Below are 115,343 nucleotides of genomic sequence, written 5' to 3'. Positions count from 1 at the left end.
TTCCCAATTCCAGGCGGATATCGCTATCCAGAGTGACTTGCCAAGAGTGACGCGCACTCATTGCCACAGCTTTCAACGAGAACTTAGCGGCAGAAAGCGTCTGGCTCATCGTTTGAAAGCCTTGCAAAACATCTTGTTCGCTGCCTTCCGGACCATAAAGCAACGGCATCTTCTGTTTGACTACTCGTTCGGCAGGTATGCTGAATGATTTGCCGTCAGCATCGACCATGTGCAAATCATTCCAATGTGCGACCGGCACATACTCCACCAAATGGATCTTCAACTCGTTCGGCCATTGCTTACGTACGCTGACCTGTTTTATCCAGGGTAAACGCTCAATCTGCTGCTGAATGACGTTTACATCCTGCGTCATGAACGTACCCGGCGAACCTAAAGCCAGAATAGCCTGACGAATATCATCGTTAGTGGTGTAATGACGTTCTCCTGTCACCACCAGTTGGGACAACGGCAATCGGTTTGCGTCCTGCATCCAGCCAATTACTGCCCATACACTCCATAAAATGGTTCCCAGCACCATCAGCAGGAAAATGACACCCGCCAATTGGCTGCCATTGCTGCGACGACCATTTTTCTCCGTCGTCTCGCGCTCTCGTGCATTCAGGGCCGCTTGAGACATATCAGTCGGCCAGCTCCAGAATACGGGCGACCAGCTGCGGGAAACTTAACCCGAACTGTTTTGCCGCCATCGGCACCAGACTGTGGCTGGTCATGCCCGGCGAGGTATTCGCCTCGAGCAGATTGAAGCCACCGTCACGGTCTTGCATCACATCAATCCGGCCCCAGCCGCTGCAATCCAGCGCACGATAAGCCTGCAGTACCAACTCTGCGAGCGTGTTTTCCTGTTCAACGGTTAAACCGCTCGGGCAAAAATATTGTGTTTCATCAGAAAAATACTTTGCCTGATAGTCATAAAAAGACCCGACAGGCTGAATGCGGATTGAAGGCAACACCTGATCCCCCAACACCGCTACGGCATACTCTGGGCCACTCAACCATTGTTCAATCAGTACATTATCGTCATGAACGAAGCCTTCCTGTAATGCAGGAAGCAAGGCTTCAGGCGTGGTGACTTTGCTCATACCAACGCTGGAGCCTTCACGGCTTGGTTTAACGATAAGCGGCAGACCCAGAGCTGAAATCTTCTCGGCCAAAGCGCCCTGCCCTACTTCACCAAGCTGTTTTTTATTCACTAAAACGAAAGGTGCAATCGGTAATCCCAGCGCCTGCCACACCAATTTGGTACGAAATTTGTCCATCGCCAGTGCCGAAGCCATTACGCCGCTGCCGGTATAAGGCAGGCCCAGGTGTTCCAACGTGCCCTGCAAGGTGCCGTCTTCGCCACCGCGGCCATGTAACGCAATAAAGACCTTGTCGAAACCTTCGTCTTTAAGGCGGGTGACCGCGAAGGTTTTGGTATCAACTGCATGGGCGTCAATACCTGACTCTCTCAGGCCTGCCAGCACGGCAGCGCCAGAATTCAATGACACATCACGCTCTGCGGAAGTACCGCCAAATAACACTGCAACTTTCTCAGACATGATGTTCTTCACCTTTCTTCACCGGCTGTAATTTCTGATCAGCCAATTTTCGGGCAACTTTGCCGATGTTGCCGGCGCCCTGAACCATAACCAGATCTCCACCCTCAAGGATCTGCGCCAGGCTTTCCGGCACGGTATCCATGTCCGAGACCAAAATAGGGTCCAGCTTACCGCGGGCACGAATAGTGCGGCACAGGGAACGACTGTCAGCTCCCGGGATTGGCGTTTCGCCAGCGGGATAGACATCTAACATGATCAGCACATCAACTTGTGAAAGCACGTTGGCAAAATCATCGTATAAATCACGGGTGCGGGTGTAACGGTGTGGCTGGAAAATCATCACCAAACGTTTGTCCGGCCAGCCAGCACGTGCTGCTTTAATGGTTGCATCCACTTCTGTCGGATGATGACCGTAGTCATCCACCAGCATAGCGCTACCGCTTTTCGCGTTAACGTTCTCAAGCGAATATTCGCCGAGGAAATCAAACCGCCGTCCGGTTCCCTGAAAGCCTGCCAGCGCACGTAAAATCGCATCATCTTCAATGCCTGCATCCGTCGCTACAGCGACAGCTGCTGCGGCGTTCAGGGCGTTGTGGCGGCCCGGTGCATTAAGCGTGACGCTTATCAGTGGTTTGTCCTGACGGCGAATGGTGAAATGCCCCTGCGCGCCATCCTGACGGTAACTTTCTATAAACACATCGGCATCTTCACTGAAGCCATAAGTGGTGATATGGCGACCGACACGCGGCAACAGTTCGCGAATCACCGGATCATCGATACACATTACTGCACGGCCATAAAATGGCAGGTTGTGCAGAAAGTTGATGAAGGTCTGTTTCAGGATCTCGAAGTCGCCCTGATAGGTATCCATGTGATCCGCTTCGATGTTGGTCACAATCGCCACCATCGGTTGCAGATGCAGGAAAGACGCATCGCTTTCATCTGCTTCAGCAATCAGGAAGCGGCTCGACCCCAGCCGCGCATGTGTGCCAGCAGCTTTCACCAAACCGCCGTTCACGAAGGTCGGATCCAGACCGGCCTCAGCATAAATACTGGTCACCATCGCTGTGGTCGTGGTTTTACCGTGCGTACCTGCCACGGCGATGCCATGACGAAAACGCATCAGTTCGGCCAGCATTTCGGCACGACGGATAACCGGGATACGGGCTTCGCGCGCTGCAACGATCTCCGGGTTATCGGCAGCAATTGCCGTCGACACCACCACCACGCTGGCATCCAGCACATTCTCCGGGCGGTGATTGAAATAAATCTGCGCGCCCAGCGCGGTCAGTTGTTGCGTAACGGCATTCGGTGCCAGGTCGGAGCCACTAATCTGATAGCCTTCATTTGCCAACACTTCGGCGATACCACCCATGCCGGCACCACCGATGCCAACAAAGTGAATGTGCCGGACGCGATGCATCTCGGGCACGAAGGTACGCAGTTTCGCCAATTGTTGTGTATTCACGTTTTTATTCACTATTTTCAGTTACTGATTAATCCGATGCTTACGGCTCAGGCCGTGATAGTTCGGCCCGTTCATATTTATTTTTTACTGGCTGCAACGACTTCAGCAGCCACACGCTCGGTGGCGTCTGGGATGGCCACCGCACGCGCTGCATGTGCCATCTCAAGCAGATGAGTTCGGTCCCAGCCCGCCATGGCATCGGCAACGGCGGCGGCACTGAAATTCACCTGTTCAATAATTTTTGCGGCACCGGCTTTTTCCAGCGGCAACGCGTTCCAGTACTGTTGTCTGTCTTTATGCTGGAAAGGCACAAAGATCGCAGGCAATCCGGCGGCGGCAATTTCACTGACCGTCAAAGCACCTGAACGGCAAACCACCACGTCGGCCCAGGCATACGCCTCTGCCATATCATCGATAAACTCGGTGACTCTATGCTGTGTCTGATCGCCCTTGGCATAGGCTTGATTCACTGACTCCAGCGCACCTTTACCGACCTGATGCCAGAGGGTAATTTTGTCGCCCATCAGCGCGGCCAACTCAGGCATGCTCTGATTGAGTACTCGCGCCCCCTGACTGCCACCGATCACTAACACACGAATCGGCCCCTGTCGGCCAGCAAAGCGCACTTCTGGCAGCGGCAACGCTAATACGTCGGTACGGACCGGATTCCCCACCACTTGCGCATTGGGAAAAGCACCAGGGAAAGCCTGTAATACGGTTTTGGCAATGCGTGACAGCCAGCGGTTAGTCAGCCCGGCAATACCATTTTGCTCGTGCAGCACCACAGGAATACCGCATGACCACGCTGCCAGCCCGCCCGGGCCGGAAACATAACCGCCCATCCCCAGCACCACATCCGGCTGGAAACGACGCATGATGGTTTTCGCCTGACGCCACGCATGATAGATGCGAAGCGGTGCGGTGAGTTGCGCTTTCAGACCTTTTCCACGCAGACCGGATATCTGAATGAAGTCAATCTCAATGCCGTTCTTAGGCACCAGATCCGCTTCCATTCTGTCTGCTGTGCCTAACCAACGCACTTCCCAGCCTTGCGCCATCAAATGATGTGCAACAGCCAAACCGGGGAACACGTGCCCGCCGGTGCCGCCAGCCATCACCATTAAACGCTTGGTCTCGCCACTCATCGGGCACTCCTTACAAACGCCTGGGCTTTTGCCAGACGCGTTTCGAAATCAACTCGCAGCAACAGCACAATGGCTGTCGACATAATAATCAGGCTCGAACCGCCGTAACTTATCAGCGGCAGCGTCAGACCTTTAGTCGGTAACATCCCCGCAGCAGCGCCGACGTTGACCAGTGCCTGGAAACTAAACCACACACCAATCGAGCAGGCCAAAAAGCCGGAAAAGCGCTGATCAAGCTCCAGCGCACGTCGGCCGATGGACATAGCACGAAAAGCGACGAAGAATACCATTAACAGGGCGAGTACCACACCGAAATACCCCAATTCTTCGCCTAAAATAGAGAAGATAAAGTCAGTGTGTGCCTCGGGCAAATACTCGAGCTTTTGCACCGAGTTACCCAGGCCCTGGCCCCAAAACTCACCGCGCCCAAATGCCATCAGGGACTGGGTTAATTGATAGCCACTGCCGAAGGGATCCGCCCACGGATTCCAGAACGATGTCACGCGACGCATACGGTAAGGCTCCGCCACGATAAGCAGGACCACCGCGAAAGCACCGGAGCCGATAATCGCCAGAAACTGCCACATTTTTGCACCCGCCAGAAACAGCATGGCGAGTGTGGTGATAAACAGCACCACCACCGTACCGAGGTCAGGCTGTGCCAACAGCAGAACCGCCAGAATCACCATCACGCCCATCGGTTTACAGAAGCCCCAGAAGTTGCTGCGAACTTCTTCAACCTTACGCACCAGATAACTGGCCAAATAACAAAACAGCGACAGCTTGGAAAACTCGGCCGGCTGAATACGCAGCGGCCCGAAGGAGATCCAGCGGGATGCACCGTTAACCGAGCTCCCCACCACCAGCACCACCAGCAACATCACGATGGAGATCAGCAGCAGAATATTGCTGTAACGCTGCCAGACGATCATTGGCACCCGCAGCGTCACCAGTGACATACCAAAAGCCAGCCCGAGATAAATCGCATCACGTTTGGCAAACAGGAAAGGGTCATCTGCCAGACGCTGCCCGATTGGCATAGAGGCGGACGTCACCATCACAAACCCGATAATTGCCAGCCCAAAGGTCAGCCACAACAACGTTCGGTCGTAGAGCACCAGCGTGACGGCGTCGTTATCTTTAACGCCCATCACCCAATCGTTGAATTTGCCAATCAGGCCCAGTCCGGGAATGCGCATCAGCCAAGCTCCTTAGCCAAGGCTGCAAAAACGTCGCCACGTTGCTCAAAACTGCGGAATTGGTCGAGACTGGCACAGGCCGGAGACAACAGCACCAAATCGCCTGCAGTGATGCGGCCGCTGATATCACGCATGGCTTGTTCCATCGTTTCAAAGGTCGATGAAACTTCAGGACGCAGTTCTGCCAACTCGCCACCGTCACGACCAAAACAGTAAATCCGAATGTTGTCACCTTGTAGGTAACGCGCCAGCGGAGAGAAATCGGCAGATTTCCCATCACCGCCCAGTAACAAATGCAGCGTTCCGTCAACCTGAATGCCGTTGAGTGCGGCTTCGGTGCTGCCTACATTGGTGGCTTTGGAATCGTTAATCCAGCGTACGCCATTGTGCTGCCACGCCGTCTGATAGCGGTGTGCCAGACCGGTAAAATGAGTGAGTGCTTGCAAACTTGATGACTGAGGAATACCGACAGCATCGGCCAGCGCCAGTGCAGCCAACGCGTTGGTGTAATTGTGGCGGCCCGTTAATGGCATCTCTTTGGTATTCAGGACCTTCTCGCCGCGCACGCGCAGCCAGATATCGTTTTGCTGGCGGGTCAGGTGGTAATCGCCCACGTCTACGCCGAAGCTGACGCAGCGCTTATCTGCTCCGCGTACAGGCATCGTGAGAGCATCATCCGCATTGACTACGCACAGTTTGGCGTTCTCATAGACTTTCAGTTTGGCCGCACGGTACTGCTGCAAGCCGAACGGATAGCGATCCATATGATCTTCGGTCACGTTCAAAATAGTGGCAGCGGCTGCGTGCAGACTGTGTGTTGTTTCAAGCTGGAAGCTGGACAACTCCAGGACAAACAGCTGGTACTCTTGATCAAGCATGGTCAGAACCGGCAAACCAATGTTGCCACCGACGCCAACTTTCCAGCCTGCAGCTTTTGCCATCTCGCCGACCAGTGTGGTGACGGTACTTTTACCGTTTGAGCCAGTGATCGCTACGATCGGTGTCTGCACTTCGCGGCAAAACAATTCGATATCACCCACGACTTCCACACCGGCTTCGGCAGCTGCGCTCAATGCCGGCGTCGCCAGCGCCATTCCCGGACTGGCAACGATCAAATCAGCATCCAGCAGCCACTCTTCGTTCAATGAACCAAGATGACGCTCAATGCTGTCCGCCAGTTTGTCCAGACCCGGCGGGCTGACGCGGGTATCAATAACGCGCGGCGTTACGCCACGCGCCATAAAGAAATCAACACAGGAAAGCCCGGTCAGGCCCAACCCGATAATGACGACTTTTTTACCCAGATAGTCAGCCATAATTACCGCACCTTCAGCGTCGCCAGGCCAATCAGCACCAGCATCAGCGAAATGATCCAGAAGCGCACGATGACACGCGGTTCCGGCCAACCTTTAAGCTCGTAGTGGTGATGAATAGGCGCCATACGGAAAATGCGCTGACCACGTAACTTAAAGGACCCAACCTGCAAGATGACCGACAGCGTTTCAACCACGAACACGCCACCCATAATCACCAGTAAGAATTCCTGTCGTAGCAAGACGGCGATAGTGCCAAGCGCGCCCCCCAGTGCCAGTGAGCCAACATCACCCATAAACACCTGAGCCGGATAGGTGTTAAACCACAGGAAACCCAGACCTGCACCGACTATCGCCGTACAGACAATCACTAATTCACCGGCATGCCGCAGATAAGGGATATGCAGGTAGTTGGCAAAGTTCATGTTCCCCGTCGCCCAGGCCACCAGCGCAAAACCACCAGCGACGAAGACGGTGGGCATAATCGCCAAACCATCCAGACCATCGGTGAGGTTTACGGCATTACTGGTGCCGACAATCACGAAATAGCTCAGCAGGATGTAGAGCAATCCCAGCTGCGGCATGATGTCTTTGAAGAACGGCACGACCAGCTCAGTGGCCGGAGTATCTTTGCCAATGGCGTACATAACAAAGGCCGCCGCCAGCGCAATCACCGACTGCCAGAAGTATTTCCAGCGGGCGATCAGGCCCTTGGTGTCCTTGCGTACCACTTTGCGGTAGTCATCGACAAAACCGACGATGCCATAGCCGATCAGAACAAACAGAACGCACCAGACATAAGGGTTAGAAGGATAAGCCCACATCAATACCGAGATGGTGATTGACGTGAGGATCATCAGACCGCCCATGGTTGGCGTGCCGCGTTTACTGAAATGTGATTCCGGGCCGTCGTTACGCACAACCTGACCAAAAGACATTTTCTGCAGACGCGCAATCATGCGCGGCCCCATCCATAAAGAGATGAACAGAGCCGTCAGCAGACTGACGATGGCGCGAAACGTCAAATAGGAAAAGACGTTGAAGCCCGAATAATATTTGACCAAATGTTCGGCCAGCCAAACTAACATGTTGAATTCTCCTGTAATGCCCGTACTACCTGCTCCATGGCGGCACTACGTGAACCTTTAATTAAAACGGTAATGACCGCATGTTCAGACAGTAAGCTCGTTAAACGGGCCGTCAGGGCTGCCTTATCCTGAAGATGTTCGCCACAGCCACTGGCGTCACTGATGACGCGGCTGGCATGACCAATACTAAACACTTTATCGATCCCGGCTTCACGGATGGCTTCTCCCACCTGACGGTGACAATTTTCAGTTTCAGCACCGAGTTCAGCCATGTCGCCCACCGCCATCACGCGGTAGCCTGGCATCTCGGCCAGCGTCTGCGCAGCGGCGGTCATTGAACCGACGTTAGCGTTATAGCTGTCATCAAGCAGGGTTTTACCCTCACTCAATACGACTGGGAACAGACGTCCCGGTACGGCTTGCAGGGTGGCTAGACCTTCACGTACAGCCTCCAGACTGGCGCCGACTGACAATGCCAGTGCAGCAGCGGCAAGCGCGTTAGCAATATTGTGACGCCCCGGCAATGGCAGGGAAACAGCCAAAGAGCCTTGCGGTGAGTGCAGGGTGAATGCGGTGTTTAGTGGGCTGAATTGAATGTCTGTTGCGTAGAAATCAACGCCATCAGCGGCATCCGGCGAGAAACGCCAGACGGTTTTATTGTTCAGGTGACGCTGCCAGTGCGGCCAGTCGTTGCTGTCGGCATTGAGGATAGCCACGCCTTCGGCTGGCAAGCCTTCGAAAATTTCGCCTTTGGCCTGCGCCACACCCGCCAGCGAGCCAAAGCCCTCAAGGTGGGCAGCGGAGAGATTATTGACCAGCGCCGTTTCTGGCCTGGCCAGATCGGCGGTGTAGGCAATTTCGCCCAGATGATTAGCACCCATTTCGATCACCGCAAAGTCATGCTCTGCAGTCAGTCGCAACAGGGTTAGCGGCACGCCGATATCATTATTGAAATTGCCAGCGGTATACAGCACATTGCCACACTGACGCAAAATCGCGGCAGTCATCTCTTTCACCGAGGTTTTGCCGGATGAGCCAGTCAGACCCACAACGCGGGCCGGCACCTGCTGGCGCACCCACGCACCCAGTTGGCCCAGTGCAATGCGGGTATCGGCAACCACGAGTTGCGGCAGCTCCACCCGTAAGCGCTTACTTACCAACAAGGCTCCGGCTCCCGCAGCAATGGCATCAGCAGCAAAGTCATGAGCATCGAATTTTTCGCCTTTCAGGGCGATAAACAGCCCACCAGCTTCAATTTTTCGGGTGTCAGTCGTTACGCTAGCAATCTGCGTATCGCTACCAATAAGTTCGGCGTTAAGCACGTGGGTAAGAGTCTGAAGGGAGACGCGGATCATGCGACTACCCCCAGCAAACGGGCGGCAGTTACGCGGTCGGAGTAATCCAGGCGTTGGTTACCTACCAGTTGATAATCTTCATGACCTTTACCGGCAATCAGTACCACATCATTTTCCGACGCTTGCATGATGGCGCTGGTCACCGCTTCAGCACGACCGTGGATTTCCAGCGCACGTCCTGCATCCAGCAGGCCGGCCAGAATATCGGCCACAATCGCACCAGGCTCTTCGCTGCGAGGATTGTCATCGGTCACGATCACGCGATCGGCGTATTGTTCGGCAATGCCACCCATCAGTGGGCGCTTACCTTTGTCACGGTCACCACCGCAACCAAACACGCACCACAGCTGGCCTTTGCAGTGCAGACGTGCTGCCGCAAGGGCTTTCTCGAGGGCATCCGGCGTGTGGGCGTAATCGACCACCACGGTCGGCTTGCCGGGCGCATTGAAGACTTCCATACGACCGCAAACCGGCTGTAGTTGTGAACCTGCTGCAAGCAGCTGCGCCAGCGGGTAATCCAGTGACAATAACGTTGCCAGTGCCACTAACAGATTACTCACGTTGAAAGCGCCCATCAGACGGCTTTCCAGTTGGCCTTCGCCCCAGCTGGAGTCGATGTTTACGCTGGCGCCGTTATCGTGATAATCCACGCCACGTGCCACCAGCCAGCGGCCTTTCCAGTTGGCCGGGATCTTATCTTCCATGCTGACAGCGACAGCATCCGGCAATGTTGCCAGCCAACGCAATCCTACTTCGTCATCAGCATTAATAATTTTTTGCCCCACCTGATGCGTAGCGAAAAGCTGCCATTTGGCTGCTTCGTAACTTTGCATATCACCGTGGTAGTCGAGGTGATCACGGCTCAGGTTGGTAAATGCGGCCGCTGCAAAGGGTAGTGCTGCCACGCGGTGTTGAACCAGCCCGTGCGAAGAGACTTCCATCGCCGCAAAGGTTGCGCCCTGTTGTACCAGTTCGGCCAATATGTGCTGTACCTGTACGGCAGAACCGGTGGTGTTTTCGGCGGGGACCACACGATCGAGCAAACCATTGCCCACCGTCCCCATTACCGCACCGGTATCACCCAGCAGCTGCGCCCATTGCGCGAGTAGCTGAGTGGTGGTGGTTTTGCCGTTGGTTCCGGTCACACCCACCAAACGTAATGCCTTGCCTGGCTCAGCGTAGAAACGCCCGGCCAGCTCAGACAACAGTACGTTCAGATGATTGAGATAGATAACCGGCACACCATGCATCTGGCATACTGCACCATGCTCTTTTTCTCCCTGAGCCTCGGCCACCACAGCAGCCACACCTTGTGCAATGGCCTGTGGAATAAAACGACGTCCGTCGTTGGTATGGCCTGAAATCGCGACGAACAGATCTCCGGCAGCCGCAACGCGGCTGTCTAAAATCAACTCTCTCAGCGCTACATCCGGGGCATCACTCACCCAGGGCGCCAGTAGGTCGCGCAAATTACGATCTGCCACCTGAAGCCTCTTTTTGATTGTCAACTATTGCGTCATTTTCACTGGCAGTTAGCGCATCAGGTTCAATGTTCATGGTGCGCAGTACGCCCCCCATGATGGCACCGAAGACTGGCGCTGAAATGGCACCACCGTAATATTTACCACCCTGGGGATCGTTGATGACCACCACAAGCGCAAAGCGTGGGTTGCTGGCAGGTGCTACGCCAGCGGTATAAGCGATATAGCGGTTAACGTATTTGCCGTCCGGACCGACTTTCTTCGCCGTACCGGTTTTAATCGCAATACGATAACCCTTGATAGCGGCTTTCACGCCACCTCCGCCCGGTAATGCCACGCTTTCCATCATGTGAACCACGGTACGTACCAGCGGTTCAGGGAAGATGCGTTCACCGGAAACAGGGGGATCAACTTTAGTGATCGACAGTGGCCGATAAATACCCAGGCTGCCGATCGTTGCATAGACACGCGCTAACTGAAGTGGAGTCACCATTAGCCCGTAGCCGAAAGAGAAGGTGGCCCTCTCTATGTCAGACCACCGTTGTTTTTTAGGGTATAAGCCACTGCTTTCTCCAACCAGCCCCAAATTGGTCGGTTTTCCCAATCCGAATCGCGAGTAAGTATCTACCAGCTCTGCGGACGGCATCGCTAACGCCATTTTTGATACACCGACGTTACTCGACTTCTGTAAGACACCCGTCACTGAAAGCTCAGGATATCGGGCCACGTCTTTAATTTCGTGACCATTAACGTAGTACGGCAGGGTGTTAAGAACGCTGTTTTCTTTCACCACACCGTTTTTTAGTGCCGTCATGACCACCATTGGCTTGACGGTGGAACCCGGCTCGAAGATGTCCGTAATGGCGCGGTTACGCATGGCTTCTTTTGGCGTATCCGGCAAATTATTCGGATTGTAGGAAGGGCTGTTGGCCATCGCCAGTACTTCGCCAGTCTGTACATCGACCAGAACCGCAGTGCCTGACTCAGCTTTGTTGAACGCCACGGCGTTGTTCAGTTCGCGATAAACCAATGCCTGTAAACGTTCGTCGATGCTTAGTGCAAGATTGTGCGCAGCCTGACTGTCTACCGACGAGATATCTTCGATAACGCGCCCGAAGCGGTCTTTACGGATGGTACGTTCGCCCGGTTTTCCGGTCAGCCAACGATCAAAGCTTTTTTCCACACCTTCGATACCCTGACCGTCAATATTGGTTACACCGATAACATGCGCAGTCACCTGCCCTGCCGGATAATAACGGCGCGATTCTTGACGCAGTGAGATACCGGGAAGTTTCAGTTTGTGGATATACTCGCCAATCGATGGATTAACCTGCCGCGCCAGATAGACAAAGCGTCCTTTCGGATTGGCATTGATGCGGGCAGAAAGTTGATCAAGAGGAGTATTTAAAGCATCGGACAAGGCTTTCCAGCGGGTATCTACCGTGATACCACCGCGATCGTTAATTTCTTTCGGATCGGCCCAGATCGCATTGACCGGTACGCTCACGGCCAAAGGGCGTCCAGCACGGTCGGTGATCATGCCACGCGAAGTTTCAATGGTTTGCACTCGCAATGAACGGAGATCGCCCTCTTTAACCAGACGATCCGGGTTGATAACTTGCAGATAAGCGACCCGCAGCATCAACCCCACCAGAGCGAGAAGAATACAACCGCACAGCAACGCAAAACGCCAGCTGATAAAGCTGGCTTGATCTTCAGGACGTTTTAACTTCGTTTTGCGTGCTGCTTTCATCAGTTGCTAATCTTCTCCATGAGCATTTTAAGGTTGAACCACAATATTTTCTTGCGATGGATCAACATGTTGCATCTGCAATTTCTCCGTTGCGATGCGTTCTACACGGCTGTGATCGCCGAGAGCATTCTCTTCCAGGATTAAGTTGCGCCACTCAATATCCAGCGCGTCCCGTTCCAGTACCAGTTGCTCTCTTTGGGCCGTCAATAAGCGCGTCTTGTGAGACGTTGTCACAACAAAAATGGCGCTTACCAATACGGCAATCAGCAAAATCATGGGTAACTTGCCATTACGCAAAATGTCGCTGGTGATGACACCAACCAGCCCATGTCTCTCATTACCAATCACAATGCCGTTCTCTCGGCAAACCGTAAGACCGAGCTGCGGGCACGTGGATTTTCAGACACTTCAGCATCAGAAGGCTTCATTTTCCCGACCGGCTTCAGGGAACGGCCACCCAGTTCAGCAATCTGCGCTTCGGTCATCGGGATCCCAGCGGGAACCTGTGCGCCTCGACTGTGCTGGCGGATAAAGCGTTTCACGATGCGATCTTCCAACGAATGGAAACTGATCACCGACAGACGCCCGTCGGTTGCCAGGATCTCCAGTGCGCCATCCAGCGCGCGTTCGATCTCTTCCAGTTCGCTGTTGATGTAAATACGGATCGCCTGGAAGCTACGGGTCGCCGGATGCTTATGTTTCTCGCGAAACGGCGACGCATGGGTGATCAGGTCAGCCAACTCTTTAGTACGGGTCATCGGTTGTTCGCGGTTACGCTCAACGATGGCGCGCGCTATACGTTTGGCAAAACGCTCTTCGCCAAAAGTTTTCAACACCCAGGCAATATCTTCTTCTTCGGCTTTCATCAGCCATTCAGCAGCAGAGTAGCCGCGCGTCGGGTCCATACGCATATCCAGCGGCCCATCACGCATAAACGAAAAGCCGCGTTCGGCATCGTCCAATTGCGGCGAAGAGACGCCAAGATCCAGCAACACGCCGTCAATCTTGCCTTCCAGGCCACGATCTTTAACGTATTGCGCCAAATCAGAGAAAGGACCATGGACAATGGAAAAGCGGGGATCGTTTATCGCTTCTGCGGCTTTAATGGCCTGAGGGTCGCGATCAATAGCAAGCAGGCGTCCATCCGGCCCAAGCTGGGACAGAATCAAACGCGAATGGCCACCACGGCCAAAAGTTCCATCGATGTAAATTCCATCCTGGCGAATGTTCAGGCCATTCACGGCCTCATCCAGCAAAACGGATGTGTGCTTATAATTTTCAACCATGCTTATAGTGACAAGTCCTGTAATCGGTCAGAAAGCGGTTCCTGAGACGATTGTTCAGCGTCAATGTCTTCCTTAACTTGTTGATACCAGGTCTGTTCATCCCACAGTTCGAACTTATTGAACTGTCCAACCAGCATCACTTCTTTGGCTAGCCCGGCGTGCTGACGCAATGTGGTTGCGATGAGCAGACGCCCGGCGTTATCCATCTGACATTCACTTGCATGTCCCAACAGCAGGCGCTGAATACGGCGCTCGACAGGGTTCATACTCGACAGACGGGACAATTTTTGTTCGATAACTTCCCATTCGGGCAGGGTGTATAAGAGGAGGCATGGGTGATGGAGGTCTATGGTGCAAACCATTTGACCTTGCGATTCTTCGCTCAGCAAATCCCGGTATCGGGTGGGTACGGCAAGTCGCCCTTTGCTGTCGAGGTTAACCATCGTCGCGCCACGAAACATGACCGTTCTACCCCTCTATAACCATGATCACCACTTTCCTCCACAAATTCCCACTTAAAAGAGTTTACGGATGGTTTTAAAACCTTGTCAAGCCAGAGCGGAGGCGGTTTGGCAATATTTACTGAGCGTCAGGAAGACGCGTCGCAATGAGGTAGGTTTTTTTTGTCGAGGAATAGAAAATAACATCATGATTAGTTGAGGAAATTTCGTAGAAAAAATAATGATGATTAAAAATAAATCAAATTGAACATTATTTAGCTATTTGTATTCTTCTGCTATCGATCTCTCATTTCTTAACCTGTTTAACGTCTGAAAGAAATTTTGGCCTCTTTTTAAACGCTGACTGCTAAAACGACATCACTCATGTTGCCAGGCCGCATACTGCAAGCCTTCTTCTACATTTTCATTGGATGAAAAGGCCTTAAAAAGCCTCGTCAAAATGACGGCGTGAATTCTACAGCACTTTTAAAGCCGGTATTAACGTATTTTAAAATTGATTTAACGGTTTATATCAGAGAAATAACGCAGGAAAACATTTGCTAATAATTCAGGCATTAAGATATTTCCCAAAATATCCCTTAAGAAAGTATGGGTTATTTTTTCGGCGCGTTTTACTAATTAACAGGCTGGATTCAGAAAGAGTAAAAAAGACGGGCTTGGTGTCAAGAAAGCCCGTCATGCCGTTTACCGGGTTTACTTGCGACTCAACCGTCCGCGGCGGAACAGATTACGGCGAATACGGGTCAGCCCCGCTTTCGGTTTCTTCGGTTCATCAAGGCAGCCCAATACCAGTTCCAATACCCGTTCAGCCACATCGCGATGGCGTTGCGCGACAGCCAGAACGGGACAGTCGAGGAAATCGAGGAGTTCATTGTCACCAAAGGTGGCGATCACTAAATCGATCGGCAGACGTCCCTGCTGCTTAAGCGCCACATCCATCACGCCCTGCAACAACTGAAATGAGGTGGTATAAAGCGCCTGCGGCATCGGATGGGTTTTCAGCCATTCAGCAAAGGCAATCCCGGCAGATTCGCGGTCATAGGCATTAGCATAAAGATACTGTGGCTCGCGTGCGTCGTCGGCCCAGGCCTGACGGAAACCCTGTTCGCGCAGGAAACTGACGGAGAGCTCCGGTAACGCGCCCAGATAAAGAACCGATTCAGCCGGGAACGAACGCAACTCCTGCGCCAGCATCAGCGCATCTTCTTGATCAGCACCCACTACGCTGATGAAATGTTCAGGATCAAGGGCGCGGTCCAGTGCAATGATCGGGAAATTATCATTCACCCAGCGCTGATAAAAAGGGTGCTCAGGCGGCAATGACGTGGAAATAATGATCGCATCAACCTGACGCTGCAACAGATGCTCGACGCAGCGCATTTCATTGTCTGGCTGGTCTTCCGAGCAGGCAATCAGCAATTGATACCCCCGCTGGCGGGCCTGACGCTCAAGATAATTGGCGATTTTGGTGTAGCTGGTATTTTCAAGATCAGGGATGACCAGCCCGATAGAACGGGTTCTGCCCGCGCGCAAACCTGCCGCCACGGCATTCGGGTGGTAGTTATGTTCCTTCACGACAGCCATGACTTTATCAACTGTCTTATCGCTGACACGATACTGCTTCGCTTTGCCGTTAATCACATAACTGGCAGTCGTCCGCGAAACGCCCGCTAACCTCGCGATTTCATCCAGTTTCACCGAGAAAACCCCTTTGATTGCTCATAAAATGAAATGCAGCCGCTCTGAAGTGTTCAGCCGCACAGGCTGAAAGAGACGTTTCTGCTCTCTTTTATCCGCTCTAATAAGGCGCAAAAACGCGCCTGAGTAGCGGTATGATTAAGATAAGTGTTGTTATCTAACCGCAGAAGACCCTGCTGAGCAAGGTGTTTTACCGAATCGTTTCACCCGAAACATTCATGTCGATATTCTATCCGATCAACCTTGAGAAAAAACAAAAGCCCAACCTGAAGTTGGGCTTTTGACGGGCCATGGATGCCTCTCGCCAATCAAATCCCTGTGGCGACAGCATTGTGTTTTTAACGCATCACTTTATCGCCACGCGAAACACCGACGACGCCGGAACGGGCTACTTCGACAATTTCAGCCACATCACGCACGGTCGCCAGGAAAGCATCCAGTTTGTCGCTGGTCCCCGCCAGTTGCACAGTGTAAAGCGTTGCCGTGACATCAACGATTTGACCGCGGAAAATCTCGGTGGATCTTTTCACCTCTTCGCGGCCATAACCAGAAGCCTGAAGCTTAACCAGCATGATTTCACGCTCAACGTGAGCGCCTTGCACCAGCTCGTTGACGCGTAACACGTCCACCAGTTTGTGCAGCTGCTTTTCGATCTGCTCAAGCACCTTAGCGTCACCCACTGTTTGAATGGTCATGCGTGACAGGGTTGGGTCATCGGTCGGGGCCACGGTGAGGCTTTCAATGTTGTAGCCGCGTTGCGAGAACAGACCAACCACACGGGACAGCGCGCCCGATTCGTTCTCCAGCAATACTGATAAAATCCGGCGCATGATCAGGTCCTCTCCGTTTTGCTTAACCACATTTCGTCCATCGCACCGCCTCGGATATGCATAGGGTAAACGTGTTCTGTTTCATCTACGCTGATATCCACAAATACCAGACGGTTTTTCTGTTCCAGCGCGAGCGCCAGTTTGCTTTCCAGTTCATCCGGGGTGCGAATGGCAATCCCCACGTGCCCGTAAGCTTCCGCCAGTTTCACGAAATCAGGCAGTGACTGCATGTATGACTGGGAATGACGGCCAGAATAAATCATATCCTGCCACTGCTTCACCATACCGAGGTAACCGTTATTCAGGTTGACCACGATCACCGGCAAATCATATTGCAGTGCGGTAGAAAGCTCCTGAATGTTCATCTGGATGCTGCCGTCACCGGTGACGCAAATGACCGTTTCATCCGGCAAACCCAGTTTCACACCGAGCGCCGCCGGTAAACCAAAGCCCATGGTGCCGAGACCACCGGAGTTTATCCAGCGACGTGGTTTATCAAATTGGTAGTACAGCGCCGCAAACATCTGGTGCTGCCCGACATCAGAGGTAACATAGGCATCCCCTTTGGTCAGGCGATGCAGCGTCTCAATGACCGCCTGAGGCTTAATGGTGCCGCTGTTCTTGTCATAGCTGAGACAATGTTTACTGCGCCACTGTTCGATACTTTGCCACCAGTCACGCAGCGCGTCGTATTCCTGCTTCTCATCACTGTGTGCCAGCAGCTCGAGCATCTGCTCCAGGGTCTGTTTGGCATCGCCAACAATCGGAATATCTGCACTGACCGTTTTGGAGATCGACGTCGGGTCGATATCGATATGCATGATCGTGGCATTTGGGCAGTACTTGGCCAGATTGTTAGTAGTACGGTCGTCAAAACGCACCCCCACGCCGAAAATCAAATCGGCGTTGTGCATGGTCATGTTGGCTTCATAGGTACCATGCATGCCTAGCATACCGATGCTCTGACGATGGGTTCCAGGGAAAGCGCCCAGTCCCATGAGGGAGGTGGTGACCGGCAAATTAAGTTTTTCTGCCAGCTGTAAAAGCTCTGCATGACATTCTGAATTGATCGCTCCGCCGCCCACGTACAGCACCGGTTTTTTCGCCGCCAGCAGGGTTTGCAGGGCGCGTTTAATCTGCCCCCGGTGCCCCTGAACGGTCGGATTATAGGAGCGCAAGCTGACGTGGTCCGGGTAGGCATACGGGAATTTTATCTGCGGATTCACCACGTCTTTTGGCAGGTCAACCACGACCGGACCAGGACGGCCGGTGGAAGCCAGATAGAACGCTTTCTTAAGTACTGTAGGAATGTCTTCTGCGCGCTTGACCAGGAAGCTGTGTTTGACCACCGGGCGGGAGATCCCCACCATGTCACATTCCTGGAAGGCATCGTAGCCAATAAGTGAACTGTGTACCTGACCAGACAGCACCACCAGCGGAATGGAATCCATATAGGCCGTAGCGATACCGGTAATGGCATTGGTTGCGCCGGGACCGGAAGTCACCAACACCACGCCTACGTCGCCAGTGGCACGGGCATAACCATCAGCCATATGAACAGCACCCTGCTCATGTCTCACCAGCACGTGATCAATCCCGCCGACCGTATGCAGGGCATCATAGATATCCAGCACCGCTCCGCCGGGATAACCGAATACGTGTTTAACCCCCTGGTCGATTAACGATCGCACGACCATCTCGGCTCCTGACAACATCTCCATGGTTTTGCCTCCAGGCTTTTTGCTTCTAATAGGATGACTTATTTTTAATAAGTGAATTGCCCGGGTAAGTAAGCAACTCAAAGGAGTGATGGAAATCATTTCCACTCATTCCAGGTAAGAGGGCTAAGCCCTGTTGTTCTTATCGGATTACGCGAACTTAACTCAGTACCTTAACGTCTGAATTTAGGTCAGGCAAACGGCAAAATGCCGGAATAACCGCAGGGTTATTGTGTCGCACTGCTATGTCCGGTTCTCTCCAGACAAAACACTACTCAACTGAAGCTACTACTCAGGAATATCAGGAAGGGAGAACAAATTACAGCATTAAATTATGACGGCATTGTGTAGCAATCCAGGGCGGGTTTTAGGCTGGAAGGGATGAGAAAAATCCTCCATATGGCGAAAAACCCGACCCAATGCAGTGTATCGGGTCAATACTGTGACCTTAATCACAATAGAAAGTGTCGACCTCTTTTTTATATCTCTGCAGGATAATTTTGCGCCGCAGCTTCAGTGTTGGCGTCAACTCGCCAGCTTCCATGGTAAACGGCGACGTCAGCAAAGCGAATTTTTTCACCTGCTCATAGCTTGCCAACTCATGCTGGATTTCGCGCACACGATAAGTAAACAGCGATAGGATCTGCTCATTCTTCAGCAGGCTTTCGCGGTTAAGGTAATCAATATGGTGCATCTGGGCATATTCAATCAGCGCATTAAAATCCGGCACAATAAGTGCGGAAACAAAATGCTTAGCGTCGGCAATCACCGCCGCCTGTTCAATATAGCGGTCCTGAACCAACGTTCCTTCTATGCGCTGTGGCGCGATATATTTACCGCCCGACGTTTTCATCAAATCTTTTAAACGCTCGGTGACAAACAGATTACCTTGCTCATCGCACTTTCCTGCGTCGCCGGTTTTGAACCAACCATCGGCTGTAAAACTGTCAGCAGTCTCTTGCGGCTTATTGAAATAACCGCGAAACAGCGTCGGTCCGCGCACCTGAATTTCGTTTTCCTCACCAATACGCACTTCAATCAGGGGTAGCGCTGTCCCGACCGAACCAAACTGGAAATTTTCCTCTTCCCAACAGGTCACGGTCGCACAGGTTTCCGTCAGACCGTAGCCGTATTTGATCTTCAGACCAATGGATTCGAAGAACAAGATCACATTATCGTCGAGGCTGGCGCCTGCCGCAGGCAGAAAACGCAGATTACCGCCCAATACACTGCGCAGTTTGCCCAGCACCAGTTTATCCGCCAGCGCATACTGGCGTTTCTGCCACCATGAAGGGGTAGCACCTTGCCTTTCAGACAGAAATTTCTCGCGCCCACAAGCCATCGCCCAATGGAACAGCTTCTTTTTGATATAACCGGAGTGCGCGACTTTCTGATTAATGGCGCTGAAGACCTTTTCATAAAAACGTGGCACCGCACACATCACGGTCGGTTTGATCGCTTGCAACGCGTCGCGCACCGCATCGGTATCCCGCAGGTAAACGTTCTGTGCCCCGCAATGCATGACGAAAAAACTCCATGCACGTTCAAAAACATGCGCCAGTGGCAGGAAGCACAATGAAACATCGCGCTCTGACAGCGCCAGTCGCTGTTCATGTTGCTGGAGTTGTGTGCCAATACTGCGGTAATCGAGCATCACCCCTTTGGGTTCACCAGTCGTGCCCGAGGTGTAAATCAGGGTAAACAGATCCTCCAAATTGCGCTCAGCGATACGGGCCTGCAACATCTCATCCAGCAAGATATCTGGCACGCTCAGCGCATGGACGTGGCGGGCCATCGCGACGCCGCGCAGATCGATATCGGCATCAAGTACCAGGATATGCTGCAACTGCGGGCAGAGTTCACGCAGTTGCAGGGCGGCATCAAACTGTGCCTGGCCGAGGATAAACAACGTGCGGATCCCGGCATCATTTAAGACATAAGCCGACTGCGCAGCCGTATTGGTGGCATAAATGGGTACGGTGATGGCACGCAACTGCAAAATGGCCATATCCGCCAGCGTCCACGCCATACCATTACTGCCGCAAATGGCGACACGCTCTTGTGTCTCAACGCCCAACTGCAATAACAAGCGGGACAGGTGATCGACTTTTTTACCGGCTTCAAGCCAGGTAAGTGTGGTTTCACGTTCCAAAGACCATTCACGAAAAGCAGTATGGTCAGGCAGTGAAGACCGTTGCTGTCTGAAACGAGCAACAAGATGATAATCAGTTAAAGTCGTGTTCATAACCTGCGGCCTGAGGGGGGAAAGAAGAACAGCCAGCCGCAATAAACCCGAGGATTTATTTGCATTTGCTCACCATGATTAACAATTTGCGTAGTCTACCGAGTCTGGTACGGCAGGCAAATCAAATTATGGTTCAGAAATCGGAGGGAAACGAGAAAAGGAAAAAAAGGCGGAGTATCAATCAAGGACATAGATCCTGCGCGAAAGACGCAAAAATTGAAAGATTTCGCGCAGGATAAAAAACCACTTAAGACATTGGTGTGGGAGATAATCCCCTTTCTGGTATTACTTGCACCGAATCACTTCGCAAGTATCAAGCAGTGACTTCATCCACATATTGCCTTTGTCTTTGCAGGAAGATTCATGCCAGGTCAAATAACATGGCAACTGATTATTCATCCAGGAAATGGGCACGACCGTCAGGTTTAATATCCCGGCGTGCGCCTGCGCCAACCAGCGTGGAACCAGCGTGGAACCAGCGCCACCATATGTGTTCTCGAAACAATATTCATTACACTGTTTAAATCGGTACCCTGAAACGCAATTAATGGACGAACGGAGGGAGATTCATAATAAGGAAGGCTGAATGAGTAATGGCGATCTAACATCACAACAGCATGTTGTTCATTAAGATATGTCTCATCAGACATATGTGGACTGACTCGGGGATGGTTTTGTGCTGCCACTAATACCAGTTCATCAGTAAATAGTTCTTGATTGCAAAAATCAGTCCCCTCAAAGCGACGATAACCAATCACAAATTCAATATTCTGATAACGTAACTGATTTTCAATGCTGTCTGAAATTTGCGTTTGAAACTTAACGCTGACAGAAGATGATGTCGCTTCCAGCGAATTAATAATATCGGCAGTGAGAAGAATATCCAGAGGACTGCATATTGCAATATTAAACTGGCGCTGGCTAACGCGCGGGTCAAAACCTGCTCCCGGCAATTCATTCATTACGGTTTGCAGTGCCTGACGGATGGGCCCAAACAACTGTCTGGCGCGTGTTGTTGGCTGAATGCCCCGTCCACTGCGCACAAACAAATCATCGTTAAACATGATTTTCAAACGCGATACCGCGTTGCTCACGGCCGGTTGAGACATTCCCAGCATTTGCGAGGCACGGGTAATATTCTGTAATTGCATAACGGCGTCAAAGACGGTCAGTAAATTAAGATCGACATTACGTAAATGCCCGGCCGAAGCCGTTATTTCAGCCTGAATATCAGCTAATTTTTCAGTCATTATTATCTCCGATAGGAAAATATTTCGTTATTTATAATTAAAGATCAATCATCATATATTTAGATACATCGGGATAACACTCACACTGGCGTTAACACACCACTTCAAACATATTTTACTCAGCATATTCCCGCCAGAAAATGAGGTGACCAGGTCAACAGTGATATATGTAATGTATCAATTAATTTAATTTTCACTCTCAAACGGATGATATAGAACTACAAAATATTACCCTAAACAATATATGGAAATTGAATAATTAATTAAGCATTGGTAACTACACTATAATACGATGAATTCATTGGAATATTTGCTCGTCAACTTGAAAAATAGTCCTAAAACAGACAGTTCATCCTTTTTTTTCTTGTCTAGCTTCTAAGCATTTGATTGCTTCAAATGAACGCCGCCACGCAGCATATTGTAGCAAATGAGATTCACTCTCATACTCATGCGATCTACCTCCTTTGTCGCCACAATGGTTGACATGCGCGGCGCATTCACGTATCAATTTAAGCAACGGTTTAAATAAACCCTGATTTAATCATCCAAATTCAAGAGAAGCTGAAACCATGTTCATGATCACTCGTCTATCAGGCCTACTACTTAACGCAGAAAATTTGCGCGGTAAGCCAGTGGCCGAAAATCAGAACTGATTTCCTCTTCCACAGACACTAAACCCGCGCCGATGCGCGGGTTTTTTTTTACCTCCACGGCGTGAAAGTAAAGCAGACAAGGAACCTACCCATGAGCCAACAAGTCATTATTTTCGATACTACGCTGCGTGATGGTGAACAGGCATTACAGGCCAGCCTGAGTGTCAAAGAAAAACTGCAAATTGCGATAGCGCTGGAAAGAATGGGCGTTGACGTCATGGAAGTCGGCTTCCCTGTCTCCTCTCCGGGGGATTTCGAATCCGTACAGACCATTGCCCGCCAGATTAAAAACAGCCGGGTTTGCGGTCTGGCACGTTGCGTAGACGGCGATATTGATGCCGCAGCAGAAGCTTTGCGCGTTGCCGAAGCTTTCCGTATCCACGTCTTCCTGGCCACATCTACCCTGCACATTGAGTCCAAACTGAAGCGCTCGTTTGATCAGGTGCTGGATATGGCGATCCACTCAGTGAAACGCGCCCGCAATTATACCGATGATGTTGAGTTCTCTTGCGAAGATGCTGGCCGTACCCCGCTGGATAACCTGTGCCGCGTAGTGGAAGCCGCAATTAAAGCAGGCGCGACGACGATTAACATTCCTGACACCGTCGGCTACACCACCCCGACGCAGTTCGGGGGCATCATCACCAACTTGTACGAACGCGTACCAAACATTGATAAAGCGATTATCTCCGTTCACTGCCACGACGACTTGGGTATGGCCGTGGGTAACTCCATCGCGGCAATTCAGGCCGGTGCCCGTCAGGTTGAAGGCACGCTGAACGGCATTGGTGAGCGCGCAGGGAATACCGCGTTGGAAGAGGTGATCATGGCGATCCGCACCCGTTCTGAATACATGAACGTGCACACCAACATCAATCACAAAGAGATCTACCGCACCAGCCAGATTGTCAGCCAAATCACCAACATGCCGATCCCAGGCAACAAAGCGATTGTCGGTTCTAACGCTTTCGCTCACTCCTCCGGTATTCATCAGGACGGCGTGCTGAAAAATCGCGAAAACTACGAAATCATGACCCCGGAATCCATCGGCCTGAACCAGATTCAGTTGAACCTGACTTCCCGCTCCGGCCGCGCTGCCGTGAAGCACCGTATGGAAGAGATGGGCTACAAAGAATCCGACTATAATATGGATCACCTGTACACCGCATTTTTGAAACTGGCCGACAAAAAAGGTCAGGTGTTTGACTACGATTTAGAAGCGCTGGTGTTCATTAATAAGCAACAGGAAGAGCCAGAGTTTTACCGTCTGGACAACTTCAGCGTGCAGTCCGGCTCCAGCATTACGGCCACCGCATCAGTTAATCTGGCCAGCGGCGATGAAGTAAAAACCGAAGCCGCGACCGGCAACGGTCCGGTTGACGCGGTCTATCAGGCCATCAACCGCATCACCGGTTATCAAATTGAGCTGGTCAAATATCAGCTGACCGCCAAAGGCCATGGCCGCGATGCATTAGGCCAGGTGGACATCGTTGTCTCCTTTAATGGTCGTCGCTTTCACGGCGTTGGTCTGGCAACAGACATTGTTGAATCCTCCGCCAAAGCGATGGTCCACGTATTAAACAGTATCTGGCGCAGCAAGCAGGTAGAAATCGAAAAACAGCGCCTGCAAACCGAAAAACAAAACAATCAGGAAACGGTGTGAACATGAGCAAGACCCATCATATTGCCGTCTTACCCGGCGACGGCATCGGCCCGGAAGTCATGCAGCAGGCATATAAAGTGTTGGACGCTGTGCGTCAGCGTTTTGGCCTGAAAATCTCTACCAGCGAATACGATGTGGGTGGCGCAGCCATCGACAAACACGGCAGTCCGTTGCCGCCGGCTACCGTTGCCGGTTGTGAACAAGCGGACGCGATCCTGTTTGGCTCCGTCGGTGGCCCTAAATGGGAACATCTGCCACCCAACGATCAACCAGAGCGCGGCGCATTACTGCCACTGCGTAAACACTTTAAGCTGTTCAGCAACCTGCGCCCTGCCCGCCTGTACCCGGGCCTGGAAGAGTTCTGCCCGCTGCGTGCCGACATCGCAGCTAAAGGCTTCGATATTCTGTGCGTACGCGAACTGACCGGTGGCATCTACTTCGGCCAGCCGAAAGGGCGTGAAGGCCAGGGCATGCATGAAAAAGCCTTCGATACCGAAGTCTATTACCGCTTTGAGATCGAACGCATTGCGCGCATTGCCTTTGAGTCTGCGCGTAAACGCCGCAGCAAAGTGACATCGATTGATAAAGCCAACGTGCTGCAAACGTCCATCATGTGGCGCGAAGTGGTTAACGAAATTGCTAAAGATTACCCGGATGTGAGCCTGAGCCACATGTACATCGACAACGCTACCATGCAGTTGATCAAAGACCCGTCACAGTTCGACGTACTGCTTTGCTCCAACTTGTTCGGCGATATCCTGTCTGACGAATGCGCGATGATCACCGGCTCCATGGGCATGCTGCCATCAGCCAGCATGAATGAGCAGGCGTTTGGCCTGTTCGAGCCGGCGGGCGGTTCTGCACCGGACATCGCAGGTAAAAACATCGCCAATCCGATTGCGCAAATTCTCTCAACGGCTCTGTTGTTACGTTATAGCCTTGGGGCTGACGAAGCAGCAAACGCTATCGAACACGCAGTGAATAAAGCATTAGAGGCGGGTCACCGCACGGGTGATTTGGCGAACAGTAACAACGCAATTGGCACCAGCGAGATGGGCGATGTTATTGCCCGCTTCGTGGCCGAAGGGGCATAACATGGCGAAGACCTTATATCAGAAATTGTTTGATGCGCATGTGGTGTACGAGGCGCAAAACGAAACACCGCTGCTGTACATCGACCGCCATCTGGTCCACGAAGTGACATCTCCGCAGGCGTTTGACGGCTTGCGCGCGATGGGCCGCAAAGTGCGCCAACCCGGCAAAACCTTCGCCACTATGGACCACAACGTCTCGACGCAAACCAAAGACATCAATGCCAGCGGCGAAATGGCCCGTATTCAGATGCAGGAACTGATCAAGAACTGTGCAGAATTCGGAGTGCAGTTGTATGACCTGAACCACCCTTTCCAGGGCATCGTTCACGTGATCGGTCCTGAGCAGGGTATGACCTTGCCAGGCATGACCATCGTTTGCGGTGACTCGCATACCGCGACGCACGGCGCCTTCGGCTCACTGGCGTTCGGTATCGGCACATCAGAAGTGGAACATGTTCTGGCGACGCAAACCCTGAAACAGGGCCGCGCCAAAACCATGAAAATTGAAGTCACCGGCGATGCACCTGCTGGCATCACGGCGAAAGATATCGTACTGGCAATCATCGGTAAAACCGGCAGTGCTGGCGGTACCGGCCACGTAGTGGAATTCTGTGGTAAAGCGATTGAAGCGCTCTCCATGGAAGGTCGAATGACCTTGTGCAACATGGCCATCGAAATGGGCGCCAAAGCCGGTCTGGTGGCAGCCGATGAAACCACCTTTGCTTACCTGAAGGGCCGCCAGTTTGCGCCGAAAGGTCAGGACTGGGACGCCGCTGTCGCTTACTGGAAAACCCTGAAAACCGACAGCGATGCGAAATTTGACGCAACCGTCACCCTGAATGCGGCAGATATCGCGCCGCAAATCACCTGGGGAACCAACCCAGGCCAGGTGATGGCCGTGAATCAGGTGATCCCTAATCCATCATCGTTCAGCGATCCGGTTGAACGCGCGTCAGCAGAAAAAGCGCTGGCCTATATGGATTTGCAGCCGGGCATCAAACTGACCGACGTGGCCATAGACAAAGTATTTATCGGTTCATGCACCAACTCACGTATTGAGGACTTACGCGCTGCGGCTGCGGTAGCCAAAGGCCGTAAAGTGGCTAATGGCGTGCAGGCGATTGTGGTTCCGGGTTCAGGCCCAGTCAAAGCACAGGCGGAAGAAGAAGGCCTGGATAAGATCTTTATTGAAGCCGGATTTGAATGGCGTCTGCCGGGCTGCTCAATGTGCCTGGCGATGAACAATGACCGCCTGGAACCTGGCGAGCGCTGTGCGTCCACCAGCAACCGTAATTTCGAAGGCCGTCAGGGTCGCGGCGGCCGCACCCATCTGGTCAGCCCGGCAATGGCGGCGGCGGCGGCGGTGACCGGCCGTTTCGCTGACATTCGTGAACTGAACTAAGGAGAACACCATGGCTAAATTTACCCAACACATTGGTCTGGTGGTTCCGCTGGATGCGGCTAACGTCGATACCGACGCCATTATTCCGAAGCAGTTTTTGCAGAAAGTCACCCGCACCGGTTTTGGTCAGCATCTGTTTAACGACTGGCGGTTTCTCGACGATGCCGGGCAGAAACCTAACCCCGATTTCGTGCTGAACAAGCCACGTTATAAAGGTGCAAGCATTCTGTTGGCGCGTGAAAACTTCGGCTGCGGTTCATCGCGTGAACATGCGCCGTGGGCGTTGACCGACTACGGTTTTCACGCGGTCATTGCGCCGAGTTTCGCTGACATCTTCTACGGCAATTCGTTTAATAACCAACTGCTGCCTATCACGTTGAGTGATGCGCAGATTGATGAGTTATTCAATCTGGTCGAAGCCAATGAAGGTATTACCTTCGTGGTGGATCTGGAAAATCAGACCGTGCAAGCGGGCGATAAAAGCTACCCGTTTGAGATAGACAGCTTCCGCCGTCACTGCATGATTAACGGTCTGGACAGCATTGGCCTGACTTTGCAGCACGAAGCCAACATCTCCACCTACGAGAGCAAACAGCCCGCGTTTATGAACTGATTCTGGGATACGAAGCATAAAAAACCCTCGTAAATCGCGGGTTTTTTATGTGTTCAAAACTCAGACATCTTTTACTTTCCACATCAGCGCAAACGCCACCAGCGCCAGCCCTGTTGCGACCCAATAAACCTGATAATGGCCGAAATTTTCCACGATAGCCCCCTGCAATAACCCGGCGAAAATCACCCCGGTTGAGATGCTGTTGGTGAATAACGTCGTCGCCGAACCTGCTCGTCCCGGCATCAGATCCTGAAAATAGAGCATACCGATACCGGCAATAATTCCGATAAAAATCGCATTGAACAATTGCAGGATCATCAGCGCAGTTTTGAACTGGAAGGCAACCAGACCAGCATAGAAAATCACCCCACTGGCGACGGCATACAGCATCAGTTTGCGTTTCCCCAGCCGTTTGACCAGATAACCAGCGAGTAACATGGCAGGAATTTCTATCCCTGCCGCCGCCCCCATCAGCAGCCCGGCCAGCCCTTCTGACAGCCCAAGGTCATTGGTGATATACAACGGCATGTCGATCACATACATGATGTTGCAAGTCCACATCAGCAAAGAAGCCAGAAAGAGCAACCGCACGTCCCGGTTACGCCATGCGCTGACCGGCACGACCACATTATCGACCGGCTGCCCGGCGCGGGGTACTGAGGGCAGGAAAAACCAAATCATCGCAATACTGGCAACAAAGACACCCGCCGCGCACAGATACATCAGAGTAAAGCCGTAATTCAGCGCCAGCATGAACGACAGCGGCGGCCCAAGCACCCAGGCCAGTGAGAGCATCGCGCGCATCATTGAGCTGAACATCACCACTTCACTGGAGGAACGGTCTGCGTGTTCACGCGCCAGTGCAAACAACTGTGGCATGGAAGCATTGGCAATAGCCGCTAACAGTACGCCCACGGTGATCAGCACCAGATAGTCGCGGCTAAAAGCAAACACCAGACTATTGCCTAAGGCCATCGTGCAGCACACCAGCAGCAACTTGCGCCGGTCGCCTTTATTATCAGACCGGTTCGCCAGCAGGAAGCTGATCGCAATCCCCGCGATGGCATTCACCGTATAAAACAGGCCAACCCACATCGGCCGCACTTTGACTTCATTGGTCAGAAACAGGCTCAGTGTGGGTGCCTGCAGCGCACCTGCAATTCCGCACAGTAGGGAAACCAATAAGAAAGTGACGTAAACTGAATTGACGCGACGTTTAAGCATGACCCATCCCTGATAAACCGAAGGCGAATAAATAACACCGCCCAGTGTAGACACCTTTGCAGTGAATGCCGAAAAAATATGCGCACTGAGTGTACCTGAGTCTGTCAGGTCTAAAGTGTCACTGTGGTGCACATTGGAATGCGGCTCGAAAAATACAATAAAAAAACCAGTGAGTTACCCCACTGGCTGGTGACATTACACCATTACTCAGAAAATCTTCATCGCCGGCCCTGGTCATTAACCCCACAGGGGCGGACTTCATAAATGCTGGCGGTACTGCTCATCGCTCATCTCATCGAGATCCCACTGCATCAGCCGTGACAGGATATCGAGACGATATTCCTGAGGCACCCATGACAACCATTCAGCTTGCGTTTTCATCGCTCTCTTTTGAGCAATAGCCAGAAAATAGCGTTGATAAAAACTGCGGTTTAAAACGCGTTTCATGATGGCCTCCCGTTCTGCATCACTGCTTTGTTGCTCAACAGTATCGGAGTAATATGAGGAAAGATAAATTGATGAAACTTAGGAAAGGAGTTCCTCTTTTATGCCATCACCTCGTCTGCAACAACAGTTCATCCGGCTGTGGCAAAGCTGTCATGGCGAAGCCACCGACACCACGCTTGAGGTGCTTTCCGGGGTGATGAATTGCTCCCGCCGTCATATGCGCTCCCTGCTGTCCACCATGCAAGACCAGGGGTGGTTGCACTGGCAGGCCCAGGTTGGCCGGGGGAAACGCTCAACGCTGACATTCCTCTATACTGGGCTGGCGCTCCAGCAACAGCGCGCCGAAGAGTTTCTTGAGCAGGATCAAATCGAACAACTGGTACAGCTGGTTGGTGATAAAACACAGGTGCGTCAGATGCTGCTGTCGCAGCTGGGACGCAGTTTCCGTCAGGGTAAACATCTCTTGCGCGTGCTGTACTATCGCCCACTCTTTAATTTGTTGCCCGGCACTATGCTACGTCGTTCGGAAACCCATATCGCCCGGCAAATCTTCAGCGGCCTGACACTTATAAATGAGGAAAAAGGGGAAGTCGAAGGCGATTTAGCCCATCACTGGCAGCAAGTCACACCGCTGCACTGGCGGTTTTATCTGCGTCCGGCCATTCATTTCCACCACGGTCGTGAACTGGAGATGGCCGATATCATCACAACGTTTACCCGTCTGAAACAATCCCACCGGCTGTTTAGTCATCTCGCTTCGGTCACGTCACCGACATCCAACGTGATTGACATTCACCTGCTCACGTCCGATCGCTGGCTGCCATGGCTCTTGGGAAACATTCACGCCATGATCCTGCCACGGGAATGGGAATCTCTGCCTGACTTTGCCCGACATCCGGTGGGTACAGGCCCTTATGCTGTGGTTCGGAATCAAAAAACGCAGCTGCGCATCCGCGCCTTTGACGACTATTTCGGTTTCCGTGCGCTGATCGACGAAGTGACAATCTGGGTGTTGCCGGAGTTGACCGAAGATCTGGTCCATTCCGGCGTCCAGCTACAGGCGGATGAATCCGGTAAAAGCGAGCTGGAAAGTCGTCTTGAGGAAGGTTGCTATTTTCTGCTGTTCGATCAGCGTTCGCCCGTCGGTCAACATGATGAAACTCGCCAGTGGCTGTGTGATTTACTGAGTCCGATTGCCTTACTCAACGCCGCAGAACCGATTTATCAGCGCTACTGGTCGCCGGCGTATGGCCTGTTACCGCGCTGGCATCATAAAAATCCGCAACCGGGTCCGCCAAAACCGGAAGGTCTGACGCACATTACGCTGACGTTTTACAGTGAGCATTCGGAGCATCAGGCTATCTGCAATGCCCTGCGTCCACTGCTGCTCGCAGAAGGTATTGAGTTGATTATTCAGGTGGTCGAATACGCCGTCTGGCACCGGGGGGACGCGCAAAGTGACCTGTGGCTGGGCAGCGCAAACTTCACTCTGCCGTTAGAGTTCTCCCTGTTCGCCACCTTCCTCGAGCTGCCCCTGGCGACACACTGTTTCCGTCACAATATGGACGACGACGCAGCATTATGGCATGCCGGTGAATTCTCCATGGCTGAATGGAGCCAGAAGCAGATCGCCAACCACCAGATCCATCCGCTGTTTCACCACTGGCTGGTTCTGCAAGGCCAGCGCAGTATGCGCGGCGTGCGTATGAATACTCTGGGCTGGTTCGACTTCAAATCCGCCTGGTTCGCACCGCCCGACAGTTAATCGCCCTTTCACCCGGCGCACTTAACCTCTAGAATGACAACCGTTCTCAACGGGGTGCCTGAAGTCCATGTTTTGTGGACTCGATCTTTAAACGCCGCGAGCGAGTGTTCAGCGGGAGAAGTCCAGCGCGCAGTAAGCGGAGCGTACATTCAGTACGTGAGCATTACGAGCACTGCACGACGCCCGATCAACACCCGCGCAGCAAGTTTAAAAAGGCTGAGAGTAGACCCGTCGAACCTGATCCGGTTGATACCGGCGGAGGGATTTGAGACTGCACCATGCTCACTCAAAATCCTTTGCCCCCTTTATTTTTTTGGAGTGCAAAGTTGAAGAAATTACTGCCCTGCTTGCTATTGCTGACCTCCCCGGCCTTTGCGGCCAAACCCGTCCTGACTGTCTATACCTATGACTCTTTCGCGGCTGACTGGGGCCCCGGCCCGGCTATCAAAAAAGCCTTTGAAACTGACTGCGGCTGTGAACTGAAATATGTCGCCCTTGAGGACGGCGTGTCACTGCTCAACCGCTTGCGGATGGAAGGTAAAAACAGTAAAGCCGATGTGGTGGTCGGGCTGGATAACAACCTGCTGCTGGCCGCCGAACAAACCGGTTTGTTCGCCAAGGCCCCCACCATTGACGCCAGGCTCGATATCCCCGGTGGCTGGAAGAACGACACTTTCGTGCCTTACGACTACGGCTATTTTGCCTTTGTGTATGACAAAAATAAGCTAAAAAACCCGCCGAAAAGCCTGGATGAACTGGTTAACAGCTCGCAAAACTGGAAAGTGATCTACGAAGATCCACGCACCAGCACGCCGGGCCTGGGCCTGCTGCTGTGGATGCAAAAAGTCTACGGTGACAAAGCCCCTGAAGCCTGGGCGAAACTGGCGAAGAAAACCGTCACGGTGTCCAAAGGCTGGAGTGAAGCCTATGGCCTGTTCCTGAAAGGGGAAAGTGACCTGGTGCTGAGCTACACCACCTCTCCGGCTTACCACATTATCGAAGAGAAGAAAGATAACTACGCAGCGGCCAATTTCAGCGAAGGTCACTATATGCAGGTTGAAGTTGCGGGCCAGCTGTCTGCCAGCAAACAACCTGCGCTGGCGACGAAGTTCATTAAGTTCGTCACCAGCGCTGGTTTCCAGCAGACGATCCCAACCGGCAACTGGATGTATCCGGTAGTGAAACAAGATCTGCCTGCTGCTTTTGGCCAACTGACGGTTCCGGCGGTTTCGCTGCAATACAGCGCCAAAGATGTCGCCGATCACCGCAGTGAATGGATCCGGGCATGGCAAACCGCCGTCAGCCGCTAATCCCTGACGGGTTGTGGCCGGGCATAGTCGCCGCGCTGTGTATTCTCGCGGTGGCCGTGCTGGCGCTCGGTTCACTGTGGCGCCACGCGCCGCAGCTGAGCGGGCCGTCACTGTGGCAAGATGCTTATCTGTGGCACGTGATCCGCTTTACCTTCTGGCAGGCGTTGTTGTCGGCGTTGTTCTCGGTGCTGCCTGCGATCCTGCTGGCCCGGGCGCTGTTTCGCCGGCGCTTTCCGGGGAGGCGGATCTTACTGCGCCTGTGCGCCATGACGCTCGTGCTGCCGGTACTGGTTGCGGTGTTTGGTATTCTCAGCGTGTATGGCCGTCAGGGCTGGCTGGCCCAGCTGTGCGGCTGGTTCGGCGTTAATTACACGTTCTCCCCTTATGGGCTGAAAGGCATTTTACTCGCGCACATCTTCTTTAATATGCCGCTGGCCGCGCGCCTGTTGTTGCAGTCGTTGGAAAATATCGCCACCGAGCAGCGACAGCTAGCCGCTCAGCTCGGCATGAATGCCTGGCAGCAGTTCCGTTTTGTCGAGTGGCCCGCATTGCAACGCCAGATCCTGCCCGCAGCGGCACTGATTTTTATGCTGTGCTTCGCCAGTTTTGCCACCGTGCTGTCGCTGGGCGGCGGGCCACAGGCCACCACCATTGAGCTGGCGATTTATCAGGCACTAAGTTATGACTATGATTTGACACGCGCCGCCACGTTAGCGCTGATTCAGCTGATCTGTTGCCTGGGATTGGTCATGCTCAGCCAGCAGTTAAGCCGGGCAATGCCGGTGGGACATACTCATGCTCAGCGTTGGCGTAACCCAGATGACTCGCGACTTCGGCTGGCGGGTGATGCGTTACTGATTGTGCTCGCCCTGTTACTTATCCTGCCCCCTTTGCTGGCGGTAGTCGCCGACGGAGCCAACCGCGCCGTATTCAGCGTGTTGCAGCAGCCCGCGTTATGGCAGGCGCTGTGGACGTCAGTCAGGATCGCCGCAGGCAGCGGCCTGCTGTGTGTGATCCTGACCATGATGTTGCTGTGGAGCAGCCGCGAGTTACGCCTGCGTCAGCACAACGGCTGGGCGCAGGCCATGGATCTCAGCGGGATGTTGATCCTCGCTATGCCGGGCATTGTGCTGGCCACCGGCTTCTTTTTACTGCTCAGTGATACCTTCGGTTTGCCGCAGTCACCCTGGGCACTGGTGATGTTAACCAACGCACTGATGGCGGTCCCTTACGCTTTGAAAGTGCTGGATAACCCGATGCGTGACGTGGCGGAACGCTACAATCCGCTGTGTCTTTCGCTGGATATGCACGGCTGGCAGCGGTTGCGTTGGGTCGAACTGAGCGCCCTGAAGCGTCCGCTGACACAGGCGCTGGCCTTTGCCTGTGTGCTGTCACTGGGTGATTTCGGCGTGATTGCCCTGTTCGGCAATGAGAATTTCCGCACCCTGCCTTTTTATCTTTATCAGCAGATCGGCTCCTACCGCAGTCAGGACGGCGCCGTGACCGCGCTGCTATTACTGCTGCTGTGTTTCCTGCTGTTTACTCTGATCGAACGTTTACCGGGCCGCCATGCTGACGCTAAATAAACTGACTTATCTCTACGAACATCTGCCGATGCGCTTTGATTTACAGATTGAAGCGGGTGAACGTGTGGCAATCCTCGGGCCGAGCGGTGCTGGGAAGAGCACGCTGCTGAGTCTGGTGGCCGGTTTTCTGGCACCGACCAGCGGCAGGATCACATTGAACGGCGAAGATCACAGCCATACACCTCCGGCAAAACGTCCGGTATCGATGCTGTTTCAGGAGAACAATCTGTTCTCACACCTGACGGTGCGCCAGAACATGGGACTGGGACTGCATCCGGGGCTGAAACTGACGTCAGCGCAGCAGCAGGCATTGCAGGATATCGCCCGTCAGGTCGGGCTGGAGGCGTGCTTAGACCGATTGCCGTCGCAGCTTTCAGGCGGGCAGCGTCAGCGGGTCGCACTGGCGCGCTGTCTGTTGCGCAGCCAGCCGATTTTACTGCTCGACGAGCCTTTCTCCGCGCTGGATCCTGCGCTGCGCAGTGAAATGCTGAACCTGCTGGACAAGATCTGCCGGGAGCGAAACCTGACGCTGCTCATGGTTTCACATAATCTGGATGACGCGGCACGGGTCGCGGATCGGACGTTGCTGATTGTCGACGGACGCCTCTATTACGACGGTCCGACGCAGGCATTAGTTGAGGGCAGTGCCGCCGAAGCCAAAGTCTTGGGCATTGCGCTGCGCTAAAGCCGTGTTATCTGACCATGACTTCCCACAACAGATGCCCGTAAACCGGCATCAGCGACTGCTTACTCAGCATCAAAAAACTGACCACGGTAGCCGCGACGCTGAGAATACAGACCCAGCGCAAACGCGGTAATGGCAGCCAGCGCGACATCGCATCATCGCTGTTTTTCGCCGACCGGATCCAGCGCCAGACCAGCCAGGCGCTCAGCCACAACAGGCTGATGGAACCCAGCAGTAGCCATTTGAAGACAGTACTGTTGTGCCCCGCCGGAATATCAATCGCCACGCCCGCCAGAATTCCCGGTAAAAAATAGACCGGCGGCCAGAAGATACAACCCACAATATTGGGTGGCGCAAACTTATAAGGCGGTAAGTTCAGCATACCGGCCACCAGCGGTACCAGCGGCCGCGTCGGGCCGATGAAGCGCCCGAGGATCACCGTCGCAAAGCTGTGTCGATCCAGGGCATGGCCGGTTTTATCGAGCAATGTCTGATAGCGTTGCAGGAATTTCCAACTGTGCAGCGGACCTTTAAATTTCCGCCCGATAAAGTACGACACCCAGTCGCCACAGAAGCAACCCAGCCCCGCAGCCAGCCAGGCTTCATACAAACCCACTTGCCCGCTACCAATCAGCGTACCCAGCGTGGCCATCATGACGGTGCCGGGCAATATCATCCCGACCAGCGCCAGTGATTCAAAAAACGCCACCACGGCGACGATGATCAGTGCGATTCCCACCGATTGTGCGACAAGATGTTGTAAATAAGCTTCCATAAAATCCCAGAGTGATATCCCCGTCATACTGCAACTCGAATCATTTAGGGGATAGGCTTCGTGCATCGTTTATTACGATAAGTCAGTCAAGCGGCTGAATTGTCAGTGCACGGCCAAAGTGAGTCAACCGCCTAATTGTATGCATATTTGCCGCAATAGGGGGCAAAAGCACCGCTGATGGACAAAGACTGTATAAATAACCATACTCTATCCCATCAGTATTCTTCTTTTAACCTGGTTCAATGAGGCGCTTATCAATACGAGTCCCACCCACACATCCGCCGCTAATGCTCCCCGACAGGGTTTTTTATTAACCCGGCACTGGCGCGATACGCCGCGCGGCACGGAAGTGGAACTGTGGCTGGCGACCGACGACGGCCCGCAGAAGGTGCGGCTGCCGCCTCAGGAATCCGTGGCGTTCTTGCCAGCAGCCCAGCGCGCGCTGGCAGAACGGGCACTGGCCGGGGAGAAAGGCTTTAGCTTGCGGGAATTACCGTTGCAGGATTTCCACTCCCGCCCGGTGCTGGGCCTTTATTGCCCGCAGCATCGCCAGTTGATGCGTATGGAAAAACTGCTGAAAGAGGCTGGCGTGACGGTTTACGAAGCGGATATCCGCCCGCCGGAGCGCTTCCTGATGGAGCGTTATATCACCGCACCCGTCTGGTTCAGCGGTACGCCGGGGGCAGACAATTTGCTGCTCAATACCCGCATGAAACCGGCCGAAGGCTACCGCCCTCCGCTGAAGTTGTGCTCGCTGGATATCGAAACCAGCGGCAACGGCGAACTTTATTGCATCGGTCTCGAAGGCTGCGGCCAGCGCCACGTTTATATGCTCGGACCGCCCAATGGTGACCCTGATACCCCGCGCGATTTTATTCTCGAATACGTCGACAGCCGCCCGATGCTGATTCAAAAACTCAATCAGTGGCTGGCCGACTTCGACCCCGATGCCATCATCGGCTGGAACGTCGTGCAGTTTGATCTGCGCGTACTGCAAAAACATGCTGAACGCTACAACATTCCGTTACGTTTCGGGCGCGGCGGCGGTGAACTGGAGTGGCGCGAACACGGCTTTAAGCAGGGGCATTTTTTCGCCGCTGCCGCCGGGCGTCTGATCATCGACGGTATTGAAGCACTGAAAACCGCCTTCTGGAACTTCCCGTCATTCAGTCTGGAAAACGTCTCGCAAACGTTGTTAGGTGAAGGCAAAGCCAGCGACAGCCCTTATCAGCGGCTTGAGGAGATTGAGCAGCGTTTTCGCGAAAACAAGCCCGCGCTGGCCCACTACAACCTGAAAGACTGTGAGCTGGTGACGCGGATCTTTGCCAAAACCGAACTGATGCCCTTCCTGCTGGAACGCGCCTCGGTGACGGGCCTGGCCGTCGATCGCAGCGGCGGCTCAGTGGCTGCATTCACCCATCTCTATTTACCGCGCATGCACCGCGTCGGGTACGTCGCGCCCAATCTGGGCGAACGCCCGGAAGAGATGAGCCCCGGCGGTTTTGTGATGGATTCGCGCCCCGGTTTGTACGATTCGGTTCTGGTGCTGGATTACAAAAGTCTTTACCCGTCGATCATCCGTACCTTTTTAATTGATCCGGTCGGTTTGGTGGCTGGGCTGCAACAGCCTGACGACGCGCATTCGGTGCCAGGATATCGTGAAGCACGGTTCTCGCGACTGAAACACTGCCTGCCGGAGATCGTCCGGCAAATCTGGCTGGGGCGGGAAAATGCCAAGCGGCAGAAAAACAAACCGCTGTCACAGGCGCTGAAAATTATCATGAATGCCTTTTATGGCGTACTGGGTTCCAGCGGCTGCCGGTTTTTCGACCCACGACTGGCGTCATCCATTACGCTGCGCGGCCATGACATTATGCGCCAGACCCGCGAACTGATTGAGGCCGAAGGTTATCAGGTGATCTACGGCGACACCGACTCTACCTTCGTCTGGCTGAACCGGGCGCATACCGAAGAGGAAGCCAGCGCCATTGGCCGTAAGCTGGTTGAACGGGTCAACACATGGTGGAAGGCACATCTTCAGCAAGAGTACGGACTGGAAAGTGCGCTGGAGCTGGAGTTTGAAACCCATTTCAAACGCTTCCTGATGCCCACCATTCGCGGCTCAGAACAGGGCAGCAAAAAGCGTTACGCCGGGTTGGTTAACGGTGCAGACGGTGAACATATTATTTATAAGGGTCTGGAAACCGTACGTACCGACTGGACGCCGCTGGCGCAGGTATTTCAACAGGCGCTGTATCAGCGGGTATTCCATCAGCAGCCTTATCAGGATTATGTTCGGGATTACGTGGCGAAAACGCTGGCCGGTGAATTCGACAGCCAACTGGTCTATCGCAAACGCCTGCGCCGCAAACTGAGTGACTACGAACGCAATGTCCCACCGCATGTCCGCGCAGCACGCCTGGCAGATGAATATAACCTGGCGCAGGGGCGCGCCCAGCAGTATCAGAGTGGTGGCTGGATAAGCTACGTGATGACCACCTCCGGGCCTGAGCCGCTGGAGAATTTGCACTCACCTATCGATTACGATCACTACATTGAACGTCAGCTTGAACCGGTCGCCGACGGTATTCTGCCCTTCCTTCACGACGACTTTGCTACACTGATTAATGGCCAGATGGGATTATTTTAAGTAAAAGATGGGCCTGCTCTCGTGATTCACAGGTGACGAATCGTTTACCTTCCATTACCATAGCGCCCTTTCCCAATTCTGATTCATCCTCACACAGAAAATCACTCCGCGCCTCCGGGCGAGGAAAGAAAACTATTGCCCAAGCGTTAGTAGAGGCATAGCAAGCATTGCGCAGTCGCCGTCGCAGTTGCCATATATAGAGCAAACAACACAGAGAGAGATTATGCCGTTTACATTGGGTCAACGCTGGATAAGCGATACGGAAAGCGAATTAGGTCTAGGCACTATCGTCGCGATTGATACGCGTATGGTGACCCTGCTTTTCCCCGCCACCGGTGAAAACCGCCTGTATGCCCGTCATGATTCCCCGATCACCCGCGTGATGTTCAATACCGGTGATACCATCAGTTGCCACGAAGGCTGGCAATTGCTGGTTGCAGAAGTCATTGAGGATAAAGGGTTGTTGACCTATGTGGGCACCCGCACGGACACCGAAGAAACCGGTGTGTCGATGCGTGAAGTGCTGCTCGACAGCAAACTGACGTTCAGCAAACCGCAGGACCGCCTTTTCGCTGGTCAGATTGACCGCATGGACCGTTTTGCCCTGCGTTTTCGCGCCCGTAAATATCAGCGCGAACAGTTCCGTCTGGAGTTCGGCGGCCTGCGCGGCATGCGCGCCAGCCTGATCCCCCACCAGTTACATATCGCTTATGAAGTCGGTCAGCGTCATGCGCCACGCGTTTTACTGGCTGATGAAGTCGGTCTGGGTAAAACCATCGAAGCCGGGATGATCATCCATCAGCAACTGCTTTCTGGCCGCGCCGAACGCGTGCTGATCGTGGTGCCTGAAACGCTGCAACACCAATGGCTGGTCGAAATGCTGCGCCGCTTCAACCTGCGTTTCTCCCTGTTTGATGACGACCGCTACGCAGAATCGCTGCATGACGCCACCAACCCGTTTGAAACTGAGCAGTTGGTTATCTGCTCTCTGGACTTTGTGCGCCGCAATAAGTCCCGACTGGAACAGCTGGTTGATGCTGAGTGGGACATGCTGGTGGTCGATGAAGCTCACCATCTGGTGTGGAGCGAAGAAGCACCAAGCCGTGAATATCAGGTGATCGAGCAACTCTCCCAGCAGATCCCAAGCGTACTGTTATTGACCGCGACGCCGGAGCAACTGGGCCAGCAAAGCCACTTCGCCCGTCTGCGTTTGCTCGACCCGGACCGTTTCCACGATTATGAAGAATTTATTCACGAACAGCAGCAGTATCAGCCGGTGGCCGATGCCGTCACATTGTTGCTCAATAAAGAGCCACTGACGCAGGAGGCGCTGACGCTGCTCGGTGAAAGCGTCGGCAATGCGGATACGGAAACCCTGCTGAAAGCGGCTAACAACGGCGACGAAGCCGCGGCTAAACAGCTGGTTGCCATGCTAATGGACCGCCACGGCACCAGCCGCGTGCTGTTCCGTAATACCCGTAACGGTGTGAAAGGTTTCCCCGATCGTCATTTGCATGCAGTAAAACTGCCGCTGCCGACCCAGTATCAAACGGCCATCAAAGTCTCCGGCATTATGAGCGCGAAGAAAACCATGGAAGCCCGCGCTTACGACATGCTTTACCCGGAGCAGATTTATCAGGAGTTTGAAGGCGACAACGCCACCTGGTGGAACTTCGACCCACGCGTCGAATGGCTGCTCGGTTACCTGACCAACAACCGCGATGAGAAAGTGCTGGTGATTTGCGCCAAAGCGGCCACTGCGCTGCAACTGGAGCAGGTTCTGCGCGAGCGTGAAGCTATCCGCGCCGCCGTATTCCACGAAGGCTTATCCATTATTGAGCGTGACCGTGCGGCGGCCTATTTTGCCTCGCAGGAAGATGGCGCTCAGGTGCTGCTGTGTTCTGAAATCGGCTCTGAAGGCCGTAACTTCCAGTTCGCCAGCAAGATGGTGATGTTCGACCTGCCGTTCAACCCTGATCTGCTCGAGCAGCGCATCGGGCGTCTGGACCGCATCGGCCAACTCAATAATATCGACATCATGGTGCCTTACCTTGAGCAGACCGCGCAGGCGGTGCTGGTTCGCTGGTTCAACGAAGGGCTGGACGCTTTCGAACATACCTGCCCGACCGGACGTACGATTTATGACAGCGCTTACGAGCAACTGATTGCCTTCCTCGCCACGCCAAACGAGCAGGAAGGTCTGGATGAGTTCATCATGGAGTGCCGCAGCAAACATGATGCGCTGAAGCTGGAACTGGAAAACGGCCGTGACCGCCTGCTGGAGATGCACTCCAACGGTGGCGAAGCGGCTCAACGGCTGGCGAAAGAGATCGGCGAGCAGGATAACGACGTTAATCTGGTGAATTTCGCGCTGAACCTGTTCGATATCGTCGGCATTAATCAGGAAGATCGCAGCGATAACCTGATCGTCCTGACACCGTCCGATCACATGCTGGTGCCTGATTTCCCTGGCCTGCCGGAAGATGGCTGCACCGTGACGTTCAACCGTGAACAGGCGCTGTCGCGTGAAGATACTCAGTTCATCAGTTGGGAACACCCGATTGTGCGCAATGGTCTGGATCTGATCCTCTCCGGCGATACCGGCAGCTGTGCGGTTTCCATTCTGAAAAATAAAGCGTTGCCGGCCGGCACGCTGCTGGCGGAGCTGATCTATGTGGTCGAGTGTCAGGCACCTAAGCATCTGCAGCTGACCCGCTTCCTGCCACCGACCCCGGTGCGCATGCTGATAGACAGCAAAGGCACCAATCTGGCGGCACAGGTAGAGTTTGAAAGCTTCAACCGCCAGCTCAATGCCATCAACCGCCATAACTCCAGCAAGCTGGTGAATGCGGTACAGGCTGACGTTCATACCATGCTGCAACGTGCTGAGCCGCAGATTGCCGATGAGGCGCGCGTGCTGATTGAAGCGGCGAAAGTGGACGCCGATGTTCAGCTCAGCCAAGAGCTGGCACGTCTGAAAGCGCTGAAAGAGGTCAACCCAAATATTCGTGATGATGAACTGGAAGCGATAGAATCAAACCGTATACAGGTTCTGGCTAATCTGAATGAAGCAAGTTGGCGTCTGGACGCTATTCGTCTGGTCGTCGTCAGCCATCAGTAATGTCAGCACAGAGGCAGGTTTCCCCTGCCTCTCTTTTCTCACTTTGATGACAACAGACTCGTGAAATCCGCTATGAGCGAAAACCAGCCCGCACCTTATCAACCGTCCAATACCCGCCCTCTGGAAGATTATCATCCGCCAACCGATCCCTGGTTGCAGGTGTTGTTTCAGGATGAACACATCATGGTGGTCAATAAGCCCAGCGGATTGTTGTCGGTGCCGGGTAAAGCGGCGGAACATCAGGACAGCCTGATGACACGGATTCAGCGCGATTATCCCGATGCAGAATCCGTGCATCGTCTGGATATGTCCACCAGCGGCGTGATGGTTGCTGCACTGACGAAAGAAGCCGAGCGTGAGCTTAAGCGCCAGTTCCGCGAGCGTGAAACCAAGAAGGTCTATATCGCACGGGTCTGGGGGCATATGGCGGAGGATTACGGCATCATCGATCTGCCGCTGATTTGCGACTACCCCAACCGCCCTAAACAGAAGGTGTGTCACGAGACGGGCAAAAAAGCGCTGACGCAATATGAAGTGATGTCATGGGACGACGACGGCACCACGCGGATCAGACTGCGGCCGATCACCGGGCGTTCCCATCAGTTGCGTGTGCATCTGCTGGCACTCGGCCACCCGATTCTGGGCGATAAATTTTATGCCCCGCACGACGCGCTGGTGATGGTTCCGCGTTTGCAACTGCATGCGCAGGAGCTGTCGTTCTATCATCCGATCACCGATGAACCGCTAGTGTTCAACTGCGAGCCAGACTTTTAAAGTCAGTTGCGAAAAATAATAGAACGAAATAAGGCGCTGAATTCAGCGCCTTTGGTTTTTTTAGACGAGGCGAAAAGGCTACTTGAAGCCTTTTTCTTTCTTAATTAAGTCATACGCTGCCTGAATCGACTGCGCTTTTTCCTTCGCCATTTCCATCATTTCCGGCGGCAAACCCTTCGCCACCAGTTTGTCCGGATGGTGCTCACTCATCAGCTTGCGGTAGGCGCGTTTGATCGTCGTACCCTCATCGGACGGGCTGACGCCCAGCACTTTACAAGCATCCGCCAGCGTCGGGCCTTGCGCCGCCTGACGGTAACCGCCTTGCGAATAGTGCCCTTGCTGACCGCCACCAAATTGCTGACCGCCCTCCATCATGCTAAGGAACTGGTCAAACTGCTGGCGTGAAATCCCCAACTCTTCGGCAATGACATACAGCACCTGACGTTCATTGGGATGCAATGAACCATCGGCAAAAGCCGCCTGGATCTGAATTTCCAGAAAAGTTCGGATTAAATCAAAACGCCCGAAGCAAACACCGCGTAATTCACGCATTTTATCGCGCAGCGGATAGCTTGACTCTTTGCCGACCTGGAAAGCACGCTGAGCCGCATTACGGTTTTCACCATGCAATTGCATGCGGTCCATATACAGGCTGGCAATCTGAATGTCGGCTTCGGTCACTCTCCCTTTCGATTTTGTTAAATGCCCCATCACCTCAAAGGTGGTGCGGAAAAAAAGTGTTTGTCTTGTCTGCTGATCGGCAAAATAACCGCGGCTCTTGACCGAGCGCGCTTTGTCGAACATATGCCCAACCAACAGCCCTATTACGATTCCCCAGAACCCCACACCAGACATTAAGCCCAGCATAAGACCGAGCAGCTTTCCCCAATACTGCATATACTCCTCAATTCACCATGGCGTCGTCGAAAAATTGCTTTATCATAACCGGCATTTACCGTTGTGCCTAACGGCGACAATAATTACCGGTTGGATTTAACACTAGCGCAACGATGACGAGTGATATAGTCTCTGACCGTTTGCCGGCATGATGCCTCTGATGACGGAACACCATTTTACGTATGAAAAACAGACGTCTGAAAACTCGCTTCCCCACGCTGCTGGCCACCACGATCTGGACGGCCCTATACAGCCATGGGGCTTTCGCCGATCTCGCTGCGCAATGTATGCTTGGCGTTCCAACCTATGATAAACCGCTGGTTACCGGCGACCCGAATAAACTTCCCGTTCATATTCAAGCTGACCAGGCCACCGGGAACTACCCGGACAATGCCCTGTTTAGCGGAAAAGTTAACGTCGAGCAGGGTAATGCTACCCTTGATGCCGACCAGGTTCAGCTGAATCAGATCGCGAACCCTGGACAGGCCACACCGACTCGCACCGTGACGGCGACCGGTAACGTTAAATACAATGACAATCAAGTCAAGCTCAACGGCCCGAAAGGTTTCTCGAACCTGACAACCAAAGATACCGACGTGGAAAACGGCGATTATCAGATGGTCGGCCGTCAGGGGCGTGGCGTTGCAGATAAAATGAAGCAGCGTGATAGCAACCGTTACACCATTCTTGATAACGGGACATTTACCTCCTGCTTGCCCGGTGATAACAGTTGGAGCGTAGTTGGCTCGCAGATCATCGAAGACCGCCAGGAAGAAGTGGCTGAGATCTGGAATGCCCGTTTCCACATCGGGCCGGTGCCAGTGTTTTACAGCCCGTATATGCAGTTGCCTATTGGGAATAAGCGTCGCTCCGGCTTCCTGATCCCGAACGCCAACTACAGCAGCAACAATGGCTTTGGTGTCACTGTCCCCTATTACTGGAACATTGCGCCTAACTACGACGCCACCATCACGCCGAATTACATGAGTAACCGTGGTCTGCAACTGCAGAATGAATTCCGTTACCTGACCGTTGCCGGTGCCGGTATGATGGAGTTCGACTACCTCGGTGACGATAAGAAAATCGATGATGAATACGTTAAGAGTGAAGGCCGCACCAGCGATCAAACCAAGCGCTGGATGTACTATTGGGCCCACTCAGGCGTGGTGGATCAAGTTTGGCGCTTTAACGTCGACTACACTAAGGTCAGTGACCCCTATTACTTCACCGATTTTGACTCCAAATATGGCTCGACCACCGATGGCTATGCGGCGCAGAAATTCAGCGTCGGCTATGCCAATGAAAACTGGGATGCGACCTTAGCCAGCAAGCAATTCCAAATATTCAGTGGCTATGACACCGGTAACGTTTACCGTGCCATGCCGCAATTCGACGTCAATTATTATAAAAATGATCTCGGCCCGTTTGACCTTCATATCTACAGCCAGGCTGTGAAGTTTACCAACGTCAATCCGGATCAGCCTGATGCAGTACGGTTACACTTAGAGCCAACCCTGAGCCTGCCATTAAGCAACAGCCTGGGTAGTCTGAATAATGAAGTCAAATTGATGACGACCCATTATCAGCAGGATATTCCTGATGCTTACTTCGTTGCCAATCCAGACTCCAAACTGAAAAATACGGTTAACCGTACGATGCCAGAGTTCAAAAGCGACGGTAAAATGGTGTTTGAACGCACCATGGACTGGGATCAAGGTTTCACGCAAACCCTCGAACCTCGGGCACAATACCTTTACATCCCTTACCGTGATCAGAGTTCAATCAATACCTATGACTCGACGTTATTACAGTCTGACTATACTGGCCTGTTCCGCGATAAGAGCTACAGCGGCCTGGACCGCATCGCTTCTGCCAATCAGGTAGCCAGTGGTTTGACGACGCGTATTTATGATGATGGCCTGGTTGAGCGCTTCAATGCCTCTCTTGGCCAGATTTATTACTTTACGCCTCCACGTACTGGCGATCAGAACAGTGCGCTGGATAAAAGTGACGACACCGGTAGCCTGGTATGGGCCGGTGATTCCTACTATAAAATCAATGATTTCTGGGGTGTCCGCGGTGGCGCACAGTATGACACTCGCCTTGACGCCCTGGCGCTTGGTGATGCTGTACTGGAATACCGCGGTGATTCAGAAAAAATGGTGCAGTTGAGCTACCGTTATGCCAGCCCGGAGTATATTCAGGCTACGCTGCCTCAGGTGACTAACCCTGGCTATCAGAATGGGATTTCGCAGGTCGGTGGGATTGCCAGCTGGCCGATCGCTGACCGTTGGGCGATTGTCGGAGCCTATTATTACGACATCAAAGCGCAGCAATCGGCCGATCAGTTACTGGGTCTGCAATACAATACTTGCTGTTGGGCGGTTAACTTGGGGTACGAGCGTAAAATCACGACTTACGACTTAACCAAATCCGAAAGCAAGTATGACAACAAGATTTCATTCAACATTGAACTTCGTGGCCTGAGCGGTAATCATAGCCTCGGGACCAATGAAATGTTGGCCAGCGGCATACTGCCTTATCAACGTGCTTTCTAAACCAGACGATATGTTGAACTCAGTGAACTTGCATCCGCAATTGCGGATTAAACAAATGGAAAAAGTATGAAGAACTGGAGAACCCTTCTCCTCGGCGTAACGCTTTGTGCCAGCACCGCGTTTGCAGCTCCACAAGAGGTTGATAAAGTGGCCGCCGTGGTCGATAACGGCGTGGTCCTGGAAAGTGATGTCACAAGTCTGATGCAGTCGGTTAAACAGCAGGCAAAAGAGGCCAATCAGCAATTGCCTGACGACGCCACGCTGCGCCATCAGATCCTCGATCGTTTGATCATGGATAACATCCAGTTGCAGATGGCCAATAAAATGGGCATCAAACTGACTGATGAAGATGTTGATAAAGCCATTGCCGGCATTGCAGCACAAAACAAACTGACCGTTGATCAAATGCGCAGTCGTCTGGCCTATGACGGTCTGAACTACAGCACTTACCGTGCCCAGATCCGCAAAGAGATGATGATCAGCGAAGTCCGTAACAGTGAAGTTCGTCGACGTGTGACGGTGTTGCCACAAGAAGTGGATGCACTGGCGAAGCAGGTTGGCGCGCAAAACGGTGGCAGCGCTGAGTTTAACCTCAGCCATATCCTGCTTCCTTTGCCGGAAAACCCGACACAGGACCAGGTGGATACCACTGAAGCACTGGCGAAAAAAGTGATGGGAGAACTCAATAATGGTGCTGACTTCGGCAAAATGGCCATCACCTACTCTGCTGACTCCCAGGCGCTGAAAGGCGGCAACATGGGTTGGGGTAAACTGCAGGAGCTGCCGTCGCTGTTTGCTCAGGCACTAAGCACTGCGCAGAAAGGCCAGATTATTGGTCCTATTCGCTCCGGTGTAGGCTTCCATATTCTGAAAGTGAACGATATCCGTGGCGACAACAAAACCGTCTCAGTGACAGAAATTCATGCACGCCACATCCTGCTGAAACCTTCCGTGGTGATGACGGACGATCAGGCGAGAGCTAAACTTGAGCAAGTTGCTGCTGATATCCGCAGTGGTAAAGCTAATTTTGCTGATGAAGCGAAACAGCTTTCTCAGGATCCCGGTTCTGCCAATCAGGGCGGCGATTTAGGTTGGGCGTCTCCTGACATGTATGATCCTGCGTTCCGTGAAGCGCTGATCAACCTGAAGAAAGGCCAGCTCAGTGCACCCGTACATTCTTCCTTCGGCTGGCACTTGATTGAAGTGCTCGACACCCGTCAGGTTGATAAAACTGATGCTGCCCAGAAAGAACGTGCGTACCGGATGCTGTTCAACCGCAAATTCTCTGAAGAAGCTCAGACCTGGATGCAGGAACAGCGTGCCAATGCGTACGTGAAAATTATGGACGGTAATGGGAAATAATACTTCCGTGACGAAATCTGTGGTCATCACCCCCGGCGAGCCAGCCGGGGTTGGGCCGGATCTGGTACTTGCTCTGGCTCAGCAGGCGTGGCCTGTTGAGCTGGTAGTGTGTGCAGATCCGGCTTTATTGCTTGAGCGGGCCGCTGTTTTGGGTCTGAAAATTCAGCTTCGCGACTACCAGCCAGGCGTCCCACCTCAGCCTCAGGCTGCCGGTACCCTGACCGTGTTGCCCGTCACCACCGCCGAGCCAGTCACACCCGGCCAGTTGAACATGGCAAACAGCGCCTACGTAGTGCAAACGTTGGCCCGTGCCTGTGACGGTGCTATCCAAGGCGAGTTTGCAGCCCTCGTGACCGGCCCGGTACAGAAAAGTATTATCAATGACGCGGGCATTCCGTTTATTGGGCATACCGAATTCTTTGCCGATCGCAGCCACTGCGATCGCGTAGTGATGATGCTGGCCACCGAAGAGTTACGCGTTGCATTGGCGACCACGCATCTGCCACTCTCCGCCGTGCCTGCCGCGATAACCCGTCAAAGCCTGCACGAAGTGATCACTATTTTACATCATGATCTCCAGACCAAATTTGGCATCCGTGATCCGCAAATCTACGTGTGTGGTCTTAATCCGCACGCCGGTGAAGGCGGCCACATGGGGCATGAAGAGATCGACACCATCATTCCTGCACTGGAAGCGCTGCGTCAGCAAGGCATCAGCCTCATCGGCCCGTTGCCTGCGGATACGCTTTTCCAGCCTAAATATCTGCAACACGCTGACGCCGTATTATCGATGTATCACGATCAGGGCCTTCCGGTGCTAAAATATCAGGGATTCGGTCGCGCAGTGAATATCACTCTCGGCCTGCCCTTTATTCGGACCTCCGTTGATCACGGCACCGCCCTTGAACTTGCTGCTACCGGCACCGCCGATGCAGGCAGTTTCAAGACAGCAATAAATCTCGCCATTCGCATGGCAAACACCAGTAATGATAAATAACTACAATGAATAATCGTGTACACCAAGGCCACTTTGCCCGTAAACGTTTTGGGCAAAACTTTTTAACCGATCAGTTTGTTATCGACAGCATTGTATCGGCCATTCATCCTATGCCGGGTCAGGCGGTCGTCGAGATCGGTCCCGGTCTGGCAGCATTGACGGAGCCGGTTGCTTCACGCCTCGACAGCATGACAGTTATCGAGATTGACCGTGATTTAGCAGCGCGTCTGGAAAATAATCCCAAGATGCAGGGTAAACTGCGGGTTATCCAGTCCGATGCCATGAAGGTTGATTTCGGTGAGCTTTCCAAAGAGCTTGGACAGCCGCTGCGCGTGTTCGGTAATTTGCCGTATAACATCTCCACCCCGTTAATGTTCCATCTTTTTCTTTATACCAATGCCATTAGTGACATGCATTTCATGTTGCAAAAGGAAGTGGTTAACCGTCTGGTTGCCGGGCCGAACAGCAAGGCATTTGGCCGTTTAAGCATTATGGCGCAGTATTACTGCAACATTATTCCGGTACTTGAAGTGCCACCGGAATCCTTTACACCAGCGCCAAAAGTTGACTCAGCCGTGGTGCGATTGATCCCACATGCGACCATTCCATACCCGGTAGATGACATCAGAATTTTGAGCCGTCTGACCACCGATGCCTTTAACAAGCGTCGTAAAACGGTGCGCAATAGTCTTGGCCACTTGTTCACACCAGAGCAAATGACCGAACTCGGCCTTGATTTGCAAATGCGCGCAGAAAACATTTCTGTTGAGCAATACTGCAAACTGGCTAACTGGTTATCGACCCGGCCGAAAGCGTCTGAACCGAAGCCGGAATAATAATTTCATAGACCCAAACCTTTCGAGTTGCCATTTTATCGAAGGGTGAAGGGGATAGGGAGTAACGCCATGCTTGATTCACCTCGCGTCAGTGTTCAGGTGCAAAGTGTCTACATAGAGTCACAGTCGATACCTGATGAAGAGCGTTTTGTCTTCGCTTACACGATTACCATACGCAATGTGGGGCGTTTCAATGTGCAGTTGCTCCGCCGTTACTGGCTGATAACCAACAGTAATGGACGTCAGACTGAAGTTCAGGGTGAAGGTGTGGTGGGTCAACAACCCCTCATTCTGCCCGGTAGTGAATTTCACTATACCAGCGGTGCTGTTCTTGAAACGCCGCTGGGTACAATGGAAGGTCATTACGAAATGGTCGCAGAGAACGGTGAACCGTTCCGCGTGCCTATCCCTGTTTTTCGCCTCGCGATCCCAACGCTGATTAATTAATCCTCATGTCGACATATCTTATTGGTGACGTTCATGGCTGTATCGATGAACTTAAAGCGCTATTGGCGCAGGCAGACTTTGATCCGCAGCATGACTGTTTATGGCTGACGGGCGATCTCGTCGCGCGAGGCCCCAGCTCACTTGAAGTGCTGCGTTTTGTCAGCAGTTTAGGGGATTCCGTGCGCATGGTGCTCGGTAATCATGACCTGCATCTGTTGGCCATCTATGCAGGGATCAGCTTCAACAAACCGAAAGATCGTCTTAATCCGCTGCTCGCAGCTGAAGATGCCGACGAGCTCATCAACTGGTTGCGACGCCAGCCGGTGTTACAGGTTGACGAAGAGCTTAAGCTGGTGATGGCCCACGCGGGTATCACGCCGCAGTGGGATTTGGAAACAGCACAAATATGCGCACGTGAAGTGGAAGCGGTATTAAGCAGCGATACCTACCCACTTTTCCTCGATGCCATGTATGGCGACATGCCGAATAACTGGTCGCCAGAACTGAGCGGCCTGGCACGGTTGCGTTTCAGTACCAATGCCCTCACGCGTATGCGCTACTGCTTCCCGAGCGGTCAGCTCGATATGATCTGCAAAGACACGCCAGATAACGCACCGCGACCGCTTAAACCGTGGTTTGATATTGAAAGCCCAATCCTCCAGGCAGGCTACAGCATTGCTTTCGGTCATTGGGCATCGCTCGAAGGCAAAGGTACGCCAGAAGGTGTCTACGCGCTGGATACCGGCTGTTGCTGGGGTGGCGTTATGACCATGGTGCGTTGGGAAGACAAGGCCTGGTTTACTCAGCCTTCCAGCCGAAACAGTGAGAAAGAGCCGGCTCAGGCACCCAAGGCGTCCTGAAGTATTCTGCGTTCTCTGGACATGCAAAAGGCACCTGAAAAGGTGCCTTTTGATTGGACCAGGCTGCGGAATTAATCCCGGTTGCGATCCAAAATTTCAAAGCAATAACCGTGAGAGTTCTGCGCATCGGCATCGTGGAATTCGCTGAACGTGCTTTCCCATTGATCAGGTTCGTAATCCGGGAATTGCGTGTCCCCTTCCACTTCGGCATCAATGTGTGTCAGATATAAACGGTCGGCACGATCCAGGAACTGTTCATACACGCGGCCACCGCCCATCACCATGACTTCCTCAACGTCGCCCGCAGCAGCAATCGCCGCGTCAACGGAGCTTACCCAGGTCACGCCATCGTGGGTACCTGGATTTGAACTGATGACGATATTTAAACGGCCAGGTAAAGGACGGCCAATAGAGTCGAACGTTTTGCGTCCCATGATGACCGGTTTGTTCAGCGTATTGCGCTTAAACCAAGCCAGGTCAGCCGGTAAATGCCAAGGCATGGCGTTTTCCATGCCAATAACGCGATCCGTCGCCAGTGCGGCGATCAGGCTGATAATCATTGTGAGGCCCTGTATTAATGTAGAGTTTACCCTCGATAATTCGAGTTGCAGGAAGGCTGTAAACGAAGGCCAAACCGGTCAGGAACCGATTCAAACAACGTTTGTGCAACGTGAAATATGACGGATAAATTGTGACCCGAAAAAGTGCTGACACTATACGGAAAGCCCCTCAAGCCGTCGATAGGGATAGTCACACTGTGCACAGATATAAGACGGCTCTCATCAATGCGTGATTTATCCTCATGAAAACTTCGAGGATGACCGGAAAGCCATCCCAGAACAGGGGAATATTCCCCATAATACGATATATTAAACTGTTGCCTATGCGTGTTTTCTGACCCTGTACAGTGCGGCTTACACCCCGGGGCGTTTACGGTACAGCCACAGCCCAGGCAGTGATAAACCAATCGAAAGCGCACCGACGATAAAGCTGGCCTTCAGGAAATTGGTAATGACGCTGGACATCAGCACCTCGGTGTAACCAAGATGCGAAATTTCCACCACCGAAATCATCGCAGTATAGGCTGAGATGCCGGGAAACATCGGGATCACGGCAGCGACAGTAAAGACTTTGGGGTGCGCCAGCAGCCAGCGCGACCAGTGGATACCAATCACGCCCACCAGTATAGCCGCCAGTAGCGAAGCCCATTCAACATTGAAACCTGTTTGCATCATCAGCATACGGGAACCATGCCCCAGCGCTCCCAGCAGTGCACAATAGCGCAGCGCACGTGGCGGAACGTTAAATACCATGGCAAAGCCCAACGCCGGCACCGCTGCCAGCAACATATCCTGAACCAACGCCCACAACAGACTCATTTCCATCCCTGTAGTCCCCACAACGACATCGCCATCACCACGCCGATACAGGTCGCCAGCGTCAATAAGCTGGCCATAGTCCAGCGCGCCAACCCGGTATTCACGTGGCCTTTGAACATATCAGCCACGGCATTAATCAATGGGAAACCAGGGACCAGCAGTAAAACGCTGGCAGCCATCGCCACGCTGGAGGCATGGCTGAACATATTCAGCTTGAGCAATAAACCAGAAATGGAAGTGGCGACAAATGCAGTACAGCAGAAGTTGAGCAGCGGGTGTGTCTGGCGAATGGTCAGAGTCTGGCGCACCGCCATCGCCACGCCACTGGCTAACAGTGTGACAAGACAAGCGTCCCAACCGCCGCCGTTGAGTCTACAAAAACAGGCACAGGAAAGCGCCACCATCAGAATCATCAACCAGCGCGGGTAACGTAGCGGCTTGATGTTTCTCAGCCGCTTGGCGACCAGAGAGCTTTCAAGCAAGCGGTGTTCGGCCATAATCACGATATGCTGTACCTCGGTCACCACATGCATATTGATACCGCGATCGGTATTTTTGCGCGTCGATGTCAGGCAATGGCCCGCACTGATCGTACTTAGCACCACGGCGTTGGCGGAAATCGAACTTTCGACATTGTCCATGCCAAGCGCTATACCCAACCGAGCCGACAGTTGCTCAACCAGCATACTTTCTGCGCCGTGCTGCAACAGCATCAGTGCACATTCAATGCACAGGCGGGTTATTTCCCGCTGATAACTCACGGTCGGGCTTTCAATGACAGATGCTTGCATAACGTAGTGCGCCTCGTTGAACCCTGCAAAAAAAACCGGCAAGTGTGATACGCGTCGACAGGATTGGCGTATGATGCCGCCTTATTTCGTTCTGAACATTGACGACGGTTACTTTCATGCTTGAAACCTCCCTGTTTATTGCCAGCATCGCTTTCCTTGGCATGCTTTCACCCGGCCCGGACTTCTTCCTGGTGATCAAAAATGCGGCGCGCTACCCACGTATGGCGGCGCTGACCACCTCGCTGGGTGTGATTTGCGGCGTGATCACCCACATGTCTTACTGTGTCGCAGGTCTTGCCGTGGTGATCACCACCACGCCCTGGTTATTTGGCCTGCTGAAATATGTCGGCGCGGCTTACCTGATTTGGATAGGGATTCAGGCTCTGTTTTCCCGTACCAACAGCAAGATGAATCTCGACGGACTGGAGCAAAAGCAGGTCAAACTGCGAACCGCCTTTGCACAGGGTTATTTATGTAACCTGCTGAATCCAAAAGCGACCCTGTTCTTTTTGGCGATGTTCACGCAGGTCCTACAGGTTAACTCCAGTCTGGGTGAAAAACTGTGGTACGCGTCGATCATTGTAGGTCTGTCCGTAATTTGGTGGCCGCTGTTGGCGCTGCTGATCCAAAGTGCGCCCGTACGCCGCGGGTTGGCTAAGGCACAGAAAATCATCGACAAACTGCTGGGTGGCGTGCTGATCGGTTTAGGCATTAAAGTGGCACTGAGCTGATCTCCGGCCATTTTCCCCAGCGATAAAAAACGGGCGGTGCTTTCGCTGCCGCCCGGATATCTCTTCCTGTATTTACTGCGTTTTATCCTTTAGCTTCAATGACTTCCTTCTCCGGCGCCTTGCCGTCAATACTGCCGCGCCAACCCTGCTGCTGCCCGGAGGCCAGACGCTCCTGATCCTGCTCAATGGCTGCACTGAGCATATCTTTTGCTCGTTGCATACTGGCAATACGGAATTCGGTATCTTCATAATTTTCCAGCGTCGCCTCGAGCATTTTCATATTATAGCGACGGAACAAATCAGCCTTCTCGCGCGCCTCGTAGGCATCCAGCCCCAGCAGCTCCAGCGTTTCGCGCCCAACGCGCAGTGAGCCTTCGAACAGCTCGCGCTCTGGCGCGTCCACACCCAACTGACGAAGTTGATACCAGTGATCAACATCACGGGCTCGGGCGATAATTTTCAGGTTAGGGAAGTGTTCTTTCGCCAGCGCCGTCAGTTGCAGGTTGGCCTCAACGTCATCGATGGCATTGATCAGCACTTTGGCATTCGCTGCCCCGGCCGATTCGAGAAGATCAACGCGCGTGGCATCACCATAAAAGACTTTAGTGCCGAATTTTCGCAGCGTTTCGATGTGGTCAGGGTCGTGGTCCAATACCACGGTGTGCACATTATTGGCCAGTAACAAGCGCCCGGCTATCTGACCAAAACGGCCAAATCCCGCGATAATGACCTGCGCGTTTTCCTCGTCAATGGTGTCCTGTGGCCGGTCATCTTTCGGTGCATTACGTTCAAGACGTGCCGCCAGCACCAGCAGCAATGGGGTGACAGCCATCGACAGCGCCACCGCCAGCGTCAGCGCTTTCGCCCATTCGCCGGGTAATACCCCGGCCATTTGCGCGGCGCTGAAAATCACGAAGGCAAATTCACTGCCCTGCCCGATTAAGATAGCGAACAGCCCGCGCTGTTTTTTTGGTACGCCGAGCCACGGCGCAACCAGCCAGAGCAGCGCCGCCTTTAGCGCCATAAAACCGGCCAGCAATGTGGCAATCAGCAACGGTTGATGAATCAGCGTGCCAAAGTCGATAGACATGCCCACGCCGATAAAGAACAGACCGAGCAGCAAGCCTTTGAACGGCTGAATATCGCTCTCCAGCGCATGGCGGTATTCGGAACTCGCCAACATCACACCCGCCAGAAATGCCCCCATCGCCATCGACAGACCGGCCATTTCGAGCAAAATGCCAAAGCCAAACACCAGAAACAGTGCCACGGCACTGAACACTTCGCGCATGCCGGAACGCGCCACGAAGTGCAGCAGAGGACGCGTAACATAACGACCCAGTAGCACGACCACGGTCAGCGCCCCGAGCACTTTCGCTGCCGAAAGACCAAAGCTCGCGAGTGTTGTGGCCTCACCGGTACTGGCCAGCAGGGGGATCATCGCCACTAAGGGGATCGCGGCGATATCCTGAAACAGCAACACGGCAAACGCGCTGCGACCAATAGGTGATGGCGTCAAGCTGCGTTCGCTCATGGCCTGCATGGCGATGGCCGTTGAAGAGAGCCCCAGCGTCAGTCCAATCAACAGCGCAATTTTCCAGTCGAGGCCGAGCAGATAGCAAAACAAACTGAGTACCAGCCCGCACCCTACCATCTGCATACTGCCGCCACCAAAGACTGAGGCACGTAGCGTCCAGAGTCGTTTAGGATCCAGTTCCAGGCCGATGATAAACAACATCAGCACCACGCCGATTTCCGCAAAAGCCAGAATCGATTCGGCATCCGATACCAACTTCAGCCCCCACGGACCAATAATGCATCCGGCGATCAAATAGCCAAGCACCGAACCCAAACCGAGACGCACGGCGATCGGCACAAACAGCGCGGCGGAGCCAAGGTAAATCAGCCCCTCAATCATCAGATTATGGTTGTCCATAGTTGACCTCAGGTGCGCAGCCCTCTTTCAAACGCAGGCAAGCGGACAACCGCCTGCGATACTCTTCACCAGCCGCTTTCAGCGCGACTTCATCGCAGATGAAAGTGTTATGCACCGCAAAATAGGGCTGCCACTGCATGCCGCAATAGACTGCCGTCGCCTGCAAAGGCTGCGCCAGTACGTCAAAGCTCGGATGATCACCCAGTTCAAAATGATGCTCGTTACCGCCGGTGGTAACGGCCCACAGGCAGTGTTTCCCCTTCAGCGCGTTGCCTTCATGGCCGTATGCCCAACCGTGCTCCAGCACTTTGTCTATCCATAATTTCAGCAGCGGCGGCAGGCCGTACCACTGAATCGGATGCTGGAACACCACCAGATCGGCCCGTTCAACGGCCTTCTGTTCAGCGCTGATATCAATATTGAAATCAGGGTAGAGGTCATACAACGAGCGGACTTCAATGCCGGGTAAATCCTGGACAGCCAACAGCAGTCCCTGATTAGCCCGCGAATGGCGCGGATAGGGGTGGGCATAAATGATGAGAATCATGCAGGTCTCTTATTTTATTTTATTTACTTCAGCATACGCAATTTTCTGCTTTCAGGTAAAAAGCTGGACGTATAAAAAGAAAAAGGCGCAGCTTGCGCCACGCCTTTGTCACTATTTCAGCGGTCAATTATGCCATCAGCCTTTGATTTTGGCGTGCATCTCTTGTACCGACGTGACTTGCTCTGTCGGGTCAGAAGAGAGCGCCATCGCGGTGGCAAAGCCGCCGTTCAGCGTGGTGTCATAATGTACTTTGTACTGCAGGGCGCTGCGGCGGATCAGTTTGGAATCCTCAATCGCCTGACGTCCGGCAGTGGTATTGACGATATAAACGTATTCACCGTTTTTGATGCGGTCCTGAATGTGCGGACGGCCTTCATGCACCTTGTTCACCAGGCGCGGATTTATCCCCGCTTCACCCAGCACCACCGCGGTACCGTGAGTCGCGTCCAGCTCGAAACCGCGTTTAAGCAGCTTGGCGGCCAGATCCACTACGCGGGCTTTGTCGCCGTCACGTACCGATAACAGCGCACGACCGGCTTTCTTCATGCCAGAGTTGCTCCCCAGCTGTGCTTTGGCAAAGGCTTCGGCGAAGGTGCGACCGACCCCCATCACTTCCCCGGTAGAGCGCATTTCTGGCCCTAAGATTGGGTCAACGCCAGGGAATTTGTTGAACGGCAGTACCACTTCTTTCACCGAGTAATACGGTGGGATCACCTCTTTGGTCATCCCCTGCTGCGCCAGTGTCTGACCCACCATGACGCGAGCCGCCACTTTCGCAAGCGGTACGCCCGTGGCTTTAGAGACAAACGGCACGGTACGTGCGGCACGCGGGTTAACTTCAATCAGGTAGACTTCGTTGTTCTTGACCGCAAACTGCACGTTCATCAGACCACGAACGCAAAGTTCAAACGCCAGTTTCTCAACCTGCTGGCGCATGACGTCCTGGATTTCCTTGCTCAGCGTGTAGCACGGCAGGGAACAGGCGGAGTCACCGGAGTGAACGCCCGCTTGCTCAATGTGTTCCATGATGCCGCCAATCAGTACGCGCTCGCCATCACAGATGGCGTCAACGTCCACTTCTACCGCATCATCAAGGAAGCGGTCGAGCAGCACGGGTGCATCGTTGGAGACGCTAACGGCATTCTGGAAGTAACGGCGCAGGTCGATTTCGTCATACACGATTTCCATCGCGCGGCCACCCAGTACATAAGACGGGCGCACCACCAGCGGATAACCCAGACCTGCAGCTTTCTCAACGGCTTGTTCAATGGTTGAAACCGTGGCATTCGCCGGTTGTTTCAGCCCCAGACGGTGAACCGCCTGCTGGAAACGTTCGCGGTCTTCGGCGCGGTCAATGGCGTCCGGGCTGGTACCGATAATCGGCACACCGGCAGCTTCCAGTTCGCGGGCCAGTTTCAATGGCGTCTGGCCACCGTACTGGACGATCACGCCTTTCGGCTGCTCGATACGCACGATCTCCAGCACGTCTTCCAGCGTGACAGATTCGAAGTACAGGCGGTCGGAGGTATCGTAGTCCGTTGAAACCGTCTCAGGGTTACAGTTAACCATGATGGTTTCGTAACCGTCTTCACGCAGCGCCAGTGAAGCATGTACGCAGCAGTAGTCGAACTCAATGCCCTGACCGATACGGTTAGGACCGCCGCCCAGCACCATGATTTTTGGCTTGTCATTGGTCGGATTGGATTCGCACTCTTCTTCATACGTCGAGTACATGTAAGCGGTATCAGTTGAGAATTCCGCCGCGCAGGTATCCACACGTTTGTAGACCGGATGCAGATTGTATTTCTGACGCAGCTTGCGCACTTCGCCTTCAGAAACACCCACCAGGGTTGCCAGACGCAGGTCAGCAAAGCCTTTGCGTTTAAGCATACGCAGGTATTCCGGCGTCAGGATGTTGAAGCCACCTTCAGCGACTTCGTTTTCCAGTTTCACCAGCTCTTCAATCTGCACCAGGAACCAGCGGTCCACGTTGGTCAGGTTGAAGATGCCGTCAACGGACAACCCGGCGCGGAAGGCGTCGGCGATGTACCAGATACGCTCAGCACCTGCTTCTTTCAGCTCGCGACGGATTTTGGTCAGCGCTTCCGGGTCATCGAGGCTGACTTTCGGGTCAAATCCGCTGACACCCACTTCCAGACCGCGCAACGCTTTTTGCAGGGATTCCTGCTGCGTACGGCCAATCGCCATGACTTCGCCGACAGATTTCATCTGCGTGGTCAGACGGTCATTGGCACCGGCAAATTTTTCGAAGTTGAAGCGAGGGATTTTAGTCACGACGTAGTCGATGGACGGTTCGAACGAGGCCGGAGTTTTGCCGCCGGTGATGTCGTTCATCAGCTCATCGAGGGTGTAACCGACGGCCAGCTTAGCCGCCACTTTAGCAATCGGGAAACCGGTCGCTTTCGAGGCCAGCGCAGAGGAGCGTGATACGCGCGGGTTCATTTCGATAACAATCAGGCGGCCGTTTTTCGGGTTGACCGAGAACTGCACGTTGGAGCCACCGGTTTCTACGCCGATCTCACGCAGTACCGCCATCGAGGCGTTACGCATGATTTGATATTCTTTGTCGGTCAGGGTCTGCGCCGGGGCGACGGTGATGGAGTCACCGGTATGAATGCCCATCGCGTCGAAGTTTTCAATCGAGCAGACAATGATGCAGTTGTCGTTTTTATCACGCACCACTTCCATCTCGTACTCTTTCCAGCCAATCAGCGACTCATCAATCAGCAGCTCTTTGGTTGGCGAAAGATCCAGACCACGTTCGCAAATCTCTTCAAACTCTTCACGGTTGTACGCGATACCACCACCGGTGCCGCCCATAGTGAATGATGGGCGGATAATGCACGGGAAGCCTACATCAGCGGCAACCGCCAGCGCTTCTTCCATATTGTGAGCAATGCCTGAGCGCGCGGTATCGAGGCCGATTTTTTTCATCGCCACGTCGAAACGGCGGCGGTCTTCGGCTTTATCAATAGCGTCTGCGGTGGCACCAATCATGGTGACGCCGAATTCAGCCAGTACGCCTTTACGCTCCAGCTCAAGGGCACAGTTCAGCGCAGTCTGGCCGCCCATGGTCGGCAGCACGGCGTCGGGGCGCTCTTTTTCGATGATCTTGCGCACAACTTCCCAGGTGATGGGTTCGATGTAAGTCGCATCGGCCATGTCCGGGTCAGTCATGATGGTGGCAGGATTGGAGTTAACCAGAATGACGCGGTAGCCCTCTTCACGCAGGGCTTTACAGGCCTGGGCCCCCGAATAGTCAAACTCACAGGCCTGACCGATAACAATCGGGCCGGCGCCAAGGATCAGGATGCTTTTTATGTCTGTACGTTTTGGCATTTTTTATTCGCTCCTGTTATTTGGCGTTATTTGTACGAAAAGCTTCAATCAGTTCGATGAAGTGATCAAACAGTGGCGCGGCGTCGTGCGGCCCTGGGCTGGCTTCAGGGTGGCCCTGGAAGCTGAATGCCGCTTTATCGGTGCGATGAATCCCCTGAACCGTATGGTCGAACAGTGATTTGTGCGTTACGCGCAAATGGGTCGGCAGGTTTTCTTCATCAACCGCGAAACCGTGGTTCTGCGCGGTGATCATCACCACGTTATTATCGAGATCTTTCACCGGATGGTTGCCGCCGTGATGGCCGAGCTTCATCTTCAAGGTCTTAGCACCGCTGGCCAATGCCAGTAACTGATGGCCAAGACAGATGCCAAACACCGGGATATCCGTTTCGAGGAAGGCTTTGATGGCGTCGATGGCATAATCACACGGCTCCGGGTCGCCCGGTCCGTTGGAGAGGAAAATACCGTCTGGATTCAACTTCAGGACGTCTTCTGCCGGAGTCTGTGCCGGTACTACCGTCAGGCGGCAGCCGCGGTCCACCAGCATGCGCAGGATGTTGCGCTTAGCGCCGTAATCGTAGGCCACCACGTGGAATGGCAACTCTTCTTCTTTTTTCGCTTCCGGTAGCTCGCCTTCAAGTGTCCAACTGCCTTGCTGCCAGCTGTACGCTTCCTGCGTAGTGACTTCTTTTGCCAAATCCATGCCTTTCAGACCCGGGAAGGCTTTAGCCTTCTCCAGTGCCAGAGCGGCATCAACGGAATCACCGGCAATAATGCAGCCGTTTTGCGCGCCTTTCTCACGCAGTACGCGGGTCAGTTTGCGGGTATCGATATCAGCGATAGCAACAATGTTGTGGCGTTTGAGGTAATCCGAGAGGTTTTCTGTACTGCGGTAGTTGCTGGCAATAAGAGGTAAATCGCGGATAACCAGGCCCTGAGCGTGTACTGCGGAGGATTCTTCATCAGCAGCGTTAGTGCCGACATTGCCGATATGGGGATAAGTAAGGGTGACGATCTGGCGGGAATAGGAGGGATCAGTAAGAATTTCTTGATAGCCGGTCATCGACGTATTGAAGACCACTTCCCCCACTGCCGTACCCTCTGCCCCGATGGCCCGACCGTGGAATTGGGTTCCGTCTTCCAGAACCAATAGCGCTGACTTTATCAAAGCATCCTCCAGGAATAAACAATCATATTATTTGCATATTAATTCAGATTAACCGCTCTAAATCAATGCAAAAATCATCCCCGAAGACAATTTTCGGCAAATTGGGCGCATTCTAATGATGGCCGTCCGGTTTGTCTACCAAAAGCACCATTATTTATCTCTATTTTGCTGAACTCAGTGAAAACAGGGGGCCACTGCCACGAAAGAGCAGACTATCTTCCCATGGTAAACGTTTGCGATGGCTTTTGTCTGATAAATGCAGAAAAATTCGAAATGTTAATCGAGGAGAACCAGGCTGCGGCTATTTTTTCGCCGTCACGGTCATAAAAATCGAGGAAATAAGGCATAAAAAACAGTTTTATTCATAAAAACAACTGAAGTGGATATAAAAACAAAAAAAAGAAAAGGACAATCAAGGAATTGCCCTTTTATCAAAACATTATGACCAAAACAACCACATCACGATGGTATAGAAAATTTATAAATCATCCAATCCAAGCACATCTTTCATGTCATAAAGACCTTTTTTCTGCAAGGAGAGCCAAACGGAAGCTTTTACTGCGCCATTTGCGAAAGTCATCCTGCTGGAAGCCTTGTGGGTAATCTCAACCCGCTCACCAATATCGGCAAACATCACAGTATGCTCACCGACGATGTCGCCAGCCCTGATCGTGGCAAAACCAATGGATTTCGGATCACGCTCACCGGTATAGCCTTCGCGGGCATAAACCGCACACTCTTTTAGATCACGCCCCAGTGCACCGGCGATCGCCTCCCCCATTGCCAGAGCAGTGCCCGACGGTGCATCCACCTTATGGCGATGGTGAGCTTCAACAATTTCGATATCCGTATAGTCGCCCATCACTTTGGCGGCCTTTTCCAGCAGTTTAAGCACCACATTGACACCCACACTGAAATTTGCGGCGAAAACCACCGGAATCACCTCTGCTGCGTGTGCAATTGCAGCTTTACCTGCATCATCAAAGCCCGTAGTGCCAATAACGATACCTTTTTGATATTTCTTGCAAAACTCGAGGTACGCCAGTGTGCCTTCAGGACGGGTAAAATCGATAAGAATATCGAAATCGTCCACCACGTCATCCAGGCTATCGCTGACCTTCACATTTAACCGGCCCACACCTGCAAGTTCACCCGCATCAGTGCCAACCAGGGAAGAACCTTTGCGCTGAAGCGCCGCACCAAGTACCACACCCTTGGCCTGTGAAACAGCCTGAATCAGCTGTCGGCCCATCCGGCCACCCGCGCCCGCAATAGCTATGCGGATATCAGCGTTACTCATATTCACTCTCTTAATAAATGTGTTCTGCCGTGTAGCAGAATCAGGTTAACGACCCCTCAGCAACGGAGCCAGCAAAATTGCCGCATAATTAGAAAATTATGATACAGGTTGGTTAATATCAGTAAAATCCATCGCCTTTCAGGTTACTTATTCAGCATATTTATGTTAATGGCAAACGAACCGAAGGGATATGGCGCGCCTTTCGCCAAGGAAACTGCTCGCAGGGAATATCGCATAATCATGCAAAAAGCCCATAAAATGCCTTAATCAGGACCGGTCTGCATGTGCGCGGGGTTTCCACCATTAAATAGTACGTGGTTTTCTACCGTCGTTACACCCGCCTCTCACTGGTGATCCTGACGCTATTAGCCGGTAAAGTCGGTTTATATGCTCTTGCCGCGATCTTTATCAATTCACACGCATTATTAATGCGAAAATAATATTGATTAAACTAATAAATATGTTAATAAATAGTTCGCTAATTTTAACCTGCGAAAGTTAAAATTTAGCGACCTCACCGCGAAAGCAGGGGGCGCGTCTGACACCCTTACCATGATGTAAGGGAATAATAAGAAATCCGGCCGGAACGGACTGTTACAAAATCCTTTTAAGTTTTGAGCGACGTTTTGGCACTGGGAGTTTACATGAAATCCACATTGAACAGACTCACACAAGGGGCTGCTGCTAGCCTGATTCTCGGTTGTACGGTATTTGCCGCGCATGCCGAAATCACATTGATTAAACAAGATCCCAAACCTGATGATTTACTCAGCCGCCTGAATTTCCAGGTTGGCGGCAGTATTCGTCCGCAATGGAATATGGAAACCGGCGGGAAAGATAAAGGTTCCTATAAAAATAACGGCTTCGACGGCGGTTCCCGTTTTCGTTTCTCCTCTGATTACTATCTGTTTGATGATATCAGTTGGATTAACTACTACGAATTAGGTGTGAACTTCCCGGCCCTGTTTGACTGGAATGATCACTACGCAAACAATGCGCGTAACACCACTCGCCGCATGCTTTATACCGGCTTCAAAAGTAAAACCTACGGCCAACTGACATTCGGCCAGCAAAACAGCGTCTACTATGATGTTGTGGGTGCCAAAACAGATATCTGGGACTACGACATGCGGGCCCAGGCGCCAAGCAATGGGGTAAACGGTGACTACGACGGTTCATATCGTTCACGTAAGCAGCTGAAATATAAAAACAGCTTCGGCAATACCGATATCTACGCTTCCTACCTGTTTGCTGATAACGATTTACTCACCGGTGACGGCCTGCGCTATAAGCGTAAAGACGGTGGTTCTGTTGGTGTGGATTATCACATCACCAAAGAGCTGACATGGGGTACTGCGTATAACTACACTGACGCAGAAATGAAAAACCCGAGTCGGCATAGTTCCACTGATTATGACCAAAGCATCGTAGGTACGGCGTTAAGCTGGAAACCCGGTAACTGGACAGCATCTCTTGGTGGCGGTTATTACCATAACTTCCTGACGACTAAGCTGAAAACTGATAACGATTACTTCGCCGGTGATGCTTATGGCCTGGAATATTTCCTGGGCTACACCATCCCAGTCAATCAGTTCGCAGTAAAAACCGTCCAACCTTATTTCATGGGTGACCGTCTGAGCTACGTGACAGGCCGCAATTATCAAATCATCGATAATGGCCTCGGCATCTCGTTGCAGATGAATTACGGCTTCCGTGTGGATTACGAACATGTCTTCACGTCTACCACTGACGACCGTGGTGATATGAACCTGATCCGTCTGAGATACGATTTCTAAACCTGCTGTATTCAAGGCCGTTTTCTGGTGATTACCTTTCCAGGTTATTGACAGAAGACGGCCTTTTTTTAGCATCATTTTTACATCTATTCCCCTATCCTCTCCGACCAAAGCCAGACTAGACTGACTATCAGAAACCGATTCAGCGTTAACCGTTTGCAGGAGAGCCACGCATGTCCGCATTTTTACATTCCGCGATCACCCCCATCGGCGAGTATCGGGCAGATTTAGGCGAAACACCGGTCTGGTGCCAGCGCACGCAATCGCTGCTGTGGGTGGATATTGTTAACCTGATGCTATTGCGCTACTGGCCATCGCAGCAAAAAACCGAGACACGAAAACTCCCGGCCCTGACCAGCGCGGTGCTGCTTACCGCATCGCTGAATCGCTTTTTGCTGGTCTCCCAGGACGGGCTGCACCTTTACGATTACGCCTTTAGCAAAACCGAAAAGTTGTGTGACTATGCGGGGGCAGAAGGTACGCGGCCCAATGAAGCCGCGATCGCACCTGACGGCTCATTGTGGTTTGGGACAATGGACTTGAAAGAACAACAGCAGATTGGTGCCTGGTACCGCTACGAAAAAGGCGATGAAAAACCGGTGCTCATGATGGACAACGTCGGTATCACCAATACACTGGCATGGCACGAAGGCAAAGTCTGGTTCGCCGACAGCATGAAAAAACGTTTTTATTCGGCCAATGCGCGGCGCATCAATCCGCTGAAGATCTCCTGCTTCTCGTCTGGCGATAAAACCCCGGACGGTTCAGCCGTCTCTCAGGACGGGACACTCCTCACAGCCTGCTGGGGCGGGAATTGTTTGTTACGCCAGCGGATAAATCAGGGCGAATTACTCACGTTGGATACGCTGCCCATGCCGGTGACTCAGCCCAGTTGCTGCACGTTCGGCGGCCCCGATATGACTGAGCTATTTATCACCTCGGCCCGCACCGGCCTCACCTCGCCGGGAGAACTGGACGGTGCGCTGTTGCACGTGCAAACGTCCGCCGTCGGCACGCCACAAAATCTGTTTCGCCTCAGCTAACGGGCAATAAAAAAAGCGGCCAGTATGCGCTGACCGCTTTTTACGATGTGGCTTTCAATGCGGGATATTGTTAATCAATCTGTTTGACGTCAACCCGCAGTTCTTTCGGCACTTCAAACACGATATTTTCTTCGCGCCCTTCCATATTAATCACATCCGCACAACCCAGCGTTTTCAGCTTGTTGATCACATCCTGCACCAGAATATCCGGGGCAGAAGCGCCAGCGGTGAGGCCGATGCGTTTTGCATCTTTCAGCCAAATTTCCTGTATATCTGCCGCAGAGTCAATGAGATAGGAAGGCACGCCGACACGTTGTGCCAGTTCAGCCAAGCGGTTGGAGTTTGAGGAGTTTTTCGAGCCCACGACCAGCACTACATCCGCATCATCGGCCAGATTACGTACGGCCTCCTGACGGTTGGTCGTTGCATAGCAAATGTCATCTTTACGCGGGCCGATGATTTTCGGGAAGCGATCGCGCAGTGCGTCGATCACCTCAGAAGTATCATCCACGGACAGCGTCGTTTGTGTCATGAAGCACAGATTTTTTTCGTCCTTCACCTGCAACTTATAGACATCCGCAGGCGACTCCACCAGGTACATCCCACCTTGCGGGTTGCTGTACTGGCCCATCGTCCCTTCGACTTCAGGATGCCCGGCATGACCAATCAGAATCGCTTCGGTGCCTTTACGGCTGGCGCGCGCCACCTCCATATGCACTTTGGTGACCAACGGACAGGTAGCGTCGAATAACATCGTCAATGAGCGCGCTTTGGCCTCTGCACGCACTGCCTGGGAAACGCCGTGAGCAGAAAAAATCAGGATCGAACCATCAGGAACTTCTTCGATCTGCTCAATGAAAATCGCACCGCGCTGACGCAGACTATCAACCACGTAGCGGTTGTGCACCACTTCGTGACGCACATAAATAGGAGCACCATAAAGCTCCAACGCCCGTTCGACAATGCTGATCGCGCGATCGACACCGGCACAGAACCCACGTGGATTAGCCAGCAATATTTGCATGCTTCTCCTCCCGTTGCGGATCGATCTCCAGTACTTCGATATCGAAATCGATATGCTGGCCCGCCAGCGGATGGTTGAAATCAACGGTGATGGAATCTTCAGTCACATCACGGACTACACCGGGCATTTCGCTGCCGTCACGGGTAGTAAATAACATGATGGTACCGGCATCGGGGATGCCGGTTTCCTGAAAATCGCGGCGTGAGAAATATTGCACTAAGTCCGGGCTTTTAGAACCGAAAGCTGATTCAGGAGCCAGGGTAAAGGCGTGCTTATCGCCAATCTTCAGACCCAGCAGCTCGTTTTCCAGTGCATCAGACAGACTGCCATCGCCAAGACGGAACAGCGCAGGCTTGCCGTTAGCCAGAGTAGACTCAGCCGTTGAGCCATCTTCCAGCTTCAACGTGAAGTGCACGAGTACCGCGCTGTCGTGTTTCACCTGTTCAGACATGGTTTATCCTTTGCTTTTTGCCGTTGCATTTGGTTTAGCTAAGAAGCCTTCCAGTACCACCAACGCCGCACCGATACAGATAAAGCTGTCGGCCAGATTGAATGTCGCAAAATGCCAGCTGTCGACGTAGAAGTCGATAAAGTCGACGACAAAACCGTGGTAAGTCCGGTCAAACAGATTGCCCAACGCCCCGCCGATAATCATGGCGTAGGCGATATTATTGATCTTCTGCTTAGCATTACCGCGGTACATCAACACGATCAAAGCAATCACGATAACCAGCGCTATCACGGCAAAAAACCAGCGCTGCCAACCGCCTTTGTCCGCCAGAAAACTGAACGCTGCGCCATGGTTCTGGGCATAAGCCAGATTTAAATGCGGAATCAACGGCATGGATTCGCCCAGCTGGAAGTGGCCCATGATCAGGAACTTACTGCCGAGATCTAAAATGACAACCACAACCGCCAGCCAAAGCCAGCGGAGTCCGGTGGAACAGAGAGGTTTAGTCATTATGCAAACTCACGCTCTTCGCCGTCGCCAGCAATGTTAGTCACACAACGGCCACAAATTTCGCTGTGTTCCGCGTTCTGGCCAACGTCAGTGGTGTAATGCCAGCAGCGCGGACATTTATCACCTTCGGCTTTTTCCAGACCAATTTTCAAACCTTTAAACAGTTCGCTGGCCTGGGCGCTGCCATCAGCTTCAGCCAACGACGCGACACGTGCGCCCGAGGTCAGCAGCACAAAGCGCAGTTCGTTACCCAGAGAGCGCAGGTCTGTCGCCAGTGCATCGTCAGCAAACAGCGTGACTGCTGCTTCCAGTGAACCACCGAGGCGTTTATCAGCACGAGCTTGTTCAATCACTTTATTCACTTCGCCACGCACTTTCAGCAGTTCATCCCAGAAAACATCGTTCATCGATTCGTCAGCCGCCAGGCCAAACAGGCCGTCGTACCACTCTTCGGTGAAGACAAACTTCTCGCGGGAACCCGGCAGGAAGGCCCAGATTTCGTCTGCGGTGAACGACATGATCGGAGCCATCCAGCGTACCAGCGCTTCACAAATATGATAAAGCGCGGTCTGGCAGCTACGGCGGGCGACGCTGTCGCTTTTCGCGGTGTACTGGCGGTCTTTAATGATATCGAGATAGAACGAGCCCATTTCAACCGAACAGAACTGCATCAGGCGCTGTACTACACCGTGGAAATCATAACGTTCGTAAGCGGCAATGATCTCTTCCTGCGCGGCCTGTGCACGGCCAACGGCCCAGCGATCCAGTACCACCATCTCTTCCGGTTTAACACCGTGTTGCAACGGGTCAAAGCCATTAAGGTTCGACAGCAAGAAGCGTGCGGTGTTACGGATACGGCGGTAAGAGTCAGCAGCGCGTTTGAGGATTTCGTCGGACACGGCAATTTCGCCCGTGTAGTCCGTCGAAGCCACCCACAGACGCAGAATGTCGCCACCCAGCTTGTTCATCACGTCCTGCGGAGCGATGGTATTACCGATGGATTTGGACATTTTGCGGCCCTGACCATCGACGGTGAAGCCGTGAGTCAGTACCTGTTTGTAGGGTGCTTTGCCTTTCATCGCCGTAGAAATCATCAGAGATGACATGAACCATCCGCGATGCTGATCAGAACCTTCCAGATACAGATCCGCTTCGTTGCCGTTAAATTCAGGGCGAACACCGACAACCGAGGCACTGGTTGAACCTGAGTCAAACCAGACGTCCAGCGTATCAGGCACTTTCACGTAATCCGCAGCGTCAGCGCCCAGAATGTCAGCAGGATTTAAGTCCCACCACGCCTGAATGCCGTCAACCTCAACACGTTTTGCAACCTCTTCCATCAGTTCAAGCGTACGCGGATGCAACTGCTCGGTATCTTTATGAACGAACAGAGACATTGGCACGCCCCAGGTACGCTGACGGGAAATACACCAGTCAGGACGGTTCGCAACCATGTTTTCGATACGTGCCTGACCCCATTCAGGGATCCATTGCACGCCTTTGATCTCTTCGAGTGATTTCGTACGCAGACCTTTCTGATCCATGCTGATGAACCACTGTGGCGTCGCACGGAAGATGATCGGTGTTTTGTGACGCCAGCAGCACGGATAACTATGGTTGAGCTTTTCAACGTGCAGCAAAGCCCCTTTTTCACGCAGCAACTCAACGATCAAATCATTCGCTTTAAAGACGAATTTGCCGTCCAGCGTCGGGTAAGTACCTGGCAGATAGCACCCGTTCGGGCCGACCGGGTTAGCCACTTCCAGACCGTATTTCTGGCCGATAACAAAGTCATCAGGACCGTGGCCTGGCGCGGTATGTACAGCACCGGTACCGGCATCGAGAGTCACGTGATCGCCAAGAATGGCTGGTACGTCGATATCGAGGAACGGATGTTTGAAACGCAACAGCTCGAGATCCGCACCTTTGCATTCGCCGAGCACGGTCCACTCTGTGATACCGGCGCGTTTCATCACGCTTTCGACCAGATCGGTGGCGAGGATCAGGCACTGGCCCTCTACCTGTACCAGCTGGTAAGCGAATTCGGCGTTAAGGGAGATCGCGCGGTTGGCTGGCATGGTCCACGGTGTGGTGGTCCAGATAACCAGAGAAACCGGGCCGGTGAACGAGTTGGTACCAAACTTCGCCGCGACTGCCGCAGGATCTACCGCGTGGAAAGCGACGTCGATAGATGGCGACGTTTTATCATAATATTCAACTTCGGCTTCAGCCAATGACGAGCCGCAATCGGTACACCAGTGCACAGGCTTAGCACCTTTGTGCAGGTGGCCGTTGCCGATGATGTTGCCAAGCGCGCGGATGATGTTGGCTTCAGTTTTGAAGTCCATGGTCAGGTACGGGTGATCCCAGTCGCCCAACACGCCCAGACGGATGAAGTCCTGCTTCTGGCCTTCAACCTGCTCAGCGGCATATTTACGGCAAGCAGTGCGGAATTCCGCTGGCGTGACTTTCTCGCCGGGCTTACCGATCAGTTGCTCAACTTTCAATTCAATGGGCAGGCCATGACAGTCCCAGCCAGGGATGTACGGCGAGTCAAAACCCGCCATGCCCTTGGACTTAACAATAATGTCTTTGAGAATTTTGTTAACTGAGTGACCAATATGAATGCTGCCGTTCGCATACGGAGGGCCGTCATGCAAAATAAAGGATTTTTTGCCCTTTTTGGCGGCACGAATAATCCCGTACAGATCCTGTTCATACCAGTTCTTCAGCATGTCAGGTTCACGCTTGGCCAAATCGCCACGCATCGGGAACCCTGTTTCCGGCAAGTTCAGGGTGTTCTTATAGTCACTCATTAGATTCTCGGTTCCGTTTTTTTGGCTGAATGCCAGGCTCGTGGTTTATACCCCATTGCCTGTCATAAATAATTAGCGCGATGAAGGTAGCCCAAAGAATTCACGGGCTGTCACTTCATCGCTCGCAATTTGTTGCTTTAACGCATCAAGCGAGACAAAACGCTGTTCATTGCGCAATTTAGCGCGCAGCACCACGTCAATGTGGTGCCCATATAAATCCATCGTCGTGTCGAGCAAGTGTACTTCTAACTGTTTGCGCACACCGCCAACGGTCGGACGTATGCCAATGTTGGCAATGCCAGGCAGAGGCTCTGGGCCTAAACCTAACACGTCCACGGCATAGACGCCTCTGACGGGTGACACCAAGCGCTTCAGCGGCACGTTGGCCGTCGGGAAGCCGATGGTGCGGCCGAGCTTATCACCGTGCACCACACGCCCAGAAATACTGAACGGATGCCCAAGCAGATGCGCTGCCAGCGCCAGGTCATCATCGCGTAAGGCATCGCGAATCGCCGTACTGCTGATGCGGTTATCACCTTCGCGAAAGGTTTGGGTGCTGATGACTTCAAACCCATATTCCGCCCCGGCTTTTTGCAACAACGGGAAATCGCCCAGGCGGCCTGCGCCAAAACGAAAATCATCGCCGACGGTCAGAAACTTCACGCCCAGCTTTTCAACCAATAATTGCGAGACAAACACCTGCGCAATATTGGCGGCAAAACGGGGGTCGAAACGGATGCAGAGCAGATAGTCAACGCCGCATTCCGCCAGATATTTGGCTTTATCCCGTAAACTGGTCAGCCGGGCGGGAGCTTTATCACCGGCGAACAGTTCCAAAGGTTGTGGTTCAAAAATCATCACCATAACCGGTACGCCCAGTCTCAGCCCTTCCAGCTTCAGCTGTTCAATCAATGCCTGATGACCGCGGTGAACGCCGTCAAAATTGCCAATAGTAAGAACACAACCATGATGGCGTGTCCGAATATTGTGTATCCCGCGAATTAGCTCCATAGCTGGCTCAAATCCATAGCTGACGCATAACGGTGGAAATCGGCGGATTATACCTTGTACAGCCTCCAAGGTTAACCAGCGATTCATAGGATCGCCGTATTCTCTTTACCATTTGGTAGATATAGCGGCACAAATGAGCGCGCGCCGAGGAAAATCTTTCAATGTATGCAGGGAAAGCGTGACTTTTCGCAGAAACAAAGCGTTAATGCCCCCCGTTGGCTGAATTACCACTCCCCTGTCGAATTTTCTTGCGAAAGACTGTATTCCAAGGTGGGAAGCTGTTAAAATCCTGCGCCATCACAACGTAACAAGCGTCGATTGAAGTTCGAACTCTGTTTGAATATAGAAACGGCGCTTATTTGCACAAATCCGTTGACAAAAGAAGACCGAAAAGGCATATTCCTCGGCCTTTGAATTGTTCATCAATAGAAAAATATTTGGGAGTTGGCCTTGGCTAATATCAAATCAGCTAAGAAACGCGCCGTACAGTCAGAAAAACGTCGTAAGCATAACGCGAGCCGTCGTTCTATGATGCGTACCTTTATCAAGAAGGTATACACGGCTATTGCAGCAGGCGATAAAGCTGCTGCACAAAATGCATTTAACGAAATGCAACCAATTGTGGACCGTCAGTCTTGTAAAGGTCTGATCCACAAGAATAAAGCAGCGCGTCATAAGTCAAACCTTACGGCGGCAATCAGCGCAATGCAATAATCGCATTTCGTTGTCTGCTTGATAAAAAAACCGGCAATCTGCCGGTTTTTTTATATCTAAAATTTGAGCCCCGTTCGGGTTTCAGACATCGAACAACGCCGAGAAATCCGTGTGGCAAACGCGTTGTACCGATGGATGTTGGATCATTCTTTCGGCAAAAATTACGTAATATTCCTCCATCAGTCCGTCCACTCGCCCGACTTCCACAATCCCTTCGTCCGAAAATACTTCAGCTGAGTAAACTGAAGGCGCAACAAAAATGGCGTTGTGATTTCTCGCGAAAGCGGTCATCAGCGCGGCATCATCAAACTCACCCAAAATCTGGACTTGCAGGCCCTGACTGCTAAACCAGTTGAGAAGTTTTCGCCCTAACATGGAGCGTCTGCCTGGGATCAGCAATGGCCGCGTCTCAAGACAAGCAGGAAAAACGCCATCAAGTGCGGGTTCGCGGCAATAGAAACTGATCGGGCTTTCCCCCAATTTCACAGAGAACAGCCCTTCCTGTTGAGTAGAATCCACCGGACAATCTGACAAAATCATATCCAGCTTATGCTGGCTGAGTTGTTCGAGCAGCATTTCGTGGGTGGATTCAAAACAGCGCAGATGGATAGTTTCATTGTCTGCCACTGCGGCATCGAGTACGCGGCTGACCAACCTTTTGGATAGTGCATCCGCGACGCCAACATCAAATAACAGGTTGGACTCCTTACGGTAGTTCACGATGTCCAGCATCTCCTGGCTCATCGTGAACATCTTGTCGGCATAGCGAAATACCAGTTGCCCCAGTTCAGAGGGAACCAGACCGCGCCCCTGCCGTTTAAAAAGCTTCCCCCCCAGCCTGTCTTCCAGCGATTTTATCTGTCCGGTGATGGTTTGCGGCGTCAGAAACAACGCCTCCGCCGCGCCAACCACCGAACCGGTTTTACAAACCTGCCAGAAATAGTACAGATGGTTAAAATTGATATGTGACATACCCGCCCCTCCCTGTTGCCCTCGCTTCACATATGACAGCGCGCCCTGTTTTTACTCACCCTGACTGCGCACTTTGTTCGGTAATAATTTGCTCAACAAAACATAACCGATAACCGCTGACAAAGTAGAACCCAGCAAAATACCAATTTTGGCATAGGTCATCAGTTCAGGGTCCGCCTTCGCGAATGCCAGAGAACCGATGAAAATAGACATTGTGAAGCCGATACCGCACAACACTGACACTGCGGCTATCTGCTTGAAGTTAATACCCTGTGGCAAACGGGCAATGCCCATTTTGACGGCAATACCGCTGAAAAGCATAATGCCAATTGGCTTACCCAGGAGCAGACCTGCTGCAATCCCCATCGGTAACAGAGAGAAAACGCCCTCTCCTGATACACCCTGCAGCGAGACACCCGCATTAGCAAAAGCAAACAAAGGCAGAATCAGCCAGGCCACATAAGGATGGATACCATGCTCAAGCCTGCGCGCTGGCGAAACTTTTTGTTTTGTATTTAACGGAATGAAGAACCCTAGAATCACACCTGCCAGCGTGGCATGAATACCTGACTTCAGTACACAGACCCACAGCACCATCCCCACCAGCAGATAAGGCGTTAACTTGCCCACGCCGCGCCAGTTCAGCCAGCCCAGAACAGCGATAGATAATGCCGCCAGACCCAGTGCCATTATGGAGACATCATGGCTGTAGAACAGCGCGATGATCACAATTGCGCCCAAATCGTCGATGATCGCCAGCGCCAACAGGAACACTTTGAGGCCCGTCGGTACGCGAGAGCCGAGCAACGCCATAACGCCGAGAGCAAATGCAATGTCAGTCGCCGCAGGGATTGCCCATCCCTGACGTGCGACTTCATCAGCGCCGTTAAAGAGCAGGTAAATCAACGCCGGGGCGACCATACCCCCTACAGCAGCTATCGCAGGGAACAGTGCCTGCTCGCGGTTAGCCAGGGCACCTTCACGTAGCTCGCGTTTAACCTCCAGACCGATCATCAGGAAGAATATGGCCATCAGTCCATCGTTAATCCACAACAGTAAGGGTTTATCGATGAGCAATTCTGAAATACGCAGCGTGACCGGTATGTCTAAAAATGCGTGGTACAGCGCCTGCATTGGCGTATTCGCCATGACCAGTGCCACCAAAGCCGCGACGATCAGTACGATGCCACCCGCGGCCTCCATACGTAAAAACTGACGGATAATATTCGACACACTGATTCTCCTGTTAAACGAGTGAGCAGACCGTAGCCCGCACTGATGACGATATGATACACAGCATTACGATTCGGAAAAAATCGATTATTACTGCTTTATAGATCGATATTCCCGAGTTATTACAGTGTAATCATTCGAGGTCAGAGGGTTATGCACCCTGCGAAAACAAAAAATCCCCGTCGCTCATCTGCCGACGGGGATTTAAGAGATGTTAGCTCCTGCCTGAGGCAGTATGCCAATTAGCGGGTCAAATCATCGAAAAACTTTTTAACGCCATCTAAGAAACTTTTAGAACGCGGGCTGTTTTTCTCACCTGACGCTCCGCCAAAACTCTCTTCTAAATCACGCAGCAGCTGCTTCTGTTTTTCGTTGAGGCTGACCGGAGTCTCGACCACAACACGGCAAAGCAGGTCACCCTGAGCACCACCGCGAACGGATTTAACACCGCGCGCGCGCATGCGGAACAACTTGCCAGTCTGCGTTTCCGCTGGCACTTTCAGTTTGACGCGACCATCAAGCGTTGGCACTTCAATTTCGCCACCGAGCGCGGCCATCGCAAAGTTGATTGGCACTTCGCAGTACAGGTTATTGCCTTCACGCTCAAAGATTTTGTGCGCTTTGACCTGAACCTGGACGTACAAATCGCCCGCTGGTGCGCCATGTTCACCGGCTTCACCTTCACCTTCAAGACGAATACGGTCGCCAGTATCAACGCCGGCTGGGATCTTCACTGACAGCGTTTTAGAACGTTCTACGCGGCCATGACCGTGACATTTGTTGCACGGATCTTTGATGACTTTCCCGCGTCCCTGACAAGTCGGACACGCCTGTTGCACCGTGAAGAAGCCCTGACGCATCTGTACCTGGCCTGCACCGTGACAGGTCGAACAGGTGACCGGCGAGCTGCCGGCTTTCGCACCGCTGCCGTGGCAAACATCACACTCGGCAAGCGTTGGAATGCGGATCTCTTTGGTGACACCACGAACAGCCTCTTCCAGAGTCAGATCCATATTGTAGCGCAGATCGGAACCCCGGCTGGCGCGCTGACGGCGGCCACCACCGAAGATGTCGCCAAAGACGTCACCAAAGATGTCGCTGAAATCTGCACCGCCGCCACCGCCGTAACCACCACCCATTCCGCCTTGTTCAAAAGCAGCATGACCGTACTGGTCGTAAGCAGCGCGTTTCTGCGCATCCGTCAGAATTTCGTAGGCTTCTTTGATTTCTTTAAATTTGGTTTCGGAATCTTTATCGCCCTGATTGCGGTCAGGGTGATGTTTCATTGCGAGGCGCTTATACGCCTTTTTAATTTCTCGCTCATCGGCTGTTTTTGAAACACCCAATAGCTCGTAATAATCTTGCTTAGCCATGCTTTTTCCTGCCCTCAACATGCGTGCACGGGCGCAGAGTTTCCTCGACGCCCGTGCTGGTTTTCAATAAAAGATCTCTTTATAAGAACTCTTACTGTGCCCGCTTAAGGGCTTATTTCTTGTCTTTAACTTCTTCGAATTCAGCATCAACAACGTCGTCATCTTTCTTCGCGCTGTTGTCGCCGCCTTCAGCCTGGCCTTGCTGCTGAGCCATCTCAGCTAACTTACCGGACACCTGAACCAGGGCCTGAAGTTTCGCTTCGATCTCTGCTTTATCTTCGCCTTTAATCACTGCTTCCAGTGCTTTCAGAGCGTCGTCGATAGCAGTTTTGTCTTCAGCAGGCAGTTTATCGCCAGCTTCTTCTAACTGTTTACGCGTGCTGTGGACCAGATGATCCGCCTGGTTACGCGTCTGAACCAGCTCTTCGAACTTACGGTCAGACTCAGCGTTGGCTTCTGCATCATTGACCATTTTCTGGATTTCTTCTTCAGTCAAACCAGAAGAAGCCTTAATGGTAATTTTCTGCTCGCGACCGGTGTTCTTGTCTTTGGCAGAAACATGCAAGATACCATCGGCATCCAGGTCGAAGGTGACTTCGATCTGCGCCATACCGCGTGGGGCTGCCTGAATACCGTCCAGGTTGAACTGACCCAGCGATTTGTTATCCACACAACGTTTACGCTCACCCTGCACAACATGGATGGTTACCGCAGACTGGTTGTCTTCAGCGGTAGAGAACACCTGGCTGTGCTTAGTCGGGATAGTGGTGTTCTTGGTGATCAGCGGAGTCATCACGCCGCCCATGGTTTCGATACCCAGGGACAGTGGAGTCACATCCAACAACAGAACGTCTTTAACATCACCAGACAACACGCCGCCCTGAACCGCAGCACCGATAGCGACTGCTTCATCCGGGTTCACGTCTTTACGTGGTTCTTTACCAAAGAATTCAGCCACTTTCTTCTGAACCATTGGCATACGGGTCTGACCACCGACCAGGATCACGTCCTGAATATCGGAAACAGACAGGCCTGCATCTTTCAGAGCCACTTTCAGCGGATCAATACAACGGTTAACCAAATCTTCAACCAGTGACTCAAGTTTCGCGCGAGTCACTTTGATGTTCATGTGTTTTGGACCTGTCGCATCAGCCGTGATGTACGGCAGGTTGACGTCAGTCTGCTGAGCAGAAGAGAGTTCGATTTTCGCTTTCTCTGCGGCTTCTTTCAGACGTTGCATCGCCAACGGGTCATTACGCAGATCCATACCCTGGTCTTTTTTGAACTCTTCCACCAGGTAGTTGATCAAACGGCTGTCGAAGTCTTCACCACCCAAATGGGTATCACCATTGGTTGCCAGAACTTCAAAGGTTTTTTCGCCATCAACTTCGTCAATTTCGATAATAGAGATATCGAAAGTACCACCACCCAGGTCGTATACCGCGATGGTGCGGTTGCCGATTTCACGATCCAGACCGTAGGCCAGAGCCGCTGCAGTCGGTTCGTTGATAATACGTTTTACTTCCAGACCTGCGATACGGCCGGCGTCTTTGGTTGCCTGACGCTGTGCATCGTTGAAGTATGCAGGTACGGTGATAACCGCTTCAGTTACTGGTTCGCCCAGATAATCTTCAGCCGTTTTCTTCATTTTCTTCAACACTTCAGCAGAGATCTGCGGAGGTGCAATTTTCTGGCCCTTCACGTCGATCCACGCATCGCCGTTGTCAGCACCCACGATCTGGTAAGGCATGATGCCTTTGTCACGCTGCACTTCTTCGTCCTGGAAGCGACGGCCAATCAGGCGCTTGATCGCAAACAGGGTGTTCTGTGGGTTGGTTACAGCCTGACGTTTAGCCGGAGAACCAACCAGAATTTCGCCATCAGCTGCATAGGCAATGATGGAAGGAGTGGTGCGGTCGCCTTCGGCGTTTTCCAGCACACGTGCAGTAGTACCATCCATAATAGCCACACAAGAGTTGGTGGTACCCAGGTCAATCCCAATAATTCTACCCATTTCAAACGTCTCCACTAAAAATTCATATTTGGTCAGGTTGCTACTGTATATGCGGACGATTCTTTTGATTTCAACTGTCCGATATCGCTGTTTTACCGGCGGTAACAACTGCGGTTGAGAATAAGATGGGGCCATGCGGGCCAGCATCAAGGGGTTCAATGAAAAAAAATCTTCAACTGTGGTTACGCCAGATCATTGTTTACTCGGCTGCACCTCCTTATGATGCCGCGCGCTTCTGACGATATGTGGACTTTTTAGCCCGTTCGCAAGCGGTTATAGCCCTGTTATTTATTCATAAAATTTATAGTTCAGAGGACATATGCACAGCAAAACGATGGCTAATCCCGGCCCTTTGGGTCTGATGGGTTTTGGCATGACCACTATCTTGTTGAATTTACACAATGCAGGCTTCTTCCCGCTGATGTCCGTGATTGTCAGTATGGGGATTTTCTACGGTGGCCTGGTTCAAATCCTGGCCGGCGTGATGGAATTTAAAAAAGGCAATACGTTTGGCACCACGGCATTTACATCTTACGGCGCATTCTGGCTGAGCCTGGTCGGTATTTTGGTGCTGCCACGCATGGGCCTTGCTGATGCCAGCAGTGAAAGTTTCCTCGGCGCTTACCTGGGCCTGTGGGGCATTTTCACCCTATTCATGTTTTTCGGCACACTCAAGGCAAACCGCGGATTACAGGTCGTTTTTGGCAGCCTGACCATTTTGTTCGCACTTTTGTGTTTCGGAAACATGACCGGCAATACTGCCGTTCTGCATTTCGCCGGCTTTGAAGGTATTTTCTGCGGCGCCAGTGCCATCTACCTGGCCATGGCGGAAGTGTTGAACGAGCAGTATGGCCGTACTGTATTACCGATTGGCGTGATCAAAAGCGTATAACGCTTTGCTTTACGTCATGCAGAAAAAAGCCCCGGTCATTATATGGCCGGGGCTTTTTTATCGAGTGCGATCACGGCCTGGGGGTGACACGGGCGGCAAACTCGGGTTTTGCTTTGGTTTCACTGTTCAAATCACGGCTGAGATAAATACCGGTCAACAAACCAATCACTGACAGCGCCAGAACATAATAAGCCGGAGCCATCGGCGTAATACGCATGATCAGGGTAACGAAGACCGGCGTCAGACCACCAAATATGGCGTACGCGACGTTGTAAGAGAAAGAGATTCCGGTGAAGCGCACTTCTGCCGGGAAAGCCCTGACCAATACATAAGGGACAGCGCCCACAACGCCCACGCTGAAACCGGCCAGCGTATACATCAGCATCAGTTTGGAAGGGGCAGCGGCTACGACGTGGTAGAACGACCACGTACAAACGCCAAGGAACAGGCTGCCAATAATAAACGTCTTGCTGGCACCTAGCCGGTCAACAATCCAACCCGCTGCCACGCAGCCAAAAGTCAGCGCGATCGTGGCCAGGCAGTTGGCCTGCAATGCCTGAGCCGCCGGGATCCCCAGCTGTTTTTGCAGATAGGTCGGCGTCATCAAAATCACCACCACAATACCGGCCGACAGCAGCCAGGTCATGATCATGGAGACGACGATCTCTTTCTTATGATTCACCACCACTGACTTCAGCGGCATCTCTTCAGCCAGCGCTTTGTGCGCTTTCATCTCGAGGAAGATCGGCGTTTCCTGCAACCAGCGGCGCAAATACATTGCGAACAGGCCAAAAATGCCGCCGAGGAAGAACGGAATACGCCAGCCGTAATCTCTCATTACCACCGGAGAAAGCGTGCTGTTGAGCAGTGTGGCGACCAGGGATCCGAGCAGAATACCGGCCGTCAGCCCTGCCGTCAGGGTACCGCAGGCGAAACCGATGCGGTTACGCGGCACATGCTCAGCCACGAACACCCAGGCACCAGGCACTTCGCCGCCAATCGCCGCACCTTGCAAAACGCGCATCAACAGCAGCAACAATGGCGCGGCAATGCCAATGGAAGCATAAGTTGGCAACATCCCCATCGCCAGCGTTGGCAGAGCCATGAGTAAAATACTCAGGCTGAACATGCGCTTACGACCCACCAGGTCACCAAAATGCGCCATGATGATGCCGCCCAATGGACGCGCCAGATAGCCAGCAGCGAAAATACCGAAGGTTTGTACCTGCCGCAGCCAGTCAGGCATATCTGCCGGGAAGAACAGATCACCGATGACCGCAGCAAAAAAGACAAAAATAATGAAGTCGTAGAATTCGAGGGCGCCGCCTAAGGCCGCGAGGGATAAGGTTTTGAAATCCTGCCGGTTCAGCCGGCGATTATTAGTATGTTCCATAAGATACCGTGTAGCACCAGAGTAGAGGTAAAAAGGGTTTTGCCGCTTCTTGTAAAGTAATTATTACTATAGCGGCAAATAATTTTCACACCACAACGGCTGAATCTTATGTCAGAAATAACCTAACTTTAGTTTTTTGTATCGCGACGAGCGCTCTTAGGGCGAAAAGCTGCTACTACCTCGTCACGGGTCTCGACATAGGGGCCATCGAGCAACTGGATGCAATAAGGCACACTGGCAAAAATACCGGACACAATCACCTTACCGTCTGCATCCTTCAGACCTTCAAGGGTTTCCTGAATGGATTTCGGTTGGCCCGGCAGGTTCAAAATCAGCGCCTGCTTACGGATCACGCCCACCTGGCGGGATAAAATGGCGGTCGGTACAAAATGCAGGCTGATTTGGCGCATCTGTTCGCCAAAGCCTGGCATCTCGCGATCGGCCACCGCCAGCGTGGCATCCGGTGTAACATCGCGCCGCGCCGGGCCAGTTCCCCCCGTCGTCAGCACCAGATGGCAGCCGCTCTCATCCACCAGCTCACAAATAGCCTGCTCGATTAGCGGTTGTTCGTCGGGGATCAGTTTTCTATCCAGCGTAAAAGGGGTGATGAGCGCTTTTTCAAGCCAGGCTTCCAGTGCGGGGATCCCTTTATCCTGATAGATTCCGTTAGATGCGCGGTCAGATACTGATACCAGACCAATTCGTAGTTTATCCATGCCCTTTCTCCACAACGTTCTTCACCGCGCTTTTTAACGGTAAATAAGCGACAGGCGCAGCCACAATGCTGCGCAATAAACGTTAAGTATATCGATAAGCACCGCACGAATTTCATCTCAGGATGAAATTTTCTGAATCGCAAGCATAAAAAAAGGCGGCCATGGCCGCCTTCCTGAATTCTGAGTCGCTGTTATTACAGCAGATCAGAGATCATTTTTTCCAGTTTACCCTGGTCGATAGCAAACTTACGGATACCATCCGCCAGTTTGTCGATAGCCATTGGATCCTGGTTGTGGTCCCAGTAGAACTGAGATTCAGTCAGTGGCTCTGGACGGGCTTTAGTTTCGCCGGTGTAAGAGAGTTTACGCTCCAGCGGGCCTTCGCTTTCTGCCAGCTCTTTGAGCAATGCAGGCGCGATGGTCAGACGGTCACAACCGGCCAGTTCGATGATTTCACCGATGTTACGGAAGCTTGCGCCCATCACTACAGTTTCATAGCCATGTTGCTTGTAGTATTCGTAAATTTCAGTCACGGATACAACGCCTGGATCTTCATGTGGTGCGAACTCTTTTTTGTCGCCATTGGCTTTGTACCAGTCGAGAATACGGCCAACGAAGGGAGAGATCAGGTATGCACCGGCTTCGGCACAAGCACGTGCCTGCGCGAAGGAGAACAGCAACGTCAGGTTACAGTTGATGCCGGCTTTTTCCAGTTTCTCCGCAGCGCGGATACCCTGCCAGGTAGAGGCCAGTTTAATCAGGATACGGTCGTTGCTGATACCGGCATCATTGTAGAGTTTGATCAGGCGTTGCGCTTTCGCGATGCTGGCTTCGGTGTCATAGGACAGACGCGCGTCAACTTCGGTAGAAATACGGCCAGGGACCAGCTTGAGGATTTCAAGACCAATGTTAACCGCCAGTTTGTCTGCAGCATCAATGATCTGTTGATCACGATCGTTGCTCTGGTCTTTTGCCCAGGCAATGGCTTCGTCGATCAGTTTACGGTATTCAGGAATTTGTGCTGCGTTAAGAATCAGAGACGGGTTAGTCGTGGCATCTTGAGGCTGATACAGCTTCATTGCTGCGATATCCCCGGTATCTGCAACAACTTTGGTCAGTTGGCGTAGGGAGGTCAGTTTATCGGTCATTTGGCATATCTCATCGTTTGTACATTATCGTTGAGGCATTTTCATGCCTTGCCTTTGCCTGATGATAACATGCAAAAAGCCAGGCGCAAGGCAGATATGGCGCCGTGATCATCGCAATTAAAAAAGAGTTTATACTCAATAGAGTGTGAATTTTTCAGCCAAAATGACAGTGTCGCGGAAGCGTTAAAAACGCTATGTTATCCGGCTCAACCTTCAGGCCGACTGAAACACCCTCCCAACTGTGCCGGGCTTCGCTTTCAAAAGATTGACCACCAGAGGCATCGAATGACCGAAATGCTGGATTTTTTCGACAATATCCTTTGGGGATCGATCCTGATCTACCTGCTGCTCGGCACCGGCATTTATCTCAGCCTGCGCACCCGCTTTATTCAGTTTCGGCAGTTCGGCCATATTTTTTCCATCAGCCTGTTAAAAACGTCCCCCGATCCCCGTGGTATTTCTACTTTTCAGGCGCTGTGCATCAGTCTGGCCGCCCGTATCGGCACAGGGAATTTGTCTGGCGTCGCGCTGGCACTGACCGCAGGCGGGCCGGGCGCCATTTTCTGGATGTGGCTGATTGCCCTGATTGGCATGGTCACGTCCCTGTTCGAAAATACCCTGGCCCAGGTGTATAAAAGCCGTGACATAAACGGACGCTTTCGCGGCGGGCCGGCCGACTACATGGCCAGAGGGCTTGGAATGCGCTGGATGGGGGTGTTTTTCTCCCTTTTACTGGTGCTGACCTTTGGTCTAATTTTCAACGCACTGCAAGCAAATGCTATTGCTCAGGCTGCTACATTGGCCTTCAATGCTGATCCTCTTTATATCGTCACCGGGCTGCTGGCGCTCACGGCAACCATCATTTTTGGTGGCCTAAAAAGCTTTTCGCGCCTTTCACAGTGGGTGGTGCCATTGATGGTTATGGCTTACCTGATCCTCGCAGTCTGGGTGATCTTGCATAACATTGAACGCTTGCCGCAGGTGTTTGTGCTGGTGTTTAAAAGCGCTTTCGGTTTGCAGGAAGTGGCGTCTGGGGCCATCGGCTACGGTGTCATGCAGGCGCTCACTCAAGGTGTGCAGCGCGGGCTGTTCTCGAATGAAGCAGGAATGGGGTCATCCCCCAACGCCGCCGCGCTCGCCGCCCCGGTCCCTTCCCATCCTGCTGCTGTGGGGTTTTCACAAATGCTCGGCGTATTCATTGATACCATTGTCATTTGCAGCGCTACTGCACTCATCATTCTCACCTCAGGCCTGCTTGATGCCCCCGGCCAGAAACTGGAAGGCATTGCACTGTTGCAAGGGGCAATTTCTGCCGCCACCGGCAGCGTTGGACATTTGTTGGTCGCCGCTTTTGTGTTTATTTTTGCGTTCTCGTCTATCACAGCCAATTACGTCTATGCCGAAAACAACCTGATGTTCCTGCACAGCGGTGATCGGGCAAAGCTGTTTGTTTTCCGCCTGTTGGTGCTTGGTATGGTGGCTTTCGGATGCCTGGCTGAGCTGCCACTGGTGTGGAAAATGGCTGATATCGCCATGGCATTGATGACCATTACCAATCTGACCGCCCTGCTGCTGCTGTCTGGCCTCGCCCTAAAGGTGATTAAAGACTATGAACGGCAGCGGGAAATGGGGAAAATACCGGTGTTTAATCCTGAGCATTTCCCTGAAATCCGCCAACAGCTTGAGCCCGGCGTATGGGGCAAAAAAACCTACCCGTCAGAAAGTTAAGTTTTACCTATCGCTGAAATTTCCGTCCAGAACGCTTCACCGCGACTTTTTCAGCCGGTTTTACGTCATTTATTTGTTACAGTAACCACCATACTTAATGCTTAATTTAAACCGACAGCCGACCAAACGGATGCGACTATGCTGACCATTATTTCCCCTGCAAAAACCCTGGATTACGACAGTCCGCTGGCAACCCAACGCTTCACCCAGCCCGAGTTACTGGATAAATCCAGCCAGTTAATTCACATTGCCCGCCAACTGACTCCGGCGCAAATCTCCAGCCTGATGGGCATCAGCGACAAACTCGCCCTGCTCAATGCCGGGCGTTTCAATGACTGGCAGCCGGATTTTTCCCCAGACAACGCCCGTCAGGCAATTCTGGCCTTCAAGGGAGATGTGTATACCGGTTTACAGGCCGAAGATTTCAGCGAGGAGGATTTCGACTTCGCGCAACATCACCTGCGCATGTTGTCTGGTCTGTACGGGTTACTGCGGCCGCTTGATTTGATGATGCCTTACCGGCTGGAAATGGGGATCCGCCTGCCCAATACCGAAGGCACTAATCTGTATGCCTTCTGGGGAGACCTGCTCACTGAGAAGCTTAACGCGCTGCTTAAAGGTCAAGGCGATAAGGTGCTGATCAATCTGGCTTCTGACGAATATTTCAAAGCGGTGAAACCAGCAAAACTTGACGGCGAAATCATCAAGCCGGTGTTCCTCGACCAAAAGAACGGCAACTATAAAGTCATCAGTTTTTATGCCAAAAAAGCGCGCGGCCTAATGAGTCGTTTCATTATCAAAGAGCGCCTGACCAAGGCCCGCCAGTTGCAGGATTTTACCCTCGACGGCTATGCGTATGACGCATCCCGTTCACAGGGCAACGAACTGGTGTTTACCCGCGCCGAGCAGTAACCCAGGGTTTGACCACAAAAAAAGCCCTCGACGGATGCGAGGGCTTTTTCATTTCTGCGTAATCTACAGGCAGACTTATTTTGGCAAGGCCATCAGGAAAGCGCGCATGGCGCTGAAATCAGCAGGCAGGTTGTGCGACAGCAAAGGCAAGTCGGCGCGATCAGCCAGCTCTTTCGGCAGGTCAAGTTCCTGACCGAGGATCGCTTCGACGCTTTCTTTGAACTTCGCCGGATGTGCCGTGCCGATGAACAAACCAAATTCACCCGGTTTCAACTGGTCACGCAGCACACGGTAGGCGATCGCCGCATGAGGTTCGGAGATATAACCCAGATCAGCCAGTTCGCGTATCGCATCTTCAGTGGTGTCATCGCTCACGGCGCCGAAGCCCAGATCTTTCAACTGCCAGGTTTTACGGCGATACAACTCTTCCACGCGCGGCCAGTTATTCGGCTGGCTGACGTCCATGGCGTTGGAGAGCGTCGCGACAGTCTTCTTCGGATCCCACTCACCATCGTGCAAATAACGTGGCACCGTATCGTTGGCGTTGGTTGCAGCGATAAAGCGCTTCACCGGCAGGCCGAGGGATTTCGCCAGCAAACCGGCGGTCAGGTCCCCAAAGTTACCGCTGGGTACCGAGATCACTAACTGGTTGCGCGCTTCCTGCGGCAGCTGCGCCACCGCTTCGAAGTAGTAGCAAATTTGTGCCAGCAGACGGCTGATATTAATGGAGTTTGCCGAGTTCAGCTTCAGCTCATGCTTCAGTTCTTCATCGTCAAACGCCTGCTTCACCAGCGCCTGGCACTGATCGAAGTCACCGTCGATGGCAATCGTATGGATGTTGTCACCCAGCGTGCAGAATAATTTTTCCTGCAACGGGCTGATTTTGCCGCGCGGGTAGAGGATCACCACGCGCACATTTTTCATGCCATGGAAGGCATGCGCCACGGCGGCACCGGTATCACCGGAGGTCGCGGTAAGAATAGTGACCGGCTGGTCGCCTGACACCTGAGTCAGAACCTGTGCCATAAAGCGGCCGCCAAAGTCCTTAAAAGCCAGAGTCGGGCCGTGGAAGAGTTCGAGGCAGGAGATATCCTCCTCAACTTTTACGACAGGTGCCGGGAACGCAAAGGCGTTTTTCACCCGTTGATACAGCTGGTCTTCAGGAATTTCGTCGCCGATAAACGCAGAGAGAATACGGCTGCTGCGGGTAACAAAATCCTGCTCCAGCAAACCATCAATGTCACTCAGTGCAAATTCAGGCAATTCGAGCGGAAAGAACAGACCCTGCTGCTTACCCAGCCCCTGCTTAACAGCCTGAGCAAAGCTGACCTGCTCGTTATGATCCTTCAGGTTGTACAGTTTCATCATTTATCCCAATAGTCTCGCGCCTGCGGTATCCAGGCGACAAATATGAACAAAGCCTTCATCATTTTGCAGATAGTGATTCTGCAACCAATCGGCCATACGTGTGGCCGTGGCGCTGTCGTTACACACAGCAAACAGCGTCGGGCCAGAGCCGGAAATACCACAGGCTAGCGCACCAATTTCTTCGGCGGCGCTGCGGGCTTGCGCAAAGCCTGGTAACAGGCGGGTACGGTAGGGCTCGGCGATGACATCTTTCATCAGTTTAGCGGCCAGCGCGGGTTGCTGCGTATGGCAGGCGTGAATGAAGCCTGCCAGGTAACGTCCGTGGCTGATGCAATCCTGACGGCGATACTGTGCGGGCAAAATAGCGCGCGCTTCCGCAGTGGAGACTTTGATACCCGGATACGCCATCACCCACAGCCAGTCGTCGAAGCTCGGCACGTTCTGGCTGATAATATCCAGCTCTTCCAACATCAGTTGAATGCCACCGAGATAACAGGGTGCGACATTGTCAAAATGTACGCTGCCGGAAATACGCCCTTCCAGCTCACCCATCAGGCTGAGCATGGTATTTTCATCCAGCGGCTTACCGCAGAATTCATTCATCGCCATCAGACCGGCGACCACCGAACAAGCACTCGACCCCAGCCCGGAGCCAATCGGCATATTTTTTTCCAGCGTCATGGCGACCGGGACTTCTTTGCCGATCTCCTGACAAAAACGCTGCCAGCACTGATAAACAATGTTGTCTTCCATGCGAGCCGGAAGCTTGGAGACAAAACGCCCTTCACTTTTCAGGCTGAACTCTGTCGCCGCTTCAACGCTGACACAATCGCCCAGCAACGAGCCGTCCACCGGCGAAACTGCCGCACCCAGAACGTCAAAGCCTACGCTGACGTTACCAATTGAGGCCGGGGCATACACCTTAACCATATTAAACTCCTAACTTCCATGACAGCGTGCGCAAAAGATCGGCAAAAACGCCGGCGGCGGTTACATCATTACCTGCGCCATAGCCGCGTAATACTAAAGGCAGGGGCTGGTAATAACGACTGTAAAATGCCAGCGCATTTTCACCATTTTTCACTTTATACAGTGGATCATTGCCGTCAACGGCGTCGATTTTCACCGTACAACGTCCTTCTTCGATAGCGCCAACGTAACGTAATACTTTACCCTGCGCCGTGGCATCGGCCACACGCTGGCTGAAATCCGCATCCACCAGAGGTAAACGGGCGACGAAATCATTCACGCTGCCCTCTGAATTGAAGGATACCGGCAGAACCGACTCCACTTCAATATCCGACAGCTCAAGTTTGTACCCTGCTTCTCGGGCGAGAATCAACAGCTTACGCGCCACGTCCATACCGGAGAGATCATCGCGCGGGTCCGGTTCGGTATAACCCATCTCACGCGCCTGCAGGGTGGCTTGCGACAACGACATCCCTTCATCCAGCTTGCCGAAAATGTATGACAGCGAACCGGAAAGGATACCCGAGAAACGCACTAACTCGTCACCGGCATTGAGCAGGTTTTGCAGGTTTTCGATCACCGGCAAACCTGCACCGACGTTGGTGTCATAGAGGAATTTACGACGTGACCCTTCAGCCGCTTTACGCAACTGATAGTAATAATTCATGGAGGAAGTATTGGCTTTCTTGTTTGGCGTCACGACGTGGAAGCCGTCTGCCAGGAAGTCTGCGTATTGATCTGCCACTTCCTGACTCGAAGTACAGTCGACAATCACTGGATTCAGCAGGTGATACTCCTTCACCAGACGGATCAGGCGCCCCAGATTAAACGGCTCTTTGGCTGCACCCAGTTCGTCACGCCAGTTTTCCAGTGAAATACCGTGCACATTGGTCAGCATCGCGCGGGAGTTGGCAATACCGCAGATACGCAGATCGATATGTTTACCTTTCAGCCACGCCTGTTGACGGCGAACCTGTTCGATCAGTGCCCCGCCCACGCCACCGATACCAATCAGGAACACTTCGATGACCTGATCGGTATTGAACAGCATCTGATGGCTAACGCGCACGCCGGTCGTGGCATCTTCGTTGTTGACCACCGCAGAGATAGAGCGTTCGGAAGAACCCTGCGCAATCGCCACGATGTTGATATTGGCGCGGGCCAGCGCAGAGAAGAACTTGGCAGAGATACCACGCAGTGTGCGCATACCGTCGCCGACCACCGAAATGACGGCCAGTTTTTCCATCACGTCCAGCGGCTCCAGCAGAACGTCTTTCAGCTCCAGATAAAACTCCTCTTCCAGCGCCTTACGTGCGCGCGCCAGTTCGCCCTGCGGAACGCAGAAACTGATGCTGTACTCTGAAGAGGATTGGGTGATTAACACCACCGAAATACCGGAGCGGGACATCACTGCAAACACGCGGGCAGCCATGCCGATCATGCCCTTCATGCCGGGACCTGAGACGTTAATCATCGCCATGTTGTTGAGGTTGGTGATGCCTTTAACCGGCGTATTGTCGTCAAGGCTTTCACTGCCAATCAACGTGCCAGGGGCCTGCGGATTAGTGGTGTTTTTGATAAGGCAAGGGATCTGGAACTGAGCGATAGGCAAGATGGTGCGAGGGTGCAGCACTTTGGCACCGAAATACGACAGCTCCATCGCTTCCTGATACGACATCGATTTCAGCAGGCGGGCATCGGGTACGGTGCGCGGGTCGCAGGTATAAACGCCATCAACATCAGTCCAGATTTCACAGCAGTCAGCACGCAGGCAGGCAGCCAGTACGGCAGCGGAATAGTCGGAGCCATTGCGGCCCAGCACCACCAGCTCGCCTTTATCATTGCCCGCAGTAAAACCGGCCATCAGAATAATGTTATCAGCCGGAATGGCGCTGGCGGAGATACGCAGGGTGGATTCGTTGATATCCACGGTGGATTCCAGGTAATGGCCCTGTGCCAGCAGCTTCTCGACCGGGTTGATCACGCTGACACCAAATCCTTTGGCCACAAACACCGCTTCCATAATGGCGATGGAGAGTTTTTCGCCACGGCAGATGATCGACGCATTCACGCTGTCCGGACACTGGCCTAACAGATTGATGCCGTGCAGTAATTGTTTGAGCTGGGCGAACTCCTGTGCAACGAAGGTTTTCACCTTCGGCAAATCAAAGCCCGGCTGCGCCTCGGCCAGGCCGGTTATCAGTTCGGAGAAAATGCGCTCCGCGTCACTCATGATCGGCTGGATTTCCTGACCGGCAATCGTGCGTTCGATCATCGCGACCAGATGGTTGGTAATTTTGGCTGGCGCGGATAACACCGTGGCAACCTGTCCCTGACGTGCATTGCTTTCCATGATATCCGCGACGCGCAAGAAGCGCTCCGCGTTTGCTACTGAGGTGCCGCCAAATTTCAACACTCGCATTTCTGATACTCTCCTAAAGCTCATTTCATCAATGACAATTCGGTAAAAAAAAGTCGGTAAAAAAAAAGCCCGCACTGGTTAGGTGCGGGCTTTTTTCTGTTTTTCCTGTACGCGTCAGCCCGCCCCGTTACCTGTGGTTTCGGTGGTGGTAATAATTGTTGTGTTCAGGCTGAGGATTCGCATTTTTTCTTCTGTCTGTTGTTGTGTTTTTTACGCTGTCTGACCCTATTAGCTAAAGCATCAGGCAGGACAAGTCAATTTTTTTCTGTTTTTGAGCCGATACGCGACCTTCAGCCTAAACAGATTATTCTCTCCAAAAAAGACGAAATTCAGTGAAAAAATCAGAGTAAACGCACCATCACCAATTTTATAACCACTTGCCCGGTCGAATACCTCACATCACTTCGCCAGTTTTTTTTCGATGTCATGCAGCAATGTATGCAGCATAGCAGCATCGCGCTGCTGTAAAAGTCCCAGCCGCTGATGTAACCAGTCGCTCAATTTTTGGTCGTCAGCCGCCTCTACGTCAACCAGCAACCGGTCAATTCGTGAGCGCAGCGCGGTCAATTGCCCCGCTTGCGCCTCCACCGGTAATTCGGCAGTGACCTGATTGAGCGACGCGAGTTGGTAACAGAACACCATCACCGCCTGCCCAAGATTGAGGGAGGGGTAATCCGCCATCATCGGCACGCCGGTGAGAACATCCGCCAGCGCCAGCTCTTCATTGGTCAGCCCGGAATCTTCACGCCCAAATACCAGCGCCGCGTTGTTCACCCACTGGCGTTTTTCTTCCAACTGCCCCAGCAGTTCTACCGGCGTGCAGTAGTAGTGAAAGCGTGCGCGGCTGCGGGCGGTGGTGGCGACGGTGAAATCAATATCGGCCAGCGCCTCTTCCAGCGTCGTGAAGTGCAGCGCGTTATGCAGGATCTCGTTGGAAGCGTGTGCCACCCATCCGGCTTCAGGCTGTAAATGTGCCTGACTCCCCACAATACGCAGCGACGCAAACCCCATGGTTTTCATTGCCCGTGCAGCTGCCCCCACATTTTCGGGCCGCGCCGGTGAAACCAAAATAATATGAAGTTGCATAAGTTCCTCTGGAAATACGTCTGACCATTATCTTTTGCTGATTTTAAATGACGTTTCTCATTTACCAAAGCGCGGGGTCAAAAACGGCAAATAATTCACATTAACTTAACAGTTACTGGAATGGATTAGAGTAGTTTATAGAAAAAACGGCATTAACTGGTATAAATACGATGAAACTTATTCAGACACCTTATACAAACAATTAAACCTTATTAATCATATTGATATTAAGGATGCTTTAATCTAATTCTATTTATTAGAAAGCAACTTATTCTAACCTGCTGAATCGTGTTCAAAAACGGTGAAATGTGACTTAACCGTGCATTCTTATAAGTGTTTTTCACCAAACTGTTACCGTGCTACAATTGAATTTGATATATGTCAACAAAGCGTAGTTTTGTTGGGTGGTAATATCGGCACTCGCTGTTATATTGCTGTTAATAGGGTTAGTATAAGCGCCGATTCGATGCCCCCTTTTGGAAGACAAAAAGTGGACTTCCTCACCGAGCTGGCGACGACGTTGGCGTTGAAAGAAAGCGCATCAGTAACGCATTTACGTACTTTAGTCATGTAACGAGTGAGATGGCCTTTTGGCTGTCAAAATTCATCGGGATAACAAGGACTTCTGTACTCCTATTTTCAATTTGTTGGCAATCTTAGGTAGCAATCATGCAGACTCCTCACATTCTGATCGTCGAAGACGAGTTAGTGACACGTAATACGTTAAAAAGCATTTTCGAAGCCGAAGGCTACATGGTCCATGAAGCCAATGATGGCGCAGAAATGCACCACATCTTGTCTGAAAACGATATTAACCTGGTCATTATGGACATCAACTTGCCAGGCAAAAATGGCCTGCTGCTGGCACGCGAATTACGCGAACAGGCCAGCGTAGCCCTGATGTTCCTGACGGGTCGCGATAACGAAGTCGACAAAATTCTGGGCCTGGAAATTGGCGCTGACGATTACATCACCAAACCGTTCAACCCGCGTGAATTGACTATCCGTGCACGTAACCTGTTGTCCCGCACCATGAATTTGAGCTCCATCGGCGAAGAACGCCGTCTGGTTGAAAGCTATAAATTCAATGGTTGGGAACTGGACATCAACAGCCGTTCGCTGGTCAGCCCACAAGGTGAGCAGTACAAATTACCGCGCAGTGAATTCCGCGCCATGCTGCACTTCTGTGAAAACCCGGGCAAGATCCAAACCCGTGGTGATTTACTGAAGAAAATGACCGGCCGCGAGCTCAAGCCACATGACCGCACTGTGGACGTGACCATCCGCCGTATCCGTAAGCATTTTGAAGCGACACCTGATACCCCAGAAATCATCGCGACGATTCATGGCGAAGGCTACCGTTTCTGCGGTGACTTAGAAGACTAAGCAGCAGGTTGCCAACCTTATCTGCACTGATGAATAAAAACTAAAAGGCCAGCATCTGCTGGCCTTTGCTTTTTGGGGTGTAACCGGGAACCGCCACCAGGCGAATTAACGTGCGCCCCAGGGAATGATTGGCACCGCGCTCAGGGCATTCTTCGGTGAACCATCCACCACTTTATCTGAGTAGCTCAGATAAATTAGCGCATTACGTTTATCGTCATAGAAACGCACAACCTGTAATTTCTTGAAGACTAACGAGGTCCGTTTCTGAAAAACGACAGTTCCTTTGTCTTTCCCTTGCTTAATCTTGTCACTGAGCTCGATAGGTCCCACCTGCTGACAGGAGATGGCGGCATCTGACGTATCTTCGGCCAGACCCAGCCCGCCTTTTATTCCACCGGTTTTAGCCCGGCTGATATAACAGGTTACATTTTTAATATCAGGGTCATCAAAAGCTTCTACCACAATTTTATGATCAGGTCCGAAGAGTTTAAACACGGTATCGACCGAGCCAACCTGTTCTGCATGAGCAGAATTAGCACAAACAAAAAACAGTCCAAGTACAAAAATACAACATTTTTTCATCAAGTTACTCCACGTCAGTTGACTGACGTTGACGGAAATAAAAACAGCGCTAAGAAAGCCCATGCTCACAATTTAGAAATGAAATCTTCAGTAACATCAGTGAATAGCACATATAGCCAAAAAATTCTTAAGAAGTCTTACGCGAAAAAAGTTGCTATCATGCCGCGTCAACATTCTGTGCATTTATCTTAGTTCAACGAGGACGATCTATGGATCAAGCAGGAATCATTCGTGATCTTCTCAGCTGGTTAGAAACACACTTAGACCAGCCGTTATCACTCGACAACGTCGCAGCTAAAGCCGGTTATTCTAAATGGCACCTGCAACGGATGTTTAAAGATGTCACGAGTAACGCGATTGGTGCTTATATCCGTGCTCGCCGACTGTCAAAAGCTGCGGTCGCTTTGCGACTGACCAGCCGCCCAATTTTAGATATCGCTCTGCAATATCGTTTTGATTCTCAGCAAACGTTTACCCGTGCCTTCAAAAAGCAATTCGCACAAACTCCAGCACTGTATCGCCGCTCTGAAGATTGGCACTCCTTCGGGATCTGCCCACCTATTCGTCTCGGTGCCTTCATTCTGCCACAGCCTGAGTTTATGTCGCTTCCTGAACAGCATCTGATTGGTGTAACACAAAGCTACTCATGCACCCTGGAACAGATTTCGACTTACCGTAACGAAATGCGCCTGCACTTCTGGCGTCAGTATATTGGCGAAGCAAAAACGCTGCCGCCGGTGTTGTACGGTTTGCACCACTCCCGCCCAAGTCAGGAAAAAGACGACGAGCAGGAAGTGCTGTACACGACGGCTATCGAGCCAAACCATCTACCCGAGAACGTGGAAGGTCAGCCGATTGTCGTGCAGGAAGGGGAATACGCCATGTTCCACTACAAAGGTGCGCCGGAGCTGCTGCAGGAATTTATTCTGACGCTTTACGGAACCTGCCTGCCAACACTCAAAATGACGCGCAGAAAGGGGCAAGATATCGAACGATTCTACACCAAGAACGAGGTGCCAAGCGCGACACCACCGACTGAAGTAGAGTGTGACTATCTTATCCCTATCCGTCGCTAATCCATCGACATAAAGCTGCTGTGATTAACGCTGCAGCTCATCGAGTGCGGGCTGATCAAGATGTGAAATATCGCCCGCTGTTTCCACTATCCAACCCGATGCCAACCACGCACTTTCCTGATGATCTACCCGCGAGATAGAACAGTTACGTAGACGCAGGCGACGCTCAGCATAAGGCGCCAGCCCGAGGATGGTACTGATCAAGCATCCCAGCGCAATACCGTGACTGACCAACAAAGGTTTGCTGCCTGCGGGCAAGTCAAGACAACTGTCCAGCGCTGAACGCATACGCAGGGCCAGCTCGGTCATGCTTTCCCCCTGAGGAATGCGTCCGTTTGGCGTGCCGTCGACCATCTGTTTACGCCAGACTTCTTCCTCCGCGCTCAGGTTGTCCAGATCGCGCTCTTCAAGCACGCCCATATGCAGCTCGCGCAACCGGGGTTCAACCCTCATCTCACAGCCACAAACGTCGGCGATGATTTGTGCGGTCGCACGGGTGCGGCCAAGATCGCTGGCAATCACATGCGTGATACCTTCATGACGGACGCGCTGCGCGACCTGCTGTGCCTGAAAAACGCCTTTTGGCGTCAGCGGGCTGTCAGACTGGCCCTGAATCTTACGTGCTGCGTTCCATTCGGTTTCGCCATGACGGACGAGATATACCTGTAACATGAGTGTTTTCCGTTATACTGCGTGAAATTTGCTAAAGGATGCTAAAACTCTATGTACCACGTTGTCGCTGCAACCACTAACCCGGCAAAGATCAAAGCTATTGCAATGGCTTTTGAGGACATTTTTGGCGCTGATGCATTCCGTATCGAAGGCGTTGACGTCGACAGTGGCGTTCCTAACCAACCCATCGGCAGCAGCGAGACACGAACTGGCGCAAGACACCGGGTTATCGGTGCACGACAGGTTCGCCCCGAAGCAGACTTCTGGGTCGGCGTAGAGGCCGGTATCGAAGACAACATGACATTCGCATGGATGGTGATTGAAAACATGCACCAGCGCGGCGAATCACGTTCTGCCAGCCTGATGCTGCCTGAAATTATATTACAAGAGATCAATCAAGGCAGTGAATTGGGTGATGAAATGGATAAATTGACCGGAATTAATGACGTGAAACGCAAAGGTGGGGCCATCGGGATATTTACTGCCGGTAAACTCAGCCGTACCAGCGTCTATCATCAGGCTCTGATTTTGGCGCTAGCACCCTTCCATAACGCCATCTACCAGGCTCGCTCACAAACTCACTGACCGCTGAAATCAGTCACGTTCTCCGTGTCCTGGCGAACCGACTGGCTCATGCGAATCCAAAAGTTGCGTACCCAGCCAGGCCTTCAATTCGGCAGGGGCGCTCTTCAATCCATTGGACCCACGGGTGATCGTCGCGATCCCTGCCCCCAACTGGTTTTTCAGCTCACGCTGGCTGAGCTCACCACGCATCAACTCCTGAATGATCCTCACCCTTGTCCCTAATGCAGCCCGCTCGTCAGGTGTGAGCAGCAGTTGCAACAGGTCCTGATGCAGATTTTCTGCAAAAGCTTGCTGTAGCAGCGCCATAAAGCACTGCCAGTCCTCATTGCCTTGTTGGGAAAGAGCGGGGTCGGTTAACAATGTTTGGGTCATGTCATGGCTGCCATACTATTAAACTAGTACAGCAGCATAGCATAGGTGCCAATAATCAGTAACGCCTCTGCCATTCGGCATCCGTCAGCACTTTGGCAGGTTGGTGTAAAAAGTAGCGATAAAATGCATCATACGCCAACACATTTTTAACATATCGACGTGTTTCAGAGAAAGGGATACTTTCGACGAATGCCACGGCATCGATACGCCCGCCGCTATTACCCAGCCAGGTATTCACCCGCGATGGGCCGGCATTGTAGGCAGCGCTGGAAAGAATACGGTTGCGGCCAAACTGCTGATAAACATATTCCAGATAGTTCGTGCCAATGGTGATATTCATTTGCGGATCCAGCAACTGCGCGGGATTACTGTATCCGGCAATACCGAACATCTGCACCGTATGCTGCGCAGTGGCAGGCATCACCTGCATCAGACCGGCGGCACCGACGGGTGAACGCGCCTCGGGGTTCCAGGCACTTTCCTGACGAGCAATGGCCATCGCATAGCTTTGCGTGATGCCTTTGTCGTTGGTGGCCTGACGGAACTCCGGTGTCCACGCCAGCGGGAAACGCTCTTCCAGATAATCCCACAGCTTACCGGCGATAGTGGCCTGCACGCTGAGATCGGCCCATTTCTGATTAAAGGCATAACGCGCCAATGCAGTCTGCTGCTCAGGGCTGCGGCTTAGCACCAGATAGGTCCACTCGGTGCGGGCCAAATTGTCCATGTGCCAGTACATCAACTCACGCACACGGGCTATCTCTGGGAGTTTCGCCATGCTGGCATCCGGCTTGGTCGCAACGGAAACCTGCATCGGATAGGCGACCCCCAGTTTCTGCGCGGCGGCCATAGGGTAGAATCCACGGCCCTGCATCAGCTTACGTAAAATCGTTTCGCCCTGACTGCGCTTGCCCTGATCGATAAGCACCGAGGCTTCCCAGTAACGCCATTCATCTTCCTGCTGTGCGTCAGCCGATAGCCGGTCCATCCACTGGCTCAGCCCCTTTTGATCGCCTGCGGCAAGTGCCATGCGGATACGACGCTCCACCAGCGAGGTAGAGTGGCTGCGCAGGATCACGTTGTCACGCCAGCTCGCCTGTTCCGGCGTGGCATCACTGCCCATCAGGCGCCAGGCCACGGTCTCTTCCAGCTCCAGTTTGTCGCTGTCACTCATTTTCTGTAAGCGGACGAGGACCGGCAACATCGAACGGGCATTATCCAGGTCATCACGCACGATACGGGTAAAGGCAATGCTGACGGCATTTCGGGTGAAGTCCGTCGGCCCAACGGTGCGGGCGAAACTTTCAATGGTATTCGGGTTGTTTTGCAGATCAAGCAGCGCATCGCGCATGGTCTGGTAATCAGGCGGCAGCTGTTTGGCCAGGAAACTCACCAAATTGGTGTTGCCCTCTTTCATCGCCAGACCGATACGCTGCAGGGTGGTCAACGCGGTTTGATTACCCGCCTGCTGCCAAACGGTAAACAGCTTGTCGCAGGTGCCCGGTAACGATTTACCCGTCAGCCAGATATCCTTTGCAGCATTCAGCGCGGTTTTCTGGTCGCCCGTCACCCATTTGGCATAATAGTAGTTACAGCGCGCTGCCACCGGTTTTGGCACTTGCGGACTGAAAGAAAGCAGACCGGTCCAGTCCTGGCGGGTGGCAAGTTCATTAACAAATCGTGAAGGCAACGAACGCGCCGGAGGCAGCGTCGGGTGGGATTTCACGAAGTCATTGATCTGCTTAGGTGTCGCCACACTCAGATTTTGCGTCAGTTGACGGTATTCGAGATAGGGATAAAGCGGGTAGTCCTCAAGGGTTGGCATCAATTGATTAACCACATCCATTTGGTTACTGTCCCAGGCCTGCTTGATTTGCATATAACGCTGACGCTGTCCGTCTAAGGAATCAGCTTTTACCGCACCGGAAACGGTTATCAACAACATGCCTGCTGCCAGAAAATGCCATTTGTCCACCTTGACCATACTTACCTTTATCCTCGCTGGTTGTATTGCTTACTGCCAGATGCTGCGCCGTATGTTGGGGCTACACAGACTATCCGCTATGCATAGACATCTTCTACGCTAATCGATTCATGTTTAAAATTGAAGCCAACGACTGACGGCATCACAAACTTTACACAGTGTGGTGCAATGTGCAGTCAGATACCAGATGACGCACGCCTTAAAGTTGTCACCCTCAGAGGCCTGTGGTACTGAGACTTCTTACAATTTGTTTCAGATAACGTCCATTTTGTCCCAATAGGTTCATTACGGTTTACATCCCCTTCTTTGCACTCTATATCTTTGCCCAAGGCATTTCCCGCAACCACGCGTCTGCACGCAGCATTTTTACCGACGTGGCCTGCACATTTTTAGCGGGATCCCGCCTCATCGCACCAAGCTTTTTCATATAACGAGGCTTTTCCTCTACGCATTTTCACTTCATGGATGACCGAAATAAGTCGGGGAGATAACAAAGCCCATAAAAATAGGTAGATAAAAATGTCATCGCTCATTGTGGATAAGTGTCACTACACGCAGCTGGCATTGCAGAGTCTCTTGCAAATTAACGGACTAAAGAAGAAAGATATTCTTTCACTTACGGAAATCAACGAACTGCAAGCATCCTGCAATGGCCTTTCTCCCGACATCATCTTCATCAATGAAGACAGTTTCACCTATGATCCCACCATCGGTGAAGTGTTACGGGACGTGATCAACAAGCATCCTCAGACACTTTTTTTCATTTTTATTTCCAAAGAAAACCTGAACTATCAAAACTATATTCCGATCCGCAACAACATTATTATTCTGACAAAATCTATCCGCACCCAGTTGGTTTACCGCCTGATTGAACATAATCGGCAGGTGAAAGTCGCCAGTACGAACGCCGAGGTTTTAGATCTCACACCGGTAAGCCTCAGCCGAACCGAGGCTGATATTCTGAAAATGTGGATGTCAGGCCATAACACCCTGCATATTTCCCAGCACCTGAATATCAAAGAGAAGACCGTGTCCTCGCACAAGGGCAATATCAAACGCAAAGTGAAAACGCAGAATAAACAGGCCATCTACCACGTCGTAAAACTGGCCGATGCCCTGACGTCCGGTATGTTTGTCGGCCGCGTGCGCCCCTTTCGCAAAGCAATAACGTCCCCACTTCCCGCCATGGCGCGGGTATAACAGCGATTTCAGAGTGCGATCACAGTCAGTCAATCACCAGATACTTGGCATCCTGTGAGGTTGAAGGTTGGGAACCGGGGCGAAACAGGCTAAACTTCGCAATCGGAACACTTCTCAGTCATGCCGTTTTCAGGCGGGGCTGACTTTAATCCGCCGCAGCGCCTGTCCTTTGCAGCAAGCGTGCGGCTCGCATAGAAAGAGGCTCAAAACAACGTGGCTCAATACGTATACTCAATGCATCGCCTCGGCAAAGTGGTTCCGCCGAAGCGTCATATTCTAAAAAATATCTCTCTCAGTTTCTTCCCTGGTGCCAAAATCGGCGTGCTGGGTTTGAACGGTTCAGGTAAATCTACGCTGTTGCGCATCATGGCCGGTGTCGATACCGATATCGAAGGTGAAGCACGTGCGCAGCCAGATCTGAAAATCGGTTATCTGCCGCAGGAACCGCAGCTGAACATGGAACACACCGTGCGTGAGTCCGTGGAAGAAGCGGTATCCGAAGTCGTTGGCGCGTTAAAACGTCTCGATGAGGTTTATACGCTGTACGCTGATCCAGAAGCAGATTTCGATAAACTGGCTGCCGAACAGGGCAAGCTGGAAGAGATCATTCAGGCACATGACGGTCATAACCTGAACAACCAGCTGGAACGCGCCGCTGATGCGCTGCGCCTGGCTGACTGGGATGCAAAAGTCGCTACCCTGTCCGGTGGTGAACGCCGCCGCGTTGCGCTTTGCCGCCTGCTGCTGGAAAAACCAGACATGCTGCTGCTCGACGAACCGACCAACCACCTGGATGCAGAATCCGTGGCGTGGCTGGAACGTTTCCTGCACGATTTCGAAGGTACCGTTGTGGCGATCACCCATGACCGTTACTTCCTCGATAATGTCGCCGGTTGGATCCTCGAACTTGACCGCGGCGAAGGGATCCCGTGGGAAGGTAACTATTCCAGCTGGCTGGAACAGAAAGATGAACGTCTGGCACAGGAAGCCTCTTCCGAAGCAGCCCGTCGTAAATCTATCGAGAAAGAGCTGGAGTGGGTTCGTCAGGGCGCGAAAGGCCGTCAGTCTAAAGGCAAGGCCCGTCTGGCTCGCTTCGAAGAACTGAACAGCACTGAATACCAAAAACGTAACGAAACCAACGAACTGTTTATTCCACCTGGCCCACGCCTGGGGGATAAAGTCGTTGAAGTGAAGAACCTGAGCAAGTCTTACGGTGACCGCGTTCTGATCGACGATCTCTCCTTCACCGTGCCGAAAGGCGCGATTGTCGGCATTATCGGGCCGAACGGCGCGGGTAAATCCACGCTGTTCCGTATGATGTCGGGCCAGGAAGCGCCAAATAGTGGCACCATCGAACTGGGAGACACCGTCAAACTGGCGTCGGTTGATCAGTTCCGTGATTCCATGGACAACAGCAAAACCGTCTGGGAAGAAGTGTCCGGTGGTCAGGACATCATGCGCATCGGCACCACCGAAATGCCAAGCCGTGCCTACGTCGGCCGCTTCAACTTCAAAGGGGTTGATCAGGGTAAACGCGTTGGTGAGCTGTCCGGTGGTGAGCGTGGTCGTCTGCATCTGGCCAAACTACTGCAGGTTGGCGGTAACATGTTGCTGCTCGATGAACCAACCAACGACCTCGACATCGAAACTCTGCGCGCACTGGAAAACGCCTTGCTGGAGTTCCCAGGCTGCGCCATGGTCATCTCCCATGACCGTTGGTTCCTTGACCGTATAGCCACCCACATCCTCGATTATCAGGATGAAGGTAAAGTTGAATTCTTCGAAGGTAACTTCACCGAATACGAAGAGTACAAAAAGCGGACTTTAGGTGCCGAAGCGTTAGAGCCGAAGCGCATCAAGTACAAGAAGTTGATCAAGTAATCATCTTCCTGAAATAGTGAGGCCCGGAAACGGGCCTTTTTATTTTATGGTTATTTTTACCCTAAAAAATAAAATGTTAGCCCGCAGTCCCTCCTCTTCCATCCATAGAAAAACCCAATTCTTACAGCATAAAATCAATAGAGCAGGCCTGCGCATCAGGGCTAGACTGTCTGTATACCCAATGGAGGATTTCTAATGTCTATTAAAGCCATCGCAGTGAACCCAAAAGACCCGGCACATTTCATTGCCATCGAATTACCGCAGCCCGTTGCCAAAGAATGTGATCTGCTGGTTGAAGTGAAAGCCGTATCAATCAATCCGGTCGATACCAAAGTGCATAAAGGCGTGCAGAAAAGCGGTCTGGATGCACCGAAAGTACTGGGTTGGGATGCCAGCGGCATCGTCAAAGCCGTCGGCAGCGCGGTGAAAAATTTCAAGGTGGGTGATGAAGTCTGGTACGCCGGTGACATTACCCGCTCCGGCAGCAACGCCACTGAGCAGTTGATCGACTCACGCATCGTTTCGATTAAACCGAAAACATTGGACTGGGCACAGTCTGCCGCGATGCCGCTGACCGCACTGACCGCCTGGGAAGCACTGTTCGAACACCTGAATATTCAGCACGCATCAGCCGACAAAACCCTGCTGATCATCGGCGGTGCCGGCGGTGTTGGCTCACTGGCGATCCCGTTTGCTTCGCTGCGCAGCAAAGTGAAAGTCATCGCCACAGCCTCACGCCCGAAATCGGCGCAGTGGTGTCTGGATCGCGGTGCGGATCTGACCGTGAACTATAAAGATCTGAAAGGTGAGCTGGCGAAGCATGACATCAAACAGGTCGATTTCATTCTTTGCCTGAACGATACCGACGGCCATTGGGCGGCGATCAGCGATCTGATTGCGCCGATGGGTCACATCTGTACTATCGTCGAAAATGAAAAACCACTGGATATGAATACGCTGAAGCTGAAAAGTGCCGCGCTGCACTGGGAGCTGATGTACACCCGCAGCATGTTCAATACACCGGACATCGCCGAGCAGGGTGAGATCCTCAAACAGGTGGCCGCGCTGGTTGATGAAGGCAAAGTGCACACTACCCTGAGCGAAACCCTGCACGGCCTGAGCGTCGAAAGCATCGAAGCCGCTCATGCCAAAGTGCTTGATGGCCATATGCAGGGCAAAGTAGTTGTCGCGTTCTAAATAAAGAAAAACCCCGTAACAGAAGTTACGGGGTTCGCTTTTCTACCTGCCGATAATGGGAAATCAAGGCTGCTCGTCAATCGCCTGCCAGCTGTCATCGGGGTCGAAACTGTCGATTTTTCGCGCCTGCGCATCCGTGTCGTCGCCCATATCCTTCTGATAGACAACGCCTTTCTGATTGATCATAAAGCTGGTGATCCCGGTGTGTCCGTAGGAAACCGGCCAGGCGATCAGCGCAAAACCTTTGGTCATCAGGCCGTTATCAACATAGTTAAGAGCGCCGCCTTCTGCATTTTTTCCCTGCTGCATCAGGATCCTGAAGTGGTAGCCGTGATACTCAGAACCGGGCTGCTCGTTACCAAACGCAGGACCAAGCGGGCTGGGTACTTCGCCCTGCTTAACCGGCCAATACAGACCATCACGCTGCCCGTCGCTGCTGATCAACTTTTGCGCATAATGCGACGTACCCTCTGCGGTTTGCCAATATTGCTGCTGCGCATCGGTATAGGCCGTCACCGCCTGAATCGCCGATAATTCATTTCTGCCGATAGCTCGGGTTTCAATTTCCGCCGCGCCCTTTTGCATATCAAATGACCAGCCATCGTTGCTTTTAACCATCGGGATCGGCAGTTGCCAGTTATCAGCGCCCACGTTCAGATGGGCAATATCCCCCTGCAGTACCAAATTGTGTGACACTTTCCAGTCGCGCATGAAGCGCGTCACGGCATCGGGGTCGACGTCTTTCTCCGGCAGATAAACCTGCCAGTCATCGCCGAGCAATTTTTGCAACGCCGCGTCATCATGTGCGTCTACGGCTTTCACCAGCGCCTGAGCCGCCAGATCGGGACTGCTGAAATACAGCTGTGCGAAAGCACTCAGAGGCAGCGCCAGCAACCCCGCCGAGATCAGAATATGGGTCAATTTATTCATTACTTTTCCTCTTCGCACTAGCGACGGTGCAGATGCACGGGCTCTGCGTTGGCAGGGCGTGAGCGCATAACATCATGCATTTGCTGACGGCTTTGATTGCCGCGCGCCTGTTGCTGCTGCCACGACGGCGAACGGCTGGAGTTACCGCTAAATACCGAACTGTGTGACAGGTTCATGTTGTTACCCGGATGCGAGTTTTGCATCTGCTGATGGTTACGGTACTGAGCTGGCATCTGGCGGCTGGAACCGGAGTTCACCTGCGCGCGGTTGGCCAGATTATTATTAGATGAAGGCACTGAGCGTGGCGCAGTTGTTGCTGTCCGCCCTTCATGGCTGTTCATCACTGACGCTGCCTGCTGGCGACGCTGCTCACGGGTCTGGCCGGTCGTCGCGGCGTCAAAACCACGATAATTGCTCCGCTGGGCCACCCGGTTCAACGCCTGATTCTGCGTAGCGCCACTCAAGTGAGCCACCGGGTTTGGCACGCCCGTATTGTAAGCGGGATTATGCTGCCAGTTGAAGCTGTTCGGTAGGTCGGAATGATTCGCCATACTGCTATTGCCGGAAATATGATCATTGTTACCGGTGATACGGTTGTAGTTATTCACATTCACGTTAACGAAATTACCCGGCTGACCGCCATGATGGCCGTCGTCGTGGTGCCCATCATCGTGATGATGGTCGTCATCCCAGTCAATATTACCAAAGATAGCGTAGGTTGCCGCCACGCCGACCCCAAAACCGATGCCGGACACGACGCCGTTAACAAACTGCTCGCCCGGCGGTGGTGGCAAATAGACCGGCGGATAGGCCGGTGTCGGCCAGGTGCCATACACCACATTCGGGTTATAGCTCGGCACGTACACCACCTGCGGATCGGCAGATTCAATAATGATGGTTTGCGGCGCGGCGTTCACCACCGTCGTATTGCCAGTTGCAGCAGGCTTAACGGTAACTTTTTGCTGCGGTGTACTTTTCAGTGCCCCGCTCTTTTGGGCAATCTGGCGGAATTTCTGCACGCTATCCATCAGGTCAGCCGGTTGCGCCAAAAACAAATTGCCAAGATTTTGCACCCACACCGGATCCTCCCCCATCAAAGCCAGCAACTGCGGGAAAGCGACCAGCGATTTCACGCTAGGATCCCAAGGCTCACTGGCTGCGGCTTTGACCGCTGCATCTCCCTGCAACTGCGGATGATCCCGCGACCACTGTTCGGCCTGAATGACGTTTGTCGGATAGGTTGAAGCCATCAGCACCTGCGACAGCAAGGTATCGGGATAGAGCGCCACAGGGGCGACCCATTGATCGATTTGTGCCTGCGTATACGCGGCCGGTGCAGGTGCCGCCGCCGTGGCTGGCACGGCTACGGCAGCAACCGGTGCTGCGCTGACCGGTACTGGCTGCGTGCTCACTTGCACAGGCACGACTTCTGCCTGCGAATTGACAGGAAACCAGCCTTTAATAAACAGCACACTGGCCAGCACAAACGCCCCCACACCACAGGCCAGTGCCGTACCCCAGAACTTGAACGATGAATTCATTCTGCTCACCTTATAAAGCCCGCCCCAGCAGGCATTTCGGGTAAGTATAATCCGCGAAATAACACTCAACCGGGACACTCTATTTTTATTTTCAGGCAGGGCTTTACGCATTAAATGCGTAATAAAATCAGGCTGAAATATAATTTTTTTAACTCATTGAAGCAGATGAGTTAATTTTTAAAAAATGTCATATGCCACATTAATTAATGTTTAATTAAAATGAGGATTAGGTTTCATACGCAGAATAAATAAATGAAGCATTTTATATTCATCACACTAATTTATATCAGCGATTCAAATAAAAATGCCCCGACGTCTCAGCCTGGGGCATCAGGTATGATTCTGAAGAGGCTGGCACTGCCGCGGGCTTCACTCTAGCGGATCGCGGACGCGGGTTGTGTCAGCGGCTAGCATAGTTTGCACCAGCTCGACACATTCGAGGAAACGCTGATCGTAGTCCGAGGATTCGACGTGAATATAATTGACGCCATTTTGCTTTAGCATGTCGATCAACAGATTCTGGAATGACATGCGGTCCGTGGTGCTACCCAGGCTGCGTAAACCGTCGGCCACCCAGGGGGTGTTATTTTCCAGCAGGATCACCAGATCAAAGCGGTATTCATCCATCAGCGCCTGTACAAATGGATGCTCGCGGCCTTCGTATTTCTGGCAAAACGCTTGTGTGGTCAGAAAGTCGGTATCGATAAAGGCGACTTTATTGGCATATTTAACCGCAAAATCAATGTACTGCGCCTGACCCAGCGCGATTTTATCGTAGTCGGAATATTGCAGCGCCATTTCATCACCGCCCAGATGCGAGAAGACATAATCGCGTCCATATTCCCAGGCACTGGTCGTATTGAAAATATTGGCTAATTTATTGACCAGCGTGGATTTTCCGCTCGACTCCCCCCCCAGCACCGCCACTGTGCGCACAAAAAACGGCTTCACTTCGGTCGGAATATAGTCCCAGTAGCGGAAGGGATCCTGACGGATCTGCGACCCGCTGATTTTCATAAATGATCGCTTAGGGTCGATGAGTACAGTATCAATGCCCAGATGCTCGCGATACTGCGGGGCATCATTCTCTTCACTGGAGTAAATAGTATTCGGATGAATCCCCTTCTTCTCCATAAAGTCGGTGATGCCACGGCTCCAGACATCCCAGCCGTGCGGGTACGGCTCCATTCCTTCTTCATTGAACGAATGAATATGAATATTTTTCTGATATTTAAAGGTTTGTAGCAGCCAGCGCAGCCGGTCACTGACCGTCGGCTGTTGTGACATCGAACTGTTTTCAAACAGGGTGCGGTCGCGGGGCTCGTCATAGCCCATGACAATATGCAATTCATCCACCTGACTGCAGGCGCGCTGAATCAAATAGATGTGGCCGGTGTGCAGCGGGTAAAACTTACCAAACACCACGCCAATTTTTTTCTCCCGGCGCGGGAATTCCAGATCGAGGAAACGGTGTAAGGCTTCCAGCTTCTGTGCGCTCGGGCTTTTGATTTTGGCATTCAACAATTGGCTCAAATAGCCTTTGGTCATGCCGCTGGCCTGAGCCACCTGCTGTAATGTACATCCCTGTTGTTTAATGGCCGTTTTTAGATAATCGAACTGAGACATACCTTGTCCTCTCCCTCAGGTGTTTAGTTTGCTAAACAAAAAATAGCACAGCTTAGGGGCAGAGGAACATCTTGACGTTGTTACAGATCGTCGAGGAGGGCCAGCGCATCCGCCAACTTCTTGACCCCGAAGACCTGCATCCCGACAGGCAGTTTTTTCGGCACATTGGCGTGAGGGACAATGGCGCGCTTGAAGCCGTGCTTGGACGCTTCAGCAATCCGCTCCTGGCCGCTCGGCACCGGGCGAATTTCCCCCGCCAACCCGACTTCGCCAAACACCACCAAATCATGCGGTAGCGGACGGTCGCGCAGGCTCGACACCAGCGACAACAACAGGGCTAAGTCGGCGCTGGTTTCAGTCACTTTCACGCCACCGACTACGTTGACGAACACATCCTGGTCGGCCATTTGCAAACCACCGTGACGGTGCAGCACCGCCAGGAGAATCGCCAGCCGATTCTGTTCCAGGCCCACGGCCACACGACGCGGGTTGCCCATCATCGAGTGATCCACCAGCGCCTGAATTTCGACCAGCAGCGGTCGCGTGCCTTCCCACAACACCATCACCGAGCTGCCCGAGGTGATCTCATCACCCCGGCTGAGGAAAATAGCGGAAGGGTTGCTGACTTCGCGCAGCCCCTGCTCAGTCATGGCAAAAACGCCCAACTCGTTGACCGCGCCGAAGCGGTTTTTATGGCTGCGCAAGGTGCGAAAGCGGGAGTCGGCATCGCCGTCGAGCATCACCGAGCAGTCGATACAGTGCTCAAGCACTTTCGGCCCGGCCAGCGAACCATCTTTGGTCACGTGGCCGACCATGACAATTGCCACGCCGCGCGTTTTGGCGAAGCGCGTCAGATAAGCGGCAGTTTCACGCACCTGCGCCACCGTGCCGGGCGAGGACTGGATGTCCGACATGTGCATGACCTGAATGGAGTCGATCACCATCAGTTTCGGCTTTTCCTGATCGGCAATCAGGCAGATCTGTTCGATGCTGGTTTCAGACAACATATTCATGTTGGCCGTCGGCAAGCCCAGACGGTGTGCACGCATCGCCACCTGTTGCAGAGACTCTTCGCCGGTGACGTAGAGGGTTTTCATGCTTTCGCCGAGGCTGCATAAAATCTGCAACAGCAGCGTACTTTTACCCGCACCAGGGTTACCGCCGATCAAAATCGCACTGCCCGGTACCACGCCGCCACCAAGTACGCGGTCAAATTCTTTGAAACCGGTGCTAAAGCGCGGCATCTCATCGAGACTGATATCCGACAGTTTCTGCACCCGGCTGACGCCAGTGTCACCGGCATAACCCGTCAGACGTTCGTTGCGGGCCACGGTCGGCGACGCCGACAAACGGATTTCGGTAATGGAGTTCCAGGCCTGACAGGCACTGCATTGCCCCTGCCAACGCGGATAATCTGCGCCGCATTCATTACACACAAATGCCCGTTTTGCTGCTTTTGCCACAACGTACCTCTTGGTTTAATTCGGGAAACCTACGCCACACTGCCACTGAGAATGCACAGCACGCCAATTAAGTCAGCGTGGCGAATACACACTTCGGCCTGTTCGTAGACTTTAGGTTTCGCGTGATAAGCGATACCCATTCCAGCCACCGCCATCATTTTCAAATCATTAGCACCGTCACCAATCGCCACGGTCTGCTCTTTGGCGATGCCCAGTTTGTCTGCCAGCTTCAGCAAGGTATCGGCTTTGTATTGTGCATCAACAATCGGCCCAATGACCCGCCCCGTCAGTTTGCCGTCGCGGACTTCCAGCTCATTGGCCACTACGTCAATCAGGTTCAACTGGTCGCGCAGGTATTCGGCATAATAAGTGAAACCACCGGAGGCGATGGCCACGTTCCAACCCAGTTCCTGCAAACGCTGCACCATGCGGGTCAGACCCGGCATCAGCGGCAAGGTTTCACGCACTTGCTGCAAAATGCTGGCATCGGCATTTTTTAAGGTGGCTACCCGCTGGCGCAAGCTGGCAGCGAAATCCAACTCGCCGCGCATCGCTCGCTCGGTGACTTCCGCCACCTGCTCACCCACGCCCGCCAGTTTGGCAATTTCATCAATGCATTCGATCTCAATCGCGGTAGAATCCATGTCCATCACCAGCAGACCCGGCGTGCGCATATGCGGAACTTTTCCTAACTGCGTCACGTCCAGTCCGAAGGATTCAGCCAGCACTTCCACATCGGCGGTCAGCGCTCCGGCCAGACGGATGACCTGATAGTCATCAACGGTCCAGGCACTGACAATCACCAGTGCACGGCCTAAGCGGCGCTGGAAGTGTGTAATGCTCGTTTTGTCGAGTTTCCTGCCATACAGCAACCAGCCAGTATGCCCGGCACGGTAGTCCAGCGGCATGACTTCGTCACCGCTAAGAGAAAGGGGAAGTCCCGGCCATTGGTGGATCTCCGCGGGAAGATCGCAATAGGTCAGACTGTTTGACATGATGACTCCTGTCGGGCGATGGGGGCTAAAGAAAAGCAAAGACGTCACTCTATACCCAAAAAAATTCGTGTTGCATGAAGGCAGTCAACGCCGAGGCAGCTTGAAGGATGAAGGGTATAAATGACGCATCAAGCTACCCTATCGTGAACGCTTCTGGCAACATTAAAGTCGTCGAAAATCTTAAGGAAATGGAATGGCAAAGGCCAAACTGAAATTTCGCCTGCACCGCACAGTTATCGTACTGATTTGCCTGGCTTTATTGGTTGTGCTTATGCAAGGCGCTTCCTATTTTAGCCTCGGCCATCAGCTTGCACGATCCCAGCAGGTGGAACAACTCGCCCAAACACTGGCGAAACAGGTGGCCTTTACGCTGGCTCCACTGATGAACAGCGACAATGATGGCGCTGATATCGGACAGATTTCCACTATTTTGAATCAACTCACCGATAACAGCCGTATTCTTGACGCCAGCGTTTATGAGATGGACGGCTCACTGGTGGCCCATGCAGGTGAAAAGGTCGCGGTGCGTGACCGGCTGGCGCTCGACGGCAAACGTGCAGGGAGTTATTTCAATCACCAGATTGTACAACCGATTGAAGATAAAGACGGCCCGAGCGGTTTCCTGCGCCTGACGCTGGATACGCACGTGCTGGCCACGGAATCCAAACAGGTGGATAACACCACCAATCTGTTACGACTGATGATGCTGGCCGCGCTTGGCGTCGGTATTATTCTCGCCCGCACGCTGTTGCAGGGCCGCCGTAGCCGCTGGCAGCAGTCCCCCTTCCTGCTGACCGCCAGCAAACCGTTAAAAGAAGATGACGAGCCGGAAGAAGAGGAAGTCGATGAGTTCGGCCCGCCGCCCACGCTCAATATCACCGAACCTGATGCTGAAGTCGCCCCGGCCAAGCCCGCCACCGAAGCGCAAACTAAAGAAGCAGCCCAGGCAGCCTACCGCAGTCTGAAGCGCAGCCGCGAAAGAAGGGATTAAGCCAGACGCTGGATATCGGCGGTAAGTCCTTCCACCTGCGCCAGCATCTGGCTGGCAAGCCGCCTGACCGCATCGTCGCTGGCCACGTTCTGCCAAAACAGCACTGCCCAGCCCTGAGCTTTTTGCCACTGAGCTTTTGAAATGTCCGTATCGAGGCTTAACGGGGCGGGGGTACGGCGCATATTGCCGCTGCTGCCCGGCGCGAAAGCCATCGGCAACATATCGTAGACGGGGGAAAGCTGAAGCGGGGTTTTACGCGGATCGACCGACGGATCAATAAATGACAGATTCCCCTGATGCATATCGCTGTTGGCAATCAGTTTTCCGAAAGCATACAGTTCGCCGATGCGTTCAAGCGTCGCCAACGTGATCAGGCGTCCGGCAAACAGGTTTTTCGCCGCCTGCTGCCAGGTTGACGCGGCTCCCGTAAACTCCGCAGCGACAGCTTCCAGCGAGACGACGCCCCTTCGCCCCCAGATTCCGACTCTGTCGAAGCGTTCGACCTGCAAAAACAGACCTTCGTCACCGTGCGCAATAATCGTCGCACACGCGGCATCCACTCCCTGCGCATTCAGTACATTCAGCGCGTGCGCTTCCGCCCGTAACAAATCTGCCCAGCGGCGGCTATTTTCATTGGACTGCGTTGCAGAAAATTTCACCAAAACATGAGAAGGCGCACGCTCCTGATGCTCAACGTAAATGCTGAATTTAGGCTGTTCTCCCCCGGCTGAAGAACCAATCTGCTCGCCTTCAAGACTCCGTTCGGCAAAGTGCTGATAGACCGTCAGTTTATCCGCCCAAGCAACGGGCTGAAGCGCGGGCTTTGTAAACCAGCGCTGGTAAGAAACCTCACCCAACACGGCATTTCCCACGGTTTCATCGCCCGTTTGTGACAGGGCAATCAAGGTGTGAGTTTCGGTCCAGTCGCGGATATCCGCCGGCAGCCCCAACGCCACGCTGACATCACGTCCCCGCAGACGTCCAAGAAATCCCTGCGGGCGCATATCACTGAGATACCAGGGTATGCCATCAAACAGACTCCACTGCCCGTCACTGCTCTCGACCACGCAACTCTCCCCCGGCCAGACGGGATACAACGTCCCCTCACGTGCCGCGTTCCCTTGCGGGTCAATTCGGTACAGTGCAAAACCAGAGTGTGAGGCAACAGGCCGCAGCAGCGCATAGCGCGTTGCACGCCCTTTGCCCATTTTCAGCAGGCCCGGCGTTTCGGCCATACGTCGCGAGAGTGTTGGCTGACTGATCATCAGCGTTATTGCCAGTTCGGCGCCGCTGGCGTGGCCCTGACGTAAAATATCGGTAACATCAGTCATGATGGAATAGATTCATGAATAGAGTAATGAATAGATTCATAGCATGTGAAAAGCCCGAATTACCATCATTTATACGCAAAGGAAGGATGGTTATGAATAGAAATACTTACAGGAATGAATTAAAAAAGGGTGCCACATGGGCACCCTTTTTACGTTCATCTGGAAAGAAAAGATCTTACTCTTTGTCGCCCAGCAGAACGGATTCCAGTGCGATCTCAACCATGTCGTTGAAGGTCGTCTGGCGTTCTTCCGCAGTGGTTTGTTCGTGGGTACGGATGTGGTCGGAAACCGTACAGATGGTCAGCGCTTTCGCACCGAACTCTGCTGCTACACCGTAGATACCGGCCGCTTCCATTTCCACGCCCAGAATGCCGTACTTTTCCATTACGTCGAACATTTGCGGGTCCGGCGAGTAGAACAGGTCAGCAGAGAAGAGGTTACCTACGCGGGCATGGATGCCTTTCGCTTTAGCGGCATCAGAGGCGTTACGCACCATGTCGTAATCGGCAATGGCCGCGTAGTCGTGGTCTTTGAAACGCATACGGTTCACTTTGGAATCCGTACAGGCGCCCATACCGATCACGATATCACGCAGTTTGATGTCAGCACGCACAGCACCACAAGAGCCCACGCGGATGATCTTTTTCACGCCGAATTCGGTAATAAGCTCTTTGGCATAGATTGAGCAGGAAGGGATGCCCATACCGTGGCCCATCACAGAGATTCTGCGGCCTTTGTAAGTACCGGTGAAGCCCAACATGCCACGCACGTCGTTGACCTGTTTAACATCTTTCAGGAACGTTTCAGCGATGTGTTTAGCGCGCAGCGGGTCGCCCGGCATCAGAACTACGTCAGCGAAGTCGCCCATTGCCGCATTAATGTGTGGAGTTGCCATCATTATCGTCCTTTAAATTCTTATTAAAAATCACTGAAATTAAACCCAATGGATTTCGAGTTGTAGCCAGGCGGCAAGCGCGTGAATCCCCAGGAGCTTAGACCACTAAGTGACTGGGGTGAAGGCGTGAAGCCAACAACGCTACAACTTGAAAGACGCAGGGTTTAGAGCATTGACTTGCCGTAGTCCATTGGCGACAGATCGAAATACTTCGCGACGGTCTGACCGATATCCGCGAAAGTCTCGCGGTGACCCAGCGAACCTGGTTTGACTTTCGGGCCGTAGATTAACACCGGGATGTACTCACGGGTGTGATCTGTGCCACGCCAGGTTGGGTCGCAACCGTGGTCAGCGGTGAAGATGATGATGTCATCGTCTTTCACCAGTTCCAGCAGCTCAGGCAGTCGGCGGTCGAACAGCTCCAGCGCAGCGGCATAACCCGGCACGTCACGGCGGTGGCCGTAAGAGGAGTCGAAATCAACGAAGTTGGTGAAGACAATGGTTTTGTCGCCCGCTTCTTTCATCTCTTTGATGGTCGCGTCAAACAGAGCGTCCAGACCGGTGGCTTTCACTTTCTTAGTGATACCGACCTGCGCATAGATATCTGCGATTTTACCGACTGAAACCACGTGGCCGTTTTTCTCATCAACCAGTTTTTTCAGGATAGTCGGGGCCGGTGGCTCGACCGCTAAGTCGTGACGGTTACCGGTACGTTCGAAGTGACCGGCTTTGTCGCCGATGAACGGACGGGCAATCACGCGGCCGATGTTGTAGCCGCCTTTGGTCAGCTCTTCACGGGCGATTTCGCACAGTTCATACAGACGGTCCAGCCCGAAGGTCTCTTCGTGGCAGGCGATCTGGAAGACGGAGTCAGCAGAGGTGTAGAAAATCGGTTTGCCGGTTTTCATGTGCTCTTCGCCAAGCTCATCCAAAACAACAGTACCGGAAGAGTGACAGTTACCGAGGTAACCCGGCAGATTGCCGCGTTCAACCAGGATGTCGAGCAGCTCCTGCGGGAAGCTATTCTTTTCATCGCTGAAGTAGCCCCAGTCAAACAGCACAGGCACACCGGCAATTTCCCAGTGGCCTGACGGGGTGTCTTTACCGGAAGAGAGTTCGCTGGCATAAGCATACGCACCGGTGATTTCAGCATCACCGTCCATGCCGTCAGGAATTTTACCGGTCGATTCTTCAGCCGCTTTTGCCAGGCCCAGACGGGTCAGGTTCGGCAGATTCAGCGGGCCTTTGCGTCCCTTGTCAGCTTCGCCACGGGCGCAGGCAGCAGCAATATGTCCCAGTGTGTCAGAACCTGTATCACCGAATTTTTCAGCATCTTCACTGGCACCAATACCAAATGAGTCCAATACCATGATAAACGTACGTTTCATCTTGCACTCCTACGCTTGGTTATTCGTTGCGTGCGTCGGTTCAGGCCGACACACTGATCATATTGATTTGGGGGCATCATGAATATTTTTCAACCCCCTTTTCATGTCATTAATTAATACGACGGTAGACCACCGGCGTGCTTTCCGGCGCAGTGTCACTGAGGACAACGGCGGTGCGCACCTCTTCGGCGGCCTGTTGCCAGGCTTCTTCGCTGTTGGCATGAATCATCGCCAGCGGCTGTTGGGTATCGACTTTCTGGCCGAGCTGCGCCATGTGCGTCAGACCTACGCTGTAGTCGATAGCATCACTGGCGCGACGACGGCCACCACCCAATGACACCACCACCATACCGAGCGCACGAGTGTCCATTGCGCTGACGATGCCGGCTTTCTCGGAGTAAACCGGTTTGCTCAGCGTCGCCTGTGGCAGATAGCTGTCGTAGCGTTCGATAAAGTCGGTCGGGCCTTTTTGCGCGGCAATCATGCGGCCAAAAATTTCTGCCGCTTTGCCGTTATCCAACACTGCCTGCAATTTACTGCGGGCGTCAGCGTCGTCTTTAGCTAAACCACCTGACAGCAGCATTTCTACACACAGCGCCATCGTGACTTCAAGCAGACGCGGGTTACGGTATGCACCCGTCAGGAAGCGCACCGCTTCGCGCACTTCAACGGCGTTACCGGCGCTGGAGGCCAGCACCTGATTCATGTCAGTCAGCAGCGCGGTGGTTTTGCAGCCTGCGCCGTTAGCGACATCAACAATGGCCTGCGCCAAATCCTGCGACAGCTGGTAAGTGGGCATAAATGCGCCGGAGCCGACTTTCACATCCATGACCAGTGCGTCCAGGCCTTCGGCCAGTTTCTTGGCGAGGATCGAGGCGGTGATCAGCGGAATGGAGTCAACGGTCGCGGTAATGTCACGCGTCGCATAGAAGCGTTTATCCGCCGGTGCCAGCGAGCTGGTCTGGCCGATAATGGCCACGCCGACGTCCTGAATAATGCTGCGGAAACGGTTGTCATCCGGGAAGATATCAAAACCCGGGATGGCTTCCAGTTTGTCCAACGTACCACCGGTATGGCCGAGGCCACGCCCGGAGATCATCGGCACATAACCACCACAGGCGGCCACCATCGGGCCAAGCATCAGCGAGGTCACGTCACCGACACCGCCGGTGGAGTGTTTATCCACAATCGGGCCGTTGAGATTCAGGCTTTTCCAGTTAAGGACAGTACCGGAATCACGCATTGCCATGGTCAGCGCCACGCGCTCTTTCATGTTCATATCATTGAAATAGATGGTCATTGCCAATGCGGCAATCTGACCTTCGGAGACCTGGCTATCACGAATACCATTGATGAAAAAGCGAATTTCTTCTTCGCTTAAAGGGTGTCCGTCACGTTTTTTACGAATGATTTCTTGGGCGAGAAACACGGAGTGCTCCTTTATGACTAGGCATGTAGAGGTAGTTACCAGAGGTTCGACAATAAGGGTTCAATAAAATGAACCCTTAGGCTTTTACCGTTAGTAGCTGCTGGTCGATTTTTGGTCAGCGTGGCCGAGCGTGGTCAGCAGGCTGGCCAACAGGCTTGAGGCACCGAAACGGAAATGGCGCGCATCGGCCCATTCGCGGCCCAGCAGGCGGTCAGCCAGTGCCAGATATTGTGCAGCGTCTTCAGCGGTTTTTACGCCACCGGCAGGTTTGAAGCCAACGTCTTTGCCCACACCCATTTCAGCGATCACGCTCATCATCAGCTCTGCACTGTGCAGCGTGGCGTTTTCAGGCACTTTACCGGTGGAGGTTTTGATGAAGTCAGCGCCAGCTTTGATAGCAATTTCGGACGCTTTACGGATCAGCGAATCCTGCTTCAGCTCACCGGTTTCGATGATCACTTTCAGCAAAACGTTGGCGGCGGCGCAGGCTTCTTTGCACTGTTTGACCAGTTCAAAACCGACCTGCTCGTTACCGGCGATCAACGCACGATAAGGGAAAACGACGTCCACTTCATCTGCGCCATACGCGATGGCAGCACGGGTTTCGGCTACGGCGATGTCAATGTCATCGTTGCCGTGAGGGAAGTTAGTGACGGTAGCGATACGGATGTCCGGCGTGCCCTGTTCGCGCAGTGCTTTACGGGCAGCAGGAATGAAACGCGGATAAATACAAACGGCAGCGGTGTTGCCAGCCGGGCTTTTAGCCTGATGACACAGCGCGATCACTTTCGCGTCAGTATCGTCTTCATTGAGGGTGGTTAAGTCCATCAGGCTCAGCGCACGTTGTGCTGCGGCGGTTAAATCGGTCATAAAACTCTCCAACAATTTTCAATTCCAGCGACCAGCCAGAACTGAGCATACAGTCATGAATTTGCGGTGCGCCCAGGGCGTCAGCAGAATTCTGCACGGTTGGCGAGCGGACTTGGTTCCTTGAAGATAGCGTGCGGAAAATAGGGTGAATCATTTCCGCTGGCAACTGAGATCCTTCTCACCGCGCTTGGATTGGCATCAGCCAATTCGTTGTGACTATTTGAACACGTCACTTCAGGTTGTTGTGTGCAGTATTTCACACAAAATGAAAACCCATTGCAACGTTACTTGGTGAAATGAGACCAAGGTCACACAACACCGGCTCTATGCTCAGAATTTGGCCTGAATAAAGAGTGTATACCCCTTTCGTGACAACAGAAGTCGGGCCACTCACTCTGTGACTACCGACCGGTAATCACGAAAGGAATGTTATAATAATAACATTCACAAGGGAAGTGATTGCGCCAAACAAACTTGATACAGGAGTATTTGAGGACTAAAAGATAAGATAAATGTTATTTAAATAACATAATGAATTTTCAGGATGTAGGAAGACAGTTGAAACTATCAGGCAGGCAGAGAAAAAATGCGACGGGTGTTTTCGAGCAGCGCCGTGGCGATCTGCTCCGGCGTTTCGCTGCGCAGCTCGCACAGCACATCAAACACGGCTGCAGCCCGCTCGGGTCGATTAGGCTGCCCCTGAAACCCCTGTAAAGGCATATCTGGTGCATCGGTTTCCAGCAGCAGGGAAGAGAGAGGAAGTTGCGCCATGACATTACGGGTTTTCTGCGCCCGCTCGTAGCTGATGGTTCCGCCGACGCCGATAGCAAATCCCAGTTTCACAAACGCCTGCGCCTGCGACAGGCTGCCCGCAAAGCCGTGAACGACGCCGGTGGCCGGAAGCTGAGTCTGACGTAGCATCGCCGCAAGCTGATCGTGACTGCGGCGTGAATGCAGGATCACCGGCAGGTTTTCACGCTTCGCCAGCGCGAATTGCGCTCTGAGCAGCCGTTGTTGCCGTTCAAACTGCGGCTGATCGATGTACAGATCCAGACCGATCTCCCCGACCGCCACCATTTTGGTATCACGGCTGGATAGCCAAGAATCGAGCAACTCAAGATCGGCATCGTTATGTTGAGAGACATAGATCGGATGCAGCCCAAGCGCAGCAAAAACTTGCGGATGGTTTTTTGCCAGCGTCACCACGCCCTGAAAACGATCGGCGGTGACGGCCGGGACGATCAACTGACGCACACCCGCGGCCTGCGCATTTTGCAGGCTCTCGGTTTCAGCACCGATAAACGGCGGGAAATCGAAATGGCAGTGTGTGTCAATCAGGTGAAAACTCACCGATTCTCACCTTCGTTATAGCTGCTCTCATCGTTGTGCGGCATCTCGTTGTGAGCGACGTGTTGAGCGTCATCATGAAATGCACTGGCCGCCGGGCGCACCATGCCACCGTCGGCCACCAGATCGGTGAGCACGGCAGGATCAAGAATGATCTGCTCGACAGTGCTGGCAACTGCCGCAATCGGAATGACGTTATCGGGATTCTCCTGCGGCACCACCACGCGTTTCGGCCGTGTTTTGCGCGGCGTGATAAAGGGCATCGCGTGCTCGTTCTCGCGCGGAATAAACCAGTGCGAAGCGGCCGACAGGAAGTAACGAGCGCAGCGGCGGCCAAGGTGATAATCCTGATTCAGCGCCGGTAAGCGACTGCCTAACGCATGGCTGGCGAGTGGCTTCGGCGGGAAAATCTCAAAGATGCGCAGATCGCCTGGCGGATTTTCGATGAACTGCTGAATGCGGTGATAGCTGCTTTCATGATGCTGCATCATGCGTACCAGTTGTTGCAGGCTACTTTCGCTCAGCCACTGTTCCATACGCTTCATCCACTGCGGCGTGTAGAACATTGCCGAGGGGACAGTGCGGATCACCACAATGGTATCCGCGCCACGCCGGTACGCCTCTTCAACCGGAATCGCGTCGCTGATGCCGCCGTCCTGATAACTGATGCCGTCAAGATCGACACCCATACGGTAAAAACCGGGGATGGCGCTGGAGGCTTTGATCACCGGCAGCCAATTTTCGCGAGTGGGGGAAAAATAGTTGGCGGTGTAGTCGTCGCTGCGACAGGCGCACATCAGAAACTCGCGGCCATCGATCAACAACTTTTCAGCTGAGTCCATGGCCAGCGGCATGTTCCTGGAAGTTTCATCCACCAGCCAGTCGAGATCGATCAGGTGCCCGCCACGCACAAAGCGCAGAGGGTTAAAAAAGTGAGGGCTGGTGGTGTAACGGGTGATCACGCGACGCGCGTATCCCGGCTGGCCGCAAACAAACGCAGAGAGGTTTTGTGCACCGGCAGAGGTGCCGATAAACAGGTCGAACGGATTGAAGCCCGCACGCTGAAATTCGTCCAGCACGCCAGCGGTGAAAATCCCGCGTTGACCTCCACCTTCACACACCAGCGCAATCTTGCCTGGTTGGTAAGGTTTGTACGCCAGCGGTTCAATATTGCCCAGCGTGACAGGTATTCTGTATCCCAACGCCTTCCCCTCAGTAGACAGGCCGCAAA

At 52.9% G+C, this 115,343-nt stretch carries 93 protein-coding genes, 1 pseudogene and 1 other annotated feature (1 of these 95 running past the window's edge); of the genes and pseudogenes, 31 read left to right on the top strand and 63 right to left on the bottom strand.

The features are described 5' to 3' along the window. The 18 genes and pseudogenes from ftsQ to leuO form a co-directional block, all read right to left on the bottom strand. Positions 1 to 637, bottom strand: partial view of a cell division protein FtsQ gene (gene ftsQ, locus EAH77_RS11640; protein ID WP_140472781.1) — the 5' portion only. The gene continues 200 nt to the left of window position 1, outside the view; the window shows 637 of its 837 coding nt (coding positions 1-637); the start codon lies at positions 635 to 637; its stop codon lies beyond the left edge, outside the window. Position 638: 1 nt separating this feature from the next. Next, on the bottom strand, positions 639 to 1,559 hold the full coding sequence (locus EAH77_RS11635) for a D-alanine--D-alanine ligase (RefSeq protein ID WP_140472779.1): 921 nt from the start codon (positions 1,557 to 1,559) through the stop codon (positions 639 to 641). Further along, the gene (gene murC / locus EAH77_RS11630; RefSeq protein ID WP_140472777.1) at positions 1,552 to 3,027 is read right to left on the bottom strand and encodes a UDP-N-acetylmuramate--L-alanine ligase; all 1,476 of its coding nucleotides are present in this window, start codon (positions 3,025 to 3,027) and stop codon (positions 1,552 to 1,554) included. Before murC ends, EAH77_RS11635 begins: the two co-directional genes overlap by 8 nt. 77 nt (positions 3,028 to 3,104) lie before the next feature. After that, complete coding sequence (gene murG, locus EAH77_RS11625) at positions 3,105 to 4,172, bottom strand: undecaprenyldiphospho-muramoylpentapeptide beta-N-acetylglucosaminyltransferase (RefSeq protein ID WP_140472775.1); 1,068 nt, start codon at positions 4,170 to 4,172, stop codon at positions 3,105 to 3,107. Then, the gene (gene ftsW, locus EAH77_RS11620; protein WP_140472773.1) at positions 4,169 to 5,371 is read right to left on the bottom strand and encodes a cell division protein FtsW; all 1,203 of its coding nucleotides are present in this window, start codon (positions 5,369 to 5,371) and stop codon (positions 4,169 to 4,171) included. Before ftsW ends, murG begins: the two co-directional genes overlap by 4 nt. Then, entirely contained in the window at positions 5,371 to 6,687 is a 1,317-nt protein-coding gene (gene murD, locus EAH77_RS11615; RefSeq protein WP_140472772.1) for a UDP-N-acetylmuramoyl-L-alanine--D-glutamate ligase, read from the bottom strand. Before murD ends, ftsW begins: the two co-directional genes overlap by 1 nt. A gap of 2 nt (positions 6,688 to 6,689) precedes the next feature. Next, on the bottom strand, positions 6,690 to 7,772 hold the full coding sequence (gene mraY, locus EAH77_RS11610) for a phospho-N-acetylmuramoyl-pentapeptide-transferase (RefSeq protein WP_140472770.1): 1,083 nt from the start codon (positions 7,770 to 7,772) through the stop codon (positions 6,690 to 6,692). Next, a complete protein-coding gene (murF, locus tag EAH77_RS11605) occupies positions 7,766 to 9,127 on the bottom strand; it encodes a UDP-N-acetylmuramoyl-tripeptide--D-alanyl-D-alanine ligase (protein ID WP_140472769.1) in 1,362 nt (453 codons plus the stop codon). Before murF ends, mraY begins: the two co-directional genes overlap by 7 nt. Next, positions 9,124 to 10,611, bottom strand: a complete 1,488-nt coding sequence (murE, locus tag EAH77_RS11600; protein ID WP_140472767.1) for a UDP-N-acetylmuramoyl-L-alanyl-D-glutamate--2,6-diaminopimelate ligase — start codon at positions 10,609 to 10,611, stop codon at positions 9,124 to 9,126. Before murE ends, murF begins: the two co-directional genes overlap by 4 nt. Next, a complete protein-coding gene (locus EAH77_RS11595) occupies positions 10,598 to 12,361 on the bottom strand; it encodes a peptidoglycan glycosyltransferase FtsI (protein WP_140472765.1) in 1,764 nt (587 codons plus the stop codon). The genes murE and EAH77_RS11595 overlap by 14 nt, the downstream gene beginning before the upstream one ends. A 27-nt stretch (positions 12,362 to 12,388) precedes the next feature. After that, complete coding sequence (gene ftsL, locus EAH77_RS11590; RefSeq protein WP_140472763.1) at positions 12,389 to 12,709, bottom strand: cell division protein FtsL; 321 nt, start codon at positions 12,707 to 12,709, stop codon at positions 12,389 to 12,391. Next, positions 12,706 to 13,647, bottom strand: a complete 942-nt coding sequence (gene rsmH, locus EAH77_RS11585; protein ID WP_140472761.1) for a 16S rRNA (cytosine(1402)-N(4))-methyltransferase RsmH — start codon at positions 13,645 to 13,647, stop codon at positions 12,706 to 12,708. The genes ftsL and rsmH overlap by 4 nt, the downstream gene beginning before the upstream one ends. Positions 13,648 to 13,649: 2 nt before the next feature. After that, positions 13,650 to 14,108, bottom strand: a complete 459-nt coding sequence (gene mraZ / locus EAH77_RS11580; RefSeq protein ID WP_034787151.1) for a division/cell wall cluster transcriptional repressor MraZ — start codon at positions 14,106 to 14,108, stop codon at positions 13,650 to 13,652. A 693-nt stretch (positions 14,109 to 14,801) separates the two neighbouring features. Beyond that, positions 14,802 to 15,806, bottom strand: a complete 1,005-nt coding sequence (gene cra, locus EAH77_RS11575) for a catabolite repressor/activator (protein ID WP_140472759.1) — start codon at positions 15,804 to 15,806, stop codon at positions 14,802 to 14,804. A gap of 338 nt (positions 15,807 to 16,144) precedes the next feature. After that, positions 16,145 to 16,636, bottom strand: coding sequence for an acetolactate synthase small subunit (gene ilvN, locus EAH77_RS11570; protein ID WP_170215672.1), 492 nt, complete (start codon positions 16,634 to 16,636; stop codon positions 16,145 to 16,147). Positions 16,637 to 16,638: 2 nt separating this feature from the next. After that, a complete protein-coding gene (gene ilvI / locus EAH77_RS11565) occupies positions 16,639 to 18,357 on the bottom strand; it encodes an acetolactate synthase 3 large subunit (RefSeq protein WP_140472757.1) in 1,719 nt (572 codons plus the stop codon). Positions 18,358 to 18,802: 445 nt separating this feature from the next. Then, positions 18,803 to 20,599, bottom strand: coding sequence for an AMP-dependent synthetase/ligase (locus tag EAH77_RS11560; protein ID WP_140472755.1), 1,797 nt, complete (start codon positions 20,597 to 20,599; stop codon positions 18,803 to 18,805). A 285-nt stretch (positions 20,600 to 20,884) separates the two neighbouring features. Then, positions 20,885 to 21,849, bottom strand: a pseudogene (gene leuO / locus EAH77_RS11555) (transcriptional regulator LeuO). Positions 21,850 to 22,593: 744 nt separating this feature from the next. Here leuO and leuA point away from each other — a divergent pair. From leuA to leuD, 4 genes are read left to right on the top strand one after another with little or no spacing between them, the layout of a single operon-like run. Further along, a complete protein-coding gene (gene leuA / locus EAH77_RS11545) occupies positions 22,594 to 24,165 on the top strand; it encodes a 2-isopropylmalate synthase (protein WP_140472753.1) in 1,572 nt (523 codons plus the stop codon). A 2-nt stretch (positions 24,166 to 24,167) separates the two neighbouring features. Next, a complete protein-coding gene (gene leuB, locus EAH77_RS11540) occupies positions 24,168 to 25,259 on the top strand; it encodes a 3-isopropylmalate dehydrogenase (protein WP_140472751.1) in 1,092 nt (363 codons plus the stop codon). Between the two features lies 1 nt (position 25,260). Then, positions 25,261 to 26,661: a 3-isopropylmalate dehydratase large subunit gene (leuC, locus tag EAH77_RS11535; RefSeq protein WP_140472749.1), complete on the top strand. Its 1,401-nt coding sequence runs from the start codon at positions 25,261 to 25,263 to the stop codon at positions 26,659 to 26,661. 10 nt (positions 26,662 to 26,671) lie between these two features. Then, positions 26,672 to 27,274: a 3-isopropylmalate dehydratase small subunit gene (gene leuD, locus EAH77_RS11530; RefSeq protein ID WP_140472747.1), complete on the top strand. Its 603-nt coding sequence runs from the start codon at positions 26,672 to 26,674 to the stop codon at positions 27,272 to 27,274. A 60-nt stretch (positions 27,275 to 27,334) separates the two neighbouring features. Here the strand turns inward: leuD and EAH77_RS11525 are convergent, their stop codons facing one another. Together EAH77_RS11525 and sgrT are read right to left on the bottom strand one after the other, a co-directional pair. Then, positions 27,335 to 28,498, bottom strand: coding sequence for an MFS transporter (locus tag EAH77_RS11525; RefSeq protein WP_140472745.1), 1,164 nt, complete (start codon positions 28,496 to 28,498; stop codon positions 27,335 to 27,337). A 258-nt stretch (positions 28,499 to 28,756) separates the two neighbouring features. Then, a complete protein-coding gene (gene sgrT / locus EAH77_RS11520; RefSeq protein ID WP_140472743.1) occupies positions 28,757 to 28,945 on the bottom strand; it encodes a glucose uptake inhibitor SgrT in 189 nt (62 codons plus the stop codon). A gap of 100 nt (positions 28,946 to 29,045) precedes the next feature. Here sgrT and sgrR point away from each other — a divergent pair, with 100 nt between their 5' ends. From sgrR to thiQ, 4 genes are all read left to right on the top strand, one after another. Further along, entirely contained in the window at positions 29,046 to 30,710 is a 1,665-nt protein-coding gene (sgrR, locus tag EAH77_RS11515; RefSeq protein ID WP_140472741.1) for an HTH-type transcriptional regulator SgrR, read from the top strand. A 326-nt stretch (positions 30,711 to 31,036) separates the two neighbouring features. After that, positions 31,037 to 32,020: a thiamine ABC transporter substrate binding subunit gene (gene thiB / locus EAH77_RS11510; protein WP_241673444.1), complete on the top strand. Its 984-nt coding sequence runs from the start codon at positions 31,037 to 31,039 to the stop codon at positions 32,018 to 32,020. Then, entirely contained in the window at positions 31,996 to 33,606 is a 1,611-nt protein-coding gene (gene thiP, locus EAH77_RS11505) for a thiamine/thiamine pyrophosphate ABC transporter permease ThiP (protein ID WP_140472737.1), read from the top strand. The genes thiB and thiP overlap by 25 nt, the downstream gene beginning before the upstream one ends. Beyond that, positions 33,590 to 34,291 (top strand): thiamine ABC transporter ATP-binding protein ThiQ, encoded by a 702-nt coding sequence (thiQ, locus tag EAH77_RS11500; RefSeq protein WP_140472735.1) that lies wholly within the window; start codon positions 33,590 to 33,592, stop codon positions 34,289 to 34,291. The genes thiP and thiQ overlap by 17 nt, the downstream gene beginning before the upstream one ends. Before the next feature lie 7 nt (positions 34,292 to 34,298). Here the strand turns inward: thiQ and EAH77_RS11495 are convergent, their stop codons facing one another. Continuing rightward, complete coding sequence (locus EAH77_RS11495; RefSeq protein WP_140472733.1) at positions 34,299 to 35,066, bottom strand: DedA family protein; 768 nt, start codon at positions 35,064 to 35,066, stop codon at positions 34,299 to 34,301. A gap of 253 nt (positions 35,067 to 35,319) precedes the next feature. Between EAH77_RS11495 and EAH77_RS11490 the strand changes: the two genes are divergently transcribed. From EAH77_RS11490 to rluA, 3 genes are all read left to right on the top strand, one after another. Then, positions 35,320 to 37,716 carry a DNA polymerase II gene (locus EAH77_RS11490; RefSeq protein ID WP_140472731.1) on the top strand — a complete coding sequence of 799 codons (2,397 nt, stop codon included), beginning with the start codon at positions 35,320 to 35,322 and terminating at the stop codon, positions 37,714 to 37,716. Positions 37,717 to 37,939: 223 nt separating this feature from the next. Further along, complete coding sequence (gene rapA, locus EAH77_RS11485; RefSeq protein WP_140472729.1) at positions 37,940 to 40,837, top strand: RNA polymerase-associated protein RapA; 2,898 nt, start codon at positions 37,940 to 37,942, stop codon at positions 40,835 to 40,837. A gap of 72 nt (positions 40,838 to 40,909) precedes the next feature. Next, the gene (gene rluA, locus EAH77_RS11480) at positions 40,910 to 41,611 is read left to right on the top strand and encodes a bifunctional tRNA pseudouridine(32) synthase/23S rRNA pseudouridine(746) synthase RluA (protein ID WP_140472727.1); all 702 of its coding nucleotides are present in this window, start codon (positions 40,910 to 40,912) and stop codon (positions 41,609 to 41,611) included. A 78-nt stretch (positions 41,612 to 41,689) separates the two neighbouring features. Here rluA and djlA read toward each other — a convergent pair whose 3' ends face one another. Further along, positions 41,690 to 42,508, bottom strand: a complete 819-nt coding sequence (djlA, locus tag EAH77_RS11475; protein ID WP_140472725.1) for a co-chaperone DjlA — start codon at positions 42,506 to 42,508, stop codon at positions 41,690 to 41,692. Positions 42,509 to 42,690: 182 nt separating this feature from the next. On the opposite strand from djlA, the gene lptD reads away from it, so the two are divergent. The 6 genes from lptD (at position 42,691) to apaH (ending at position 49,568) form a co-directional block, all read left to right on the top strand. After that, complete coding sequence (gene lptD / locus EAH77_RS11470) at positions 42,691 to 45,066, top strand: LPS assembly protein LptD (RefSeq protein ID WP_140472723.1); 2,376 nt, start codon at positions 42,691 to 42,693, stop codon at positions 45,064 to 45,066. A gap of 66 nt (positions 45,067 to 45,132) precedes the next feature. Next, positions 45,133 to 46,428 (top strand): peptidylprolyl isomerase SurA, encoded by a 1,296-nt coding sequence (surA, locus tag EAH77_RS11465; protein ID WP_140472721.1) that lies wholly within the window; start codon positions 45,133 to 45,135, stop codon positions 46,426 to 46,428. Then, on the top strand, positions 46,418 to 47,425 hold the full coding sequence (gene pdxA, locus EAH77_RS11460) for a 4-hydroxythreonine-4-phosphate dehydrogenase PdxA (protein ID WP_140472719.1): 1,008 nt from the start codon (positions 46,418 to 46,420) through the stop codon (positions 47,423 to 47,425). Before surA ends, pdxA begins: the two co-directional genes overlap by 11 nt. A 5-nt stretch (positions 47,426 to 47,430) precedes the next feature. After that, a complete protein-coding gene (rsmA, locus tag EAH77_RS11455; protein ID WP_140472717.1) occupies positions 47,431 to 48,261 on the top strand; it encodes a 16S rRNA (adenine(1518)-N(6)/adenine(1519)-N(6))-dimethyltransferase RsmA in 831 nt (276 codons plus the stop codon). Between the two features lie 69 nt (positions 48,262 to 48,330). After that, a complete protein-coding gene (apaG, locus tag EAH77_RS11450) occupies positions 48,331 to 48,708 on the top strand; it encodes a Co2+/Mg2+ efflux protein ApaG (RefSeq protein ID WP_140472715.1) in 378 nt (125 codons plus the stop codon). A gap of 5 nt (positions 48,709 to 48,713) precedes the next feature. Then, positions 48,714 to 49,568, top strand: a complete 855-nt coding sequence (gene apaH / locus EAH77_RS11445; protein ID WP_140472713.1) for a bis(5'-nucleosyl)-tetraphosphatase (symmetrical) ApaH — start codon at positions 48,714 to 48,716, stop codon at positions 49,566 to 49,568. 71 nt (positions 49,569 to 49,639) lie between these two features. Here apaH and folA read toward each other — a convergent pair whose 3' ends face one another. From folA to EAH77_RS11430, 3 genes are all read right to left on the bottom strand, one after another. After that, entirely contained in the window at positions 49,640 to 50,128 is a 489-nt protein-coding gene (gene folA, locus EAH77_RS11440) for a type 3 dihydrofolate reductase (protein WP_140472711.1), read from the bottom strand. Between the two features lie 354 nt (positions 50,129 to 50,482). Beyond that, positions 50,483 to 50,947, bottom strand: a complete 465-nt coding sequence (locus EAH77_RS11435) for a threonine/serine exporter (RefSeq protein ID WP_161985792.1) — start codon at positions 50,945 to 50,947, stop codon at positions 50,483 to 50,485. Beyond that, on the bottom strand, positions 50,944 to 51,738 hold the full coding sequence (locus EAH77_RS11430; protein ID WP_140472707.1) for a threonine/serine ThrE exporter family protein: 795 nt from the start codon (positions 51,736 to 51,738) through the stop codon (positions 50,944 to 50,946). Before EAH77_RS11430 ends, EAH77_RS11435 begins: the two co-directional genes overlap by 4 nt. A 116-nt stretch (positions 51,739 to 51,854) precedes the next feature. Between EAH77_RS11430 and EAH77_RS11425 the strand changes: the two genes are divergently transcribed. Further along, positions 51,855 to 52,469 carry a LysE family translocator gene (locus EAH77_RS11425; RefSeq protein WP_140472705.1) on the top strand — a complete coding sequence of 205 codons (615 nt, stop codon included), beginning with the start codon at positions 51,855 to 51,857 and terminating at the stop codon, positions 52,467 to 52,469. An 82-nt stretch (positions 52,470 to 52,551) separates the two neighbouring features. Here EAH77_RS11425 and kefC read toward each other — a convergent pair whose 3' ends face one another. The 5 genes from kefC to dapB all read right to left on the bottom strand — a co-directional run bounded on the left by kefC (position 52,552) and on the right by dapB (position 60,780). Further along, complete coding sequence (kefC, locus tag EAH77_RS11420; protein WP_140472703.1) at positions 52,552 to 54,405, bottom strand: glutathione-regulated potassium-efflux system protein KefC; 1,854 nt, start codon at positions 54,403 to 54,405, stop codon at positions 52,552 to 52,554. Further along, complete coding sequence (gene kefF / locus EAH77_RS11415) at positions 54,392 to 54,952, bottom strand: glutathione-regulated potassium-efflux system oxidoreductase KefF (protein WP_140472701.1); 561 nt, start codon at positions 54,950 to 54,952, stop codon at positions 54,392 to 54,394. The genes kefC and kefF overlap by 14 nt, the downstream gene beginning before the upstream one ends. A gap of 135 nt (positions 54,953 to 55,087) precedes the next feature. Then, positions 55,088 to 58,312 (bottom strand): carbamoyl-phosphate synthase large subunit, encoded by a 3,225-nt coding sequence (gene carB / locus EAH77_RS11410; RefSeq protein ID WP_140472699.1) that lies wholly within the window; start codon positions 58,310 to 58,312, stop codon positions 55,088 to 55,090. Positions 58,313 to 58,328: 16 nt separating this feature from the next. After that, positions 58,329 to 59,480 (bottom strand): glutamine-hydrolyzing carbamoyl-phosphate synthase small subunit, encoded by a 1,152-nt coding sequence (carA, locus tag EAH77_RS11405; protein WP_140472697.1) that lies wholly within the window; start codon positions 59,478 to 59,480, stop codon positions 58,329 to 58,331. Between the two features lie 478 nt (positions 59,481 to 59,958). After that, the gene (gene dapB, locus EAH77_RS11400; protein ID WP_140472695.1) at positions 59,959 to 60,780 is read right to left on the bottom strand and encodes a 4-hydroxy-tetrahydrodipicolinate reductase; all 822 of its coding nucleotides are present in this window, start codon (positions 60,778 to 60,780) and stop codon (positions 59,959 to 59,961) included. A 644-nt stretch (positions 60,781 to 61,424) separates the two neighbouring features. Here dapB and EAH77_RS11395 point away from each other — a divergent pair. Together EAH77_RS11395 and EAH77_RS11390 are read left to right on the top strand one after the other, a co-directional pair. Continuing rightward, entirely contained in the window at positions 61,425 to 62,576 is a 1,152-nt protein-coding gene (locus EAH77_RS11395) for a porin (protein WP_140472693.1), read from the top strand. A 173-nt stretch (positions 62,577 to 62,749) separates the two neighbouring features. Further along, positions 62,750 to 63,619, top strand: coding sequence for an SMP-30/gluconolactonase/LRE family protein (locus EAH77_RS11390; protein WP_140472691.1), 870 nt, complete (start codon positions 62,750 to 62,752; stop codon positions 63,617 to 63,619). Between the two features lie 70 nt (positions 63,620 to 63,689). Here EAH77_RS11390 and ispH read toward each other — a convergent pair whose 3' ends face one another. The 5 genes from ispH to ribF form a co-directional block, all read right to left on the bottom strand. Continuing rightward, entirely contained in the window at positions 63,690 to 64,643 is a 954-nt protein-coding gene (gene ispH, locus EAH77_RS11385; RefSeq protein WP_140472689.1) for a 4-hydroxy-3-methylbut-2-enyl diphosphate reductase, read from the bottom strand. Beyond that, positions 64,624 to 65,094, bottom strand: coding sequence for an FKBP-type peptidyl-prolyl cis-trans isomerase (gene fkpB / locus EAH77_RS11380; RefSeq protein ID WP_140472687.1), 471 nt, complete (start codon positions 65,092 to 65,094; stop codon positions 64,624 to 64,626). Before fkpB ends, ispH begins: the two co-directional genes overlap by 20 nt. Positions 65,095 to 65,097: 3 nt before the next feature. Continuing rightward, positions 65,098 to 65,604, bottom strand: coding sequence for a signal peptidase II (lspA, locus tag EAH77_RS11375; protein WP_140472685.1), 507 nt, complete (start codon positions 65,602 to 65,604; stop codon positions 65,098 to 65,100). After that, positions 65,604 to 68,420, bottom strand: a complete 2,817-nt coding sequence (gene ileS, locus EAH77_RS11370) for an isoleucine--tRNA ligase (RefSeq protein ID WP_140472683.1) — start codon at positions 68,418 to 68,420, stop codon at positions 65,604 to 65,606. The genes lspA and ileS overlap by 1 nt, the downstream gene beginning before the upstream one ends. A 72-nt stretch (positions 68,421 to 68,492) precedes the next feature. Beyond that, a complete protein-coding gene (gene ribF / locus EAH77_RS11365; protein WP_140472681.1) occupies positions 68,493 to 69,431 on the bottom strand; it encodes a bifunctional riboflavin kinase/FAD synthetase in 939 nt (312 codons plus the stop codon). Between the two features lie 450 nt (positions 69,432 to 69,881). On the opposite strand from ribF, the gene rpsT reads away from it, so the two are divergent. Then, a complete protein-coding gene (gene rpsT / locus EAH77_RS11360; RefSeq protein ID WP_140472679.1) occupies positions 69,882 to 70,145 on the top strand; it encodes a 30S ribosomal protein S20 in 264 nt (87 codons plus the stop codon). Between the two features lie 81 nt (positions 70,146 to 70,226). Here the strand turns inward: rpsT and nhaR are convergent, their stop codons facing one another. From nhaR to dnaK, 4 genes are all read right to left on the bottom strand, one after another. After that, entirely contained in the window at positions 70,227 to 71,117 is an 891-nt protein-coding gene (nhaR, locus tag EAH77_RS11355) for a transcriptional activator NhaR (protein ID WP_140472677.1), read from the bottom strand. A gap of 51 nt (positions 71,118 to 71,168) precedes the next feature. Continuing rightward, positions 71,169 to 72,350 carry a Na+/H+ antiporter NhaA gene (nhaA, locus tag EAH77_RS11350; RefSeq protein ID WP_140472675.1) on the bottom strand — a complete coding sequence of 394 codons (1,182 nt, stop codon included), beginning with the start codon at positions 72,348 to 72,350 and terminating at the stop codon, positions 71,169 to 71,171. A 242-nt stretch (positions 72,351 to 72,592) separates the two neighbouring features. Further along, a complete protein-coding gene (gene dnaJ / locus EAH77_RS11345; RefSeq protein ID WP_140472673.1) occupies positions 72,593 to 73,723 on the bottom strand; it encodes a molecular chaperone DnaJ in 1,131 nt (376 codons plus the stop codon). A gap of 112 nt (positions 73,724 to 73,835) precedes the next feature. Further along, a complete protein-coding gene (gene dnaK, locus EAH77_RS11340; protein WP_140472671.1) occupies positions 73,836 to 75,737 on the bottom strand; it encodes a molecular chaperone DnaK in 1,902 nt (633 codons plus the stop codon). Between the two features lie 319 nt (positions 75,738 to 76,056). Between dnaK and satP the strand changes: the two genes are divergently transcribed. Further along, complete coding sequence (gene satP / locus EAH77_RS11335; RefSeq protein ID WP_140472669.1) at positions 76,057 to 76,629, top strand: acetate uptake transporter; 573 nt, start codon at positions 76,057 to 76,059, stop codon at positions 76,627 to 76,629. Positions 76,630 to 76,699: 70 nt separating this feature from the next. Here satP and EAH77_RS11330 read toward each other — a convergent pair whose 3' ends face one another. The 3 genes from EAH77_RS11330 to tal form a co-directional block, all read right to left on the bottom strand. Then, a complete protein-coding gene (locus EAH77_RS11330) occupies positions 76,700 to 78,022 on the bottom strand; it encodes an MFS transporter (RefSeq protein WP_140472667.1) in 1,323 nt (440 codons plus the stop codon). Positions 78,023 to 78,150: 128 nt separating this feature from the next. Then, the gene (gene mog / locus EAH77_RS11325; protein ID WP_140472665.1) at positions 78,151 to 78,738 is read right to left on the bottom strand and encodes a molybdopterin adenylyltransferase; all 588 of its coding nucleotides are present in this window, start codon (positions 78,736 to 78,738) and stop codon (positions 78,151 to 78,153) included. 194 nt (positions 78,739 to 78,932) lie between these two features. Then, complete coding sequence (gene tal, locus EAH77_RS11320; RefSeq protein ID WP_140472663.1) at positions 78,933 to 79,886, bottom strand: transaldolase; 954 nt, start codon at positions 79,884 to 79,886, stop codon at positions 78,933 to 78,935. A 285-nt stretch (positions 79,887 to 80,171) separates the two neighbouring features. Here tal and EAH77_RS11315 point away from each other — a divergent pair, with 285 nt between their 5' ends. Together EAH77_RS11315 and yaaA are read left to right on the top strand one after the other, a co-directional pair. Beyond that, a complete protein-coding gene (locus EAH77_RS11315) occupies positions 80,172 to 81,614 on the top strand; it encodes an alanine/glycine:cation symporter family protein (protein ID WP_140472661.1) in 1,443 nt (480 codons plus the stop codon). Positions 81,615 to 81,752: 138 nt separating this feature from the next. Further along, positions 81,753 to 82,526: a peroxide stress protein YaaA gene (yaaA, locus tag EAH77_RS11310; protein WP_140472659.1), complete on the top strand. Its 774-nt coding sequence runs from the start codon at positions 81,753 to 81,755 to the stop codon at positions 82,524 to 82,526. Positions 82,527 to 82,601: 75 nt separating this feature from the next. On the opposite strand, the gene thrC is transcribed toward yaaA, so the two are convergent. The 5 genes from thrC to EAH77_RS11285 all read right to left on the bottom strand — a co-directional run bounded on the left by thrC (position 82,602) and on the right by EAH77_RS11285 (position 88,371). After that, a complete protein-coding gene (gene thrC / locus EAH77_RS11305; RefSeq protein ID WP_140473065.1) occupies positions 82,602 to 83,891 on the bottom strand; it encodes a threonine synthase in 1,290 nt (429 codons plus the stop codon). Positions 83,892 to 83,894: 3 nt separating this feature from the next. After that, a complete protein-coding gene (gene thrB / locus EAH77_RS11300; RefSeq protein WP_140472657.1) occupies positions 83,895 to 84,824 on the bottom strand; it encodes a homoserine kinase in 930 nt (309 codons plus the stop codon). A gap of 1 nt (position 84,825) precedes the next feature. Next, a complete protein-coding gene (gene thrA, locus EAH77_RS11295) occupies positions 84,826 to 87,285 on the bottom strand; it encodes a bifunctional aspartate kinase/homoserine dehydrogenase I (protein WP_140472655.1) in 2,460 nt (819 codons plus the stop codon). A gap of 58 nt (positions 87,286 to 87,343) precedes the next feature. Continuing rightward, positions 87,344 to 87,461, bottom strand: a sequence feature (Thr leader region). Further along, positions 87,400 to 87,468 carry a thr operon leader peptide gene (gene thrL / locus EAH77_RS11290; RefSeq protein ID WP_140473063.1) on the bottom strand — a complete coding sequence of 23 codons (69 nt, stop codon included), beginning with the start codon at positions 87,466 to 87,468 and terminating at the stop codon, positions 87,400 to 87,402. (Overlaps the previous feature by 62 nt.) A gap of 216 nt (positions 87,469 to 87,684) precedes the next feature. Continuing rightward, on the bottom strand, positions 87,685 to 88,371 hold the full coding sequence (locus EAH77_RS11285; RefSeq protein WP_140472653.1) for a tRNA/rRNA methyltransferase: 687 nt from the start codon (positions 88,369 to 88,371) through the stop codon (positions 87,685 to 87,687). A gap of 669 nt (positions 88,372 to 89,040) precedes the next feature. On the opposite strand from EAH77_RS11285, the gene arcA reads away from it, so the two are divergent. After that, the gene (gene arcA, locus EAH77_RS11280; RefSeq protein WP_140472651.1) at positions 89,041 to 89,757 is read left to right on the top strand and encodes a two-component system response regulator ArcA; all 717 of its coding nucleotides are present in this window, start codon (positions 89,041 to 89,043) and stop codon (positions 89,755 to 89,757) included. 105 nt (positions 89,758 to 89,862) lie between these two features. Here the strand turns inward: arcA and creA are convergent, their stop codons facing one another. Next, on the bottom strand, positions 89,863 to 90,339 hold the full coding sequence (gene creA, locus EAH77_RS11275; RefSeq protein WP_140473062.1) for a protein CreA: 477 nt from the start codon (positions 90,337 to 90,339) through the stop codon (positions 89,863 to 89,865). Positions 90,340 to 90,548: 209 nt separating this feature from the next. Between creA and robA the strand changes: the two genes are divergently transcribed. Continuing rightward, positions 90,549 to 91,415: an MDR efflux pump AcrAB transcriptional activator RobA gene (gene robA / locus EAH77_RS11270; protein WP_140472648.1), complete on the top strand. Its 867-nt coding sequence runs from the start codon at positions 90,549 to 90,551 to the stop codon at positions 91,413 to 91,415. 24 nt (positions 91,416 to 91,439) lie between these two features. Here robA and gpmB read toward each other — a convergent pair whose 3' ends face one another. Next, on the bottom strand, positions 91,440 to 92,087 hold the full coding sequence (gpmB, locus tag EAH77_RS11265) for a 2,3-diphosphoglycerate-dependent phosphoglycerate mutase GpmB (protein WP_140472646.1): 648 nt from the start codon (positions 92,085 to 92,087) through the stop codon (positions 91,440 to 91,442). A gap of 51 nt (positions 92,088 to 92,138) precedes the next feature. Here gpmB and yjjX point away from each other — a divergent pair, with 51 nt between their 5' ends. Next, complete coding sequence (gene yjjX, locus EAH77_RS11260; protein ID WP_140472645.1) at positions 92,139 to 92,672, top strand: inosine/xanthosine triphosphatase; 534 nt, start codon at positions 92,139 to 92,141, stop codon at positions 92,670 to 92,672. A gap of 9 nt (positions 92,673 to 92,681) precedes the next feature. Here the strand turns inward: yjjX and trpR are convergent, their stop codons facing one another. Both trpR and sltY read right to left on the bottom strand, forming a co-directional pair. Then, positions 92,682 to 93,044: a trp operon repressor gene (gene trpR / locus EAH77_RS11255; RefSeq protein WP_140472643.1), complete on the bottom strand. Its 363-nt coding sequence runs from the start codon at positions 93,042 to 93,044 to the stop codon at positions 92,682 to 92,684. Between the two features lie 55 nt (positions 93,045 to 93,099). Continuing rightward, a complete protein-coding gene (gene sltY / locus EAH77_RS11250; protein WP_194150509.1) occupies positions 93,100 to 95,019 on the bottom strand; it encodes a murein transglycosylase in 1,920 nt (639 codons plus the stop codon). A 528-nt stretch (positions 95,020 to 95,547) separates the two neighbouring features. Between sltY and rcsA the strand changes: the two genes are divergently transcribed. The 3 genes from rcsA to EAH77_RS11235 all read left to right on the top strand — a co-directional run bounded on the left by rcsA (position 95,548) and on the right by EAH77_RS11235 (position 99,306). Then, positions 95,548 to 96,228, top strand: coding sequence for a transcriptional regulator RcsA (gene rcsA, locus EAH77_RS11245; RefSeq protein WP_140472640.1), 681 nt, complete (start codon positions 95,548 to 95,550; stop codon positions 96,226 to 96,228). A gap of 213 nt (positions 96,229 to 96,441) precedes the next feature. Beyond that, complete coding sequence (gene ettA / locus EAH77_RS11240; RefSeq protein WP_140472638.1) at positions 96,442 to 98,109, top strand: energy-dependent translational throttle protein EttA; 1,668 nt, start codon at positions 96,442 to 96,444, stop codon at positions 98,107 to 98,109. A gap of 195 nt (positions 98,110 to 98,304) precedes the next feature. Continuing rightward, positions 98,305 to 99,306, top strand: a complete 1,002-nt coding sequence (locus EAH77_RS11235) for a zinc-binding alcohol dehydrogenase family protein (RefSeq protein ID WP_140472636.1) — start codon at positions 98,305 to 98,307, stop codon at positions 99,304 to 99,306. Positions 99,307 to 99,369: 63 nt separating this feature from the next. Here EAH77_RS11235 and EAH77_RS11230 read toward each other — a convergent pair whose 3' ends face one another. The 5 genes from EAH77_RS11230 to serB form a co-directional block, all read right to left on the bottom strand. Continuing rightward, positions 99,370 to 100,236: a DUF2950 domain-containing protein gene (locus EAH77_RS11230; RefSeq protein ID WP_140472634.1), complete on the bottom strand. Its 867-nt coding sequence runs from the start codon at positions 100,234 to 100,236 to the stop codon at positions 99,370 to 99,372. 17 nt (positions 100,237 to 100,253) lie between these two features. Beyond that, positions 100,254 to 101,777: a DUF3300 domain-containing protein gene (locus EAH77_RS11225; RefSeq protein ID WP_140472632.1), complete on the bottom strand. Its 1,524-nt coding sequence runs from the start codon at positions 101,775 to 101,777 to the stop codon at positions 100,254 to 100,256. Between the two features lie 369 nt (positions 101,778 to 102,146). Then, positions 102,147 to 103,403, bottom strand: coding sequence for a multifunctional transcriptional regulator/nicotinamide-nucleotide adenylyltransferase/ribosylnicotinamide kinase NadR (gene nadR / locus EAH77_RS11220; RefSeq protein ID WP_140472630.1), 1,257 nt, complete (start codon positions 103,401 to 103,403; stop codon positions 102,147 to 102,149). 80 nt (positions 103,404 to 103,483) lie between these two features. Then, a complete protein-coding gene (gene radA, locus EAH77_RS11215; RefSeq protein ID WP_140472628.1) occupies positions 103,484 to 104,866 on the bottom strand; it encodes a DNA repair protein RadA in 1,383 nt (460 codons plus the stop codon). Positions 104,867 to 104,895: 29 nt separating this feature from the next. After that, positions 104,896 to 105,861 (bottom strand): phosphoserine phosphatase, encoded by a 966-nt coding sequence (serB, locus tag EAH77_RS11210; RefSeq protein ID WP_140472626.1) that lies wholly within the window; start codon positions 105,859 to 105,861, stop codon positions 104,896 to 104,898. 193 nt (positions 105,862 to 106,054) lie between these two features. Here serB and EAH77_RS11205 point away from each other — a divergent pair, with 193 nt between their 5' ends. Continuing rightward, the gene (locus tag EAH77_RS11205; protein WP_140472624.1) at positions 106,055 to 106,852 is read left to right on the top strand and encodes a YtjB family periplasmic protein; all 798 of its coding nucleotides are present in this window, start codon (positions 106,055 to 106,057) and stop codon (positions 106,850 to 106,852) included. On the opposite strand, the gene yjjJ is transcribed toward EAH77_RS11205, so the two are convergent. From yjjJ to EAH77_RS11170, 7 genes are all read right to left on the bottom strand, one after another. Further along, a complete protein-coding gene (yjjJ, locus tag EAH77_RS11200) occupies positions 106,849 to 108,183 on the bottom strand; it encodes a type II toxin-antitoxin system HipA family toxin YjjJ (protein WP_140472622.1) in 1,335 nt (444 codons plus the stop codon). The genes EAH77_RS11205 and yjjJ overlap by 4 nt on opposite strands. Positions 108,184 to 108,358: 175 nt before the next feature. Continuing rightward, positions 108,359 to 109,078 carry a purine-nucleoside phosphorylase gene (gene deoD, locus EAH77_RS11195; protein ID WP_140473060.1) on the bottom strand — a complete coding sequence of 240 codons (720 nt, stop codon included), beginning with the start codon at positions 109,076 to 109,078 and terminating at the stop codon, positions 108,359 to 108,361. A gap of 164 nt (positions 109,079 to 109,242) precedes the next feature. Continuing rightward, on the bottom strand, positions 109,243 to 110,466 hold the full coding sequence (gene deoB / locus EAH77_RS11190) for a phosphopentomutase (RefSeq protein WP_140472620.1): 1,224 nt from the start codon (positions 110,464 to 110,466) through the stop codon (positions 109,243 to 109,245). 109 nt (positions 110,467 to 110,575) lie between these two features. Beyond that, positions 110,576 to 111,895, bottom strand: a complete 1,320-nt coding sequence (deoA, locus tag EAH77_RS11185) for a thymidine phosphorylase (protein WP_140472618.1) — start codon at positions 111,893 to 111,895, stop codon at positions 110,576 to 110,578. Positions 111,896 to 111,985: 90 nt separating this feature from the next. After that, complete coding sequence (gene deoC / locus EAH77_RS11180; RefSeq protein ID WP_140472616.1) at positions 111,986 to 112,765, bottom strand: deoxyribose-phosphate aldolase; 780 nt, start codon at positions 112,763 to 112,765, stop codon at positions 111,986 to 111,988. A 567-nt stretch (positions 112,766 to 113,332) separates the two neighbouring features. Beyond that, positions 113,333 to 114,115, bottom strand: a complete 783-nt coding sequence (locus tag EAH77_RS11175) for a TatD family hydrolase (protein ID WP_140472614.1) — start codon at positions 114,113 to 114,115, stop codon at positions 113,333 to 113,335. After that, a complete protein-coding gene (locus EAH77_RS11170; RefSeq protein ID WP_241673443.1) occupies positions 114,112 to 115,314 on the bottom strand; it encodes a patatin-like phospholipase family protein in 1,203 nt (400 codons plus the stop codon). The genes EAH77_RS11175 and EAH77_RS11170 overlap by 4 nt, the downstream gene beginning before the upstream one ends. Between the last annotated feature and the right edge of the window lie 29 nt (positions 115,315 to 115,343).

The organism is Ewingella americana (assembly GCF_006438725.1).
GTDB lineage: Bacteria > Pseudomonadota > Gammaproteobacteria > Enterobacterales > Enterobacteriaceae > Ewingella > Ewingella americana_A.
Note: the sequence above shows the minus strand (reverse complement) of the source record. Positions and strands in the feature narration are given on the sequence as shown.

Coding starts and splice junctions, on each gene's coding strand:
- EAH77_RS11635 (WP_140472779.1), bottom strand. CDS start 1,559: ATGTCTGAGAAAGTTGCAGTGTTATTTGGCGGTACTTCCGCAGAGCGT.
- murG (WP_140472775.1), bottom strand. CDS start 4,172: ATGAGTGGCGAGACCAAGCGTTTAATGGTGATGGCTGGCGGCACCGGC.
- ftsW (WP_140472773.1), bottom strand. CDS start 5,371: ATGCGCATTCCCGGACTGGGCCTGATTGGCAAATTCAACGATTGGGTG.
- murD (WP_140472772.1), bottom strand. CDS start 6,687: ATGGCTGACTATCTGGGTAAAAAAGTCGTCATTATCGGGTTGGGCCTG.
- mraY (WP_140472770.1), bottom strand. CDS start 7,772: ATGTTAGTTTGGCTGGCCGAACATTTGGTCAAATATTATTCGGGCTTC.
- murF (WP_140472769.1), bottom strand. CDS start 9,127: ATGATCCGCGTCTCCCTTCAGACTCTTACCCACGTGCTTAACGCCGAA.
- EAH77_RS11595 (WP_140472765.1), bottom strand. CDS start 12,361: ATGAAAGCAGCACGCAAAACGAAGTTAAAACGTCCTGAAGATCAAGCC.
- rsmH (WP_140472761.1), bottom strand. CDS start 13,647: ATGGTTGAAAATTATAAGCACACATCCGTTTTGCTGGATGAGGCCGTG.
- mraZ (WP_034787151.1), bottom strand. CDS start 14,108: ATGTTTCGTGGCGCGACGATGGTTAACCTCGACAGCAAAGGGCGACTT.
- ilvN (WP_170215672.1), bottom strand. CDS start 16,636: ATGCGCCGGATTTTATCAGTATTGCTGGAGAACGAATCGGGCGCGCTG.
- ilvI (WP_140472757.1), bottom strand. CDS start 18,357: ATGGAGATGTTGTCAGGAGCCGAGATGGTCGTGCGATCGTTAATCGAC.
- EAH77_RS11560 (WP_140472755.1), bottom strand. CDS start 20,599: ATGAACACGACTTTAACTGATTATCATCTTGTTGCTCGTTTCAGACAG.
- leuA (WP_140472753.1), top strand. CDS start 22,594: ATGAGCCAACAAGTCATTATTTTCGATACTACGCTGCGTGATGGTGAA.
- leuB (WP_140472751.1), top strand. CDS start 24,168: ATGAGCAAGACCCATCATATTGCCGTCTTACCCGGCGACGGCATCGGC.
- leuC (WP_140472749.1), top strand. CDS start 25,261: ATGGCGAAGACCTTATATCAGAAATTGTTTGATGCGCATGTGGTGTAC.
- leuD (WP_140472747.1), top strand. CDS start 26,672: ATGGCTAAATTTACCCAACACATTGGTCTGGTGGTTCCGCTGGATGCG.
- EAH77_RS11525 (WP_140472745.1), bottom strand. CDS start 28,498: ATGCTTAAACGTCGCGTCAATTCAGTTTACGTCACTTTCTTATTGGTT.
- sgrT (WP_140472743.1), bottom strand. CDS start 28,945: ATGAAACGCGTTTTAAACCGCAGTTTTTATCAACGCTATTTTCTGGCT.
- sgrR (WP_140472741.1), top strand. CDS start 29,046: ATGCCATCACCTCGTCTGCAACAACAGTTCATCCGGCTGTGGCAAAGC.
- thiP (WP_140472737.1), top strand. CDS start 31,996: ATGGCAAACCGCCGTCAGCCGCTAATCCCTGACGGGTTGTGGCCGGGC.
- thiQ (WP_140472735.1), top strand. CDS start 33,590: ATGCTGACGCTAAATAAACTGACTTATCTCTACGAACATCTGCCGATG.
- EAH77_RS11495 (WP_140472733.1), bottom strand. CDS start 35,066: ATGGAAGCTTATTTACAACATCTTGTCGCACAATCGGTGGGAATCGCA.
- rapA (WP_140472729.1), top strand. CDS start 37,940: ATGCCGTTTACATTGGGTCAACGCTGGATAAGCGATACGGAAAGCGAA.
- rluA (WP_140472727.1), top strand. CDS start 40,910: ATGAGCGAAAACCAGCCCGCACCTTATCAACCGTCCAATACCCGCCCT.
- djlA (WP_140472725.1), bottom strand. CDS start 42,508: ATGCAGTATTGGGGAAAGCTGCTCGGTCTTATGCTGGGCTTAATGTCT.
- lptD (WP_140472723.1), top strand. CDS start 42,691: ATGAAAAACAGACGTCTGAAAACTCGCTTCCCCACGCTGCTGGCCACC.
- surA (WP_140472721.1), top strand. CDS start 45,133: ATGAAGAACTGGAGAACCCTTCTCCTCGGCGTAACGCTTTGTGCCAGC.
- pdxA (WP_140472719.1), top strand. CDS start 46,418: ATGGGAAATAATACTTCCGTGACGAAATCTGTGGTCATCACCCCCGGC.
- rsmA (WP_140472717.1), top strand. CDS start 47,431: ATGAATAATCGTGTACACCAAGGCCACTTTGCCCGTAAACGTTTTGGG.
- apaG (WP_140472715.1), top strand. CDS start 48,331: ATGCTTGATTCACCTCGCGTCAGTGTTCAGGTGCAAAGTGTCTACATA.
- apaH (WP_140472713.1), top strand. CDS start 48,714: ATGTCGACATATCTTATTGGTGACGTTCATGGCTGTATCGATGAACTT.
- folA (WP_140472711.1), bottom strand. CDS start 50,128: ATGATTATCAGCCTGATCGCCGCACTGGCGACGGATCGCGTTATTGGC.
- EAH77_RS11435 (WP_161985792.1), bottom strand. CDS start 50,947: ATGAGTCTGTTGTGGGCGTTGGTTCAGGATATGTTGCTGGCAGCGGTG.
- EAH77_RS11430 (WP_140472707.1), bottom strand. CDS start 51,738: ATGCAAGCATCTGTCATTGAAAGCCCGACCGTGAGTTATCAGCGGGAA.
- EAH77_RS11425 (WP_140472705.1), top strand. CDS start 51,855: ATGCTTGAAACCTCCCTGTTTATTGCCAGCATCGCTTTCCTTGGCATG.
- kefC (WP_140472703.1), bottom strand. CDS start 54,405: ATGGACAACCATAATCTGATGATTGAGGGGCTGATTTACCTTGGCTCC.
- kefF (WP_140472701.1), bottom strand. CDS start 54,952: ATGATTCTCATCATTTATGCCCACCCCTATCCGCGCCATTCGCGGGCT.
- carB (WP_140472699.1), bottom strand. CDS start 58,312: ATGCCAAAACGTACAGACATAAAAAGCATCCTGATCCTTGGCGCCGGC.
- dapB (WP_140472695.1), bottom strand. CDS start 60,780: ATGAGTAACGCTGATATCCGCATAGCTATTGCGGGCGCGGGTGGCCGG.
- EAH77_RS11395 (WP_140472693.1), top strand. CDS start 61,425: ATGAAATCCACATTGAACAGACTCACACAAGGGGCTGCTGCTAGCCTG.
- EAH77_RS11390 (WP_140472691.1), top strand. CDS start 62,750: ATGTCCGCATTTTTACATTCCGCGATCACCCCCATCGGCGAGTATCGG.
- ispH (WP_140472689.1), bottom strand. CDS start 64,643: ATGCAAATATTGCTGGCTAATCCACGTGGGTTCTGTGCCGGTGTCGAT.
- fkpB (WP_140472687.1), bottom strand. CDS start 65,094: ATGTCTGAACAGGTGAAACACGACAGCGCGGTACTCGTGCACTTCACG.
- lspA (WP_140472685.1), bottom strand. CDS start 65,604: ATGACTAAACCTCTCTGTTCCACCGGACTCCGCTGGCTTTGGCTGGCG.
- ileS (WP_140472683.1), bottom strand. CDS start 68,420: ATGAGTGACTATAAGAACACCCTGAACTTGCCGGAAACAGGGTTCCCG.
- ribF (WP_140472681.1), bottom strand. CDS start 69,431: ATGGAGCTAATTCGCGGGATACACAATATTCGGACACGCCATCATGGT.
- nhaR (WP_140472677.1), bottom strand. CDS start 71,117: ATGTCACATATCAATTTTAACCATCTGTACTATTTCTGGCAGGTTTGT.
- dnaJ (WP_140472673.1), bottom strand. CDS start 73,723: ATGGCTAAGCAAGATTATTACGAGCTATTGGGTGTTTCAAAAACAGCC.
- dnaK (WP_140472671.1), bottom strand. CDS start 75,737: ATGGGTAGAATTATTGGGATTGACCTGGGTACCACCAACTCTTGTGTG.
- satP (WP_140472669.1), top strand. CDS start 76,057: ATGCACAGCAAAACGATGGCTAATCCCGGCCCTTTGGGTCTGATGGGT.
- EAH77_RS11330 (WP_140472667.1), bottom strand. CDS start 78,022: ATGGAACATACTAATAATCGCCGGCTGAACCGGCAGGATTTCAAAACC.
- mog (WP_140472665.1), bottom strand. CDS start 78,738: ATGGATAAACTACGAATTGGTCTGGTATCAGTATCTGACCGCGCATCT.
- tal (WP_140472663.1), bottom strand. CDS start 79,886: ATGACCGATAAACTGACCTCCCTACGCCAACTGACCAAAGTTGTTGCA.
- EAH77_RS11315 (WP_140472661.1), top strand. CDS start 80,172: ATGACCGAAATGCTGGATTTTTTCGACAATATCCTTTGGGGATCGATC.
- yaaA (WP_140472659.1), top strand. CDS start 81,753: ATGCTGACCATTATTTCCCCTGCAAAAACCCTGGATTACGACAGTCCG.
- thrC (WP_140473065.1), bottom strand. CDS start 83,891: ATGAAACTGTACAACCTGAAGGATCATAACGAGCAGGTCAGCTTTGCT.
- thrB (WP_140472657.1), bottom strand. CDS start 84,824: ATGGTTAAGGTGTATGCCCCGGCCTCAATTGGTAACGTCAGCGTAGGC.
- thrA (WP_140472655.1), bottom strand. CDS start 87,285: ATGCGAGTGTTGAAATTTGGCGGCACCTCAGTAGCAAACGCGGAGCGC.
- EAH77_RS11285 (WP_140472653.1), bottom strand. CDS start 88,371: ATGCAACTTCATATTATTTTGGTTTCACCGGCGCGGCCCGAAAATGTG.
- arcA (WP_140472651.1), top strand. CDS start 89,041: ATGCAGACTCCTCACATTCTGATCGTCGAAGACGAGTTAGTGACACGT.
- creA (WP_140473062.1), bottom strand. CDS start 90,339: ATGAAAAAATGTTGTATTTTTGTACTTGGACTGTTTTTTGTTTGTGCT.
- robA (WP_140472648.1), top strand. CDS start 90,549: ATGGATCAAGCAGGAATCATTCGTGATCTTCTCAGCTGGTTAGAAACA.
- gpmB (WP_140472646.1), bottom strand. CDS start 92,087: ATGTTACAGGTATATCTCGTCCGTCATGGCGAAACCGAATGGAACGCA.
- yjjX (WP_140472645.1), top strand. CDS start 92,139: ATGTACCACGTTGTCGCTGCAACCACTAACCCGGCAAAGATCAAAGCT.
- trpR (WP_140472643.1), bottom strand. CDS start 93,044: ATGACCCAAACATTGTTAACCGACCCCGCTCTTTCCCAACAAGGCAAT.
- rcsA (WP_140472640.1), top strand. CDS start 95,548: ATGTCATCGCTCATTGTGGATAAGTGTCACTACACGCAGCTGGCATTG.
- EAH77_RS11235 (WP_140472636.1), top strand. CDS start 98,305: ATGTCTATTAAAGCCATCGCAGTGAACCCAAAAGACCCGGCACATTTC.
- EAH77_RS11230 (WP_140472634.1), bottom strand. CDS start 100,236: ATGAATAAATTGACCCATATTCTGATCTCGGCGGGGTTGCTGGCGCTG.
- EAH77_RS11225 (WP_140472632.1), bottom strand. CDS start 101,777: ATGAATTCATCGTTCAAGTTCTGGGGTACGGCACTGGCCTGTGGTGTG.
- nadR (WP_140472630.1), bottom strand. CDS start 103,403: ATGTCTCAGTTCGATTATCTAAAAACGGCCATTAAACAACAGGGATGT.
- serB (WP_140472626.1), bottom strand. CDS start 105,861: ATGTCAAACAGTCTGACCTATTGCGATCTTCCCGCGGAGATCCACCAA.
- EAH77_RS11205 (WP_140472624.1), top strand. CDS start 106,055: ATGGCAAAGGCCAAACTGAAATTTCGCCTGCACCGCACAGTTATCGTA.
- yjjJ (WP_140472622.1), bottom strand. CDS start 108,183: ATGACTGATGTTACCGATATTTTACGTCAGGGCCACGCCAGCGGCGCC.
- deoD (WP_140473060.1), bottom strand. CDS start 109,078: ATGGCAACTCCACACATTAATGCGGCAATGGGCGACTTCGCTGACGTA.
- deoB (WP_140472620.1), bottom strand. CDS start 110,466: ATGAAACGTACGTTTATCATGGTATTGGACTCATTTGGTATTGGTGCC.
- deoC (WP_140472616.1), bottom strand. CDS start 112,765: ATGACCGATTTAACCGCCGCAGCACAACGTGCGCTGAGCCTGATGGAC.